Source organism: Bartonella sp. W8122, from assembly GCF_016102485.1.
Classification (GTDB): domain Bacteria; phylum Pseudomonadota; class Alphaproteobacteria; order Rhizobiales; family Rhizobiaceae; genus Bartonella; species Bartonella apihabitans.
This window is the reverse complement of sequence record NZ_JACFOO010000001.1, coordinates 1,960,830-2,076,172: the sequence shown is the minus strand read 5'-3', so window position 1 is coordinate 2,076,172 and position 115,343 is coordinate 1,960,830. Positions and strand designations below refer to the sequence as shown.

Here is a 115,343-nt window from a genome sequence, read left to right as displayed (position 1 = left end):
AAAACGGCGACGATCCATTTCGGCAAGAACAATAATGGTCGGGTTTGCTTTGACAATGGTTTCCCACCCGACAGTCGGCCATTCATAGTTTGATTTGATAACATTTTTAATGCCGAGAATTTTCATAATATAACCGGGTGCACCAAGGTCTCCGGCAACATAGGGGTCAATATCAAGATCAGCACTGGAATACCAGAAAACCGCGCTGATTTTGCCCTTGGGCAAGTTTTTGACCTTGTCGATTGCAGCCTGTTCGCGCTCCTTCAAGTCATGAACAAGTTTCTCTCCTTTATCCTGAACATTGAAAATCAATGCCAGTTCGGAAATTTCCTGATAGATCATGTCCATTGTGAAAGGGGCTGTGCGCAAACCGTCGCTACCGGCAAGATTGTCTTTTCCAACGCAATCGGCAGGTGCTGTATAAACCGGAATTTCAAAATCCTTGAACTGGTCATAGGTTGCAGCACTTCCCGCAGGCCCTATAACCCATTCCTGATGACTTGCCACAAGATCTGGCTTTTCGGCAATGATGCTCTCGAAACTTGGAACATCATGGGAAAGCATTTTAACGTTTTTGTTGACTTCGGTAAATTGCGGCAAAACAGGTGAATACCAGAGCGCTGTGCCTTTGACTTTGTCGGATAACCCCAAAGCATAAAGGATCTCTGTCGTATTTTGTCCGACCGAAACAACGCGTTCCGGTGCTTTGTTAAAAACCAGTGTGCGGCCGCAATTTTTAAGCGTTAACGGATAATGCGTTTTGTCGGCAAAAGCATTGCTATGAAAAGCAATGGAAAAACAGCTTATTGCCAGAGCCAGAATGATCGTCTTCAAATGGATGGTTTTCATGAGTATACTCTTCTCGTTTAAAGCCGGTGCAAAGCCGTTTTATGAGGGCTTTGCCGTGTCACGGAATTGAAGTGATTGACGGCGGGGTTTCGGAAAGTTTTCAAGCCTGAAAAGCCGCACTTGCAAAACGAAAAAAGCACTCTCGGACGAAAAAGACTTGAAGAAAAAGCCTTAAAGAAAGTCCGGTTAAAAACCACATTTGCAACCATTTTTTTAAAGTTACAAATGTTTTCGGTTCCGGTCTTTTCAGTTTTGGACTTGTTACTTCGGGTCTTTTCACAATCGGAATATTTTTGTTTCAATAGGCTATTTTTATCTTCTCTCCGCTTTGACAAATGAGAGCAAAACATTGTCAAACTTTTTTGTTTTGAAAAAAGCCGCAAGAGATAAAAGAAAAAACTCTGTCGGAACAAATGTTTTGCTCGCGCAATCAAACCGGAAAAGATTATCCGGATAAGCGTATGAGAGGCGACAAAAATGACGCCTGATTGGATTGCCATGATGACCTTTCCTTTGCACCCACCGTGCGTTAGGGCATTTTATAACGGGCTTATAAAAAGCCCATGATTGACGGCAGGTCTCCTGGCTCGCGGCATTTTTATGCACCTTTAGCCTTCCCGCTTTCGCAGTGGCCGGGTAAAACCCTTAAAAAAGGTGCTGCCGTTTACAGTTGCGGGGGCAGCCACGGCTGAAATCCCTTGAGTGAGGTCGATTTTTCCGTGTTCCCTATTATTCCCCTTTTGAAGACATCCTGAAGGGGAACCGTCAATAAAATTTATAACTTATCTAAATATAAGTGCAAGCATGTTATTGACGTTATTGTTGAAATAGAAAAACGATATTCTGTCAGTTTGCCTTCGAGGGCTAATGATTGTCACTCTACTCAAGGAAAGATCGGGAAAAGATTGCGGAAACAACGGGAAAATATGAAAACGAAGGAACGGGGCCTTGCAGACAAAATTGAAAAAATTATCGGATAAATAAAAAAGCCCCACTCGAAAAAAGGTGGAGCTTTTTAAAAATCTGTTTCTTTTATATCCGGTTTTGAAATGCTCATCAAACGTTTTGCCGTTTTAGTCGGGCATTTCACTTCCAGATATTAAAGAGCTGAAAGATTGCCTGCAGCAGATTTGCCGGAACGACGGTCCTGCACAACTTCATAAGACACTTTCTGGCCTTCATTAAGACCGCTCATGCCTGAGCGTTCAACAGCTGAAATGTGTACAAATACATCTGCACCACCATCATCAGGTTGAATGAAGCCGAAGCCTTTTGTTGTGTTGAACCACTTAACTGTTCCTGTAGCCATAGGAAACTCCTGTAATAAAAATGAGTGCACCAACACGTCATGCGTTGATGCTTCTGGTAGATCGAAATTTAGAAAGGGGAGTTTCGTTAAATAGTGCTTGCTGCACGGTTAAGAAAGTCGCACAACCGAAAAATCGATTGGCGTTTCATTAGACCCTCTCGAAAAAGAAAGCAAGTTGAATTAATATTAAATTTGAAAGCGTTGTCGCTTTTGCTATTTTGATTGCCTACACTATCTGGTGTATACAGGGGCAATCATTATTTTTAATTGTCGTCAGAATGTCGCGATTATATGAGGGGATTTGAGTGAATGGCCAGAAAAGGCAGCGATATAGACGACAATATGCCTGATAATCCGGTTGATGCAGCTCCTGGTTCATTGCGTGAAGGCATTGTCAAAAATACCCGTTTTTCGCATCAGGCAAAGATCCTTTATATTGCTTTCTGGCATTCGCATACGCGCAACACGCTGATTGCGACATTTCTTGGCATACTTGTGCTGATTATTCTGATTGGCCGCGGGCAATTGCAAATCAATGAGTGGACAAAGGATTTCTGGAACGCGATCAGCCGCAAAGATTTGCACGAATTTGTTTTCCAGCTCGGTGTGTTCTTTGTTATTGCCTCGGTTTTATTGATCTTCAACATTGTCCAGACTTTTTTGAACCAATATTTGAAGATGAAATTGCGCGAAGGCTTGACCGATGACCTTATCAGCCAATGGATGCAGCCAAAGCGTGCTTTCCGTCTGACAATGGCTGGCGAGGTGGGCGTCAACCCTGACCAGAAACTTCATGAAGATGCGCGACATCTCGCCGAATCAACGGCCGATCTCGGCATCAATCTGTTGCAGGCCAGTGTAACATTAATCATCTTCATTCCGACATTATGGGCAACAACGGCGGGCTTTGTTTTCAGCTTTTCCGGCTATAGTTTTCCGCTTCCCGGTTACATGATCTGGGCGGTGCTCCTTTATGTCGGGGCGGCATCCTTTCTCACATGGTTTGTTGCGCGTAATCTGGTGACTATCAACGCCAACCGTTATGCACGCGAAGCAGATTTGCGTGCTGCCTTGATGCACACCAACCGTTCGATTGATTCGATCACCTTGATGGGGGCGGAAAAGGACGAGAAGCGTTATCTTGACGGGCGTGTGCAAAACGTTTTGAATGCCATCTGGCATATTGTTGTCGCAACCACCAAATTGACAGGTATCACCGCCGGTTATGGCTGGGTTTCGAATGTTGCTCCCTATATTATTGCTTCGCCGATCTATTTTGGTGGCGGCATTGATCTTGGTGGTCTACAGGCGGCTGTTCAGGCCTTCAATCAGGCACACCAGTCATTGCGCTGGTTTGTCGACAATTATGGTGCTCTGGCCGATTGGCGCGCGACGATGCTGCGTGTTGCAACATTCAGACAAGCTGTTGTTCAAATGGACGGTGTCGATCGTCTGAAGGGCGAACATATCACGGTCAAAACCAATGATTCCGATATTATGACCTTCGACAATCTGTTGATCCGCACGGCCAATGGCAAATTGACTTTGACACCGCCGGATTTAGCTATCAAGCGCGGGCACAACACGCTGATCTATGCACCGCAAGATGTTGATAAAACCATTCTATACCATGCGCTTGCAGGGCTTTGGCCTTGGGGGCAGGGCACTGTAGGGCTTCCCAATTCAGGTCTGCCAAATTATATTCCCGATGCCCCTTATATTCCGCCGGGCACATTGCGCACGGTTCTTCTCTATCCGGCAACGGATAAAAACCCGACTGACGATGAAATCGAACGCGCTCTCGAAATCACCGGTTTGAGTGATTATTTTTCCGCGCTTGATGAAGAAAACGTCGATTGGGAAAGACGATTGAACGATGTTGAACGCCGGTCAATCGCTTTTGCCCGTGTGCTTCTTACAAATCCGGAATGGATTGTTGCCAATCAGGTGATGGACGGTATTGACGAAACAGTGCGCAAACGCATTGCCTCGGTTGTTTTCCAACATTTGAAAAATACGACTTTTGTCTATATCAGCCGTCGCAATGACGAAAGCTATCTGTACGACGTGATTGTAGAAGTAAAATTCGAGCCGTCCGAACAGGCTTTGTCAAAGGGAGAAAAAACGACACCAAAAAGCGAACCGTCTGATAGCATTCCGGAAGCCCAAACGGCAGACACCGAAACAGCGGCTAGTGAGACCACAAAGGCTTCAGAAACTTCGCCTGTAAAAGAGAAGAATAGAAAGCCAAAAAAATAAGCGCGAAGAATTGGCTGCTCCACTATCAAACAGCAAGTTGCAGTGATCAGCAAAACGCACAAATGACTTCTTTCTTTTCGGGCGTTGTTTTATGTGCGGTGGATTTTTGTGACCGACAAGCTTTTATGTTTAGTGATTTTGGACAGCGGTTTTAAGCAGAGCCAATTTCTTTCGTCGAAGATCAACCTCTCCAGTTCCAAGAAAAATGGCGTAGCGGCAAGATTGCAGCAATTCGCGTTCGAAAACGGCTTTTGAAAAAAGCTTTTAATGAAATTTCCTCCAAAAAAGATTCGCACTCCAAAGATATTTTTGAAAGAAAAATGCCTTTAGCGTTTCATAAATTCTCGAGGTTTTAAGGCCGCGCTGGTCGGTTTTCAGGAACCGCAAACAAACATGAAAAAGAGGAAGATGCAAAACTCCGCTCGGGCAAGATGCATTTTTAAAGTTCATAAAAATAGAATCAAAACCGGATGAACTTCAAATACGTGTTCTTAAAAATTGCCACAGGCTTTTAAAAATCGGTTTTATCAGAAACAGTTTTGTTTTTTTTAAAATTATAAATGAGCACCATCGCCTAAGTTTTTCCATGAGAGCTGTCGGAAAAGGAATAAAGGCCAAAGAGCACAAAACGGAACAGGTTTCAAAGTAAAGCAGCGAAAGGGAAATTTTTGGATAAGCAGGGTCTTCCTCTAATAGCAGCATTTTCCCGATGAGCAGCCATTTTCCTGAAATCTCTATAAATCTTGAAGTGCATTAAGAAAATTGAAGAGCCTGATGAATCCTGCGCAGCGTTACGGATGTCGGCTTTCGGGAAAAGAGGAAGGTGGTCGTGAGCAGAGTTTTTGAAGTGCCGGATAATATCCGGGATTTCCGGTTTTAAAACTCACCAGCCCCAGAACATCAGCCACCAGGCGTAGACAATTGGAACGCAACAAAGAGCAAAAAGAGCGAAGCTAACTAATTTGCAGATGAGGCTTGCAGGTGTTCTTTGCAAAATTCTTGCCGCAAGATAAAGGCTCCAGAGCGCGGTTAAAGCAAGAATAAAGGCACGGGCATATGGCAACCACCAGAAGGTCACACCGTCATACATCAAAAGTTTGATTGTCGTTGCAGTAAGCCCCAGAAACAGACCCGCTGCTGCCAATGGCAAAAACGCTTGTGCCAAATGATGATAGAGCGTTGACGAACGCATAAGCGAGGCAATAGCCCACAGCATGAGCGTTAAAAATGTGCCAAAAAGCACGCCGCTTCCCAGAATGTAACTTGCAACACAAAAACCGTCTACCCAGTTGAAACTGTCATTATTGGCAGGGTGGTTTGTCAAGATCCACCAAGGGGCGGTCGGGTCGAGCGGCCAGAAAATATTGTGATCGACAAGCCATTCGGCAATTCTCTGTTTAAAAGTCACAAACCACGGGCTTACCGTCCATGTAAAGGCACCGATGGCAACGCCGATCATGCCGAAAAGCAGTAGCCTTGTTTCCCATGGATTGGCGTTTTTGTCTTCTCCGTAAACGACAACTTCTTCCATAACCGAGCGTGGTTTGAGCGCCACTGCATCACGAAAACCGGCACAGCGCGCGCACATATGGCAGGCATTGACGCCATGAAGCTGATGAATATTGATCATTGGAGGGCAATTGGGGTTTTCCTGACGGGCTCCACAATAATGCGCCCATTTTTCCTGATCAGTCTTGAACGAAATAGGGGCAAGGCGGGAAAGCAGGTTGAAAACGCCATTAACGGGGCAAAGATAACGGCACCAGACACGCGTTCCTTTACCGAAAAAGAAGCCGATGACCATTGCTGCCAGTGTCGAGCCGCCCAAAATGAGAAGTGCTGCTTCCGCATAATCATAAACGCTGATCAACTGTCCATAAAGGGTTGTGAGAATAAAGGCGACCGTTGGCCAGCCCCGCCATTTGAGCCAGCGCGGGATATTCCTGTTACGCCCGACAGTGCGGCTGGTATATTCGGCCAAAGCACCTTCGGGGCAGAAAACGCCGCACCAGATGCGGCCTATAAACAGCATAGAAAGAATGACAAAGGGCCACCAGATTCCCCAGAAAACAAATTGGGCAAAAAGAACAAGATTGCCAAGAATATGTTCCTGCCGTGGCGGCAATGGCAAAAATGACGGCACGATAAGGAGAAACAGATAAATGGCGACAACACACCACTGTATCGTCTGGATCACTGTTCTATGACGTTGCATGACAGTGCCCAGATTAGAGACCGCAGTGGTGATGATATGTGACATGGTTTCTTTAAAAAACGGGTTTCAGGTAACTTTCAATGGCGGGCGAACCACCGTTTTGGCAGGCTTTCTATTACAAAGAACAATGGCTGTAATCCAGTAAACTGCCAACACAACAACTTGCATCAAAGACGGTTCCGCATGGTAACCTGTAAGGCCAGTCAATGTGCTGTTATCGGGAATAAGCCAGCTTGTACTCCATAGCGGATCATCCATAAAGCTATATAGCCATTCGGGTAAATCATAAGCCGAAATCTGGGCCGCCGCTTTGTCGAAGGCAGTAATCAGCAATCCCCCGCCAATGAGCAGAAGGACAAATTCGCTTCCCAGAAAGAACCATCTCCACGGGATGATTTTGGAAAATTTCTGTAACAACCAGAAAGTCAAAAGTGCCAGAATAAAGCCGAGCACACCACCCAGAATGAACATGCCGAGCGACGCACCATTTTGTTGCGCTCCGACACCGGCAAGAAACACCACTGTTTCGGAGCCTTCACGGGCAACCGCAATCATCGCAAGGAGCATAATGCCGAAACCGCCGGAAGATTGCAGGCTTTCGGCCGCTTCACGTTCCAAAGTATGTTTCATTGAAGCACCGTGATGGTGCATCCAGACGATCATCTGCATAATGAGAAGGGCGGCAACCGCCATCATAGCGGTGAAGAACCATTCCCCGCCGGGGCCTGCAAACCATGTGCCCGCGACATAAAACAGGATGGCGAGAATTCCGGCAAGAACAAGCCCTAATGCGGTTCCCGCCCATAAACGGTTTTTAAGCGTTAAAAGATTTTCTCGCCGCAGCCACGTATAGAGGATGCCGATAACGAGCAGCGCTTCAATACTTTCACGCCAAACGATGAAAAGAGGTGCACCCATTTGTCTGCTCTCCTATTTTACGTTAATGTCGAAACCGGCCATATCCATGTGAAATTCGTCAACAAAATGGTAGCTGCCGGGTTTGAGCGGGTGAATGACAACAAATGATTCAACGCCTGCGCCGAGAACTTTTTCAACCCGCATAGACAGGTTTTCAAATTCGGCTGGCCCCGAACCGATATTTTTAACCGAGATTTTGAAGCGTTGCCCCGCCGGAACTTCAATTGATTGCGGTTCAAATACACCATCCTTGATGGTTACATTATAAAGTGAAAGTTCGTCGGCTCCGGCAAAGAGGGGAAACAGACAAAACAGCAAAACCAATATTGCGCGCATAATAAAACCCTTTTTAACCAAAGAGAGCTTTCCGGAATGAATGGTTTACGTTCAAGAAAACCAATAATCCCCGCCAAAAAGCAAGACCGGCTGTGGAGGTCACAACGGCCGGTCTGCTCGGAGGGCTTACTTCTAATGGTGGATGATCGAAAGTAAACCCCGACTTTACAAACAGGTCTCGATCTTTGGGGATAAGATTGACTGGAAACTTATCCCTTAAATGTTTCTGGCAGAATTCGACTGCCGGTCACAACAATCAATAGCCACCTTTTTTGCCAGTGCCGGCATAGGTGAAATCATATTCGACAACGCATTTGTCAAACCATGGGCCAACGCCGGTTTCTTTATCGACATGGCGGCCGAACATGGATTCTTTTGAAGGCGGCAAAATGGTGTATTTCAGGTGATATTTGCCAGCACCATCAAGCTTGATGTTTTCGCCATAGTGCGGGCCATCATTGGCAACCATCGGGTGGAAATGACCGCTCAAAGGTTCTTTTGCACCTTCCTTGGTCAATTCGTAAGAAACTTGCAAATAAGGTGCCCATTCGCCTTCCGGAAGACCGTTTTTATTGTCTTCGGTCGCATGAATATCAGCTTCCAGATGGATATCCGATTTAGCAGCCGCAAGCATAATGCCTTCCGGTTCCATTTCAATCGGTTGCAGGTAGACAGCCGCAATTTCCAAACCGCCACAATGCTGTGGTTCGCCAATCGGGTATTCCACGGCCAGAGCCGGTGTTGCAAATAGTGTGCAGGAAGCAGCCAAAATTAGTTTGTTTAAACGCATGATATTTCCCTCAGAATAAAACATGACTATATATATCATCTTTTATCAAAAGCGCAAATTTAAAATTTACCAAAATTATCAAGTTCATTTATAAAAATTATAAAAGCGGCCGGATTATGATGTTGTTTATTGCAAAAAAACAGTTGAATTTATAATAAATAATTGAATATTAGCCGGATAAAAAATAGTAAAAATATAAAAATTATACTATTCATGATATGATAATAACGGGATTATTATTCAAAAAAATGTTGGCAAAAAATTAATTTCATTATAAAATAAAATTTTGTATTCAAACGGACTTGTTATTTTTTTATTTTATAAAATTTAACTTTAGTAAAAAATTTTAAAAAATATTGAATCAATGACACATAAAACGTGACAATATCGGTCATGAGACACGCTATTTTGAGCAAGGCGAGCCTGTTTAAGGCAAGATTATGAAGGCACGGGACAAGTCGGGTCAGATTCAGTCAAAACGGTTTTCAAAAGAAGCAGATTTTATCATCGCTTTAATCCGGAATGAAAATTATGACCACTCCGCAAGTGATCGACTTGTCGCAAGTGAACGACACCTTGCAACCGGTCGGCACATAGAAAAGTGATTGATATGCAAAAGTGATAAGTCGAGCAATGCGACAAGCAGCACTTTCCCTCATTTCCATTTTCCCGCATTTCATAGCGCATGAGATTTAGAGTGGATAATAAAAGGCCCGTTCACAAATGAGTCGGTTAAAAGGTTGAAAAGCCATTCGTTGCAAGAATCGGAATTTCGATAATGACTGGCGGGGAGGGATATTCTGTGTTTACGTGGCCCAGCCAGCCCTTGTCATTCCGTGGGAGTGAGGCAATCCGGCCAAATATTATAAAACTTCGCGAAATCGATTATATCGCAGAATAAGGTATTCTATCGGGCAGAATGAGTCGGAGGAAATGTCCGATCCGATAAAATTTGCAAAATGTTTCGGGCTTAACGGCATAAAACTAAGCGCTTGGAATTAGCGGATGGATAAATGAGTTCAAGCCAAAAGTTTTATCACTCTGTGGTAGTGAAACCGGTGAGGCTTTCGGACTTAATGGCTTGAGGGTAAGCGCCATGGAACAGGAGATTAAAATAAGCCCACGGCAAGTTATGCTTTAGCCGTGGGCGAGACAATTATTCGGTATATTCTTGTAAGGAACGCACTTGAATTGTGTCATTCTGCAAAGCTTCTATCGCATCAACAACCGATATAGCTCCCGACATTGTCGTGTAATAGGGAACCTTTTGCATCAAGGCAGCCCGACGCAGCGACTTTGAATCGGAAATTGCACTTGCCGTATCTGTTGTATTGAAAACAATCTGTACCTGACGGTTGCGAATAGCATCTTCGATATGCGGGCGGCCTTCGAGAACCTTGTTGATTTTCTTGGCCTTCACGCCGTGTTCTTCAAGAAATTTCTGTGTTCCTGTTGTTGCAAGGATTGAAAAACCGAGTTTTGCCATGCGCTTGACGGCGCCGAGCACGCGTTTTTTGTCATCATCCTTGACTGACACAAAAAGTGTTCCTTCGCGTGGCAGATCATTTCCCGCACCAAGCTGCGCTTTGGCGTAAGCAAGGGCAAAGCTGTAATCAAGCCCCATCACTTCGCCAGTCGAGCGCATTTCTGGTCCGAGCAAGGTGTCAACGCCCTGAAAGCGGGCAAACGGGAAAACAGCCTCTTTCACAGCAATATGCGGCTTTTTCTGTGGCTTGGGTCTTCCGCCATAGCAATTGATTGTTTTTTCAAGCTTTTCACCGGCCATGACACGGGCGGCAACCTTGGCAATCGGCCGTCCGATTGTTTTGGCAACAAACGGAACGGTACGGGAAGCGCGCGGGTTGACCTCGAGAATATAGATAACACCTTCTTTGACGGCATATTGAACATTCATCAAACCGCCAACATGAAGCGCTTTGGCAAGCTCGATCGTCTGGCGTTTCAACTCTTCAACGATTTCAGGTGACAATGTGTGAACGGGGAGCGAACAGGCCGAGTCGCCCGAGTGGATACCGGCTTCCTCGATATGTTCCATAATGCCGGCTACGAATGTGTCTTCGCCGTCGCACAGGCAGTCGACATCAACCTCGATTGCATTGGTGAGGTAGGTATCGAAAAGAAGAGGATTTTTGCCGAGCAGTGTATTGATCTGTCCGGTTTTGTCATTCGGGTAATGGGCCTTGATTTCTTCCGGCACCAGTTCGGGAACAGTGTCCAGAAGATAGGATTGCAAGTTGCGTTCGTCATGAATGATTTGCATGGCGCGGCCGCCAAGCACATAAGACGGGCGTACAACAAGCGGAAAGCCCAGATCATTGGCAACAAGGCGCGCCTGTTCAACCGAATAGGCAATGCCGTTTTTCGGCTGTGTCAGATCAAGCTTGATGAGCAATTTCTGGAAGCGGTCGCGGTCTTCTGCTAGATCGATTGCATCCGGCGAGGTTCCAAGTATCGGAATGCCGGATTTTTCAAGCGAGGCGGCAAGTTTCAGCGGCGTCTGGCCACCAAATTGGACGATAACGCCGACGAGTTCGCCTTTTTCCTTTTCCGCTTCGAGAATTGAAAGCACATCTTCGGCAGTCAAAGGCTCGAAATAAAGCCGGTCGGACGTGTCATAATCTGTCGAAACGGTTTCCGGATTGCAATTGACCATAATGGCTTCATAGCCTGCATCATGGAGTGCAAAAGCTGCGTGACAACAGCAATAATCGAACTCGATACCCTGTCCGATACGGTTTGGTCCGCCACCAAGGATAACCACTTTTTTCCTGTCGGAAACATTGGCTTCCGAACGCATTTTACCGGCAAAAGGCACTTCATAGGTTGAATACATATAAGCAGTCGGTGAAGCAAATTCGGCAGCACAGGTATCAACACGCTTGAATACCGGTTTTACATTAAGTTCATGACGCGCTTTTGTAACTTCTTCGGTTTCAAGACCGGTAAGGCTGCCAAGCCGCGCGTCGGAAAAGCCCATGGATTTGAGCATACGGAAATTCTCCGCATCTTTCGGTAGGCCTTGCTCGCGCACACGTTGTTCCATATCGACAATCGAGGCAATCTGCTCAAGAAACCAAGGGTCGATTTTGCTGATCTGGTGGATTTCGTTTAATGGCATCCCCATGCGCATGGCCTGCGCAACATAACGCAAACGATCAGGCGTTGGTGTGCCGATAGCGGCACGGATAGCATTTTTCTCGTCGCCTTCGGCGTGTTCGGGAATAGTAATGTCGTCAAGGCCGGTCAAGCCGGTTTCAAGCCCGCACAAGGCTTTTTGCAAAGATTCCTGAAAAGTGCGGCCGATTGCCATAACTTCGCCGACCGATTTCATTGCTGTGGTCAAAGTATGCGAGGCACCCGGAAATTTTTCAAAGGCAAAACGCGGTATTTTGGTAACGATATAGTCGATTGATGGTTCAAACGAAGCCGGTGTTGCTCCGCCGGTAATGTCGTTTTCCAATTCGTCCAATGTGTAGCCGACAGCAAGTTTTGCTGCAACTTTGGCAATCGGAAAACCCGTTGCTTTCGAGGCAAGGGCGGAAGAACGCGAAACACGCGGATTCATTTCGATGACAATCAAACGGCCATTTTCCGGATTGACGGCAAATTGCACGTTGGAACCGCCAGTTTCGACACCGATTTCACGCAAAACCGCAATCGAGGCATTGCGCATCATCTGGTATTCTTTGTCGGTCAAAGTCAAAGCCGGTGCGACTGTAATAGAGTCACCGGTGTGAACGCCCATAGGGTCAAGATTTTCAATCGAACAGACGATGATGCAGTTGTCCTTTTTGTCGCGGACAACTTCCATCTCGAATTCTTTCCAGCCCAGAACACTTTCTTCAATGAGAACTTCTGTGGTTGGTGAAGCTTCAAGCCCGCGTTCGATGATTTCGTAAAATTCCGAACGGTTATAGGCAATGCCGCCACCGGTTCCACCGAGCGTAAAAGACGGGCGGATAATTGCCGGAAGTCCGACAACATCAAGAGCTTGACCGGCTTTACCGGTTGCATGGGAAATATAACGCTGTTTTCTGTCGCCTTCGCCCAAATGCCAATCATGTTCGAGTTTTTCGAGTGCTTTATCAAGCTCGTCACCTTCAAGTTCGGCCTTGAGCTTGTCGCACATTGCGTCGTGGCGTTTGCGATCTTCTTCCTTGATTTCGGTGGCATTGGCAAGCATGGATTTGGGCGTTTCAAGTCCGATTTTTGCCATGGCTTCACGGAACAATGCACGGTCTTCGGCTTTGTCAATCGCCTTGGCATCGGCCCCGATCATCTCGACATGATAGCGTTCAAGAACGCCCATGCGTTTTAACGACAAAGCCGTATTCAGGGCAGTCTGCCCGCCCATGGTGGGAAGCAGCGCATCCGGCTTTTCGCGCGCTATAATTTTTGCAACAACTTCCGGCGTTATAGGCTCGATATAGGTTGCATCGGCAAGATCAGGGTCTGTCATGATTGTTGCCGGATTGGAATTGACCAGAATGATCCGGTAGCCTTCTTCCTTCAAGGCTTTACAAGCTTGCGTTCCGGAATAGTCGAATTCGCAGGCTTGACCGATGACAATAGGTCCCGCACCGATGATGAGAATGGATTTTATATCTGTGCGTTTTGGCATGGCAGCATCCTATCGCAAACACCCGCACAGGGAAAACTGGCAGGTTCAACATTTCTTTTTTTAAGGCTAAGCCTGCCTTATAGGTAAAGTCAGCGTGAAAGTAACCCCCTAAATTTTGCTTTTCCTAATTTTTTTTGCTTTACTATGGATGAGAGCCTTCTCTTCTTGGAGGAAGAAGCTATATGCTCTCGAATAAAATAAGCACTGGGAGTGAGGCTTATGCGGTGGGAAGGTGGCAGACAAAGCGACAATATTGAAGATCGTCGCGGTGAAGAAAATAACGGTGCAAGTCCGGTTTTTCGAACAGGTTTGAGTGGCGTCGGTTTTGCCTTGTTGTCGCGTGGCGGTTTCACGGGAATTCTCATTCTTGTTGTTATTTTTCTAGGGCTCAGCTTCTTCGGCTATAGTCCGACACGTTTTCTATTCGGCGATGGAGCGCTGGTGAATGAACATAGAGCGCCATTTGGCGCAGCAAAAGCGCCGCTTCAAACCAATGACCGGCGCAGCCTTTTTATTGCAACGGTTCTTGCCGAAACAGAAGATACGTGGGGCGAGATTTTCTTCCACCACAATGCCAAATATAAGCCACCGATCCTTGTGCGTTTTACCGGCGCTATCGATTCGCCATGCGGGCTTGCAACCGCGGCCGCCGGCCCTTTCTATTGTCCTGCCGATCAAAAGCTTTATCTTGATGACGAATTTTTCGACAAATTGGCAACCCATTTTAAAGCACCGGGAGAATTTGCCCAAGCCTATGTCATTGCCCATGAAGTCGGCCATCATGTGCAAAATTTGACCGGTGTTCTCGACCGGATGAATAAGAGAAGGGCAAGCGCCGATACGTCGACTGCCAATGCACTTTCGGTAAAAATCGAATTGCAGGCCGATTGTTATGCCGGCGTGTGGGCGCATTCAACCGAGGATGACGGACTGCTTGAAGAAGGTGATATCGGCTATGCATTGAATGCAGCAGCAAAAATCGGTGATGATACATTACAAAAACGGACGCACGGATATGTTGTGCCTGATAGTTTCACTCATGGAACGTCCGCACAACGCGTCAATGCTTTCAAAACCGGTTATCAACTGGGCAAAATGGAATCATGTGACGGATTTTAAAAAATCCACACCTGGAAGATTTCGTGACGTTGAAAGACTTTCTGTTCAACATTTTTACGCTGTCTTCTAGAGGTGGTTGTTATCATTCAAGTTTCGCATCTGTGGTTCATGAGTATCGGCTGTCTTTCATAAAGTGACCAGCATAAATCATAAGGATGACGAAAATTGCAGGCAACCATCTTCACCGGAAGGGAGGCTTTAAAATTTTGCCGTGTACGCCTATTTTGTCTCCCGCAAAATGGCTGTTTAACAAGACCAAAAATATTCAGGCAAATTTTGCCGGTTCAAGCATTTCAAAAGTCTTGATCGCTCCCAAAATAGTATAGAGAGTTCAGTAAGCCGCGTTTTTCCCCTTTTCTATTTTTCACAATAGTCCTATTAGCAATTTCTTGTATAAGCATGGAAATTCGTCATGTCGCAAAGTCTCGATGCAAAATTTGTTCACAAGGGACTTGTTCTGGTCTTCATCACGCTGTTACTGGATATTATCGGCATTGCGATCATCGTGCCGGTTATGCCGGAATATCTAAGCCAATTGACCGGCGACAGTATCAGCAGGGCTTCGGTTGATGGCGGCATTCTGCTCATGGTCTATTCAACCATGCAGTTTCTTTTTGCCCCCTTTATCGGCAATCTTTCCGACCGGTTCGGACGCCGGCCGATTTTATTGTTATCCATTATCACTTTTGCGATCGATAATTTTATCTGCGCCATTGCGTGGAGCTATTCCATGCTCTTTATAGGAAGAATTCTTGCCGGTGTCAGCGGCGCCAGTTTTTCTACCTGTTCGGCTTATCTTGCCGATATTTCCGACGATGACACCAGAACACGCAATTTCGGGCTCATCGGCATTGCCTTTGGTGTCGGTTTCTTTTTAGGGCCGCTGATTGGCGGCGTTTTAGGCGAAATCGGCCCGCGCATGCCGTTTTATTTTTCAGCCGGACTTTCGCTCGTCAATTTTGTTTTTGCCATGTATATGCTGCCGGAAACTCTACCAATGTCATTGCGCCGCCCCTTCGAGATCAGACGGGCAAATCCGGTTGGCGCTCTGCTGGAATTGCGCCATTATCCCACTGTGCTTTGGGTGGCACTCGCCTTCTTCCTCTATTGGCTTGCCGAGGCGGTTTGGCCTTCAACTTTGGCTTTTATGGCCAAAGAACGTTATGGCTGGAGTGAATTTTCCATCGGTTTTGCTTATGGCGTTTTTGGCATCGGCCAGTGCATCATAATGGGATTGCTCTTGCCTTATATGACAAGGCATTTAAGCAATTGGAAAATCTCGATGATCGGGCTTATTTTCGCGCTCGTTGGCATGGTCGGCTATACCTTCGCCTTTGAAGGTTATATGCTTTATGTCGTTTACCTTTTTACTATGCCGGAATATATCGCCCATGTGCCAATGCGCTCTATTGCTTCCTCCCAAGTTCCAGCCAACGCGCAAGGTGCTCTCCAAGGCGCTTTGACATCGATAACCTCCATCACGTCGATGATCGGGCCGGTATTCTATACGTCGATTTTCAGCTATTTCACGAGCGATAGTGCGCCGTTCAAATTTGCCGGTGCCCCTTGTGCAACCGCATTTTTCGTGTTGCTCGCAACAACACTGGTTTTCGGCTTTTTCGTTCGCGAAGACAAAAGCCCGCGTCTAACGACATATGAACTTGTGCGAGATCGCGGTAACGAGAAAGCGGAAGACAGCTAATCTGGTTAAAAACAGGCTTAGAAATTTTCCCTCCCGTTAGAAATGTTGAATTTCCGGAAGTTTCAAAAGCTTTTATCCACGATTAAAAAACAGGCAATAGTCTTAATCTCTGGAAAAGCTAGGAGCAGCTCTTGCCTGTTTTGTTAATGCGGGCAAGTTTGTTGACTACGGCGGGAGCGCCGGATTTAAAAAAACAAACACGGTGAAACGCCCGAAAACACGGCAAAATGCGGAACGGAAAGTGCACTGTGCTGCTCTGGAGTTCAATCGAAACGCTTTACGTTTCAGGAGAATTTCTGTCCGGAATTGAATTCGGTTCTAACAGAAAGTGTCTTGAACATGACTGACTTATTCTAAATTCAAGGGTAGCGCTATGTAAAACAACCGTTCATCGCATCGGAAAGCGGATTTAAATGGCTGCTAAAAATGAACGGAACCATTGGAATGGGAAGAACAGTCTGTGCATGCTCCTCTTCCCGACTTTTCCGATAAAATCGGCAAAACAACATTATTGAATACGAAAAAACCCGCTTTTTAGCGGGTTTTTAATCATTTTAAATCTGTTGAAAAGCCAAACGGCAAGCGGCCAATTATGCCGCTTTTTTATGTTCGCGGATCATCTTTGCAAATTGCTGGAAGAGATAATGGCTATCTTGTGGTCCCGGCGAAGCTTCGGGGTGCTGTTGCACCGAAAAGACCGGCTTGCCGACAAGCCTGATACCACAGTTTGAACCGTCAAACAGCGAGATTTGCGTTTCTTCTACCCCTTCAGGAAGGGTTTTTGCGTCAACTGCAAAACCATGGTTCATGGAGACAATTTCCACCTTGCCGGTTTCTTTATCCTGTACCGGATGGTTGGCACCGTGATGCCCCTGATGCATTTTGACAGTTTTTGCACCCATTGCCAAAGCAAGCAATTGGTGACCAAGGCAAATGCCGAACATCGGAATGCCTGTCTCGACGAGTTTTCTAATCATCGGAACAGCATATTCGGCTGTTGCAGCAGGGTCACCCGGGCCATTCGACAGGAAAATACCATCAGGATTCAAAGCCAAAATTTCTTCGGCTGTGGTTTTTGCAGGAACGACGGTGACGCGGGCTTCAAGTCCGGCAAGAAGCCGCAGAATATTGCGCTTTACGCCATAATCGACGGCAACAATATGAATGTCTTTCGTCTTTTCATGGCCATAGCCTTCATTCCATACCCATGGCGTTTCATCCCATTCGGATGACTGGCCTTCGGTTACATCTTTAGCAAGGTCAAGCCCGACCAAGCCGCTCCATTTGCGGGCGCGCTCTTTCAAAGCCTCGACATCAAAAACACCGTTCTTGTCATGGGCAATCACCGCATTGGAAAGGCCTTTTTCACGAATAAGCGAGGTCAAGGCACGTGTATCAATGCCGCAAAGGGCAATAATGCCGCGTTGAGACAGCCATTTGTCCAGACCTTCTGCGGCACGATAATTCGATGGGTGGGTAATATCTGCTTTGAAAATTGCCCCCACAGCACCATGGCGTTGAGCCGGTGTCAGATCTTCTATATCTTCGGCATTGGCGCCGACATTGCCAATATGCGGGAAAGTAAATGTTACAATCTGGCCGGTATAGGAAGGATCGGTGAGGATTTCCTCATATCCGGTCATAGCAGTATTGAAGCAGACTTCAGCTTCAATGGAACCTGTTCTACCCAAACCTTTACCTTCAATGACGGTTCCGTCTGCTAATACCAAAAGCGCAGTGGGTTTCGTGGTGCCCCAAGGTAAAGTCGTTTTTGTTGTATTAGTCATCGCTCACTCTCAATTAAACGTTGGTTTAAAACGGCGCGTTTATTGTTCGCACTAAAAAGCCGCAAGCAAATGGCATCTGCTGGGCGTTCGAGTTTTCCAATCTTCGGCTAAGGTTTGTGATATAGGAGCTTTGATCGGCAAGGTAAAGAGCAATGGAAGTCTTTTTCATGGCTTTTTCCATTATTTTTAATGCTTTCCATTGCATGAGGGGCGGCGATTTTGTAGACCAAGACAAATTTCCACAGGAGGGAACAGAACCATGTTGCGTGATGACATTAATAATGCGTTGAAAACTGCTATGAAGGAACATGATAAAGCCCGGCTTTCAACCCTTCGTCTTATCAATGCAGCCGTCAAAGACCGCGATATTGCCAATCGGGGAGAAGGCAAACCCGCCGTTGACGACACCGAATTACAATCCATTCTCGCGAAAATGATCAAACAGCGCGAGGAGTCGGTCAAGCTCTATAATGAGGGTGGACGGCCCGAACTTGCAAAAGCCGAAAGCGACGAAATTGCGGTTATCCGCGAGTTTTTGCCGCGTCAGCTTGATGAAAACGAGGTTCAAAAGGCAATTGCCGAGGGGCTTGAAGCAACCGGTGCAGAAAGCTTGCGTGATATGGGCAAGGTTATGGCATGGCTGAAAGAACGCTATAACGGCCAGATGGACTTTGCAAAAGTTGGCAGCACCATTCGCGAAAAACTGAAATAGTTCGAGCGCTTTCAAGCCGGTTATAAAATCAGCCGGAGTTTAGAACGCACTTTATAAAAGGCGCCTTTTTCAAGGTGCCTTTTTTCATGTTTCCCTAAAAATCCCGAATGATCGGAACGGAACAATCAGCCCATTCCAAATGGGGGTAAACAGAATAAAATTTTACGAGCGTATCAGCCGGCCAAGCCAGATAAGAATGCAGGCGCCGATAAAGCCGGAAATCAGATAGCCAAAACCGCCGGCGAAAGTAACGCCGAAAAGACTGAATATAAAACTGGCGAGCGATGCGCCGACAATACCAAGAATGATATTCACAATAAGGCCGGTGTTGCTTTTCATAAATGTTTTTGCTGCCCAGCCAGCCAATCCGCCAATAATGATAGCGGCAATCCAACCTACACTTGCGTCCTGCATAAATATCTCCTTTAATCGGAATGAAATTTAATGAAAAAGGGTAGGGCGGGGGTTTTCTTCTTCAAGTGTCTTGAATCTTTCTTCTTGCCGTCAAGCCCGTTTTGGCAAAAGTGCAGTGGCAAATGAAAAAATCAGAGAAGAGAATTAAAAAAAAACAGGTTGATGCAGTTTTGACTGGTCACGCTGATTTTATTTTTCTTCTGGAGCAGCAGGATAAAGCAAACATTTTTCTGAAAGCTGAAAGGCATAAAAGTTATAATGAAATGGGTATTTCCTAAAAGAGCGGGCGAATTTTCATTCTCTGCCTTTTGATTTCATTTTAAAACAAATGCTTAACCGTCTTTAAAGTCGGGGTGTTTAATTTAATTGCAACAATGTTTAAGTTAATAGGACTGGAACCGGAGACGACGAAAAGTAATGCGTTTTTCACCCGATTTTCTTGACGAAATTCGTGCACGCCTGCCAATTTCAACCGTGGTAGGCCAAAGGGTGAATTTTGATCCCAAAAAAAGCAATGTTTCGCGCGGTGATTTCTGGGGCTGTTGTCCTTTTCATGGCGAAAAAACGCCAAGCTTCCATTGCGAAGACCGGAAAGGCCGTTACCATTGCTTCGGTTGTGGGGCAAGCGGCGATATATTTACTTTTGTGACCGAGATTGACGGTATTCCTTTTCCTGAAGCTGTCGAGCGTTTGGCAAATCAGGCCGGTGTCAGGATGCCGGCACGTGACAAGGATGCCGAGAGACAGGAAAAGATCAAAAAAGACCTTTATGATGTCATGGCCCTTGCGGCGAGCTTTTTCCAAAGCAAGTTGAAATCACAGGAGGGAAACCTTGCCCGCAGCTATCTTGAAGGGCGGCAAATGCCCAAAGCAATGATGGACCGCTTTCAGATCGGTTTTGCGCCGGATGCGCGCAATGTTTTGAAGGATGCACTGATTGCTAAGGATATTTCATTAAAACAGATGGAAGATTGCGGGCTGGTTGTTGCTGCAGAAGATGGCTCGGCACCATATGACCGGTTCAGAAACCGCATCATGTTTCCGATTGCCGATTTGCGCGGGCGCATTGTTGCCTTTGGCGGGCGCGCCATGGACAAGAATGTGCGGGCAAAATATCTGAACAGTCCGGAAACAGTGCTCTTCCATAAAGGCAAAATGCTTTATAATGCCGCTACGGCCAGAAAAGCCGCACAGCCGAAAGCGCAAGAAGACGCCAAGCCGATCTATGTTGTTGAAGGTTATATGGATGTGATTGCTATGGCCAAAGCCGGTGTCGACACTGCTGTTGCACCCCTTGGCACAGCTTTGACCGAAGACCAGATTGGGCTTTTATGGCGCATGACACCTGATCCGGTTTTCTGTTTTGATGGTGACGAGGCGGGAGTTCATGCAGCATTTCGGGCAGCAGAGCGCATTTTGCCAATTTTGAAAGCTGGTGTTTCTGCCCGTTTTATTCTATTGCCCGATGGTAAAGACCCTGATGATATTGTGAAAACAGGGGGATCGGATAGTTTGAAAGTCGAACTATCAAAATCAATTCCCCTTGCCGAACTTTTGTGGCGCAAATACACATTCGGCCAGCAATTCGAAACGCCGGAAGCGCGTGCGGCTCTCGAGCGCGAGATTAAGTCGGTTATTTTCACAATCAAGGATGAAAGTTTACGGCATTATTATTTACAGGATTTGCGCGACCGGTTGCGCAATCTGTTTCGTCCGGCTTTTTTCAAGAATAACAGCAAGAATTATCGTGGTAACCGGAATGCGAACACTATTGGCGGCGGTCCCAGCCCAAGTTTGGCCAATTCCAATCTGGTCAAAAATTCGGCGAGTTTCATTCCCTTGCGTGAAGCGGCAATATTGATGACCTTGGCTTCCCATCCCGAGCTCTGGTACGAGGATTTTGAAACTTTGGCAAAGCTGGAATTGCAAAATCCGGCACTTATCGGCCTCCATCGTGCTATGCTTGAAATTATGGGTGAATGGCAACCGAATGATGCCGATGCCATGATGAAGCTGTTGAAACAAAAGGGGCAGGAGCAAATCCTCAACCGGATCCACAGCATGCTGAAAAATCTCGGCTTTCGCTGTGCTTTTGCGGAAGCGCCGATTGAAGACGCAAGAGAAGCTTTAAAACAGGCTGTCTACTTGCATCTGCGTGCACATAACCTACATAAGAGGTTGCGTGACATTGAAGCCGAGCTTTTGGAAAAATCGGATAGCGGGATGTTTACCCTTTTGGGCGATGTCAAGGCAGAACTTGAAAAAACTGAGGCTGTTGAGGCTTTGATCGATGGTTTTGGACGGTGGAAAGAAGACGAATCAGACCGGAATGAGTCGGAAAATCAATAAATGATTCGCTTTTTGTCTGCGAATCAGCCACGAAAGCCCAGTTGTGCTAGAATTGGCTTGGATAATCGGGTTAAAGAAACAATCAGGTTAAAGAAAGAGTGAGATTTAGCGGGCGGGGGTTTTCTTTTAGCGATGAAAAGGCGGCAGTGCAAGAGCTATGGCGCAATGGAACATTTTTGAAAGAGTGGTGTTGAAGAACAATCATATGGAGCAAGGACGTTATCTTGCAAAGAAAATAGCCAACATTAATCTTTTTTAAAAATTAACGGCTTTACAAGATTTGCAATCCAATAAGCCGTAAGTATTGGCGGAAATTCAAGCCAGATGGAATGGCTGTAAGTGCAGAATGAGTAGAAAGTTGCAAAACACAATGAATAAATGTGCGATGTGGCTGAGCGGAGTTAACACGGAATGGCAACAAAGGTAAAACAGACAGAAAATGCAGAGACCGAGCGCGAGGTTAGCGGCGATGGTCCTCTTTTGGATCTGTCCGATGATGTCGTAAAAAAACTGATCAAGACTGCGAAGAAGCGCGGTTTTGTTACGATGGACGAATTGAACGCTGTTCTTCCTTCAGAAGAGGTGACTTCCGAGCAGATCGAAGACACAATGGCCATGTTGTCGGACATGGGCATCAATGTTGTGGAAGATGACGAAGAGGCTGAAGCAGAAGCTGAAACCGAGGAAGAAGAAACTTCCGAAGGTGGCGAACTGGTAGAATCTGGCGGTCGTGCCCTTGCAACCACATCAAAGCGCGATCAGAACGACCGGACAGATGATCCGGTGCGTATGTATTTGCGTGAAATGGGTGCTGTCGAGCTGTTATCACGCGAAGGCGAAATAGCCATTGCCAAGCGTATTGAAGCCGGTCGCGAGACAATGATTGCAGGCTTGTGTGAAAGCCCGCTCACATTTCAGGCGCTCATTATCTGGCGTGAAGAACTCAATGAACAACGCATTTTGCTACGTGAAATTATCGATCTTGAAACCACTTATGCAGGACCTGAAGCCAAACAGGCTCCGGTCATCGAACATATCGAGGATTTGAAGCCCAAGGAGGAAGCTCCCAAACGTGTGGTTCACGATGATGATGACATAACCGATGTCGGCGGCGAAACCATTGAGCCGGATGAAGATGACGAAGATGACGATGAAAACAATCTGTCGCTTGCAGCGATGGAAAACGAGCTTCGTCCGCAAGTCATGGAAACTTTGGACTTCATCGCGGATACTTACGCAAAATTGCGTAAATTGCAGGATCAGCATGTAGAAAGCAGCCTCGCCGACCACGACGAAGGCGCGCTGTCTCCTGCGCAAAAGAAAAAATACAAACAGCTCAAGGATGATCTGGTCAAAGCTGTCAAATCATTGTCACTTAACCAGAACCGTATCGAAGCGCTGGTCGAACAACTCTATGACATTAATAAACGTCTGGTAAAAAGCGAAGGCAAGTTGAAACGTCTTGCCGATTCCTATGGTGTTGGACATGAGGAATTCCTGAAACAGTATCAGGGTCGCGAAATGGACTCCGATTGGGTCAATTACATTTCCACATTGCCCGGTCATGGCTGGAAGGAATTTGCCACCAGAGAAGCCAAAACCATTCAGGAATTGCGCAGTGAAATCCAGATGCTGGCGCAAGAAACGGCGATTTCGATCGGCGAATTCCGCCGTATCGTCAATCAGGTCCAGAAGGGCGAACGCGAAGCAGCCATTGCCAAAAAGGAAATGGTGGAAGCCAATCTGCGTCTCGTTATTTCGATTGCCAAGAAATATACCAATCGCGGTTTGCAATTTCTTGATCTTATTCAGGAAGGCAATATCGGCCTGATGAAGGCTGTCGATAAATTCGAATATCGTCGTGGTTACAAATTTTCCACTTATGCAACATGGTGGATACGTCAGGCCATTACCCGTTCGATTGCCGATCAGGCTCGTACAATCCGTATTCCGGTTCATATGATCGAGACCATCAACAAAATCGTGCGTACTTCACGCCAGATGTTGCATGAAATCGGGCGTGAGCCGACACCGGAAGAATTGTCGGAAAAACTTGCAATGCCGCTTGAAAAAGTGCGCAAGGTTCTGAAAATTGCCAAAGAGCCGATTTCTCTTGAAACACCTGTTGGTGATGAGGAAGATTCACATTTGGGCGATTTTATCGAAGACAAGAATGCGCTATTGCCAATCGATGCCGCTATTCAGGCGAATTTGCGCGATACGACCACACGTGTTCTTGCCTCTCTCACCCCACGTGAGGAACGCGTATTGCGTATGCGTTTCGGTATCGGCATGAATACAGATCATACTTTGGAAGAGGTCGGCCAACAGTTTTCGGTTACCCGTGAACGTATCCGCCAGATCGAGGCAAAAGCATTGCGCAAGCTCAAACATCCGAGCCGTTCACGCAAGTTGAGAAGTTTTCTCGATTCTTAAAATTTATGCAAAAGGCACGAAATCTTGCGGTTTCGTGCCTTTCCGTTTTTCAAGCAAGGACAAAGCATGTCATTTTTGCAGAGACTTTTTGGTAAATCTCCAAGCACTTCGAGTGAAAAATCAGAAATTGACGGCGGCCAAACAGAATATAAAGGCTTTATCATTTCTGCGACGCCTTACAAAAATGAAGGCCAGCTCCAGAGTTGCGGCGTTATTTCAAAAACCGTCAATGGCGAGACCAAGAGCTACCGGTTCATCCGTGCGGACCGTTTTACCAATCTCGATGATGCTGTTGCCATGATTCACATCAAAGGCCGCCAGATTATCGACGAGCAGGGCGAGCGGATTTTCGAATAATAGCCTGTTTTCGGGTGCCTGCTTCGACACGCATTTTTGTGAACCGAAAAGTCCCCACTGTTTCCGGCCTGTCAGGGCAACAAGCTTCAAATAAAAGCCGTATGAAAGAAATGAGCATGGACAAGCTTCCATTCTATAAAACAAAGCTGCTGGAGCAAATGACTCCCGAAGAATGGGAAAGTCTTTGCGATGGTTGCGGGCTGTGCTGTTTACAAAAGCTGGAAGATGAAGATAGCGGCGAAATTTTTGTCACGGCCGTTGGCTGCCGGTTGCTTGACGCGAAAAGCTGCCAATGTAGTGATTATCAGAATCGCAAGTCCATTGTTCCCGATTGCCTCTATCTTGATATCGAAATGGTGCGCGCGGTGCGCTGGTTACCGGAAACTTGTGCCTATAAGTTGGTTGATGAAGGAAAAAACCTGCCTTCTTGGCATCACCTTGTTTCGCATGACAAGGAAAGCGTGCACAAAGCCCATATTTCCGCTCGCGATAAAATTCTCGCCTATGAAGATGATCTTATTTCGGACGAAGATTATCTTGATTACATCATCGGCCCGATTAACGGCTGAGGTTTGGGAATTCGCAGGCGCTTATTTTTCCATTTGCTCGTCAGGACAGGCCTTTAAAGAAACGCCAGAGATACGACATAAAATCGTGATCGCGGATAATAACGGCAACAATTGGCCGTTAAAACGAGGATTTCTTGAAGCCGTAACATACCTGCCGAAATTTTCATGCGCGAACCGGAAGCGTTCCGAGGCCTACCCTTTCAAAACCTGTAAGAAGACGAACCCCTTTGTCTGCGAACGTTTGTGAAGTTCTCGGGCACGAAAAATTTTCGAAGACCAATCTCGTCTCGAATGCCACTCGTCTTTATGGTGCGCTTCACAAGTGACGCGTGTCCCTGTCCGGTAAGGTTGATGTCATAGTCTCACGCTTCATAGTCTCTCGCTTGCAAACGTTCTACCAAATTGACCGGTGAGACCTAGCCACAGATTGACCCTATGGCCGTTTTGGCTTCCCGATGAGATGCTATGTCGAGAAATAAACAGTAAAGAACAGCGTCAGAAGCGGTTCCAATTATTGTTCGATCGCAAATGTCATCGTCACATTGACCTTGTAATCAAGTTCGCCGGAAGAAAAATTGGTTTCGTTCCGATATGCTGTGGCACTTGCACTCATAAGACGGGGCATCATCATATTGCCTGAGTTATCTTCAGCAATGGTAATGACGTTTCCAAGTTTTACATTTGCGCTTTCAGCCAAAGTTTTGGCCTTGGCTATGGCCTCTGCGACGGCTTTTTTCCTTGCATTTATAAGGTAAGGCTTAGTATCGGCATTTGTAAACGTAATGCCGTTCACAGAATTGACGCCCAACTTCATCGCTTCATCAAAAATCTTGCCGGCTTTGTTTATATCGCGCACACGCACGCTCAAACTATTGGAAACACGATAAAGAGGCGTATTTGCCTTTTTGTTTTTTTCGTTTTCCTCGACACGGTAAATAGCAAGTCCCGAAGTCATCAGATCGGCATTTTCGATACCATCTTTCTTAAAGGCATCAAGAACCTTGTTCATTGTTGCATTATTGGTATTCAGTGCAGAATCGGCAGTTCCCCCTTCGGTCTCGACAGCAAGGTTGATAATGGCAATATCGGGTTTCGCCTGTTCGTCTCCTGTTGCCTGAACCACAATGACAGGTTCCGTTTTATTCACATTTTGCGCATGAAGAGCAAGCGGCGAAGTGACACACAAAAAGGCGGCACATGCAGAAATCATTTCGGCGTTGCGGGGGAAAATACGGGACACTGTCATTTACTCCTCATTTTTAATAAGTCTCTATCTTTTAGATAGAGTTTCGCGGGCGAGATAAAAGCTTCAAGCGCTAAAATTTTCAAAAAGGTGAATAAGTTGACACGGGGGCACTTGTGTTGACGAAATTTTTAGGTTATTGCGGGGCTTCCGTGGGGCCTGTAGCTCAATTGGTTAGAGCCGGCGGCTCATAACCGCTTGGTTGGGGGTTCGAGTCCCTCCGGGCCCACCACCACGGGCATCTCCATTTTTGTAATTATAGATAGAGTAATCCCGAGCTGGAATTCGCTTGCTCTTTGTTGAGATTGACTAAATTTCTTATTATGTGATTATGAGCATTTAATTTTGCTTGTTAAGTTACAAGGTTGTCAATCAGCTTAGATTTTGGCGGCACTGTTTCGTGGAAAATGTGAAAAATAATTTCAATTGAAACTGAAAAATATTCCGTTTCCTAGTTCCTATTTAAAACGGATAAGTTGAAATTAACAATTGACGACGCCACTACAGTGGCTAGAATTCTTTTTTTAGAAAAGAATTAGCATTGTTTATATTTTTCACTTTTTATTTGAGTTAGATTATGTCCCAGAAAATATTGCGCGATGTTCCTGTTTCAGAAGATTTGTTCTCTGGACATGGGCACAAGCGAACAGCTTCGGCTTTAGCTAAGACAATAAAGGAATTTGGCAACGACACCTGTGCAATCGGATTGGAGGGGAAATGGGGGGCAGGAAAATCAACGATTATTGAATTAGCTCGACAGGAACTCAATGGCGACAAAAATGAAAAAAAATACCGGGTTTTCACTTTCGACCTTTGGTCCAATCAAACATCCAATTTTAAGCGTTCTTTCTTGGAGGCATTGTTAAACTGGATTAAAGAACCATCGAATGGTCTCCCTAACAGTGAAGAAACCAAAATTAATAAAATTTATGATTCAATTCGCGGAAAAACCATCAATACCCGAACGACAAATCATAAAATTTTCAATCCATTTGGCATAGTTTTTATCATTTTTGCATTGTTTTTGCCGCTTATTTATCAGTGGCTCGGACCAACGGCTCTAAAGGATGAAGCTAATCACGTCATCCCAATATTATGTATGACTAGTATTGTGGCAATTGGGGTAATATTTGTTTGCCGAGTCCTCTACAAACGTTTTAATGAGAAAACTAAAAGCTGGATTACAACAATTTCTGAAGCAATAACAATCTTCTCACGAGATGCGGAAACGACTCATGAAGAAAAGACTATAAGAGAACAAGACCCTTCACAAGCCGAGTTTTATGAAACATTCCAAAACCTATTAGATATATATCAAAAAGAAAATAGAAGGATAGTTATTGTTTTTGATAACATAGATCGTTTAACAAAATCCCGTTTAATTGATGCATGGTCGGAAATACGGACTGTATTAAATGATAATTCCAAACAAGGGACACAAATACAGAACATAATGGTTGTAGTACCATATGATAAAGATCATGTCCTATCAGCATTTGCGAGCAATAATACATCTAAAGAAAAACAGAGTACATTACCCAACGACGATATTATAAGAAAATCTTTTGATTGTGTCTTTCACGTATCACCGCCGGTGTTATCTGATGAAGCAAAATTTTTCAAAGAAAAACTCCACGAAGCGGGTGATGCTCGGTATGACTATCTTGCAGATCATTTGCACGAAATATTTTCATTATCTATTGCTGAGCAAACTTTTGCACCAACACCACGACAAATTATTCATTTCATAAATGAAGTAATGATATTGACAGATCAGTGGGAGAAAATCCCAGTACTTGATGTGGCCGTATTCGTCGCAAATGCGGAGAAATTATATAAAAATCCGCTGCTTCTGCAAAATTTCGATAATATTAAACTTCAGTATAGAGTCTTAGCAGATTCAAATGATCTATTCAGAAATTTAGCAGCATTAGCTTATAATGTTGATCCCGAGTTAGCATTCCAAGTGTTGTTATACAAAGATCTTGAAAATCTATTTACAAAACCGAAATGTGATAAACTTGAAGAGCTTTTAAAATCACCTGGCATTCCTGAAATGTTACGGAAGTTCATTGAAGAAGAAGTAAATAACTGGATAGGATTCAACAAGTTCGAAGAATTTGGAAATGCTGTTGAAAACCTAATGCTAAAAGAAATTTCAGATGAAGTACGAAAAATTTGTAACCCGTATTTAATAAATAATCTTGGATTGCTGAGCAATTTTCATTTGGAGGACATAGAGCCTGTTAAGAAGATTCTATCGACGGTTTCCTTAGTTGAAAACAAAAAGGTTGAAGATGTAGTTCAGAAGATAAATATTTGGCTAAAAAATAGCATCGCTGGTTACATAAATTCAAATAGAGAAGGCCATGGGAATAAATCGTCACTTGAAGTAATGAAATCGGGAAAAGCATTTGGGGATCTTATTGGTGAATTGCATAATAAATTGCAAAATAAGTTTGAGACGCTGGAGAATAACGATAAAGCTGATGATCTCATCAAAAAATTTGAATGGTTAGGTGTGCTTCCTGAGCTTGATATTGGTGTGGCTGTTTCGTGTGAAGAGACTAATCTTAATTTAGCTGATTTAGGCTTTAAGCCGAATGAAGAGATATGTCGTAGATTTGTTGAAATGCTTGACGTCGCGAGTGAAGATATGTCGAAAGCTCTCCACCAATTGTTTCCTTATTTTAAGGATGACGAGCTAATTACAATCATACGTTCTGCAAGCAAGTTTATTACCGGAAAAAAGGCAGATGATGTTATAAATAATATAAATATCATTGCATTTATATTGGAAAACAGGTTTATAAAAAACGAAAGTTTACCTCAGGAATTTATTAGGATGGTAAACAGTGGTCTTCCTCTTTTAGTGGCATACACCAATTATCAAAAAGACAATGTTCATCCTGATTATGTTGCTGCTGCCTTAGATATATATATCAAAGTTCATCCTGATTTGTCGGTTAATCAAATCAGTACGGTTGGCACACAGTATGGCGGATTGATAAATGAAAAACAATGGATAAAAGAAGTTAAAAACGATAAAGAATTTTTGCCTGAAATTATCCAAAAATTGGGCAAATTTGTTAACAGCCAGTTGTTAAACACAACTTTATTGAAAGAGTTGATAGATGGCACCGATAAGGAGATCTTTAACGTTAAAGTACTAACTGCCGTTGCCTCAAGCGATGAAATTACCCCGCCAGACACTCGGATGTTTATATTAAATTATGCGAAACTCAAAGAAAAATTGCCTGAGAATGTTATAGAACGGTTTTTGGCAGTCGTTGGACAAAATTTAGATTCTTCAATATTTCAAAGTCTCGGTTTGCAAGACATTTCACCTGATCTTGTCAAAGATATTTTGGCGTCTAAAGAAAAAGGCTGGAAGGAATTTCTGGATTGGCTGGATATGCAGCTCAAAGATACTCAACAGGAGGAGTGGGCGAAATATCTCTCGAACCAACAAGATGTAATAGATATTTTTTCATGTACTTCTAAACGGCGTTCAAAGAATAAAATTGGCAATAGTTTTGCTCATTTAACAAATGCTGTCGTTTCTCATTGTGTTGATATTTGTGTAGTTGACAATCATTCGACCGTTAATTTCAATGATTTGTATGGTGAACTTACGAGTGGGGATAAGGCGACTGTAGGTATGAACTTTCTTGAAGGCCTGAAAGAAAAAACGACAACTGCAGGCGGGATTGTTAAACTTTGGGAGAATTGTCCGCAAATTCTCGAAAAACTAAACTGGGGTCATGATAAAAAAACTATTGTTCGTCGCTTAATAGGTACGATCATTACAAGTTCATTCATAGACAGAAAACAGCTCGTAGAAACTCTATGTGAACATTTGGACGAATTCGTTTCGAAATTAGATAAAGATACTTTCGACGAGTTTAAGCAGCGGATAGACAATGCTTACGTTGATTTGAAAGAAAAAAATGATGAAGCTGGTTTAGCAATCATCAAACAAATCGCCGAACAAGTTGGTATGCAGCTTGGCGAAAAATACCGGTTAAAAAAGCCTGACAATTCGGAGCCGGGTCTCAACTCTGAACTTGGAAGTTCACATGATGAAGAAAAATAGACTAGTTTTTCCTTTAAATTCTAAACAGTCATAAAAAATCGATTTGTTCGCCCATCTTTTGAAACGAAATTATGTGCGAAAAGCTGGTAAGCAAAGTTTGCTTAAAGTGATTTTTGGAATCGGCTGGATTCTAGCAGTTTCTCGTCGGGGATTGGGAATAGGCGTTAATCGGTATTGGAGCGCATTGGCAATAAAAACAAGAAGAAAATAAGCAGACAACAACAACGGATATAACTTGTTTTGATGGAAAAATCTCTAACTATAAGCATTCAAAAACCGGTCTTAAAAACTCCGATTTTAAAAGCCGGTGACTCTCTTCATATTTGATTATGAAATCCTTGACTCTCGTTCTTGATGGGAACATCACAAACGTGCAAAAGGAGTGAGAAGAAGTGAGTGAAGTTAGACAAAGAAACTATCAACAAGACGAAATCGACCATCTGATTGCTGATTATAATGGTGATGTAAAAACCTTGATTTCAAGGCTTCTGGACGAGCGTCAAATGCTCATCCGCCAAGTTGAAGTTGCTGCCTGTGCTATGTCATTCGGTTACGGGCGCGGTTGGAAACCGAAAATTCCTGTAAAATGAGTCTTTTGTATTTCCCCCTTTTTTGTTGCGTTGTGTTTTATTCAAAACCGCAAAATCCGGTTAAAATTTAGGGGTCAGTTTTTATAGAGCGCAGTGCCCGCCAATATCGGGCGCGCGCTCTTTTCTATTTTTCGTGATTGGCCATGTGGTCATTGCGACGTGATTTTGATTGGAAAAGCATATCACATCTACAAAATAATGACTGCGTAATCTCTGCCTGATGAAAGCGTTTTGGTCGTCGGTTTCGTAAGTTGGTTCTAACAATAAACAATCCCACTTGGCTGCTCATAGTTATGGATTATTTCCAGAATTTGCCTGAAATGGTTGCTCAAAAAACCGCCGGAGAAAATAGGCAGATACCAAATTCTGGTAAACACCATGAAAGAACATTCGAACAGGATGAAAAATGTCGGGAATTTGCTTCTTGCGCTATTATTTTCCGACAACTGCATCATAAAGATTGAGCTCATTGAGCATTTTATGAAGGCGTTTTCTGTTCTCTCTCCGGTTCAAAGAGCGGATATAGCTTCGCAAGTGTAAAATATTTCGTTCGCCTATACCGTCAATCATGACAAATTCATAATGGTCGTCACGCCAGGATAGAACCAGATTGTCGGTGTGAAAGCTCGTGAGAACAACAGGCGAAGTTTCTGCCCATTGGTTTAGATCTTTCAACTCGGCTATATAATTGTTGATCTTGTCACCAATTTCATGAATGGTTTTTGCCGGTGAACCATCTTTGTCTTTTTCGATTTCGCAAACCATTCCCCAACCAAGATCGGTTCGCACGATTCCCGATGTTGTCAAAATATGCGGAGTTCTGAGATTGGTATCGAAGTTCAGCCGCATAGTTTCGAGAAATTCGAAGATGTTATAGACGTTTTCGCGTAACGGTTTGAAACGTTTTTTAAATGCGTTGTATTTTTCGTATTTTTCGGCCCATCTGTGTCGAACAATTTTGATAATCAGATCGGGATTTTGCGGATGCTGAAAGATAACCCGGTGGCGACCATTGTCAAACAAGGGCGTGGTATTTCTCAGTTCGACAATGCCGGATATTTTCAATTATGTTCGCCTGTCTGCCAATTTGCCAATGGGGTTCAATGCTGATTAAGTTGGTCAAACTCGACGTTATAATATTTATCATTTTTAATAAATAGAAATACTTGTGCAGTTTCGTATTTATTTCGTTATTCGGCAAGTTTTATGAAAAACCGAAAACGGCGACGAACGACTGAAAAATCAAAGTAAATGCTGGAAAACCTGAAAAAGGGGTAGTTAGCCAAAAACCGGTCAAGGCAAGTTTTATGCTCTCAATAGAAGGTTATCTTTTAATTCGATATTCGTTCCGGTAGTAATGTTGAGGAAACTCTGTGTGGTGGAGTTTATTTCAGAAGTGGAGCCGTTGGGTGTCGTTTTCACAGGACATCCGGTAGCTCGAAAATACAAGGAAAAAATCTTTTTTAAGTATATCGGTTGTGCGGATAATTTGTTCTTCCGTTCCTCTTGAGGGGGCGGAAAAATCCGGTTGTTCCTTGATAGAAGGAGCGGTGACAAGACGAGTAATTTATTAATATGTAAACAATCTATTGAACGGTCCTGTCCTTGCTCTTTATAAAGAATACACCTACGTTAATTACGAAATAGCTTGTTTTCCCGTGGAAGCTTAAGGCCCGAGAAAACCGGAAGCGTGTTGGGTTCAGGAGGAATAGATAAATGAAACTTTCAGATAAAAAGCTGTTGAAAGACAAGTGCCTGATTGACGGCAAATGGCTTTCTGCAAAAAGCAATGAAACAATCGCCGTTACCAATCCGGCAGATGGCGCGGTGGTTGGTCATGTGCCTTCACTTTCTGCTGGCGAAGTTGAAAAAGTCATCGAGGCTTCAAATGCAGCACTCGAAAAATGGCGAATAAAAACAGCTTCCGAGCGGTCAAAAATCTTACGCAAGTGGTTTGACCTCATCATTGCTAACGCCGATGATCTGGCTATGATTATGACAAGCGAGCAAGGTAAACCTTTGAAAGAAGCACGCGGCGAAATTGTTTACGCTGCCTCCTTTGTCGAATGGTTTGCTGAAGAAGCCAAGAGGACTTATGGAGATACCATTCCTTCGCCTCAGCAAAAACAACGTATTACGGTTATCAAACAACCTGTCGGGGTGACGGCAGCGATTACACCGTGGAATTTTCCTGCTGCAATGATCACGCGCAAAGCCGCACCTGCACTTGCAGCAGGCTGTACGATGATTGTAAGGCCAGCCAGTCTAACACCGCTCACCGCTCTTGCCTTGGGCGAACTTGCTAACCGCGCAGGAATTCCGGCTGGTGTTTTACAGGTTATTACGGGTAAGTCGTCGATAATCGGTAAAGTGCTTACTGATAGCCATATTGTACGGAAACTGTCATTCACAGGTTCAACAGAAGTTGGTCGCACGCTTATGGCCGAATGTGCACCGACGATCAAACGTATTTCGCTCGAACTTGGCGGGAATGCACCTTTTATCGTGTTTGATGATGCAGATCTTGATGAAGCCGTTAAAGGTGCTATTGCATCGAAATATCGTAATGCCGGTCAAACCTGCGTTTGCGCCAACCGCCTTCTCGTTCAGGAAGGGGTTTATGACGCTTTTACCAAAAAACTGGAACAGGCAGTCAAAGCTTTGAAAATTGGCGATGGACGGAAACCCGAAACAGATATCGGGCCAATGATCGAAGAAAGTGCCTTGGACAAGGTTGAGGAACACATTGCCGACGCCGTGAAGAAAGGCGGAAAGCTTGTTTATGGCGGTAAAAGACTAGGTGGTCTTTTTATAGAACCGGCGATTGTAACGGGTGTCACACAGGATATGCGCTTTGCCCATGAAGAAACCTTCGGACCGGTTGCACCATTGTTTAAATTCAAAACAGAAGATGAAGCAATTCGCATGGCGAATGATACGATTTTCGGACTTGCAGCTTATTTCTATACGCGCGATTTCAGCCGTGCTGTCAGAGTGAGTGAAGCGCTCGAATATGGCATGGTCGGCCACAATACCGGTTTGATTTCAAATGAAGTTGCGCCGTTTGGTGGCGTTAAACAATCCGGCCTCGGGCGCGAAGGTTCCAAATATGGAATAGAAGAATATATGGAAATCAAATATATATGCAGTGCTCTGTAAAAGTTGTTCTGCCCGGCACATAATTCAAGCATATGAAACGGGCTGCATTTGTTCTTATGTGGCTCGTTTAAAAAATGGTTGAATTTGCATTCCGGAAATGGAGGAGGAAAATATGCAGGAATTTTGTTTCGAGGCTGTGCCGTCAATTACTGTGAAGTGGGGTGGTGCAAAGAAGCTCGGAGAATTTGTTGAACACTATTACGAAGAACGCAAAGTACTGATTGTTACTGATGGTAGTCTTCATAAGGCGGGTGTTCTTGAACAGCCAAAATTGTCATTGGAACAAGCCGGCTTCAAAGTTGCAGTTTTCGACAAAGTTGTTGCTGACCCGCCAGAAAATATTGTTCTTGAATGTGTGGAAAAAGCCAAAGCGGCCGGTATTAATATCGTCGTCGGCTTTGGCGGTGGCTCCTCTATGGATGTCGCCAAACTTTCAGCAGTGCTGATACGGTCGGAACAAAAATTGCAAGATCTTTATGGTATTGGAAAAGTAAAGGGCAAGCGTCTGCCTCTTATCCAGATACCGACGACAGCCGGCACCGGTTCCGAGTCTACCAACATCACCATTCTGACCACAGGTGAAACCACGAAGATGGGCGTTGTTGCCAATCAACTTTATGCGGATAAGGTTCTCCTTGATGGTGAATTAACTGTCGGTTTGCCGAAGTTGCAAACGGCTGCAACGGGTATCGACGCGATGGTCCATGCCATTGAAGCCTATACCGGAAAATTGAAAAAGAACCCGTTATCGGACGCCTTTGCTCGTGAAGCACTGAGGTTATTGTCGGCAAATATTGTGACTGCTTGCAATGACGGGCATAATAAAGAAGCTCGTGAGGCAATGCTATTGGGCGCAAATTTGGCGGGTCAAGCTTTTGCAAATTCGCCGGTTGGTGCGGTTCACGCTTTGGCTTATCCTTTGGGCGGTCATTATCATTTGCCACATGGTCTTACCAATGCGCTCATGCTCAGTCCGGTTTTAAGGTTCAATATGAAAGCAGCCGCTCACCTTTATGCCGAACTGGGTGATGTTGTTGGGACGCACACAAAAGGCAGCGAGATAGAGCGTTCAAAAGCCTTTGTCGAGTTTATGGAAAAATTGATGAGGGAAACCGGCGCACCACGCCATTTGAAGGAAGTCGGTGTTACAGATAACAGTTTGGCACTGCTTGCGAGCGATGCAATGAAGCAGACAAGATTGCTTGTCAACAATCCGGTTGAAGTAACAGAAGCGGATGCTCTTGAACTTTATCGACAGGCGTTCTGATGAACGCTTTTTCATGAATTACATTGAAATGATCTCGTAATCCGTCAAAGGCGGATTATGGGATTTTTTTACCCCTCGGATCGTCGTGGACGTTGAACCGGAAATGGACGTTTCGTTTTGATCTTTTTGAAGCGGGCATTCCAAATTAAACTCAAAATCATGAGAATTTAGCTTCACCAGCATTAAATATCTAAAACGCATTTCAAGTTTAACGATTGAAAAGACCTGTTTGAAACGCCGGTTTTACGTCTCGGCTCGCAGTTTCTCCTGAACATTCATTGCTTTCTTTGTTGTCCTTTATTGATTCAATTTTCTTGGGCGAAAAAGAAAATACAAGGTCTGAGGCAAAGGCAAATAAAACTTCTTTGGAAAAGCGAAATATCGTGCTTCGGATAAGGAAAATATGATGGGGAAGGGGAAATATGATGGGCCAGAGGAAATACGATGGGCGATTGGAAAATGGAACGAGAAAAATAAGCTTTCAAGGTGATGCGAACAGGAAAGCCCGCGCTTGGAGAGAGCCAATGGCGATAAAGAGAGGCCGGAATAAACGGATGAGGTGGGAATAAATAAATGAATGGGTGAAGCAAAAAAATTGGCAGCGAATGAAATGTAGGCCTGAAATAACTTCAAAGAAATAGATAAAAAGCTTGTAAATGATGAAGAGAATGGGAGGGGGAAACACACGTTGAGGCGAGAGGGCGATAGAGAAATTGAAACGACATTGATGTCTTCTACGGAAGAAACATAAATTTCCGGAAAATAGGCAGGCCAAAAAAACGAGCCAGAAAGAGCGGGCAAGCAAAAATTGGACAGAAAAACGACAAGAAAAAACAGGCAAAAAAGCGGAAGCTTGTTGTTCCGCTTATATGATTGCCTGTTTCCTGAACCGAATTACAAAATATCTTTATCAGCCGATAAAAGCCGGACAACCGGCTTAAGCATCAGCCGGATTACCGGCTGATGGATTCAAGTGTGCGGCCTCGCGTTTCTTCACCCAACACAATGATGACGATTGCAACCGCCAGAAGTACTCCGGTGAACATTATGAATACACTGGAAAACGCTTCTTTATCTACAGCCATCATATGGGTAACGACCATCGGGGCAACAATACCGCCGACCCGGCCGATAGCGGAAGCCCAACCGGAGCCGAAAGCGCGAATATTGGCCGGATATTGTTCGGGCGTATATGAATAAAGAACACCCCATGCGCCGAGATTGAAAAACGACAACAGGCAGCCCCATAAAATGATCATGCCATCCGATGACGCTTGTCCGAAGAAATAAGCGCATATTGCACAAGTAGCGATAAAGCCGGACAAAGTAGCCTTGCGACCGAGTATTTCAATCAACCAGGCTGCGGCCATATAGCCGGGAAGCTGTGCCAAAATAAGGATCAACGTGTATTTTGATGATTTGACAATGCTGAAGCCGTGTTGCTCCAATAGGCTCGGAAGCCAAGTGAAAATACCGTAATAGGAATAGACAATGCCGAACCATATGAGCCAAAGCATGATTGTGCGTCTAGCAAGACCGCTTGACCATAATTGTGTGAAAGAAACGTTGTGCTTTTCGGCAACAGGGGCAACTTCGATTTTTTCCACAACCGGAACACCAGCTTCTTTTTCAAGTTGGCAAACGATTTTATGAGCTTCTTCAATGCGTCCGCGATTAATCAGATAGGGAATAGATTCGGGAATTTTACGCCAGATATGGAATACATAGAGTGCCGGTATGCCGCAAATGATGAAGGCTATCTGCCAATTGTAAGCAGGAATGACAAAAAAGGCGATAAGCGCAGCAAGAAGCCAGCCCACTCCCCAGAAACTTTCTAACAAAACAATGAAACGACCGCGTACCCGAGCCGGTACATATTCGCTGACAAGACTGACAGCAACCGGTAATTGTCCGCCGAGACCGAAGCCGACAATGAAACGGAACGCCAATAACCATTTAAGATCGGGGGCAATACCGCATAAGGCGGTGGCAATACTATAAACGACAAGTGTTGCCGCAAAAACTGTCTTTCTGCCAATTCTGTCGGCAATGCCGCCGGCCAATACGGCTCCGATAGCCATTCCGACAAATCCGATACTGACAACCGAGGCCTTTTCCGCAGCCGCCAGATGCCAACTTTCTGACAAACGCGGCATGATAAAAGCGATAAGGCCGGTGTCCATAGCATCGAACATCCAGCCTAAACCGGTTACCAGCAATAAGCGATAGTGAAACTTTCCGAGCGGCAGTCGTTGAACGCGCGAAATCAGATCCATTATACCCTCTTCCCAAATTGAAAACTCATGGTGATTTTATGAATGGAGAAACATTTTAATATAATTATCAAATAATTTTCAAATATAAAAAATATTTAAACATATTAAATACTATATAATCTAAAATTATAATAATTATAAAATTAAAATATTTTTACTACATCTCAATTTTTTGATGACTATACACATTTCGTTACCTGAAAGACAAGCAAATGTAACGCCCCATCGCCAGTTGTTAAAACGGGAGACGCTAACCCGGCCCGCCCCGGAAAACGACGTTGTACTATAATTGAAAATAATTAGACCGAAAAGAAAATTCGATGAAAACTCCGGATTATTAAGTCAAAATCAGGTGAATAGTATCAAGACGATTGTTGAAGAAGAGAAGAAAAAGCAAAAAAGCGCGGGGAAAAATATCAGATTTGAAGCAACAGAAAAAATAAAATTAAAAACGTTGGGAAAAAACAAATAATCAAATCCGGAATTCGCCGTGAGCACGACTTAAGAAAAAGACAAAAGCTTGGTGGAAAGCTAGTTGAGTCTTTTAAGCCAATCGAAAAATATATGAAATGACCATTGTTGCCGGATATTGATCGGCATCAGAAGCATGTTTGTCTTCGAATTGATATGATCAAGCGACAATTTTTGTGGTGAGGCGCAGTGGCAGCAGGGATATATTGAAACTGATAAAAACGGCACTCTTCCGTTTTATGTGCGAAGAGTTGGAAGGGGCCTATAGTGGAGGGGAAGCAACAAGAATGTCCATAGGGGCATTAGCCTCGTTACCGAAAATTAGTCAGCCCTGAAAAACAGGCACTGAAAAATTGTGACGGGGGAAAAGGTACCCGTTATAGAGAAACAAATTTTGATAGTGAAAAATGACAGAGCGGCTTTGGAAACGTTCCGTTTTCAATGTGACACTTCCAAAAACATATCAAAAGGCAAGGCGAGAAAGATCAAGGAAAGATTAAATGCTAACGCACCTCGACCGGTACAGTGAGCGCGCTATTCCAGCCTTCCGGAGGGGTAGGAATAGGGCTTGATTTTTTGACGATTTGCAAGGCCAGATTATCAATTGCAGCGTCGCCTGATGATCGTGAGGTTCGCGCGCTGGTTATGTTGCCTTTCTGGTCAAAATTGAAAGTGACATAGGTTGTCGAACGGCTTGATGTTCTTGGCTTTGTAGTACGTGAAGCAATGAGCGCGATGCGACGCTGAACTTTATTCTGCCACGATGAAACAAGTCGCCCGTCACCACCAAACACACGATTGGTCGTGGGAGCCGCATAGGTTGGCCCTTTCTTTGCAACAATTTCGGGACCGGATGCTTTTTGCGTTACATCGGCTTTTTTAACGTCTTTTTTCGGTTCGGCTTTACGCGTTTCTGGCTTCGGTTTTTTTACTTCCTTTTTCGGCTCGGGCTTTTTGACTTCTTCCACCATTTCGGATTTTTGTGGTTCAGGTTCAGGCTTTTCCGCTTCTTCCTTAGGTTCTTCTTTTTCCTCTTCCTTTTCCTGCACCGTTTCTTCTTTGATAACCTCGGAAATGTTTTCCACATCGGGAGCCATAGGTTCCTCGGCAAAGTCGAGCATAATCGCTTCCTGTCCGCCTCTTACAACATTGGGGTCTCCGCGCATGGCCATGGCCCAAGAGATCAACCCCGCATAGATAGCGAGAACGATAATAGTAACTCCTGTCCAAAGCAGAAAGTTATTCGATTCATGTGTATCATAATTCATCATTTAAATGCTGTGCCTGAAACTATACGCTTTACCCGAAAGCTTGAAGTCAAACCGCTTCCAGCCCAAATCTTATGTAACCCGAACAACAAAATCGTTATTCGACAATTTGAATATTGTCATTCTCGAATTGCCAAGTTGCCCGATTTTTCATCATTTTTATAACCTCGCCACAGTTCAACAACCTGTTTTCGACATGACCCGCAGTCCGGCTTGATCCACACACTCATGCTCGCCTCTTACTCTTTTGAAACGAACTCAAAAAACGGCTCCGGATGGTTCCAGACATTGATCTTGCTTTGCTTCAAGCAGTTTCATTTTCCGAGTTTGCTTCAGACAGTTGAAGAGAAGTCATGCTCATTCCTGATTTTTCCATTTTCCCATCTGCCGATAGTTCAAAAAACCGGACATTTGGAAAAAATGCAAAAATACATGATATTTTTTATCAACTTAAATATTTTGTAACCCTTGTCAAGAGACTTTGTCTTCGATGCTTTGTGTGTTCATAGGAAAAAGCACGGGGAAAAAAATACGGGGAAAAAGCACGGGGGAGAAAGCGGGGAGGGGGGAAAAAGCGCGACCAGTTTGATTTTTCCTGCATTGATATGAAAAATCGGCAATTTTTCCCAGTAAATTGTGGCGTGGTGGTGCGAGCCTCCCGCTTACACCTTGAAAACCGCTCCGGTAATGCCGGCAAGTGTCAAACATATCGCATGCAGATTTGAGCAAGCACAACCGGTGACCGGAGAACCGGATTTGAAAAAAAGCGATATTCATCCGAGCTTGTTTAAAAGTGATAAAAAATTCGGTATTGAAAACAAATCATCGTACGGAACGGATTTTTATTGATAAAGCAAGGCGTTCCGAACGCGATATGTGTTTGACGAGCTTGAGAAGTTATTATTTTTCAGTAAATTCAATGATTGCCCCCGAAGCAAATCGGGGAGGAATGACAATCGTTTTTTCGTTTCGATCTGCAAATGTAACGCCATTTTTCTTGAGAACAGTCTTTGTCTCATCCAGATTTTTCACAAAAATGCCAAGACCTGCATAAGCATGGTTTGCTATTTTTCCAATTTCGAAACCGGAAGAGAGGCGGCTGTTGGCCTCTTTCGGCACGATACGGATGATTGCCGAATTCTGTCCTGTCGATACAACGATCTCTCCGTCATTTTCAGCTATTTTCCCGTCTTTGAAAAGACGTGCATAGCGTTTTGCAGTTTTTTCCGGCTCGGATGATAGAAGAATAACAGATTGAAGCGCAATGGCACCATTTTCGTGGGTCATCAATTCAGAGCGCCAAACCATATCGCGGGTTTTCTGTTCACACATAAAAACCTGTCCGTTCGGAACTTCATTTTTCTTGAATGCGACAGTTGAAAATGCTGCTACGCCCTGTTTTCCGCCCACAAGATTAACCGGTCTTGAAAAATTCTGGACCTCTGTGACACCAAACCCCAATTCGGTGAGGTTTTGAGCAGCCTGTAGTGCATTGTCGATGCGTCCGGCAATGGCATAAAGGCCTTCGCCATAATTTTCGAGGTCCTGTTTTTTCCGCCGATTGGCCGCAGTTTCTTCAACAATTCCCAAAAGTTCGAAATAATCATTTTGGAACATAACTGTATAATTTGCTGTTCCTTGTGCTTTACTGTGCAGACCACGTGGCGACAACGTAAAGCCCAATTGGCGAAAACTATCCGCGCTTTTTCCAAGATTATTTACCAGAATAAAAACATGGTCGATCCCTTTTACGGGGTGAACAACCTTACCCCGCGATGCTCTTTCGCCAGCTAATGGCGCTTCGGCCTGTTTCCCGTTTTTTTCAAACTTGGTCTTTTTTTCAGCGATGCCGGTTTTTTGAGCTTTGGCGGAATGAGACATAAATTTACCCTGTGTTGTTTTTTTGAAAAACTAGCATATTGCCGCCTGCGACGCCGAGCCAAGTTTACACTGAATTCTGTTATTTTTGGATAAAATTTCCTCACTCTTAAAGGGTTTTTAAAAAAATATTGGCTGATCTTTCGGCGTTATCGGATTGAAACTTCGAAAACAACGTAAGGCTCCGGAGCTTCAAAAAAACGGCAAAGCACATGAACTTAAAAAACAATGCGAGATTATGAGGGGCGACAAATCAAGCGATCAATTTTTTAAAACTTGGATTGCCGGTAATAAAGACCTATCCGTCCGATAAACGTCAAAAAAATATAGAGAAAAATCGGCTTGCCACCGTTAACGGCTTTTAATTTGCAAGTACTGACTGATTTTTAAAAAAGGCAGGAAAATTATTCAGACAGAACAATTGGAAATGGAATTTTTAAATTTTCATAAGCGTGAATTTTTACGAGTATTAATTTCCAATCAGTTACTGAAAATAAGAATTATTTTTTAAGTTTTTGAAAAGTTCAAAAGTCGCATCCGTTCAAAAAATCAATTGAAGCTTTATTCTTGCGGGAAGTGAATTTTCGCTATCTGGCTGCGTGAACAAGCGCCTGAAAAGGACAAATTCGGTTTATGTGAAACCGATTTTTCAGGTGAAAGGGTAAGCTGACCGGCTAGAAGAAAACAAACGACAAGAAAACCAGCAATGAGTGATGACGAGCAAAGTCGAAAATTACTGATTGCGGAAGTCGGGAATATAAAAGGCGCAACAAACCGAAGGACTGCACCGAAATGAAAAATTTGATAAAAAAATTGCTTATTGCTTCATCTGTTGTTTCTGTCCTTTCTGTCTGCATGTCGGCGCTTAAAGCAGAAGAACCGGTAAAAGGCGGAACACTGATTTATCTCGACAAGCAGGTCCATACCAATCTTTATTCACCTCTTGCCGGTACCTACACAAATGGCGGAATTTTAAACCAGATCACCGATCGGTTGACCTATCAGAACCCGCAAACGCTTGAAATCGAACCATGGCTTGCCAAATCATGGTCGTTCAATGACGACAAAACGGTTTATGAATTCAAGTTGCGCGAAGGTGTCACTTTTTCTGACGGTACTCCGCTTGATGCTGCAATTGTTGCCAAAAACTTCGATACCTATGGCCTAGGCAATAAAGATTTGCATCAACCGGTTTCGGAAGTGGTCAACAATTACGATCATAGTGAAGTTGTTGATCCTTTGACTGTGCGGTTTTATTTCAAGCGTCCTTCACCGGGATTTCTACAGGCAACTTCAACAATCAATTCCGGAATTGTCTCACCGAAAACATTGGCTCTTTCCTTTGATGCTATGGGAAATGCAACCAAAATTATCGGCACGGGTCCATACTATGTTGAAAGTGAAACACTCGGCAAAGAAATCATTCTGAAAGTTCGCAAGGATTATAACTGGGCACCGGAAAAATCGGCGCATCAGGGGCGCGCTTATCTTGACGAATTGAAATATCTCACTGTTCCGGAAGACAGTGTGCGTATCGGTGCTTTGATTGCCGGACAAGCCAATTTTATCCGGCAGTTGCAGGCCTATGACGAAGAGCGTGTGAAAAAGTCGGGAAACATCGTCTATTCAGTGGGCACGCGCGGCATCAACAATTCTATTATGTTCCGCCCCGATAACGAGCTTGTCAGCGATTTGAAGGTAAGACAGGCACTCCGTTATGCCACCAACAGGCCGGAAATTCTCAAAACGCTTTATTCTTCGAATTATCCTTTAGCAACGTCGATTATGGCGCATAACGCTTTTGGTTACTCGGACCAAAGCGCAAAACTTCAATTCGATCAGTCAAAAGCCGAGGCGCTTCTTGACGAAGCCGGTTTCAAAAAGGGGCCGGACGGCATTCGTGAAAAAGACGGCAAGAAGCTTGTTCTTGGAGCTTATGAAGCCGTCCAGCAGCCACAAAGTAAAGCTATGCTGCAATTGATTGCCCAGCAATGGAAGCGCGTCGGCGTTATTTTGAATGTCAAAGCCTATGACGGAACCAATGCTGTGATTGACAATCTCGACCCGCAAAAAACACCGGTTATACCGCATATGGTCGGACGCGCCGATCCGGACGTGTTGAAAAGCCTGTTTTACCCTAAAAATCGTGATGCACTCTTACAAAAAGGTGGCTTGAGCGACAAAGTGGTTAGCTTCGTTGATGATAAGCTGAACAAGCAACTGGAAGATATTTCGGCAGAGACCGATCCGGTCAAACGCAATGCGGAACTCATTGCAGCAACCGATTATATTCTTGATCAGGCTTATGCCATTCCGATTTTTGAAGAACCGCAAGTTTATGGTGGCTCGTCGAAAGTCAAGGGTGTCGGTTTTGAATCTGTTGGTCGTCCGAGCTTCTATAACACCTGGATAGAAAAATAGCGGAATAATGAACAATAGGGCATTTCCGGATAGTTTTTCTAATGGAAACGCAACGCGCTCGTTGATCATTTTGCCGAAGGCGCAGTTTCAAACAAAACTTTCGGTAAAATGGCAATGTCGGCATCTTTGGTCGGAAATCTATTGTTCATTCTGTTCTTTTTAAAAGTCGGGTGTGTTTTTTCAAAAGACTTTCGCTGAGAATAAAAAGGCGAAAGCACGGGATCAGAAAAACCTGAAGGGTTTGATAATGCTCAAAATCGGTTTTTATCGTCTGTTACAAGCCTTTGTCGTGCTCTGGGCGGCATTTACTGCGACTTTTATTTTGTTGCAAATTCTTCCCGGTGACGCAATTCTAATCAAGTTTCTCAATCCGGAATATGGGTTGAATGCCAGCGAAATCGCCAATCTGCGCACGAATTACGGTATTGATGAACCAAAAATTATTCAATATTTCAAAACGATAGGCAACTTTCTAACCGGTGATCTGGGCTTTTCGGTACAAGCGGGTGTTCCGGTTTCCGATCTCATTAAAACAAATCTTCCTGCCACGCTGAAACTAGCCGGCTTGGGATTTTTGGTGGCACTTATTCTGGCTTTTTTGATTGCTTTATTGTTCAGTTTCTCACCGTTCCAAGGCTTAAGAAATTTGTTTTTCGCGCTTCCTGGTCTTTTCCTTGCTATTCCATTGTTCTGGCTTGGCATTGTATTTGTGCAAATATTTTCTTTTTATCTGGGGTGGATCTCTGTCATTGTTCCTGGTCCCATTGAAGCGATGATATTGCCGGTTGTGGCTTTAGCCATTCCGATTTCAGCGCCACTTGCACAAATTCTGATGCGCTCGCTTGATGAAATCGAGTTGAGCCCGTTTATTATGGTATTGAAATCCAAAGGTGCTTCGCATTTCCGTATTCTGGTTTGTCATTGCCTGCGCAATAGTGCACTTCCGGTTTTGACAATAGCGGGATTGCTGTTCGGAGAATTGATAAGCGGAGCGGTGGTGACTGAAACAGTCTTCGGTTTGAATGGCATCGGCAAAATAACCGAACAGGCTGTCCGTTCGCAGGATGTCAGCGTTCTTCAGGCCATTGTTGTGGTCTCGTCGGCCGCTTTCGTATTTATAAATCTTGTCATTGATCTGTTTTTTCCGCTGATCGACCCGCGACTGAGACAAAGAACCGGAGGCGATAGATGAGCAATAACACATTGACCGGCGTGTCGCATTTTCCGGAAAAGTCGGGGAGGCTTAAAATGGCATCGATAAAGCCCGGACTTGTTATCGCTTTCGCTATACTTATTATCGCGTTTCTGTTTGTCATCATGCCTTCGGTCTTTACCTCCTATAGTCCGATCGAAGAGGTGGGTGACCATCTGAGCGCCCCGAGTTTTGCTCATATTTTCGGGACGGATGAACTGGGACGCGATCTTTATGCACGCGTTGTTTATGGTGCCGTCCATTCATTAAGCGGGGCTCTGGCTGCGGTGCTTTTCGGTTTTGTTATCGGTGGTTTTCTTGGGCTTGTTTCGGGAAGTATCGGTGGCCTTGTTGACACGATTATCATGCGTGTTGTCGACGTGCTCTTATCCATACCATCTCTCCTTTTATCGTTGAGCGTCATTACCCTTACAGGTTTCGGGAGTTTACAAGTTGCTGTGGCTGTCGGGGTCACATCGGTGGCTGGATTTGCAAGGCTTATGCGAGCCGAGGTGTCGCGCATCAAGAGCCTTGATTATATTGAGGCGGCTTATGGTTCAGGGGCTACATTTTCTGCCGTTATCCGCCGGCATATTCTGCCCAATGCTTTTTATACTGTTGTCAGTTACGCTGCATTACAGTTTGGTCATGCCATATTACAAATTGCTACATTGGGATTTCTCGGCTACGGGGTCGAGCCGCCCACTCCCGAATGGGGACTTATTATCGCCGAAGGGCGCAATTATATTGCAACCGGTTGGTGGTTGACGACAATTCCCGGGCTTGTCACCATTGCTCTGGTTTTGAGTTTCAACCGCATCAGCCGCTTGTTCAGTGCGAAGGGCAGGTGGTAAAAATGTCACTTCTTGATGTTCAAAATCTGTCTGTTTCCTATTTTGATAATGGACGCTGGAACGAAGTCACGCATAATGTCTCTTTCAAGCTCGAAAGTGGCGAGGCGTTGGCTCTTGTTGGCGAGTCCGGTTCCGGAAAAACGACAACCGCGCAAGCAATACTCGGACTTCTGCAACAAAATGCACGTATCGAGAATGGAAAAATTTTCCTGAATGGAGAAGATCTCGGGCGTTTTTCAAAATCGCGCCTTGAGGCTTTGCGCGGTAAAGTCATGAGTCTTATTCCGCAAGACCCGTCTTCTTCTCTTGATCCGCTTATGAAAATCGGTAACCAGATCGGCGAAATTTTTCGGATTCATAAAGCTTGTCCGCCGCGTCAAATCAAATCGCGAGTGGTCGAACTTTTACGCGAAGTAGGGCTTGATGAACCGGAATTGCGAGCCGAACAATATCCGCATGAATTGTCGGGCGGAATGCGCCAACGTGTTCTGATTGCCATAGCAATTGCACTAAAACCCCAACTCATTATTGCTGATGAGCCTACTTCCGCACTTGATGTAACAGTGCAGAAGCGCATTCTCGATCTTATTGACGATATCCGATTGAATTCCGGAGCGTCGCTCCTCATGGTCACGCATGATCTTGGAGTCGCATCCGACAGGGCTGACAAGATTATTGTCATGAATGAGGGGCGTGTTGAAGAGGCGGGAGAAAGCCAGATTGTTCTCTCATCTCCGAGGCAGGATTATACCAAAAAACTGGTCGCCAATGATCCGTCTTTGACACTTGTTTCGCCACGCCCCAAGAGATCGGGTGACGGAAAAACAATTGTCGAGGTGAAAAACCTTGTCATTGATTATGCGGGGAAACAATCATTCCGTGCCGTTGAGAACCTTTCCTTCAAGGTCAATCGTGGAACAACCCATGCAATTGTGGGAGAATCCGGCTCCGGAAAAACAAGCACTATCCGCGCACTTTGCGGTTTTATCAGACCTGGTGGTGGAACAATTACGATAGACGGTAGCGATATGATGCATCTCAAGGGCGAGGAATTGCGCAATTTCCGCCGCCGTATCCAGCTTGTCTCGCAAAACCCGTTCGGCTCGCTTGACCCCCATTATACGATTGGTAAAATTATTGAAGAACCTTTGCTGAACTATCCCCATGAGGATAAGTCGAAGAGGCGCGCCCGCGTTATGGAGCTTCTCGATCAGGTGGAATTGCCAAAAAGCGTATTTGACCGGCTGCCGCGAGGGCTTTCAGGTGGTCAACGCCAACGTGTGGCTATTGCCCGTGCTTTGGTTCTCAATCCCGATATTGTTGTTCTGGACGAAGCAGTCTCGGCACTCGATGTCACTGTCCAGGCACAAATATTGGCGCTGCTCGAACGTTTACAAAACGACTATAATCTTACCTATATTTTTGTCAGCCACGATTTGTCTGTCGTTCGCCAGATATCCGATAGTGTAACAGTGCTCAAACATGGTCACGAGGTGGAAAGCGGAGAGGTTGAAGAAATATTCACTCATCCGCGCGAAACTTATACAAGAGAACTGATTGCAGCTATTCCGGGTAAGAAAAATGCACTTCACCAATCGCTTTTGGGAGCACAATTATAATTTGGTCCAACGAATAGATGTTTTCCGTTTTGGTAAAAGATTAAACTCGAAATTGATTAAACTTGCGATTGATTAAACCGGCAATTGATTAAAAATGTGATCGGGAAATAGAAAACGGACTTTCAAAAAAACGTCCTTATCAAATCTTGTCAGGTTGCAATGTGTTTTTTTGAGGGGCTTTTGAAACAGGAAATTTCGCTGCCCGAAAAAAGCATTTTCCATCGATGAAACTTTAAGAAATTAAATCACCGCATAAGAATTTAGCCGTTAGCCTGTAACGCGAAAGGTAACAAAGCATATTTCTATTGAAAGTTGCTGAAAATAACGAATTGTCGGAGTTATTATAGAGTCGCCAAAGCTGAACCTGATGTCCTCATGATCATTTTTGCTTCAACGCTTTTTACAAAAACAAGATAAATATTTCATATTTTTGTATGAAATTTTCGCCATTCTAACGTTTTTGTGAAAGCCTGTCGCCCGAATGGGCCGGAAGAAAAATCGAAAAAACAAATAAGACAATTACCTAAAATACTGATTTTTATGTAATTTTCTGTAAAAATGGAGAACAGGAAAAGGTTCGTTTTGCCAGGATTTTTACCGAAATATTAAGATTTTTATTTCAAGAAATCCCGTAAAATGCGTGCTTGAGATAATTATTTTTCTCCTTTTTAGAATAAAAATTTAAAATTTTTGTTAAAAATTCGCAGATGTGAACGATCCCCTATTTGAAACATGAAAGGTAAGGCGCTATAACAAATCGTCTGCAAACGGCATGGGCATAATGCGTTATCCGTTATGCGGATAGAAAGTAATATAGCTAAAACGCTGTGTAAAATTGCTGCGCCGGGGGTGGTTTGGTCGCGCACCCTTTGCCGCGTTGAAGGTATTTTGCAAAATTTTCATTACCTTCGGGTATCTAGTTGTCTAAGGAAGTTTTTCAATGAAAAGATGTATGTCTGTCTTGGCTCTTTCTCTGCCACTGACGGCCTTCGCGCTATCACCTGCTGCGTTTGCTGCAAGTGGTGAAAAGACCTCTTCGCAATCTCCTCAATCTTTGTCGGTCGAGATATATCGGGCAACAGAGAATGGGCTGGGACATCAAATGGGGAATGTTACTATTACCGAAAGTCCGTACGGTCTCGTCTTTACGCCGGATTTAAAAGAATTGAAGCCGGGTCTTTACGGATTTCATATCCACACAAATCCTGACTGTGGCTTGATCAGTAGAAATGGCAAATTCGAGATTGCCGGTCGTGCCGGTGGACATCTTGACCCCAAGGAGACAAACCAACATTCCACACCATGGGATGACAAAGGGCATCTCGGTGACTTGCCGCCTCTTTATGTAGACGAAAATGGCAATGCCACACTTCCGGTTCTGGCACCGAAATTGAAAAAGCTTTCCGACGTGCGTGGGCATTCGATTATGGTTCATGCCGGACATGACAATTACTCCGATCATCCGGAACCGTTTGGCGGCGGTGGAGCACGCTTCGGTTGTGGCGTTATCCGTTAAATTAGCTCTTTAAAAGAAAGGCTCCGAAATGAGGGAGCCTTTTTTATTGGTCGTTTAACGGAACAACTGAATAATGAATTCGGCTCTATCGGATATTGCCTGAGCGAACCGGCTTAACATGACCGATCCGGCTCTATTAATAATGAGTTTTTTCAATCAGTGGTTTTTTGCGCTCTTACTCTTTTCACTTTTACTCTTTGCATCGGCAGGATGAGCTCTTTTAGCCGGTTGTTTCTATCTATGTGAAAGAAATTATGTAGTGGTAATCCTGAAAACAGGCATAGACATTAAAAATACGTGTTTTTTACATTTCTTCCGCAAATCCATGCGGGTTTTCTTCAAAAGGCTTTTATGCCCATTCGGTAAATGACTGTTGACGAACCGGTGTCTCCTATTCTCATAGGGCATGAACGCACCAGCCTATCGTACAAATTGTATCGGCTTTCTAGCTCAATTTCCGTGAAGCTTTCAAATGATTTGCTTTCGAATAAGGCTTAGAGAGAGGAGCTTTATAATAAACTCTTTTGGAACATAGTTGCGCTCATCCCGTTTAATACAGCAATCGAAAAGAAAACCGGAAGGGCTCGAATAATGCGGGACTGGGCACTTAAAGCTTTGGCAGACAACAAAGCCTCAACGAGAACAGTTATTTTCGAAAAAAGAAAGGAAAACGATGGGCGTTTACATGGGACGTGACTTATTTTCTGCGTCCACGCAAATGCGTGAATTGCGTGAACGTGCCGGCTTGTCCATGGAAGAAATGGCAAAAAGTCTGGGCGTTGATGGCAAAGCTACGATTGAACTTTATGAAGATGAAGAAAAATTTTCACGAGATTATTTCCCGATCGCCCTCACAGAAAAATTGGCCCGTATATTGATCGGTTTGGGCAAGCCGTCAATTCGCTCGGACGAGGTTTGGGCATTGGCATTGCCTGATGCGCGTACAAGACTTCTTGTAAATCGCAGGGAAGCCCATAATGAAAGCGTCACGGTACGGATACCGCCGGAAATGGTCACAGGCCAATTGGCGGCCAATATCATGCAGATGGCGGAACACGGAAAAACAGAAAAGAGCAAAGCCGAGCCAGTGAAACAATCGCCAGAGCAGGCTGCAAAAAAAGCTGATAACAGGGTCCGTTGCGAAAAAGTTGAAGCGATAGATAAAAATGAGGAACACTCTATAAAACATTCAAGAGAAAATGCCATGAAAACACAATATCAACCGGTTCTTATAGATGAACCATTTGAAGCATATGAGGAAAATCGTTTCGCCAGTGTGGAAGATAGTCTCGTAGATTTCGAACAAAATCGGCTGCTACCGGTTTATGGGCAAGAGGTTGCCGGTGAGCATGGTGAATTCGACCTTGATGGAAACATATTGTTTGAAGTCGGTTGTCCGCCACAACTCAATCAATCGATCAATGCTTATGCGCTGGAAGTATCAGGCGAAACCATGTGGCCACGTTATCAAGATGGAGAAATTGTCTTTTGTGATCCGTTGCGGCGTGTCAAAAAGGGTGACTTTGTTGTTGCACAAGTGCTTGAAGACGACAATTCAAAGGCGCCGAAAGCATTTGTCAAAATGTTTTCCCATCACAACGATAAAGAGTTGGTTCTCGAACAGTTCAATCCGCCACAAAAACTGGTTTTCCCTCATGATAAGGTGCTGTCGGTTCACAAAATTACTTTTTCCGGATCATCTTCCGGAGAAGCACTTTAACAACTTGATATTTCCGGTTCGAAATACGGTCGGAAAACAAGGCTGAAGGTCAGTCGAGACCTTCAGCCTTTCTATCATCCACAATCTTTCAAAGAGCCATTGCTCAATGTTTTTATTCCTTTTTCCCCGTAAGATATCAAGGCACTAACAAGCGATAGCTAAAGTGAAAGGTTTTTCATTACTCTACACATGATATGGTATTGAAACAAAAATCATTTTTAACTAATTGAAATTAAAAGGTATTTTAAAGTTAATATAAAATAAACAATGAGTTGACAAAATGATTCAACAATAAAGCGCTTCTCTTTGTTTAAACACGTAAATTTATGCTCAAGCGTTGATTGCCGGAATTTCGGAAAAGAACGCTGATCTATTGAAAATATTCCCCGTAAAAGCTGACCACATTTGGTAGTGAAAAACAGCCGGATCTTGTCTTTCCGATATGGGCGGGATTTTGTATCTGCTCTGATTGAAGGGGGTTTATATCCGAACACTTTTCGTAAAGGACGTGGATTTTGCCGGTTATCGTTCCGGTGAATTCGATCAATCGGCCGGTAAATATTTTTACGTATTAGTCTTCACCATACATAATCAAGTTTTGGAATTTTTGTGCAGTGAGCCGAACTCCGGTTTGAAACAGGGTAATGCATGAAAAATCTGACAAATTTAGAGACAGTAGATTTAAAGACAACAGAACCATCACAACCATGTTCGAAATTTATGGCAGCCAATGTTGAAAACGATGGCATCATATCGGCAGATTCTCATCTAAATATTCTGTCGACAAATGTTATTTTGAAATGCCAATTGCAATGATTGGTCATGTTTTTATCGGAAAAGTCGGCAAAGTCTTTCAAGGCTCAAGGGATTTATTACGGCAAAGCTGCAACAGACAAGTGTGTGATGCGCCGAATAGACCGACGGGAGATGCCGTGTGACAATGGGCAAAGGTCTTTGACTGCCATGAAAATAGTTCATTCATTTTCTGATTGGTAGTCTTTTACGTTTTGGCCGAAAGCTGCTAATTCCGGTCATTATTATTGTTTTTATCAAGAAAAATCTGTTCGTCAGGGCTGGTCTTGCGGCCAACAATTTTGTTGCGTTGAGGAAAGCGACCGAATTGCCTGATGATGTCGCAATGAATTTCGGCACTCTGCAACAAGGTTTCATTTTTTAGTGCGGTAAACAGTTCTATACTTTTTTCCTGATCGGCAATTTTTTCCGAATGTTCAAAAGGCATGTAAAGAAAGCCGCGTAATTCGGGAGCAATTCTTTGATCGGTCTGTTTTTCAAGAGCAAGCTGTGCGATTTTACGGGCATCATTATCGCTGCAATATGCTCTGGGGTCATCACGGAACATGTAGCGGGGAAATTGATCCAATATGATCGTTAGAGCCAGAAGACCTTCATCGCTTTCCAGCCAATGTTTCAGGCGTCCCGAAAGAGCAGCACGCCAAAGTGTCAGAAAATTCTCGCGTATGAGCGCGTCAAATTGTTCGTCCTGACCAAACCATTTATCTTTTCCGGCATCAAGCCAAAAGGAAATAATCTCACCCGGTGTAATTTGTAGTTTACCCATTGACGCGCCCCCCGAACGTTGGGTCTTCTGAAATACTACATTGCCAATCTCTGTATTATGCATCCAATTTTCTTAAATTAAAAGACGATAAAACAGGTTTTATTATGGTATTTGTTGTTTATGGCTCGTAATTAACAATTTATAATAATTATAGACGGATTCATACAGCTTATCGTTTGCTTGTAGACTTATGAAAACAACAATTTGAGGCTATGACTCCAAATCAGATTCCTTTTTTCATGAATGGGTTGAATATCGATAAAGAGGTGTTGAATTATTGATTTCAGCTTTTGCTATTAAATCCTGCCAGAGCACATGAGTTTCATAAGCCTTTTGCTTTCCGATTATAATAAATGCGACCAAATCGATATTTTTCTTAATTTCGTTCTTTTATTTTTCCATGTGTTTACAATGAAATGCTATGATCATTCACGCCTTCACATGAGAGATCTTGATACAATCCTTGTCGAACGAGTTTCACCAAATTGACAGACGTTGCTTGCGTGAGAAAAAGAATTTTTCAAGCGAAAACTGCGCTTAAAACTTGAAGGTGACGAAGCGCCTATGGGTTATCCGGCTTGAGATTAAAAAACCGAAAGATTGGAAAATGTTTTGAAATGAGTCCCGATTTTTTTTAACAGGGGAAAAAACCTGAAAGGGAAAAAGCGTGAGAGAAAAAACATAAGCGAAAGAAATGTCGGACGATTATTATAATGCTATGTTTTTATATTTAACAGTTTGAAAAATAAGGGTTTTTAATTCTCTATCACGGTTTCGTGAGCACCCCACAGAGATGTGACTGGCATCATTGTCCAAGCGTTCTTAACTCCATTTCATAAAAGGGATTTCGAAAAGATGGTCGAAACAATCCCGAAATCGGAAAACCTGTTTTCAGATGGCAGTTTTCCGAAAAAAAGAAGAAGGAGAGTTTATTATGAAAAGATTAATGCTTGTTGCTGCTGCTTTGTTATTGGGTGCTAGCAGTGCTTTCGCTGGTAACGGTTTTGGCGATGGTAGCCGGGTTAACCACTATGTCATCGGTCAGTCTGGCAATGTTCCGAGTGATCAATTCAAAGGTAATAGTAAAGAAAAAGCCTACTTCTATCGTGGCGATGGTTCGGTTGAGGACTCCTACTATCCGGGGCGTCATCTGAACTCTCCTGTTTCCCGGCATGGTGTGAGTGATCAGGAAATGCATAACTTTGGTGATGGTTCGCCAGTAAATCATAATATGTAATTTCATCATCGTTACGATTTTTGAAAACCCGGAGGGAACCCCTCCGGGTTTTTGTTTGCGATTTTGTCATTTGGCCGTTACAACATACCAAATTATTGAAAAACGAACGGGAGATCTACAAAATGCCGAAAGTTCTGATATTGGGTGCAGGTGGTATCGGCGGCTATTTTGGTGGTCGTCTGGTAGAGGCGGGAAAAGACGTTACTTTTCTGGTTCGCCCGAAAAGGCAACATATACTTGCCGAGCATGGCTTGCGTATTGAAAGTCCAGCCGGTAACGTAACCGAGCAAGTCAATACTGTTACGGATGGAGAACTTTCCGTTCAAATTGCACAAGGCAAAGTTTATGACTATGTCTTTCTCACGGCAAAAGCCTATGATCTTGAGAGTGCAATCAACTCGATACGCCCTGCAATGGGCAAAAACACCGTTCTTATACCAGCCTTGAATGGCATGGCCCATATTGATCGTCTGAATAATGAATTCGATCATAATAATGTCATGGCGGGTTCGGTTATCATTCAATCAACACTCACAGCAGATGGAGTTGTGTTGCACTTGAATGAGGATGCATTTGGTGTTTTCGGTCCTCAACAAGGTGGAGAAGACCAGCGTGCGGCGCTTTTTGCAAGCCTGTTCGACAAAGCCAAAGGGGTGGACGTGCGCGCGGTACCGAACGCCATGCAGCGCATGTGGGACAAGTGGGTCCGTCTTGCTACGCTTGCCGGAATGACGTGTTTGATGCGAGCCAATGTCGGTGAAATCAATCGTGCTCCGGGCGGACAAGAAGCTATGATGGATTTTCTGAACAAAAATAGCCAGATAGCAAAGGCTGCCGGCTTTCCTCTTCACGAGGGGGCAAGCAACAATATTGGTATTTTTTTCAAAGATACCCATTCTTTGGCAACCGCATCCATGTTGCGCGATATTGAAGGAGGCCACCCGACAGAAGGTGATCACATTTTGGGCGATTTGTTAAATCGCGCAAAACGTTTCGGTATTCCACATCCTCTTCTTTCTCTGGCTTATACCAATGTCAAAGCCTATGAAGAGCGGCGTTTATCGGGGCGTGACCAAAAAAAATAGCAAATATGAAAGTCACCTAAAATACAAGCTGAAGATTGGTGGCGTTTCTATTCAGGACAAAAAGTCCGAAAATTGTTGTCGACTTTTGCAATGCCAAAGGCGATTGCTTTTTGCCGACCACCCAAATCTCTATTCCGGTTCACGAAGACTGCTTCAATTCGAAATTGCTTGAATTCGAAAATATCGGATAGGGTAGGTTTTTAACCGGTGGCAAGATTATCGACCGGAAGGATGCTCTTTCAAAGTGCAAAAACGCCGCTATGCGAAACTCAAAAATGACGTCGGAAAAAACGTGAAAGTCACTATGTCGGCGAAAGAAAAGTGGAAATCCGGACACAGAAACCCGTGCAGGGCAGCAAAAAAGGAGCGGCTAAGAAATCGCTACCCCTTTTAAATTCAATCTGTCTATCAAATATCAGGGCAAGGTTTCACGATGCCAATCGATTGATAGTTGCTCTTTGAATGCAAAACGTAAAATATGTTGGTCAAAAATCCCCTCGATCTTGATTGCTTCAAATTCGTTAGGAGTCGTAATCTGCACGACCAGCGATGCTTTTTCAGCAAACATATCAACACTCACATCATCCGAAAAAGGAATATGGGCTTCCTTTTCCGAAAATGTCGTATCGGGAAATTTATGACTCCAATGTTTTGCAAGTTGTTGGAGATATTTGCTGGCATTCTCGGTTTCGATAATAGCGCGGGAGCGGATTGTCATTGTGTGGTCCTTCAATTTCGCTTGTCGGTAATGATGCATAGATAGGAATTCCAACCGGATTGAGCTATAGGCTTTCTCAAAAAAACAACCGTATCACTATCAATCCTCTTGGCTGCTGTCCGGCCTGACTTGCCTGATGTTGATGGGAAAGAAATAGACAAAGGCATTTGTTCTTATCTTAATAACACAAAGAAAAGTCGAAAAACAAAACCGGCTTCAAGGCATAGCACCTCTTGCCGGTTTTGAATGACGAATATTATCTATTCGGTCTTTCGTTATTCGTTAACAGATAAACAGTTTATTCGGCAGGCTTGAATTCTGCTTCAATAATCAGATTGACGTCGTCGCTCAACGGTCCTTCAAGCTCGCTTACGCCGAATTCGCTACGCTTGATGACTGTTTTTGCCGAAAAGCCGAGGGCCGGTTTTTTTGTTATCGGATGGGAAGCGATGGTACCGTTTAACGTGACATCAAGTACAACGGGCTTGGTCACACCGTGAAACGTCAGATTGCCGGTAACCTGACCGGTTTTTTCGCCTGTCAATTTGATTGCTGTAGATTGGAAAGTAATAGTGGAGAATTTTTCTGCATCAAAAAACATCTCGCCAGCAATCTCTTCGTTAAATTCGTTAGGCGTTTTGGGATAATTTGTATCAACCGATTTCGGATCGATCGTAACATGCAAAACCGATTTTTCGACATCGTTGGCATCAAGATCGAGTTTTGCTTCGATTTTGTCAAAACGACCATAATAATTGGAAAGGCCGAAATGTTTGATGCTCCACAACAGATTTGTGTGGGCATCATCCGATACATAAGCACCCGTCGGAATATCGAGCTTTGCTGCCTCGGCTGCAAAAGTTCCGAAAAAAACACTTGGAACTGTCATCATAACAGCAATGATTGTTTTCTTGATAAACATAGTCTCGTCTCCGTAAATGTGAAATGTCTTATTCCAGATATTCAAATATTCAGATATTCTAGCGTTTTTGAAATAAGTGGGAAGTGCCGACAACAAAGACAGAATGTTAACAGATCATTGACAACATGAATACCATATCAGCATATTTATTTTAGCTTAGGATTATATTCACACATCTGAAAAATAACGTAGTAATCCAAGAAAAAATAACGTAGCAATTTATATTTCTGTTAAATTATATTTTTAAGAATAATATAATCATGTAAATAAATTTATGTTTTGAATGTTGAAAATAATTTTTAAAAATAAATTACAGTAATAAATTTATTTAAAAATTAAAATGAAATTTTTTTATTTTAAACATTATTATAACGTGAAATATGGAACACTATTTTTTGAAATTCGGTTTCATTTAACAGAAAAATTCAATTTCAATCTATATTTTAGTTTGAATCCGCTTCCGGATATCATTTGTAACAGTGATCTTGTGTTCAAGAAAATACCGCGCTTGACGGGGTCTATAAGCATGAGAAGGTCATACCATTCGAGGAAGCGATTTTTTAGAAAACTATTTGCTCCGCATCAGAGATGAAGCAAATTATGCTAGCGTCATTGAGGCTATCGTTTTATTCTTCAGGGAATTTAACAGATAAAGGAAATTATCTTTTCAAGAGAAGCTGTTAACCTTTTTCCGATTGTCGGTAAAAGCCCCTTGCGTTTTCACTCTTATGTTTCCATATAGGATTTGTTTGAGGACTATTAGTCCTGAACCGGTAAACGCCAAGAGCCTTTCAAGGCTGCTTAAAAGAGGAAATAGGATGAGCGTTTTACGCTATTTTACCGGCGCTTTTATTTTTACAGTTGTCGGTCTGAGCCTCGGCATGTGGCTCGGCTATGTCGAAACAGGTTCGACAAGTGGCATATTCGAATATCTGTTTATTTGTTGTGTGCTTGGCGTTTTGGAAATTTCGCTTTCATTCGACAATTCCATTATCAATGCGCGTATCTTGCGTGATATGAGCCCGGTTTGGGAACATCGCTTTCTTACCTGGGGCATTGTTATTGCGGTTTTCGGAATGCGGGTGATCTTTCCATTGACTGTGGTGGCTTTTGCCGCGTGGATCAGCCCCTTGCAGGCACTGAAACTCGCCATATGGGAGCCGCAACATTACGCTGAAATCATGACAGACGCGCATGTCGGTATAGCCGCATTTGGTGGTACTTTTCTTTTTATGGTGGGGCTTAAATATTTTTTTGATCCGGAAAAGGATACGCACTGGATTTTATTTCTTGAAGGGCGCGCCAAAAAATATGCGTCAATCCACGGTATCCAGATTGCTATTACACTTGTTCTTGTGCTCATTTTTTCCAGCCTCGTAAAACCGGAAGATGACCATACATTTCTGGTTTCGGCAATTTATGGCTTGCTTGCATTCATCGCAGTTGAAGGCTTGGGCGTTTTGATGGATGCACGAAAACACACGATGGAAAATGTGTACAAGGGAGGTGTCGGTGCCTTTGTCTATCTTGAAGTGTTGGATGCGAGCTTTTCGTTTGATGGTGTAATCGGCGCTTTTGCGCTTTCCACCAATCTTTTTGTTATTGCAATCGGTCTCGGGATTGGTGCCTTCTATGTTCGTTCAATGACAATTCTTCTTGTCGATAAAGGGACACTTGCACAATATCGCTATCTGGAACACGGCGCTTTTTATGCCATTCTGGTACTGGCTTTTATCATGTATTTGCAGACGATTATTCACATACCGGAAGTCGTTACGGGCGTTATCGGAATGGTGTTCATTCTGACCGCTCTTTATTCTTCTATCCGGTTCAATCGTAATCATCCCGATTGGCATCTGAATATTCCGAAAGATTAGACGCGCCGGAAAGTTTGTGCGCATTTGTACCACTGCCAAACTGCTTTTGACAATCAAAGAGAGGTCATTTGGCTTTCGTTTGGGGCAAGCGCTTCATATAAATCTGTTGCGTTTCGTTCAAGACATCGTCCAGTCTTTTTCCACTCATCCAGACATTTAATGATTCCGGCGGAGTTAACCCGTCTTCAAGGCGGTCGTCAGGTCGAAAGCTGCCGACAATTGTCGTGACCGGAATAACACCGGCCCAAATCCGGGTGGCATAATCTTCCTCGTTATCGTGAGGTTCCAACGGGCAGCATTTCCGCCATTCAAACAAGATCGTCAAAAAGAACAGGAATGCTCAGAAAAAAAGGGTGGAAAGCGGAGAAGCGGCAAATCTCATGCATCTCAACCCGCCACGACAAGGACTTCATTTAGCTCTCATACTTGATAAAAATATCAACGATGTAGCATTGGAGCCCAAATTGCATAAAGCCGGTTTTGCCGTTCGCGCAATCTCGCACTATTGCCGGAATAGTCGCGAGAACGGCCTGATTATGGGATATTGCGGCTTTTCGCCCGAACTTTATGAACAAGCAGGCGGGACCATTTCTCATATAGTTGCCAATGAAGTAAAATATAATATTTATAATTAATAACAAAATTGTTTCTATATTTGATTATTATTTAAAAAAATAATAATAGTTATATTCAATATTAAAATAATATTTATATTTATAGAAATGAAGGAAATAATGACAATTTTTAAATTTCCTTAAAAATGATATTTCGAAAAGTTTAAAGAGAAAGATCAATTGAACATTTAAAAAATAAAATAAATTCAATGAGAGAGTATTCTAACCTCGACATTAGGGTGTTCGTTTTAGATCGGTTTTTGCCCAAAAGCGGATAATTTATTTTTTGCTTGTCCTATAACTACATGAAATGAATTTTCGCCTTAAAGAACAATATTGTTTATGAGCAGTTTCCTACGCTCAAATAACAAAACGGAAGAGTGGGAGAATAAAAATTCGAAAAAAGAAAATTCAGTATCATTCAAAGAATAAAGCCAATCGAATAAATTGAAGGTTATTTCATTCGATTACTCAAAAAATAGAAAGAATATGCTTATTCAAACGACGTTTGATAAATCGGCAAAATTATCATTTTTCCCGTTTTATATTTAAAAGTAGAGAAAACGTCTTGTCATAACTATAAAAATTAATTTCAAAATTATTGCACTTTCATAGCTTGTTTGTCGGCGGCATATCATCCTTCATTTTTGTAACAAACTCTCTTTGTGGAACGGGCTCGGCTTCAGGTGCCGGAGAGGGATTTTCCGGTATGAAAGAAGGGGGAACCTCTGGTAGCGGCGCGGGATGTTGAGCGGGAGCGGGATTACGAGGGGCAGTGGGCAAAGGCTTATTATCGGGTAAATGCGTATCCCGAGATGATGGTGTGATGGTGTCTGCCGACGCAAAACAATAAAATTCACGACCAATAATGATGAATATCAGGCCGGTAAATAGCAGAAATCCTAAAATCATATAAATCCACGTGAAATCGGGGGATGTGCCTATCAAAAAACAGCGCCTCTGCAAGGGCCTCTGAACTGCCAGTAATAACGAATGAACCTGCAACAGGCGCTAAAAGCACCATAATAACGCCGATTCCTCCTAAAACAGTAAATTTTTGCCGTATCAATGTTCCAGTCAGCTTGTACATTTCAACTTTATACCGATTATGTTTTTTCGAAGGTGAACGGGTTAAAAATATATAAATTAAATAAACAAGATAACCGATGAATACTAACAGGAAGAAAAAAACCAGAAAATGTATTGGAAACACTTCGAATTTTCCCTAAAAAGCTTTATAGAACAAGATATATTATACTTTTTGATTATGTCCAGATAACCGTAGAATATCGATAAATAAAATTGGTAAACATGCAAATTGGCGATAAGGGGGGGCACAGGTTTTTGTATTCTATCACATAGCCAAAACCGGAGTTAGGTTTCAACAAGCGAAAACTCTGTTGGCAAGCAGGCTTTAGCAAATTTGAAAACCGCCAATCAAGAGCTCTAAAATGACAGTTATAAGAACAATGTTGCGTTGTTAAAATCATGCATCGGGAAATCCAATATTATCGCGGGTGAGACTATAATGGCTTTAGAAGAATTTGTTTTCTCAAGATTTCCATACAAAACCGGGATCACGGAAAAGCAGAAAAATAACCTGATAGATTACTCCCAACATGCGACGTTAGCAAAAATTCATGGCGAATTGAACAAGAGCTAAGAGAGCCGAAAGAAAGGCAATGAGCCTCTTTGTTTTTCAAGCTTTTAACTTCTCCGAATTCAAATTTCTCTATTCGAATTTTTCTCCGAATTATGCGAATTTAGCTTTTGTACGGCGTTCCAAATGAAACTTTTTGATTGATAGGATTGATCAAGTGGCTTTCAGAACTTCACCATGAAAGAAAATCAAAAAAACAAAAAAGCAGGTTGTTTCAATTCCAAAATGGTAAAAAGATGTTTGGCTCCGGAAAAACTCGAAAACAGTGATTGCTATGGAAATGCGAAAGGTAAGCTCGATAAGGTTTTTAACAGTTTCAGCCACATGTAACCATGCGCTTCATGGACACTTGCGGTTTTCAATGCTATTCAGTTGCGCGTAGTATCGGAACAAAGTTATATAAATGAAACTATCTGTCGTTATTCCCTGTCGTAATGAAGCTGAAAATCTGGCCTTTTTGCTTGATGAAGTCGATAATGCCATGCAAGGCCGCGATTACGAGATTCTGGTTGTGGACGATGGTTCGAGTGATGATACACCTCAGGTTTTATATAAGCGCATGAGTGAAGGTAAGCCCTTGCGCCATATCCGGCATGACCGTTCTGCCGGACAAAGTGCGGCGGTGCGTTCGGGTGTTTTTGCCGCCACCGGCGATATTGTTCTGACGATTGATGGAGATGGACAGAACAATCCGGTCTATTTACCGAAGCTTGCCGACGCGCTTATTGCAGCAGGGCCGGAATATGGTCTTGCAGCGGGGCAACGTTTGAAACGTACCGATACAAAATTGAAACAGCTTTCCTCGAAACTTGCCAATAAATTGCGGCAGGCAATTTTGAAAGACAATACGCGTGATTCAGGATGCGGGTTGAAAGCAATTCGCACCGATCTATTTCGACAATTGCCATTCTTTGATGGTTGGCATCGTTATCTTCCGGCGCTGGTTCTGCGGGAAGGTTACAAAACCGCGCATATTGATGTGATTGATCGCCAGCGTGCCCATGGGCATTCCAATTACGGCATTCTTGATCGCGGGCTTCGGGGAATATTGGATCTTTATGGTGTCTGGTGGCTGCGCCGTAGACGCAAAGTTGTTCCCAAGGTAACAGAAATTAGTGCTCGGAGCGAAAAATGAGCGATTTATTCTCACAATTTGCCCAATGGCTCCATGATGTCTTTGTTGCCCAGTGGGATGGCTGGATTGTGCTGGGTTTTGTCGCGCAGGCGCTTTTTATGATGCGTTTCGTTGTGCAGTGGCTTGCCTCGGAAAAAGCAAAGAAAAGCGTTATGCCGGTTGCTTTCTGGTTTTTCTCGCTCGGTGGGGGAGTTCTTTTATTCATCTATGCAATTCGGCAGAAGGATCCGGTATTTATTGCCGGTCAGGGGTTGGGCCTGATTGTTTATATCCGCAATCTTTCCTTGATCTATCGGGAAAAGAAACACAAACATATGACGGAATGATTTGAACTTCAGTACCAAAAGCTGAAAGTTTTTAATGCGCCTTTTCCGTGAAACGTAAAAAAACTTCTTATGATAAGCGGGCAAGCGGCCTTTATTCTTTTTGCCCTTTATTCTTTTTACAAAGAGCGGACAGCAGCCCCTTCTAGAGTGGACAACACTGTTTGTGGTGTCGGGCGCAAGTCAAGTAAGACAAGACAAGCGAAATATAAGTCAGGGGAGATAGAGGTAGGAAACGATACGTTTGACGTCGCTTCCGCCAATAAAACCAACTTTCACTTCGCCGGTTTTGCCGACGACAGGTAAACCGGCTTCAATGAGAGCATCGCGCAAATCTTCAGGCAATTTTCCATTGCCGGGCCACAAAACCATAAGTGGCGTTACGAGTTTTTCGCTAATAAATGGAGAACCGACGTGAAGAGTTTTGAGCGTCGGGTCAATCAAACGTAGGTTTCCCGGTAATTGGGGATGGCGCGCGAAGACCATTTTGAACGGGCCTTCCGTGCGAAGTGCCCGATCAAGTTTTTTATAATCAAAGAGCTGTTCGGGCGGGTCAAAACGATTATAGGCAGTCGCTATGTTGATATAGAGAATAAAAGGTACAACCAATGCTGCGATCGCTCCTATCAGACCGAAAGCGCGCACATATTTTAAAGAATAACACAGTCGCGAGAGGACGAGTGTGAAATAGGCAGGCGCGAGGAAAAGCAGAGGTTGCAGCCAACGATCTTTAACATTGGTAATACCGAGCACGAGAACAAGTGCAAGAACGAGCAAAATTCCGAAAAGCAGGATATGATAAACAAGATGCTCGGCCCTGTTTTCTTCTCTGGTTGTCAATTGTGATACTTTTGAATTGGAGAAGCTGTGTAAGCCGGCAAGGATGAGGGCAAGAATAAGGGCAACGGACACAAATCCCAATGAGGCAACAAAGAAGTCGGCCAATCCGCTCAGACGATCGGAAAAAAAGTTTCCTGTTTTTCCCATAGCAAGCTTATTGGCGCGTGCAACCACACTGGCGGGATGAGCAAACATATAGATGAAGGCAGGCGCGATTGCCACACAAGTCGTCAGAATAGCTAAAGGAAAATAGCGATTTTTCAAAGCGTAACGAAATTCGCGCGTTAGAACCGTGCCGCAGAAAAGTGCTACGAGAAAAAGTGTGCCATTGTATTTCCCTAAAATTGCAGTAGCAGAGGCAAGTCCAAGAATGATCGCGCGGGAAAAAGACGGTTTACGTATGAAAAAACAAAATGCGGCAAATGAATAGGCAGATCCTGCCGTGCCCATGATGGAGTGGGTGAGAGCGCGTTGTGATTCCCATCCAATCTGCGGAAGCAGAAACATTGCAAGCATGGATGCTCCGGCAACAACTGGGCGGACATCAAGGAGTCTGAGGCCAAGATAAACACCAAGAAAAGTTGTGGCAAGCAGACCGAATTTGATCACTTGTAACAAGTAGAAATGAAGTCCGAAGACTTGCTCCACCCCATAAGCAATCCATGTATAGAGTGGTGGTTGGGAGCCGCCATAGCCCCAATTCCAGTAACTGATATTGGAGGCAAGCTCGGCATCATCAAGGCCGGCGCCTTGTGAAAAAACAGTTACAAAGAAAGTTTCGAACGCAAAATAGAGTATGATGAAGCAAACGGCCGCACTGCCGTAATCCGGTTTATATTTTGCCATTAGCCCCATCCTTACATTTCACAATTCAACAGTGAGTTTTGTTATAAAACTTCAAATATAATTGCCTAACCGAACGCGCAATAGGGCCGGTTATGGATAACAACAGAAACCTGATCAACGGCCAATGGATATATAGTCCAGATCTATATCTTGAAATTCTTCCTTTTTATAGATATTGCGCAAATCTATAATTTTCCCCTGAGGCATAAGTTCGGCGAGTTTTTTCAGGTTAAGTGCGCGATAGGCATTCCATTCTGTAATAATTGTGAGTACGCCGGCGCCTTTTGCAGCTTCATAGGGAGAGGAACACCAGACAATATTATCCAGAACTTTTTTGGCCTGTTCTTCACCTTCCGGATCATGGGCACGTATCGTCAAGCCGGCCTCCTGCAAAACTTTGATAATGCTCAAAGCAGGGGATTCCCGTATGTCATCGGTATTGGGTTTGAATGTTACACCAAGGACGGCGACTGTATCGGTGTTTTTTTCTTTAGCGGCTTTGATAATGCGTTCACCCATTTTTATCTTACGTTCTTCGTTGATTGAAATAACTGTTTCAATCAATTGTTGGGGGGCATTGTAATGAAGGCCGGTTGCTGCAAAGGCGCGCGTATCTTTTGGAAAACACGAGCCACCAAAACCGGGACCAGCATGTAAAAATTTGGAACCGATACGTTTATCCATGCCGATTGCCTGAGCGACTTCCTGAATATTGCCGCCGGTTTTTTCGCATAAATCGGCAACCTGATTGATAAAAGTGACCTTCATTGCAAGGAAGGCATTGGCCGCATATTTTATCAGTTCGGCATTTTCGAGCGAGGTAATGACCAGTGGCGTTTCCCTTAAGTAAAGCGGCCGATAAAGCCTGCGCATTGTTTCGCGTCCGCGTTCATCTTCGACGCCCACAACAACCCGGTCAGGGCGCATAAAGTCTTCAATAGCCGAACCTTCACGTAAAAACTCGGGGTTGGAGACCATTGAAAAATGGATATCCGGACGCAATTTTTCTATACGTTTACGAATGCGCGAATTGGTGCCGACAACAACAGTCGATTTAATGACAATAACTGCACCATCCTTCATAGCATGAGCTACCTGATCGGCAGCCTGTTCTATAAAGTGTAAATCTGCTTCACCATCGCCGCGACGCGATGGCGTGCCAACGGCCAGAAAAATGACATCAGCTTCTTTGACGCTATTTTCAAGATCGATTGAAAAAGACAGACGTTGTTCTTTGATGTTTCTGACCATCATCTCGTCCAGTCCGGGTTCAAAAATAGTCGCTTCCCCTTTGTTCAATCGGGCAATAATATCAGGATTGGCGTCAACACAGGTCACATCAAATCCGAATTCGGCGAAACAAACACCTGAAACCAGCCCGACATAACCGCTACCGATCATGGTAATTTTCATCAAAGTCTTCCTTGCAAAATATTGTTCTTGTTTGATATGACTGTTTTCCTGTGACTGCAACTGTCACTTGGGGAATTAAGGGGAGAAAAAATGGCTACAGAGGCACTTATTGTTGTTGATGTACAGAATGATTTTTTACCCGGTGGTGCACTCGCTGTTCCCGAAGGTGATCTTATTCTTCCAACTGTTCAAGCGCTGATGGTGCGCTTCGACCATGTTATCCTTACTCAGGATTGGCATCCGCAAAACCATCAAAGTTTTGCGTCGAACCATTCGGGTTTTTCTGCCTATGACACAATAACAGTCGATTATGGCCCGCAAACACTTTGGCCGGATCATTGCGTCCAAGGGTCGGATGGTGCAGCGCTTCACGGGTCTTTGCCTGTGGATAAGGCAGAAATGATTATTCGCAAGGGGATGAATCCGGAAATTGACAGTTATTCGGCTTTTTTTGAAAATGATCGTAAAACCCCGACAGGGTTGCGCGGCTATCTGAAGGAACGTGGCATTAACAAACTTACATTCTGCGGCCTTGCAACCGATTTTTGTGTGGCTTATTCAGCGCTGGACGCCAAAAATTGTGGCTTTGAAGTGTCAGTAGCGCTTGCTGCCTGTGCCGGTATTGATCTCAACGGCTCGCTTGATCTTATGCTGAAAACCATGAATGATTCCGGTGTCAAACTGTTAATGGGCGCTCTTTAAGAAAAAATTCCGGATAAATTCTTCCGGCCTTTATTCCATTTTAGGGTTCGTTTCGGTCAGGGTAAAATAGAAATGTTTTTGCTCTGAAACAAGTTATCGTTTAGGCGCAATTTTACTGGTGAGCTACACAATGTGGCTTCACATATGATTTTCAAATCATCTATAAGGTTTAAAAAATTCACCTCGTTGCAATAAGGTACTTGATGCATGTGGTCTAGTTCTTTGGCAATATTCGGGTCTAAAGGTCTTAAAAAACAAAGAAAATTTATGATAAATGTATGTATTTCTTACATTTATTGAAATTATAAAAAGACGAATGCCATAAAATTGCTAATAATCATAATTTATAATATAATAATAAATGCATTTATGAAAAATGCTATCGGGTAGTCGGCTGACATGATGACAGTACATGCCATTTCAAGGTTTGTAACATGATAAATACTTCATATACAAAATATACAAATATTTCACCCCGACAGATGACCGAGGCAAATTCTCGAACGTCAACTTTTACGAAAGCTGATGCGTCCGGGCAAAAAGAAGAAGCTAAACCCGTAAAATTTAATTTGACCTCTGATCCGAAGTCGTTTGAAGGTCTTTCACGAGAGGATTTAGCCTCTATTCTTCTCAATGAAGATGGATTGTATAATGAGGAAGATAAAGCCAATGCTACCTTCTTTCTTGAGAAGCAAACGCTTGATGCTTTTTGGGCTGAATACAATAAATCAGGTGATTATGCTGCTGCACAAGAAGCCAGTATAAAGTCATTGGATAAGGCAGGGGTGAAGGAAAAGCAGACATTTCTTTGGAATGATAAACGAGCGCATATCGTGTCTGATTATGAAGCTTCAGCCAGACGCAACGGAGTTGCGGCAAAGAATTTCGATATTGATAGTGAACTCTATAATTTGCTTAAAAATGTCCATGACCGGATCAACGAGGAATCACGACTGGCATACACGAATGGCAAAGACTTCCCGAACTATCTTGAAGATCATGACTATCTATCAATTAGAAAACAGTATGAGTCAGAAATGAAAACGGGGTTTTCCTTTAAAGTCTAACCCCGTTTCCGGTTATCAATTCAAACTGTAGGTCATATCTGCGCTGAAATTGTCCGTTCAATCAGAATCGGCGGAAGAAATGCGGCCTGAACACTGACTGGAACGACCGTTCATGAAAACAACGGTTGGTACGTTTTATCGCTTGCCTTGTCCTGTGAAATGTCCTTGGCTTCAAGTATGTTTGTTTTCATCTCAGGAAAAGAGCGAAATGAAGATAACGGTGACGAGCTTAGATATTTCCGTTCATTCAGACAATGATCTTGCAGTTTTCTTAACTTCTCGGAAGTCTCCTTTCACAACGCTTCAAGATCGTTTGCTCGAAATTTCCGGCGGCATCAATCCGTTCACGATTGGTCGAAAACTGCTTTTCCTCATAGGCAAGTTCGACGATCTTTCTGAAAACCGGATCAAGAATCTTCTGATCTTCGGCCGATCTTTCCTTTAATCCGTTAAGAACAAGAGTTGTTGCTTTATCAATAGGAACACCGCTTTGGCGAACCATCATGACCGTACGACCTAATCCCGCCAAATCGCTACATTTTACGTTCGTTTCCTGAGCGAACAGATTTGTTTGAAAAAAAACAATTATGATGAGTGCAGCAATAAAGCGCATCAAATTCTCCTCATTTATATCTAGCGAGCTTAACATTTGCGATACCGCAATAAAGCCCGCTCGTCCAACACAAAGTTGACAATTAAAAGCTGCCCGATTTTAAAACTTGTCCGAGTTTAAAAGGGAGGGCGAGTTGACAAAATCACTAATTTCGCGAGGGGACGTTTTGTCGGTGAGCCAAAAAATATTCTTCGACAATCCGAAAAGTTGCGGCGGTAACTTATCCGGAAAAGACAGCCAATCACCGATTGTGAGAGCGTAGTAATCGGCAACCGATAAAATGTCACGTAAGCGTCGCATCATAAGCGGGCTGAAAACATCTGACCCCATGCGTCGCTTTTCATTCTTTAACATTAGTCGCAATAGCAACAAACGCCAGTAACTATAACTCTTCTGTTTATCAAGAACGAGTCTTATCGAATGTCCGCGAGTGAATGTGTGAATTGCCCATAAGCCCAATGGGAAGGGGGCGTATATAACTATGTTTCTGTCATCCGGAGCATTTTGCAGCTTCAATTTACGGTTAATCCGATAAACTGTTTTATCTACTGTGGCGAGTGAAGCGGACATTTCAAACAAACAATCGGGTACAAGCAAGGTGTTTTTTGCTTCGAAAAAAACGTCTGCGTTACCGTTCCGGTCAAAAATGACCGGTTTTTTTCGGGGCTGTGACTGGCTTTTCTGTAAGGATTTTTCAGTCATTGGTTTAAAACTGGAAGGGTCTCCCGTTGCTTGGTATTTTTACTTGCGTCAGTGAGTGAAATAAAGCAGTATTGTTTCATGTTAATATCAAAAATATGAAAAGTTGGTAGAATTTTTCAACTTTTAAATCAATACGGGGAGCAAACACTTGAAAAGTGTTTTGCTTATTGCCAGAGGGGAAGCCGAGTGACGAAAAAATTCGCACTCGGCTTTAATCATTCCGGAATGCGAGATCATCGCCACCCCAGTTCAAAAGCTCTGTTTGCCAATTTGAAGCCGTGCATCATGGGCTTATCAAGTAAACAGATTGCACATAATTTGATGACCTTAGTTATTAAACAGAACTTGGAAACAAGTTTTGGCTTTTAAAATTGTTTGCTTCTTTAATTTTGTTTTGCTTTTTTAATTTCGTTCTGCCGGGGCTAAAGATTGCTGCTGCTAAACATTGCAGCGGCTAAAGATTGCCGAGACCAACTCTTTCGGTTAAAAGATCAGAAAAGAATTTGTTTTGAACGCATTTCCGCAGGAAATGTCGATGAAGGCGTTTCATGAAGCGCAGTAATCAAGGAATGGAAAATATATGGCGCGGCAATTTATCTATCACATGGCTGGTCTGAGCAAATCCTACGGCAATAAAAAGATTTTGGACAATATCAATCTGTCTTTTTATCCGGATGCAAAAATAGGTATTCTGGGGCCGAATGGTGCCGGTAAGTCGACAATTTTGCGGATTATGGCAGGCATTGACAAGGAATTCACCGGTGAAGCCTGGCTTGCAGAGGGAGCAACCTGCGGATATTTGCCGCAAGAGCCGGCGCTTGATCTGTCAAAAGATGTGCGCGGCAATGTGATGGAAGGTGTTGCCGATAAAAAGGCAATTCTTGACCGCTATAATGAATTGATGATGAATTATTCTGATGAAACCGCTGATGAAGGTGCAAAACTTCAGGACATCATCGATAGTCAAAACCTTTGGGATCTCGATTCGCAGGTAGAAATGGCAATGGATGCATTGCGCTGCCCGCCTGCAGATGCCGATGTTTCAAAATTGTCGGGTGGTGAAAAACGCCGTGTCGCTTTATGTAAATTGCTGCTGCAACAGCCTGATCTACTTTTGCTTGACGAGCCGACCAACCATCTTGATGCCGAAACGACAGCATGGCTTGAAAAGCATTTGCGCGAATATCCGGGGGCTGTTCTCATCATCACCCACGACCGTTATTTCCTAGATCACGTCACCGGCTGGATTCTGGAGCTTGATCGTGGACATGGCATACCTTACGAGGGCAACTATTCGGCTTATCTGGAAGCCAAAGCCAAGCGCCTTGCACAGGAAGGCCGTGAAGAAGCTGCCCGCCAGAAAGCTTTGACGCGTGAACAGGAATGGATTGCATCAAGCCCGAAGGCCCGTCAGGCAAAGTCGAAAGCGCGTATCAAGGCTTATGATGAATTGGTCAAGGCGGCCAATGATCGTCGCCCCGGTGAAGCGCAAATTATTATTCCGGTTGGCGAGAGACTGGGGCAGGTTGTTATTGAAGTAGAACATTTGACCAAAGGGTTCGGCGAACATGTCTTGATTGACGATCTTTCTTTCAAATTGCCGGCTGGTGGTATTGTCGGGGTGATCGGCCCCAACGGTGCCGGTAAAACAACTTTGTTCAAAATGCTGACCGGTCAGGAAAAACCGGATTCGGGAACAATTCGTATCGGTGACACAGTGAAAATGAGCTATGTTGACCAAAGCCGTGACGCACTTGATCCGGATAAAACAGTCTGGGAAGAAATTTCCGGCGGTAACGACATCATCAAACTCGGCAAATACGAGATGAACAGCCGTGCCTATTGCGGTGCGTTCAACTTCAAGGGAAGCGACCAGCAACAAAAGGTTGGCAATCTTTCGGGCGGTCAGAGAAATCGCGTGCATCTTGCAAAACTTCTGAAAGAAGGCGGCAATGTGCTATTGCTTGACGAGCCAACCAATGATCTGGACACCGAAACGTTGGCAGCACTTGAAGAGGCACTCGAAAATTTTGCCGGTTGCGCAGTTGTTATCAGTCACGATCGTATGTTTCTTGACCGTCTGGCAACGCATATGCTGGCTTTCGAGGGAGATAGCCATGTTGAATGGTTTGAAGGCAATTTTGAAGATTACGAGGCCGATAAGATACGCCGTCTTGGACCTGAATCGGTCAATCCGAAACGGGTTACCTATAAACGTTTAACGCGTTAACTTGATCGTTCCGGTCAATACCGTGGCGAGAAACCTGTTTTCCAATTTGAAATTACTAAAAAGCGGAGCTGACCTCCGCTTTTTTATGAAGTTAAAATTTTTTATAAAATATCATCTGATGATTGCTTAAGAGGGCGCATTGCTTCAGGCCGTATTCACGACAATGGTCATGGGAAGGGGAAATAACCGTCAGATATGACAGAGAAAAGCCACTGGTAATGAGCACCGCACTTAACCAGCGAGCTTGTCTGATTGTAATATCCTTGCTTTGTCAGATGGATGAGAAGGCGCAAAAATCTTCAAAGAACAGACGGAGCACATCGTTCGAGCGGCAAGTCTATTAGGCAATTGGTCAAATAACGTCCATGGCAATGACCGGAAAGCGGTATTTTTTAAGCAGGGTAGCATATTCAGCCGCGATGGCATAGCGCTCAAACCGGATAGGCCTTATAGCCTTACAAAGATTGACGACATGAGAAGACTATGTGAAAAATCATATAAGCGGGATGGCAGGATAGAAAGAATTTTTGACTTTATGGGTGTCTTGAACCCGAAAAGTGATAAACTTATCTCACTGCACAGATGAGACAATGGAGAATACCGATGCAAGATTGGTCAGCAAAACAATATTTGAAATTCGAGGATGAACGTTTGAGGCCGGTACATGACCTCGCTAATGCTGTCCCTCTGAAAGAGGTTAAAAACATTGTCGATCTCGGTTGTGGTCCTGGTACCTCTACCGAAGTTTTGTGTGAACACTGGCCAAAGGCAAAAATAACCGGTTTTGACTCTTCTCCAGATATGATTGCCAATGCCAAGAAACGTTTGCCAAAGATTGAATTTACAGTTCAAGATATCGAAAAATGGTCGCCGGATGCAGATGTTGACCTGTTGTTTTCGAATGCAGTCTTCCAATGGTTGCCTGATCATATCGAACAGATGAAGCGCCTCGTATCATCTATGAAAAACGGTGCGGCGCTTGCCGTACAAATGCCGGACAATTTGTTCGAGCCGCTTCACCGTGCAATGATTCACGTGGCGGAAGACAAAAGGTGGAATGATCGCATCGGTTCGGTGGCACGCGAAAAATTGCCGAATGTCTCGGTCTATTATGACGCATTAAAACCGCTTGTCCATTATATCGATCTCTGGCAGACAATCTATAACCCGATTATGGAAAATCACGAAGCAATTGTTGACTGGGTTAAAGGTGCAGCTTTACGGCCATTTTTGGCACCACTTAACGAGCAAGAAAAACAGGATTATCTGGCACTTTATCTGGAACGCATCAAAAAACTCTATCCGACGCAATATGACGGCAAAGTGCTGTTACGCTTTCCCCGCCTGTTTTTGGTTTTGGTGAAATAAAGGTCAAGATCAAAATCTGCGTGTTGCTATCATGAAGCGAATTGAAAGAGCCATATATGTTATGGCTCTTTTTATTTTCCAGTTTTCCGGACAAGCTCACATCGGGATGGGATTAAATAATTTTTCGGATTAAAACCGTTTCACGAGATTTGTCGCGAAGATTTCCCAATGGCGTCTGCCACATCTGTTCAAATCAATATAGATGATAGTGAAGAGGCTCGCTATTCATCGGCGAAAACCAGTTAAAAACAACTATGCTCAATTATATTCCAATTGTGTCACCTTAATCTAATAGGAGAACACAATGCCCGATTAAAGATGCAATCAATGGAAAATTTCTTTTAATCTCGACCGTTAACACGCTTTATCAACAAAGAGCGCTTATCTTTTATAGCTTAATAGTTTTTTATATTCTAAAAAATATTTTATTTTTAAATATATATCAATTAAATAATATTTTATGTTATTAATATTATAATATAATAATTAATAGTTTTATATAAACGTAATTTACCTATTAATATAATATAATTTTTTATACATTTTAATGGAATTAATTTGATAAATCGAACTATGAAATAATGAAATAGCAAATCAAAAATCGGATTTGGGGCGGACGTGGAAGCAATTGCCATAATAAACGGGAAGACGATTTTTAACGGTGTTTTTAACCACCAATTGATTCGTCTTGACCGCGTTAGTGTTTTTGAAGTTTTCGGGGTTGAAATTTGCTCACTAAAAGCGGCGCACCACTTCATTTACTGTTGCATAATTGTCTTTCTACGCGGAAAAGTTGTCTTTAAAGAGCTTAAATAGCTTTAAAAATGGTGGTTATAATCTGAAAATACTTTTTATTATGTTAACTATCTATTAACCACGTTGTACGAAAAAATACGCACATTATGGCGTTTCGCAATCACGAGGTTTCTAGACTGAAAATGAAATATTTCTGGCAGCAAAAATTAGGGCTTGCAGCAATTCTGGGTGTTTTGGGAGTAGGTCTTGTCGGATGTGCGACAACGCCACCACCGACGGTTTCGTCAGATAACAGTGTCAAAGCCGCGCCTTCAAAACCGGTCGTGACATCAACTTTGCTTGGTACACAATCGGTTTATGACCGGTATGAGCAAACTCCTGACGAACCATTCAAGATTCCGCCGGTCACAGTCAAGATACCGGAACAGTTCGAACGCACAGTTGTGTCTTATCCGAGTGACGAGATACCGGGTACGATTATCGTAGAACCGGAAAACCATTATCTCTATCTTATTACCGGTAACGGACAGGCGATCCGTTATGGCGTTGGTGTCGGTGCTGCCGGTCTCGGTTTTCAAGGTGAAGCTAAAATACGTTTCAAGCGTAAATGGCCGCGCTGGATTCCTACAGCCGATATGGTGCAGCGTAAACCGCAGCAATATAAACGCTTCGCTGACGGGGTACCAGGAGGATTACACAGCCCGTTGGGTGCCCGCGCGCTCTATCTTTTCCAAGGAAACAACGACACCTATTTCCGTATACATGGGACGACGCAACCATCAAGCATTGGCAAAAATGTTTCGGCAGGATGTATCCGCATGCTGAATAAAGATGTTGTCGATCTTTTTGAGCGCGTCGATGTTGGTTCGAAAGTGATTGTCCGTTAATTTTTAACGACAAATGTTTCATTCGAAAGGGCGGCTTTACCGCCCTTTTCTTTACCGGCCTCAGTTGTTTTTTGAAACGCGCGCAATCGGTCGGAAAGCTGATATTTTTGACCGGTGAAACCATGAGGGCGGATTCTCAAGCTTTAATAGCCTCGCTTATTATCTTTGACAGGGGAATTGAAAAATCACGATGCGATCAGGAAAGGAGCGATGAACCCGCATTATCGTGTGATACACGTATCCCCAATGAAAGTTGCTCATATCGCTTAAATCGTTTAGGCGGTTCTTATGATTTGTCATCCACGTCGACAAAACGCGTTGCCCGCCACTCGGTCAGTTTTTCGTTAATATCGTCAATGACAAAAAAACGCGCCGAATCCTTGTCATAACCTTCATCACGCAATTTATCATAATCGGTATAGGTATGGCGGATATAGGCAACGATCGAGAGCCACACAGCAATGGAGGGAGGAAGATGTCTCAAATGTGCGCTTAAAGCGGCAGACCGGATAGGTTCGCTATCAGCATAGGGAGCTTGCGGTATCAGCAGGGTCAATTCCTTTAAAACAGCGCGTTGTCTCTTTGTTGTCATAGACAAATAAAAAATTGAACTCGTTTTTTTGTCAAACAGATTTTTATTGTTCTCAAGTTTATGAGCTTGGATGTAAAAACAGCGGAAAAATCAAAGACAATTGCGGTTTTTCATCAATGGAATGGAGAGATTTGCGCTTCTGCATATTGGTTCAACAGCAAATTCTTTTCCTTGAAATAATAGTCCGCTCATTTAAAAATCTATGATGAAACGGCAACCGCCCTTACGGCTGTCAAACGGAATTTGCCACATTAAAGTCTCCGGTTAGATCGGCGGGCGGTTCTTGAAATCAGACAAGAAAATTTATTATCGCAAACACTCGAGAACTTCATTTTTCGTCGGGTACAGTTTTTCCTGCCCATCCGGCTCCGTTCACGTCACAGAGAGATATTCCGGTTATAGGCCAAGGTCCGGTTCGACATCAGACATGTCCAAACGCTTGAATATATGCGTGAAGGGGGAAATTTTTGGTGTTTGTGGGCATAAGTCATCTCTCTGCTTGACATTTGCAAAATATATAAAGATATCTTTATATCTATAGGAGTGGAGACACAGTTATGGTGCGCCAATTGGCATTGAACGAAATGGTAGACGTATTGAAGGCGGTTGCTGAAACAACGCGTTTGCGCATTTTGTTTTTATTGGACAAGGGCGATTTGACAGTTTCCGATCTTACCAAAATTCTCGGGCAATCCCAGCCACGCGTTTCCCGAAATTTGCGTCTGTTAACGGAGGCTCGCCTGATCGAGCGTTATCAGGAAGGCGCATGGGCCTATTTTTCGTTGTCTTCATGTTCGTTACGGCGGGAAATGTTAAACACGGTGCTTGAGCATATTGATCGTCGGGACAATTTTATCGAAGGCGATATGGCAAGACTTGATGAAGTCAAAAAAGAAAGAAGCCGCGCTGCGGCTGCCTATTTTTCCAAAAATGCGCATGACTGGGATAAACTCAGATTGCTTCATGTACCCGACAACACTGTCGAACAAACCATGGTTGAACTGGTGGGAACAACGCCATTCCAATCCATGCTTGATATCGGCACCGGTACGGGTTCGTTATTGAAATTATTTTCTCCCCTTTATACGCGCGCCATCGGAATTGATAACAATCGTGATATGTTGGCTGTGGCACGCGTAAATCTGGATAAAGCCGGTATCTCGAATGCGCAGGTTAGACTAGGTGATGTGGCTAACTTGCCGGTCGAGAACGAAACGTTCAATCTCGTCACGATTTATCAGGTACTTCATTTCCTGTCGGATCCTGAAAGTGCAATTTTTGAAGCCGCGCGTGTCATGCGCCCCGGTGCGCGGCTCATTATTGTCGACTATGCTCCGCATGAACTTGAATATTTACGTGAAAAATATGCCCATATACGTATGGGATTTTCTGATTCCCAAATGGCAGACTGGCTTGATAAAGCCGGTTTGACATTCGAAAAAACTTTGAGTTTTCAACCCCGACAAAATGGCAATACAAAAGGCCTCACGATCAAGCTTTGGCTGGCCCGTGACCCGCGTTTGTTGATTGCCTGAAAAACAATAGCTTAACGGAGACCGCTTAATGTCTGCCCCATCACTGTCCCGCCGCCCCGATCTGGGCGACAACCTGAAGGTTTCATTCGAATTTTTCCCGCCAAAAACGGAGAAAATGGAAGAAATGCTTTGGCAAACGGTCAAGCGTCTTGCACCGTTAAAGCCTGAATTTGTTTCAGTAACTTACGGGGCAGGCGGCTCGACGCGCGAGAGAACCGGACGGACGGTTGAACGTATCATCAAGGAAACGCACCTTAATGCGGCCGCCCATTTGACATGTGTTGATGCAACACGTGAAGAAGTCGACGGTGTGGCACGTCAATTCGCCTCTATGGGCATTCATCATTTTGTTGCGTTGCGCGGTGATCCAAGCAACGGAGCAGGCGGGCGTTATCATCCCACTCCGGGAGGTTATGCCAATGCGGTTGAGCTCGTTGCCGGCTTGAAAGCAATTAATCCGGATTTTGAAATCACTGTTTCGGCTTATCCGGAAAAACATCCCGAAAGTCCCGATTTTGCAACCGATATTGATCTTTTGAAACGCAAAATAGACAATGGTGCAACAAAAGCCATTACCCAATGTTTTTTCGATAACCATTTTTATGAAGATTATATAGAAAGGGTGCGCAAAGCCGGCATTTATATTCCGATTTTGCCTGGCATTTTGCCAATTCATAATTTTTGGCAGGTTAAAAACTTCTGTGCACGCAACGGCACCCATATTCCCGATTGGCTGGCACAACGTTTTGAAGGATTGGAAGAAGACCAGAAAACGCATGATCTTGTAGCGGCCGCAGTTGCTGCCGAACAGGTGCTTGATCTTGTCGAACATGGTGTTGAAGATTTTCACTTCTATACACTTAATCGGGCCGATCTCGTCTATGCCATATGTTACCTTATTGGTATCAGACCTAAAAAAGAAACGGCAGAATTGTCGACTGGTGACTAGACATAGAGTGACAGGGGTCAAAGGCTTGCTCGTTGAGAAATAGTCACAATGGGCGAAAGACCGATTGTGCCCGTTTTCCTTAGCCCACTTCTTTTTTGATGAAGATGTTCACAATATTTCCGTGAGCGGCAAGCATGATCTTGTCCGGTAAGGCTTGTAGGGCGGAAAACATCAGGTTCTTCGGGCGCCGATTCTTCGCATTTTGTGTTTTTCTGTCATTGTAAAGACAAAAGAGGGCAATGGCGAAGGAAGGGCAAAGACCAAGAAGAACAAAGGTGGAGGTGGGGTCACCCACGAGCGAAACTCCATCTCCCTCCGGTAACCAAGCAAGTTTTGCGGCAGCGATTCGAATTGCCCGAAATGCAGGGTTAATTTTCCATGCAATATCTATTTTTCGTTATTATATGCTCCAATATAAGACAAAACTGACACGTTTTTATCATATTGAGTAAAATTATAGCAAAAATTTCCAGATTTTAAGCCGGTTTTCCAACCCTTGTATTGAGATCATCGCGAAGATCGTTCATATCAGAGAGGCATCGTTATCGAGGTGCAACAAATTGGTTAACAACCAGGGAGACCGAGACCCCCCGCAACGGATTTCCCTTGGTTGAGGCCCGACTGGAGCTTGCTCCAGTCGGGTTTTATTTTTTGAACTCCGCTTGGATAAATTTATCCTTTTGGCTTTTTGGATTATCCTTTGACGCTTTGAAAACTTCTCCCGCTTCTTGGAATTTGCTTTTGCAATATTTTGTTGCGTTCCATTATTGTCGCCAAGGTTCTTGAGATAGAACGACGTTTTTTCTTTTCTTGTGCTTTTTTAAGCATGGCATTTGATGTTTTATGGGCTTCAATCACGTCTATTTCAAAAATTGATTTTAAAAGGTTTTTTTGAAGTGCCGGAATCATGACCCGTTGTAAATGCGACTTTGTTAAAGTCTTTATGCTAGGACAATGGATAAATGCTTTTGTCAAAGCGGACAAATGACGTTTAAAAAAATAAAAGGTCATAAGTAAATTTCGTGTAAATTGTCGTGCAACCGGCCAACCGCTTAATGTATCTCTTCAAGAATGATAGAAATGATGTGTCTGGGCGAAAATGTTTGCATGATGAAGCGAAAAGGGGGCACATAATTCCGGAAATGAAGAGATGAAACCTTCAACTGGTGATCGAACAAATCCGGTCTCATCTGGAAAATGTTATTCCTTAAAAAGCGAACGACATAACAAAAACGGGCAGAAATGCCCGTTTTGCTATGGGGTGAATGCGCTATTTGTTTGGCCATGTGGAATATGGCTTCAAAGCCGGTCAAGCAATTCTTTTGTCGGCCATGAATCGGCAGGAAGTCCCAAACGGAGTTGTTCGGTTCGCACGGCGTCGCGTGTCAATATACCGTAAACGCCATCCACTTTGCCCATATCATAACCACGGGTTGTGAGCTTTTGTTGCAATTGCTTCATCTCTTCGGTGTTCAATCCCGGTTCGGGATGACCTAAATCAAAAGCCGGAGCACCGGCAAGACGTGAAGCGAAATAGGCAACGGTTGTTGCATAGACAATCGATTTATTCCATTCGACAAAAATATCGAAATTGTCATAGGCTAAAAATGCCGGTCCCTTTCGGCCCATTGGCAACATAAGCGAAGCATCCCCGTTATCGGGTCCTAACGGGCCATTGAGGCCGGTAACACCCCAACTGGTCCATTGTGAATGGGGTTTGCGATTTTGCCTGATGGCTTCTTGCCACGGCAGATCATCGCGCGTTAGGCGCACCTCTTCAAGCCACGGTTCACCGCGCCGCCATCCGAGATCGCTTAACATATGGGCAGCTGTCATGACAGCATCGGCAACAGACCCCTTAAGGTCGATTTTACCATCGCCATCGCCATCAACACCGCGTTCGAGATAATCCTTCGGCAAAAGTTGCATTTGACCGATTTCGCCAGCCCATGCGCCGGTCGTTTCGGCATTGACGACGCCCTGATCGAACAGTTTCAAAAGCGCAATCAATTGCGGGCGGAACAATTCCGGCCGTCTGCAATCATGGGAGAGGGTGAAAAGGGCATTCAACGTATCGAAATTGCCTTGCACTGCACCATAATCGGTTTCAAGCCCCCAAAAGGCTGCGATAACCGGTCCCGGAACCCCGTATTTTTCTTCCGCTTTTGCAAAAACATCGGAATATTTCTGCAAGTTTTCCTTACCCTTTTTCAAACGCGCTTCAGGGATGACGCGTTTTGAAAATTCCGCAAATGTGAGATTGAAAATGGCCTGCTTGTTATCACGCTCAATAACCTTTTGGTCTATCGTTGCTTTTTTGAGTTCGTCGATAGCGTGTTCGCTCACACCCGCTTTGCGGGCTTCATCGGCCACATTCTCTCTGAATGTTTCGATTGGCGTGCTGCAGGCCTCGCGTGCTACTTTGGTTGCGACATCATCTGTTTGTGGTGCCGTATCGGGTTCTTCTGCTTGTGAAAGCGGGCAGAAAACTGTCGCAAACAAGAATGTCGAAGCTGCCAGAATTGCCTGTCTTGTCTTGAACATTTATTCTCATTCCTGCACTTTATGATGTTTAAAATGTCTTGTACCATTTTTTAACAGAAATAAAGAGGCATGCGCATCTCATTTGTAAGTCAAAACAATAATTGCCTATTGTCTGACTGTTTTTTTATTTTCCGGAAACATATTTTTGCCATTCGTCGCGGCTGCCGTAAAAGACGTTGATGTCGGCATCACCCTTAATACCGGGAACACGCCCCGTTCCGGTATATTGCCAGAATGTCCACGGATGGGTGCCATATTTTTCTTGCGGATGACCGGCGACTGACCTCAGCCAGAATGAATAACCTTTGATTTGCGACAGGCCGTTCCGATCGAAGAAATCAACTGTCGTATAAATAATGGGTTTCTTGCCATAATATTTTTCAACAATGGAAAGGAAGACCTTCATTTCACTACGAACAGTCTCTGCCGGCGGCCGGATTTTGCATGTCGGAGAAGAATCATTCCACTCCATATCAAGAACCGGCGGCAGGGCTGTCGGGTCCTTCGGTACATTTCTGATATACCATTTGGCTTGTTCGGAAGCCGGACGACAATAATAGAAGAAGTGATAGGCGCCGCGTGGCATGCCGATTTCTTTTGTCCCATCCCAGTTGTGGAGAAAATTGTCGTCTACACGGTCGCCACCCTCTGTTGCTTTGATAAATGCAAAAGAAATGCCGCTATGTTTGACCGCTGCCCAGTCAACAGCCTGTTGATATTTCGAAACATCGGTTCCGTGAATCGGATAATGCCACGGGGTAAGCTCGGTCCAGTCATGAGGCTTGCGATCATCAAAGCGGGGGGCATTGATTGGTCCCTTGGGCGCTGTGCCGGATGGTGGCACAATATCACCAAGGTCATAGGACAAGGTGGTGCAGCTTGTAAGCAACAGAGCCGAAGCAATTGACGTGAATAAAGTGCGCGCCATTTTTTTAAAATTATCTTTGAACAACAATTCAACACCTATCGGGCTCTAAAATCACTGTTCACCATTGCTAAAAATAGTAAAAGAATGGCATATAAATAAAAACTTTTGGAAAAAATATGAAAAAACTTCGTTGGCGTCGCATCATTGGTCTTTTTATTCTCCTCATTCTCGTCATTGCCGGTTTGTGGTGGGGATATTCATATTTTTTCAGGGATTCCGGTGAAATAAACGGGGAAAAGAGCCTTCCTGAAGGTTCAGCCATAAGTTTGCCAAAAGTGCCGCTTACACCATCGGATATGACGGAGGCACAAAAACAGGATGTCATCAATAAATTGATGGAAGACGCAAAAGCATCTGCATTGCAAAGTGGCCAGAGTGAAGAACAGGCAGAAAATTTTGCGCGTGAAGCGGGGGAGGTTGCGCGTCAGGCGATGAATCGTCCTTCCACAGTTGACGGGGATAAAGCACAGTAACGATCAATTTCATTCTTATCGTTTTGCGATAACAGTAATCGACCTTGGCAAATTATCTGTTAATGTGACCGATCAAATAGAACAGGCTTATTAAATTCAAATTCAGGAAAACCGGATGCCTTCATTATGGACACGCATTGGCGAGCTTATTAACAACGTTGCTGGCGACGTGTTGAATGCTATTGTCGAACGTGTGCGTAGCTTCTTTGAAGGTGATCCTGAAACACGCAGACAAGTGGCCTTTTCTGTTGCCATGATTGCCTTATCGGCAAAAATGGCAAAAGCCGATGGCGTTGTAAGCGATGCTGAAGTCAAAGCATTTTATGAAATTTTTTCGGTTCCAGACCACGAGTTTCATAATGTCGAACGCCTGTATAATCTCGCCAAACAGGACATTGCCGGCTTTGATGTTTATGCGCGGCGGCTGTTCCGGCTTTGTCAGGAATCCGATTGTCAGGGACAATTATTGGAAGATGTTCTGGAAGGGCTTTTTTATATTGCAAAATCGGATGGCGTAATCCATCAGGACGAACTCGTTTTTTTGCGTGAAGTCTCCGATATTTTCGGTTTTTCTCAAGAGCAGTTCAGAGTAATCAGCGCACGCCACGCTGTTATCGGTGATAGTGATCCGTGGCTGGTTTTGGGCCTCAAAAAAGGTATAAGCTTCGAGGAAGCACGTAAACGCTACCATGATCTTGTGCGCGAACACCACCCCGATAGGGTTATGGCACGAGGATTACCGAAGGAATTTCTGGCTATTGCCAATGAGCGTCTGGCGGCTATTAATAACGCATGGGCTATCGTGCGTGAGGAGTTTGTTACGGCATGACAATGCAACAGTTCAAAGCTGATTATCAGGGAGCAATTGTGCGCCCTTCACCCAACTTTGAGGAGCGTAAAGACGGCGCCAAACCGCAATTTCTTATTCTCCATTACACAGGCATGGAAAACGCAGAAAGTGCCGAACAACTTTTATGTTCGCCGGAAGCAAAAGTTTCAGCCCATTATGTTGTGGAAGAAGACGGGAAAGTTGTTCAACTGGTTCAAGAGGCTTATCGCGCGTGGCACGCCGGTGAGAGTTTCTGGCGCGGTATTACGGATGTTAATTCCCATTCGATCGGCATTGAAATTGTCAATGGCGGACCTTTATTGAACTTTCCCGATTATCCGGAAAAGCAGATTGAGTCGGTCATCAAACTTTGCAAGTCGATCATTGAAAAATATTCGATTGAGCAGAGGAATGTGCTTGCCCATTCCGATATTGCTCCCCATCGCAAAACCGACCCGGGTGAAAAATTTCCTTGGGAGACACTTTTTAAGGCCGGTATTGGCCATTTCGTGCGTCCGGCCGCAATTTCCGGTGGGCGATTCATGACCAATGGCGAAAGCGGCAGACCGGTTGAAGCCTATCAGTCAATGCTGGCTCTTTATGGCTATGGCATTGATATTACAGGCTCTTTTGACGAACGCACGCAACTGGTGACCAAAGCCTTTCAACGCCATTTCAGACCGCAAAAGGTTGATGGTGTTGCGGATGTCTCAACCATCGACACACTTCATCGCCTGCTTGGCACGTTGAAAAGCCTCACCTGAAACGTAAAGTTTTTAAAAATATAATCGAAACAATTGAATGGCTATGCTTCAAGGGAGGTAGCCTGACTATATTTTTTAAAAATGGAGCGCTTTTTGCTCGTGTGTTTTTTAATTTGTTTATGATCTTGGCTGTTCAAATTGCAGGTCTTTTTTCTGATAGAAAATAAATTTGTCCTGATTATTCCGGAAAGGCGCCATTTACGGAAAATTTTTAAAGTTTTGTACTTCCAAGATTTTTATATGGGCAAGAATCGTCGGGCAACGGCTTTTCGGAACTTTATCTTGGTTGCGCAATTGCCCGATAAACGATCAATGGTTTGTTTGCTTTCAGCCAATCTTTCTTGGTGGATTTAAAAAACAGCTTAACCGATATTCAGGCCTAATTTTAAAATATGTAATGGACATTCAAGGGGCGGCACGGTTGGATTTTGTAATGTCATAAATTATGATTTTGCGTTGGAATCCTGTGTTATGGCATTTGCCCGTTATGCAATCGAGTGACCGGAACGACTTTTATTGCTTTCGGTTTTTCGGATTTTGTTTTTTCAGGCTTTCTTCAAAATAGAGCGTTGTTCCTTTCCGGAGCGGCTCGGGGAAGGGGGCGTCAATGAAGCAATTTTTAATGGTTTGCAGGCGTTTGTTTTTGTTTTATAAGCAGCCCGTCAGTTGGTCGGGCAGCCGCGCCTTCTCAATACCGAAAGGTGAAAGGTGAGGAAAGTCCGGGCTCCATGGAATAACGGTGCCGGATAACGTCCGGCGAGGGTAACCTCAGGGAAAGTGCCACAGAAATATACCGCCTGTTCATGCAGGTAAGGGTGAAAAGGCGGGGTAAGAGCCCACCGCGCATCCAGTAATGGATGTGGCAAGGTAAACCCCACCGGGAGCAAGACCGAATAGGAATGACACGCAAGCTTTGCTTGCAGCCGATTTCCGGGCCTGTCATTCGGGTAGGTTGCACGAGACGGGTGGTAACATCCGTACCAGATGAATGGCTGTCACGCGGAATTTTTAATCAAATTTCGTCATACAGAACCCGGCTTATAGACCAACTGACATTTTCCTTTGCATTTTTTACCTTTATAGAATTCACAAATATAAAATTCACAAATATTTTTATATGACCCCGATTGACGGGATAGATCGTTAGAGCTAATGCAAAGCATTCGCAATTAGAAAGTTTTGTTGCATGTCTCTTCAAGATGATAAATTCTCCCGTAAGTCCTCGCTCACCGAACGGACGTCGGAAGGCATTTCTGCAATGCTTGCCGGCAAGCGAAAGGGCGGACGTACATTTCTTCTCATGGTTGGGCCTGCCGTTATCGCCTCAATCGCCTATATGGATCCCGGTAATTTTGCGACCAATATTCAGGCCGGATCGGGCTATGGCTATACGTTGTTGTGGGTTGTGTTGCTCGCCAATCTTATTGCCATGCTGTTTCAGGCACTGTCGGCTAAAGTCGGCATTGTAACCGGCCGCAACCTTGCTGAACTCTGCCGCGACAATCTGTCAAAACCTGTTGTTGTGGCAATGTGGATTATCAGCGAAATCGCTGCAATGGCAACCGACCTTGCCGAATTCCTCGGTGGTGCTATCGGTCTTGCCTTGCTGTTCAATTTGCCGCTTATCGTCGGTATGATTATTACCGCGATTGTTACTTATGCGCTTCTGATGATTGATAGCCGCGGTTTCCGCCCGACAGAAATTCTGATCGGTATTCTGGTTTCGATTATCGGCCTTTGTTATCTGATTGAAATGGTGATCGCGCCGGTTGATTGGGAAGCTGCAGGTTTGCATCTTTTTACACCGGAAATGCCTGATGCCAACGCCTTGCTTATTTCCGTCGGTATTATCGGTGCTACCGTTATGCCGCATGCGCTTTACCTCCACTCCGGCCTGACACAGGCACGTGCCAAGGTCCAGAGTGACAAGGATCGCCGCCAGCTTGTTCGTTACTCAAACCGCGAAGTTATAGTTGCTCTTGCTATAGCCGGCATGGTCAATATGGCCATGGTTATTATGGCGGCAAGTACGTTTCATGGTGCGCATAACGACATTGCCGAAATCGATCAGGCCTATTACACATTGACACCGCTTCTCGGTATCGGTGCGGCAGGCGTTTTCCTTGTTTCGTTGATTGTTTCGGGTATTTCAAGTTCGGTTGTCGGCACTATGGCCGGACAAATGGTTATGCAAGGATTTGTCGGCTTCTACATACCGATATGGGTTCGCCGTTTGGTTACGATGATACCTGCCTTTATCGTTGTGGCACTCGGTGTCAACTCGACAGAAGCACTGGTTGTCAGTCAGGTTATTCTTTCAATATCACTACCTGTCCCTATGATTGCGCTTCTCTATTTTAGTGGTCGCAAATCCATTATGGGGCAATTTTCCAACGGAATTGTTACCCAGATTGTTGCCATTCTTTCGGCAATTGTTGTTTTGATACTGAATTTTGTCCTGCTCTTCATGACATTCGGTTTAATACCGGAAATTTCGTGAATGAGGGGTTCAATCCTAACACTTCGTTAAGCATAACTGTGCGATAAAGAAGATTGACGCATTTTGACCGATTGAAAGGTCAGGATGCGCCAATCAATTTTTAAACGTGCTGTTAAAAGATAACGATGCCAACTGTTAAGGATACCGGTTTTAAACGTCATATCCCTGTTTTACTTGAACCTGTTCTTGCGGGAATGGATGCTTGCGCCGGTAAAACAATTATCGACGGTACTTTTGGCGCAGGTGGCTATTCGCGCGCGCTCCTTGATAAAGGTGCCAATGTCATTGCACTTGATCGCGATCCGGAAGCGATCCGTGACGGCGAAGCTTTGGTTGAAGAATATCGCCCACGATTGAAGCTCGTTCATACAGAATTTTCCAATCTCGGCCACGTGACGGAAGATAAAGTTGACGGTGTTATTCTTGATATCGGCGTTTCGTCCATGCAGATTGACGAGGCAGAGCGCGGTTTCTCGTTCCAGAAAGACGGGCCGCTTGACATGCGTATGTCGGAAAAAGGTTTCAGCGCAGCCGATGTTGTGAACACCATGAAGGTGAATGACCTTACGCGTATTTTCGGTCTTCTCGGGGAAGAGCGCCATGCAGCAAGCATTGCCCGAATGATTGTCGAACGGCGCGAGAAAAAACCGTTTTTGCGTACCTCCGACCTTGCAGATGCTGTTGAAACATTGGTTGGGCGCAAACCCGGCGATCATATCCATCCGGCAACAAGAATTTTTCAGGCCTTGCGCATTTACGTTAATGACGAGCTTCAGGAATTGGCCAAAGCGCTTGAAGCTGGCGAAGCGGTTTTGAAACCCGGCGGGCGGCTTGGTGTTGTAACCTTCCATTCACTTGAAGATCGCATGGTCAAAAAGTTTTTCGCTCTCCGGTCAAAAGCGCGCGCGCAATCGCGCTATCTGCCGGTTCAAGAAACAGAAAAGCCAACATTCACTCTTAAAGTCAAAAGTGGAATTACCGCAGATAAAGCGGAGCTTGAAACCAATCCCCGTTCACGCTCTGCGCGTTTCCGTTTTGGCATCCGCACGGATGCCGACATAGCACCTCTTGATAAATCAATATTCGGTCTTCCTGAACTAGCCCGATTTGATGCCCGAAATGATGGTAATAGAAAATGACAGTTTTTCGTACATTTGATATGATTTTGGTGGCCATTATGATTTGTGCAGCCGGTATCACATACAAAGTGAAATACGACGCACTGAAACGCATTGGCGAAGTCCAGCGTATCGAACGACAAATTGTTGCCGAAAAAAACACCATCAACCTGCTGCATGCCGAATGGGCAATGATGATCGAGCCGGAACGTATGCAGGTTTTGGTCACCCGTTATCAGGATCAACTCGGATTGCAGGTAACCGACGCCCGCCAGATTATCAAATTGCAGGATATACCGGAACGTCTGCCAGACCAGATCGAAAATCTCATCAAGGATGACGAGCTTGAAGAAAAGAATTCGCTGCTTGCCCGCAACGGCAACGCGAATATCGACAATATCGCAACAGGAAGCGTTCGGCCATGAAGTTTATTCCGTTTTTGAAGCGTAAACCAAAGGCACCTCTCAATCGTTATGAAGAGTTGCAAAAGGCCGAATATCGTTCGCGCAGAACCCGCCGCCGCCTCATGGTGGTGGTGAGCTGTTTCCTGTGCGTTTATGCGGTGATTTTTGCCCGGCTTATCTATTTTGGTATCAAAGGCGGCGAGATTGAAGAAGCCTCCGGCCCTGCAGTCGAGCAATCTGCAGCCCGTCCCGATATTCTTGACCGTAACGGGCGGCTTCTTGCAACCGATTTGAAAACTTATTCGCTTTTTGCCGAACCGCGCCGCATCATTGATGTGGATGAAACAATCGAATTGATTTCAACGGTTCTCCCCAATCTTGATTGGCAGGAAACCTATAAAAAACTTAAAAAGAAAACCGGTTTTGCCTGGATTCAACGCGGGCTCACGCCAAGCCAGAAAGAGCAGATTATGGCACTTGGTATTCCCGGTGTCGGGTTTCGCACAGAAGTGCGCCGCTTCTATCCCGGCGGGCCAACAGCTTCCCATATTCTCGGCATGGTCAATGTCGACAATCAGGGTACGGCGGGAATGGAAAAATATATCGACAATGCCGGTTTAAGCGATTTGCGTGCAGCCGGACTTGCCGACGAAACGTCACTTGAACCGGTAAAACTTTCAATTGATATCCGTGTTCAGGCCATTATGCGTGATGTATTGGCGGACGCCATGCAAAGATATCAGGCAATTGCCGCCGGTGCGGTGGTTATCAATATCCACACCGGTGAAGTGCTTGCTATGGCTTCCATGCCCGATTTCGACCCCAACAATCCGGTCGATGCACTTAAGAAAGACCGCCTTAACCGGATGACAGCCGGTACATTTGAAATGGGGTCGACGATTAAAAGTTTTACCACCGCAATGGCGCTTGATTCGGGAAAATTCCAGTTGAATAGCGTTGTTGACGCGTCAAAGCCGCTCGCCGCAGGACGCGGACATTTCATCCGTGACTTCCACGGTAAATATCGCCCGTTAACAGCTTGGGAAATTTTCATCTTTTCTTCCAATATCGGTTCGGCAAAAGAAGCGCTGACAATCGGCATTGACGGGCACCGCGAATTTTTAAAAAGAATGGGACTTCTTGACCGTATGACGACAGAACTTCCGGAAGTTGCCCGCCCGGTCGAGCCGAGACGCTGGAAGACCGTCAATTCCATGACCATTGCCTTCGGCCATGGTATGATGACAACGCCATTGCAAACAGCGGTCGGTGCCAGTGCCTTGATGAATGGCGGCAGGCTTATCGAACCGACATTTTTGAAACGCACGGCCGAAGAGGCAGAAGAACATTCCAAACAGGTTGTTGCACCGGAAACGAGCCGCGATATGCGTTATCTTTATAAATTGAATGGCGATATAGGTTCGGGGCGCAGAGCCAAGGTTGAAGGTTATCGCGTTGGCGGAAAAACCGGTACTGCCGAAAAAGTCGAAAACGGCAAATATTCGAAAAACAAAAGGTTCAACGCCTTCCTTGCGTCATTCCCGATTGATGACCCGCAATATGTTGTTTTGACAATTATTGACGAACCTAAGGCAGAAGAAGGAAAATTCGGGGCAACAGCCGGTTTCAACGCTGCTCCGATGGTCGCAGAAATTATTCGCAGGTCTGCAACGTTTTTGGGTGTAAGACCGGACTTTAAAGAAGAATATGCTCCTGTACTTGCGTCTTCCGGCAATCAGAAATTGCCTGAAACGTCGTTTAATGACTAGTGGAAAAGGGGATAGCGCATGAAACTTGATCAACTGATAAGCGGTGTTCACCAGAAAACGATCGTGCCCTCTGTTGAAATTAAGGGCGTGACCGCCGATTCCAGAAAAGTTATGCCCGGTTTCCTTTTTGTCGCTCTCAAAGGGAATAAAGGCGATGGCGGCGTTTATGCCGAAGACGCAGCAAAACGGGGCGCCGTTGCTATTCTCACCGACCATGATTTTAAATTGACGAACAGCAATGTTCCAATTTTACGTGTAGCGGATGCACGTCATCAATTGGCACTCATTGCAGCACGTTTCTTCGGAAAACAACCCGAGACTGTTGTGGCTGTTACCGGCACAAGCGGTAAAACATCTGTCGCTTCATTTACGCGTCAGATATGGAAAGATGCCGGTTTTGCTGCCGCGACAATTGGAACAATCGGCGTAATTACGCCAGTGAAAAATGAATATGGTTCTTTGACCACGCCTGATCCGGTGAGGTTACAACAGATAATGGCCGAACTTGTTGATGAAGGTGTGACCCATGTTGCCATGGAAGCTTCCTCTCACGGTATAGATCAGCGCCGCCTCGATGGTGTCCATCTTGCTGCCGCCGCTTTTACCAATCTCGGGCGCGACCATATGGATTATCATCCCACTGTTGAGGATTATTTCAGAGCCAAAATGCGTCTCTTCGACACACTTTTGCCGAAAGATGCTCCTGCCGTCATTTTTGCCGATGACAAGTTTTCGGAAGCGGCAATCGAACATGTCAAACGTTCAAAACGGCAGGTTTTAACGGTCGGGCGTAAGGGTGATTTTATCAAATTGCGCCATATCGAGCACCAACGCTCGCGCCAATTTGTTGATTGCATTGTCGATAACGAGGTTTTCGAGTTCACGCTACCGCTGGCAGGAGACTTTCAGGTTTCCAATGCGCTTGTTGCAGCAGGTCTCACACTTGCAACAGGTGTGTCGGCTGCTGCTGTTTTTCGTGCACTTGAACGTTTGCAAGGAGCACCGGGGCGTCTTGAACTTGTGGGGACAACAAAAGACAAAGCGGCAATCTATGTTGATTATGCCCATAAACCGGAAGCGCTGGAACAGGTTTTGCTTGCTGTCAAAGCTTTTACCACCGGAAGAGTGGTTGTGGTGTTCGGCTGTGGTGGTGACCGTGACAAGGGTAAACGCCCGATTATGGGGAAAATCGCTACCAAATATGCCGATATTGTTATTGTGACCGATGATAATCCGCGCACCGAAAATGCCGCCGAAATCCGCAAAGAAATTATGGCAGCGGCAAGCGGCGCCAAAGAAATCGGGGATAGAAGAGAAGCCATCCGTTATGCCATTTCCCTGCTTCAAAGCGGCGATACATTGGTTGTTGCCGGAAAAGGGCATGAAAAAGGGCAGATTATCGGAACCGAAGTTCATCCTTTTTCTGACCATCAGGAAATAACGGAGGCCTTGGAAGGACAGCATAAATGAAGCCATTATGGACGAAAGCCGAGCTTGAAAAAGCAATTGATGGCGAGATCATCGGCAATTTGCCGGATGAATTATCAGGCGTTTCGATAGACAGCCGCACCGTAAAGCGGGGCGAAATCTTTTTCTGTATCAAGGGCGAAAAACTCGACGGCCATGATTTTGCGGCGAAAGCTGCCGAGGCTGGTGCAGGCTTGTTGATTATCGAAAAAGCCCACAAAGCGGATCTCCAAAAGCTTGGCGTAGCGATGATAGCGGTTAATGATGCGCTGAAGGCATTGGATGAGCTTGCAGTGGCAGCGCGGGCAAGATCAAGCGCAAAAATTATTGCTGTGACCGGATCTGTCGGCAAAACGACGACGAAAGAAGCACTGCGCCACTGTCTTGGAGCTGTCGGAAAAGTTCACGCCAATCCGGCCTCCTTCAATAATCTATGGGGAGTGCCGCTAACCCTTGCCCGTATGCCAGCCGATACAGATTACGGAGTGTTTGAAATCGGCATGAACCATTCTGGTGAAATCCGTCCATTGGTAAAAATGGTGCGGCCTCACTTAGCCATTATTACCAAGGTTGCGGCGGTGCATCTGGGGTTCTTCTCGAGTGTCGAGGAAATTGCCACAGCGAAAGCTGAAATTTTCGAAGGTGTCGTAAAAGGCGGGACAGCTCTTCTTAATGCCGATGATGATTTTTTCCACTTTCTTTCCGATAAGGCCAAAGCGTGCGGGATTGAAAATATATTGAGTTTCGGCGAAGCCGATTCTGCTGATTACCGATTGGAAAAACTCCATATGTTGGCCGACTGTTCAAGTATGAGTGTGAAGATCGGCGACACTGAAGCCATGGTGAAAGTAGCCGCTCCCGGGCGCCATATCGTGCAGGACTGTCTGGCAGTGCTCGGCGCGTGTGATTGTGTTGGTGCCGATATGGCACATATTGTTATGGCAATGGCAACATTTAGCGCCGAAAACGGGCGCGGCGCACGTTATCATCTGGAATTGCCATCGGGCGGGACATTCACGCTGATTGACGAAAGTTATAATGCCAATCCAGCTTCCATGCGGGCAAGTCTTGAACTTTTGAAACAAGCCAAAACCGGCGCACGCGGGCGGCGCATTGCGGTGCTTGGCGATATGCTCGAACTTGGCAAATATAGCGAAAAACTTCACCGCGAACTTGCCGAACCGGTTTTTACCTCGGGTGCCAATCCGGTTTATCTCATTGGACGCGAAATCAGACCTTTGGAACAGGAGCTTGCAAAAAAGCTCAAAGTTTATTTGAAAGAAAATGTGGAAGAGATTATCCCTCTCGTTCTCAAAGACATTCATGATGGTGATGTCATCATGGTCAAATCATCGAATTCTATTCGCTCTTCGCGTGTTGTGTCGGCTTTGCTTGAACGTTATAAGAAAGCCGATTGAAAGTTAAAAAGGCCAAGCTTCCATGTTGATGTATTTTTCATCGCTGACCGATATTCTGCCCGGTGTCGGTGTGTTCCGCTATATCACATTCCGCACCGGTGCGGCTTTGCTAACGTCGGGACTTATTGTCTTTCTGTTCGGACCAAGCATTATCGCTTCGTTGAAAGTGCGTCAGGGCAAAGGCCAGCCAATCCGTGCCGACGGCCCGCAAACCCACTTCAAAAAAGCCGGTACGCCGACAATGGGCGGTTTGATGATTTTAAGCGGTACGGTGGTTTCTGCACTTCTATGGTGTAATCTTTCCAATATCTATTTTTGGGTTGTGCTTCTCGTTATGTTGGCCTTCGGCGCAATCGGCTTTTATGATGATTATCTCAAAGTCACCAAACAAAGCGAAAAAGGCTTTTCCGGAAAGGCTCGTCTGACATTGGAATTTATCATTGCCATTGTCGCATCCGGCGTCATTATGCATAGCGAATCAACGGGCCTCGCACTTCCTTTTGTAAAAGATTATTTGCTCAATCTCGGCTGGTTTTTTATTCCCTTTGCTGCTTTTGTCATGGTGGGAGCGGGTAACGCGGTCAATTTTACTGATGGTCTTGACGGCCTTGCCATTGTTCCGGTCATGGTGGCCGCTTCGTCATTCGCGCTCATTGCCTATTTGTCCGGCAATATCAATTTTGCCGATTATCTTCAGATCCACTATGTCGCGGGTTCAGGCGAACTGACAGTGCTTCTCGGCGCTGTTGTCGGAGCGGGACTTGGCTTTTTGTGGTTTAATGCGCCGCCTGCCGCAATTTTTATGGGCGACACCGGCTCGCTTGCACTTGGCGGTATGTTGGGTGCTGTTGCGGTTGCAACAAAACATGAAATCGTTCTTGCTGTCATTGGTGGGCTGTTCGTTATGGAAGCACTCTCCGTTATTATTCAGGTTTTCTGGTTCAAATTGACAGGAAAACGCGTTTTCCTCATGGCGCCGATCCACCACCATTTCGAGAAAAAAGGCTGGACAGAAAGTCAGGTCGTTATACGTTTCTGGATTATCTCGATTGTGCTTGCCCTGATCGGTCTTTCAACTCTTAAATTAAGATAAGCAAAATGATTATAGTCAATTCTTTCAAGAATAAAAAAGTTGCACTCTTTGGCCTTGGTGGTTCGGGTGTTGCCACAGCAAAATCACTTCTCGCCGGTGGCGCGGAAGTTGTCGCATGGGACGACAAGATGGAGACCGTCGAAAAAACGCGTGCTGAGAATATTCCGGTGAGCGATCTTCATAATGTCGATTGGTCAACAATCTCGGCTCTCGTTCTAGCTCCCGGTGTGCCGCTCACCAATCCCGAACCCCACTGGACAGTCAAACTTGCAAAAGCTGCCGGTGTTGAAATTATCGGCGACATTGAATTGTTCATTCGCGAGCGCAATGCTTATCTCAAACACAATAAACTTGCCGACGCGGATATGCCCTTCATTGCAATTACCGGCACCAATGGCAAATCCACCACAACAGCGCTCATCAATCATCTTCTGAACGAGAGCGGAAAATTGTCGGAAATGGGGGGCAATATCGGTACCGCTATTTTGTCGCTCGAGCCGTTTGAAAAAAATCGTTTTTATGTGATCGAATGCTCGTCTTTCCAGATTGATCTGACGCCGTCCATCAATCCGACGGTTGGCATTCTTCTTAATATTTCGCCCGATCATATCGACCGGCACGGGACATTTGCCCATTATTGCGAAATCAAAAAGCGGCTGGTAAATGGCGCAAAAACGGCACTCGTTGCGGTTGATGATGAAAACTCGACAAAAATCTATGAAGAGCTTTTACATGACCATCATAAAGTTTATCCCGTTTCAAAAGACAAGGTTTTGAAGAGCGGATATTATGCTGTCAAAGACGAGCTTTTCAGTGTGGAAAATGGCAAAGCGGAAGCACGTTTGTCACTTTCCGGAATTTCCTCGCTTCGTGGCAGCCACAATGCCCAGAATGCTTTAATGGCACTCGGCACCCTTGATATTTTAAAAATAAAACCTGTTGAATTGCAGCGGATTTTTGCCTCCTATGTCGGGCTGCCGCACCGTATGCAGCAGGTCAGAAAAATCGGCAATGCTCTTTATGTCGATGATAGCAAGGCAACCAATGCCGAGGCAAGCGCACCGGCACTTGCCACCTTTGATCATATTTACTGGATTATCGGCGGTCTTGCAAAAGAAGGCGGCATTACCGCTTTGAAAGATTATTTCCCGAAAATCCGCAAAGCCTATCTCATTGGTGATGCTGCGGAAGATTTTGCCCGCACCATCAATGGCGCATTTCCGATTTCAATGTCGGGAACGCTGGAAAAAGCTGTTCAGGAAGCCCATCAGGATGCTGGGGCAGACAAAGCCGAAGAAGTGGCCGTTCTGCTTTCGCCTGCTTGTGCAAGCTATGACCAGTTTAAAAATTACGGCGCTCGTGGTGATGCCTTCAAAGCTTTTGTAAAAGCGTTGTAATCTCCATTTTTGTTTCTCCTATATTTCATGGCTTCGGCTTGAGACGGTCGAAGCCATTTTTTCGTCCATTATTAAAAAGTTGGGTGCGCGTTAACCAACCGGAATCCTTTTCGGCGTAATTTCTACTGATAAATGAGCAAAAATTGTTCTTGACTGTATGATAGTGACAAAGGGGTTGAAATGGTTTCTCGTGCAGACCGTGGACCGATAGCCAATTGGTGGTGGACAATAGACCGGCCAATTCTGGCAGCCTGTCTCATGTTAATGGGGCTTGGTATTATGCTTTCCTTTGCTGCAAGTCCTACCGTTGCAAGCAAAATCGGTATTGCCGACAGTTTCTATTTTGTGCGTTGGCACATTATTTTCAGCTTCCCCGCGCTTTTTACGATGATTTTCGTTTCCTTCTTTACCCCGCGCAATATTCGCCGGTTTTGCGCACTGCTACTGCTTGTAACGCTTGTTCTATTGGTCGCAACCTTGTTGTTTGGCGCTGAAGTCAAGGGGTCGAGACGGTGGATTTCTGTGCTCGGCGTATCCGTTCAGGCATCCGAATTCATGAAACCGGCTTTCGTCGTTATGTCGGCATGGCTTTTTTCCGATCAGACCAGAAAAAACGGCATTCCGGGCTTTTTGCTTGCCATTATTCTTTATGGAACATGTGCGTGCCTTCTGGTGCTTGAGCCCGATATCGGGCAGACAATGCTTATCAGCGCCACTTGGGGCGGCCTGTTCTTCCTTGCCGGTGTGCCGATTTTCATCATCATTCTGTTCATCGGGCTTGCGATTGTTGGCGGTTTTGGCGCCTATCTTTTCGTTCACCACGTTCAGGAACGCGTCAACGGGTTTTTGACCGGCGAAGGCGATACATTTCAGGTGGATGTCGGGCGTGAGGCTATTTTGCATGGCGGCTGGTTCGGGCAGGGGCCGGGCGAGGGCACAGTCAAACGGATTGTTCCAGACAGTCACACAGACTTTGTATTTTCGGTTGCGGCGGAAGAATATGGCATTGTTCTTTGCTTGCTGATTGTTGCACTTTTCGCCTTCATCGTTATCAGATCCATGAAAATTGCCATGAACGAACGGGATTCTTTTACCCGCTTTGCTATTGCAGGCATGGCTATTCTGTTCGGTTGCCAATCCATGATCAATATGGCAGTTAACCTGCATTTAATGCCGCCAAAAGGCATGACTTTGCCATTTATCTCTTATGGTGGTTCGTCTATGGTGGCAATTGCAATTTCCATGGGAATCTTGTTGAGCTTGACGCGCAGACGCCCCGAAGCAAGGCTTTCAGCGTCGTTACCGACTATTCTGCCAGCGGTGTGAGATGACTGATAAAAAAATAATTGTTCTGGTTGCGGGTGGCACCGGTGGCCATCTTTTTCCTGCCGAAGCTTTAAGAGGCGAACTTGTCCGGCGAGGCTATGATGTCCATTTGATTACCGATGATAGGGCAAGACGCTTTGTGCGCACATTTGACGATGATCATGTGCATGTTATTCCCTCGGCAACCATAACGAGCAAAAATCCTTTTGCGGTGGCGAAAACTCTCTGGCAGCTTTTGAAAGGTGTTCGGGCATCACGACGGTTATTTAAAAAATTGCGACCCGTACTTGTTGCAGGATTTGGCGGCTATCCCACATTGCCGCCGCTTTATGCGGCAAAGTCGATTGGTTTGCGCGCCTTTATTCACGAGCAGAATGCGGTGATGGGGCGTGCCAATAAGGCTTTGGCTGAACGGGTTGATGCCATTGCCGGCGGCTTTCTTGAGGATGAAGGTCCATATAAAGACAAAATTGTTGTAACCGGCAATCCGGTTCGTGATGCGGTGATCGAAGCCTCGGAACAACCCTATCGCCCGTCTGATGGAACTGATGCTTTCAATCTTTTGATTTTCGGAGGCAGTCAGGGAGCTTCATTTTTCAATGAAATTGTACCGGCAGCGGTAAAGCTGCTTGGCGATGATGTAAAAAAACGGTTGCATATTGTCCAGCAGGTCAGGGGTGACCAAAACGAACTCGTCGAAACCTATCGGAATCTTCAAGTCGAAGCCGACGTTAAAGAATTTTTCGAGGATATGCCGAAGCGTATTGCCGATGCCCAATTCATTATTGCACGATCGGGCGCTTCTACAGTGTCTGAAATTGCAGCAATCGGCAGACCCGCTTTGCTCGTTCCATACCCTTATGCACTCGATCACGATCAGGCAGCCAATGCAGCAAGGCTCGCTGCGACCGGTGCCGTTAAAGTGATGCAGCAGAAAGAACTTGATAGTCACGAGCTTGCAAAAATGATTGATGCGGTTGCCAAAAACAGCGCTCTTCTTATTACACAGGCAAAAGTTGCCAAAACTGCAGGTCATAGAGATGCCACAAAAAAATTGGCAGATCTTGCAGAAGCATTGGTTGCGGGCAAAACAGTAAAAGAATTTAAAGAAGGAGAAACTTCATGAAAATGCCCTTGAGTATTGGCCTAATCCACTTTGTGGGAATTGGGGGTATAGGCATGAGCGGTATTGCCGAAGTGCTCCATAATCTGGGCTATAAAGTTCAAGGTTCCGATCAGGCGGACAATGCCAATGTCGAGCGTTTGCGCTCCCACGGAATAAAAATTCATGTCGGTCACAGTGCCGATAATCTGGGGCAGGCCGAAGTTGTCGTTGTTTCAACGGCTATTCATAAAAATAATCCGGAATATATTGCAGCCAAAGAACGTCATCTACCGATTGTGAGACGGGCTGAAATGCTTGCCGAATTGATGCGTTTCAAACAGGCTGTCGCTATTGGCGGTACGCACGGAAAAACCACAACCACTTCATTGATCGGCACGCTTCTTGAAGCCGGTAATCTGGACCCGACTGTGATCAATGGCGGTATTGTCAACGCTTATGGTACCAATGCACGTATGGGTGAAGGCGATTGGATGGTGGTCGAAGCCGACGAAAGCGATGGTACATTTTTAAAACTTCCCGCCGATGTCGCAGTTGTTACCAATATTGATCCTGAACATCTTGATCATTACGGGACTTTCGAAGCAGAACGCGAAGCTTACTTGCAATTTGTCGAGAATGTTCCTTTCTACGGCTTTGGCGTCATGTGTCTTGATCATCCGGAAGTGCAAGCATTGGTGAGCCGCATTGATGACCGTCGCGTCATCACTTACGGCTCCAACCCGCAGGCAGATGTGCGCTTTCTGAACCACCATATGGAAGGGCCGAAATCGCATTTTGATGTTGTTATCCGCTCGCGTAAAACCGGAGCAGTTATCGAGATGAAAAATCTGGTTTTGCCAATGCCTGGTCGTCATAATGTGCTGAATGCCACGGCAGCCATTGCAGTTGCTCACGAACTTGGCGTTCCCGATGATGCCATTATCAAAGGATTGGCAGGCTTTGGCGGTGTCAAACGCCGCTTTACCCATACCGGTAGCTGGAACGGTGTCGAAATTTTTGATGACTATGGACACCATCCGGTTGAAATCAAAGCTGTGCTGAAAGCTGCTCGTGAGAGTGTAAAAGGTCGTGTCATTGCTATTGCCCAGCCGCACCGTTATACGCGCCTTCATAACCTTTTTGATGAATTTGCAACCTGTTTCAATGATGCCGACACAATTCTTGTCGCTCCGGTTTATCCGGCCGGAGAAGACCCGATTGAAGGTGTCAACTCGAAAGCTCTGGTTGACCGGATTAAAACTGCCGGCCATCGTGATGCGCGATATATTGCCGACCCGAAGGAAATCGCCCCGATTGTGAGAAAAATTGCCAAGCCCGGTGATTATGTTGTCTTCCTCGGGGCTGGCAATATTACCCAATGGGCTTATGCTCTACCCAATGAATTGGCAGATCTCGATAAAAAATAAGTTTTGGTCAGATGATAGATGGCGAAGCACTTTTAAAGCGGTTGCAACCTTCTCTTGAAGGCATAAGAGGACGAATTCACCCTAATGTGGATATGAGCAAAGTCACCTGGTTTCGCTCCGGTGGCCTTGCCGAAGTCTTCTATCAACCGGCAGATGAAGCCGATCTTGCAGCTTTTTTACAAAAATTGCCGCGTGATATACCGATAACAATTGTCGGTATCGGTTCCAATTTGCTGATACGTGATGGCGGCATTGCCGGTGTAACAATCCGCCTTTCGGCCAAAGGTTTTGGTGAAACCCAGCAAGTTTCGCAGACGCGCATTTTTGCGGGTGCCGCAACTACCGATAAAAGGCTTGCTTCTGTCGCACTGGAAGCCGGAATTTCAGGTTTTCATTTTTATTGCGGAATACCGGGAGGTCTCGGCGGCGCATTGAAGATGAATGGCGGAGCCAATGGCGGCGAGACAGCACAACATGTTGTTGAAGTCTATGCATTCGACCGTGAGGGAAAACGCCATATTCTCAATCTTTCGGATATGCACTATTCCTATCGCCAATCAAAAGTCGATGATGGTTTGATCTTTGTCGGTGCTTTGCTTGAAGGGCCAAAAGGCAACAAGGAAGACATTAAAAAAGCCATGGACGAGGCCATTCGCCACCGCGAAGAAGTTCAGCCCATTCGCGAAAAAACCGGCGGTTCAACCTTCCGTAATCCCGAGGGTACATCGGCATGGAAAGTTATTGATGAAGCAGGCTGTCGCGGCTTGACAATTGGTGGAGCCGAGATGAGCACCATGCATTGTAATTTCATGATCAATAAAGGTAATGCAACCGCCTATGATCTCGAGCTTTTAGGCGAAACAGTAAGGAAGCGGGTGTTTGAAAAAACCGGAATTGTGCTTCATTGGGAAATTAAACGTATAGGCCAATTTTTGCCCGATAGAATTGTAGAACCTTTTATAGCTCCCCATTGAAACGGGTAAAAAATAAAGAGGCGCAAGCAAATCTTTGCGCCTTTTCAATTCAGGCCCATTTCAAAGACTTGTAATTTTATAATTTTAATACCCTGAAAGATAAAAACATTTATAAAAATGAATTTGATTATTTATAATCTTGTGTATAATTACACTGTAATAAATATAAAATAAAATTTAGCTGGTTTATGATCTAATAAATTTTATGCATTGTCCGATTTTTTGAACAATGGAAAAACTTACGGATGATTTCCGGAAAATACTTATATTTCCGGAACGGGAATCTGTCAGGTTATAAAGCCGGTTATCTTTTTTAGTGATTACGTTGTTTTGCGTAAAACTCGGGCTTCTGACCGGAGCTTTCATCAAAGCCGTTAAAAGTCAGTCTGTGTATCGCGTATTTTTGTTCGTTTTTCAAAATTGTAAGACAGGAATTAGCAAAACCACTCGGATGCGAGGGGGGGCCTGCAATTGCCGTTTTTCGAAAGAACGGATTATGCCGACGGATAAAATGACAGATAATGAAAAAAAACTGAAAAAAATCTATGAGTCATTTCAAAGGGATGAAAGGAATTTCGCCTTTCGAATCAGCATCTTGCATGATGCGGGGGTTGTCAGAATGGGACGATTCTGATTCATTATGGTTAATGCTAGTCCATTGATTCGCAAGGATGATTTGGATTTTCAGACGACCGATAGTATCGGTTGTTTAGATGGGGTCTATATTTAGTGGTTTCTGAGGGAGTTTTTTCGTAATGGCGAAAAAGCATGTTGCCGTATTGATGGGTGGTTTTTCTTCCGAGCGCCCGATAAGTCTGTCTTCGGGAACGGCATGTGCAGAGGCCATTGAAAATCTCGGTTATAAAGTCACAAAAGTTGATGTCGGGCGCGATGTTGCGTCCAGACTGTCGGAATTAAAGCCTGATATTGCGTTCAATGCTTTACACGGTATTTTTGGTGAAGATGGCCGTATTCAGGGCATATTGGAATTTTTGCAAATTCCTTACACCCATTCGGGTGTTTTGGCGTCCGCTCTTGCTATGGATAAGGGGCGGGCAAAAATCGTTGCGGCAGCAAATGGTGTAAAGGTTGCGCCTTCGCGCGTGATGAACCGTTTCGAGATTGGAAAAATCCATCCGATCGAGCCTCCTTATGTCATCAAGCCGGTTTATGAGGGGTCGAGCTTTGGCGTGGTTATCGTCAAGGCCGGTCAAAATACACCGCCATCCGAAATTACCGGATCATCCTGGCACTATGGCGATGATGTCATCGTAGAAAAATATGTTGCGGGAAGGGAGCTGACCTGCGCTGTTCTGGGTGGAGAAGCGTTGGAAGTTTGCGAGATTGTGCCGGATAAAGAGTTTCAATTTTACGATTTTCAATCAAAATATAAGCCAGGCGGATCAAAACACGTTTGTCCTGCGCCACTTTCACCAAATATTTACCAAAATGTGCAAAGGATGTCTGTGGCAGCACATCAGGCACTCGGGTGCAGAGGTGTTAGCCGCTCGGATTTTCGTTTTGACGAGGAGAAAGGTGAGTTGGTCTGGTTGGAAATCAATACACAACCGGGTATGACACCCACCTCTCTTGTACCGGACATGGCGAAAGTGGCGGGTCGCTCGTTTGGCGATCTTGTAAAATGGATGTTGGAGGACGCGTCGTGTATGCGTTGAACGGTCAACAAGAGGACGGTTTTTCGACACTTGCGATGTCGATATTGCCCCGCCTTTACCGGCGGTTGCGGCGTACTGTCTCTCAAATTGTTCAGGCTGACATCGAGCTGCCACGCCATTTTGGTGCGTTTGCAGTCGTCCTCTTTTTTGGTGCAACAGCTTGCTATGGTATTTCGGCAGGTGGCCACACCGATGATGTTGTAAAAGCCACAACATCGACATTCGGTTTTGCAGTCGAAGATGTAGAAATTGCCGGTAATAACCGCATGTCGGAACTTGATGTTCTTTCGGCTCTCGGTCTTGATGGCGAAACCTCGATGATCGGTTTTGATGCAGTCAAAGCGCGTGAGGCGCTTGCACAACTTCCATGGATACAATCGGTCGACGTTCAAAAGATCTATCCGGATCGTGTTCGTGTTTCGCTTGTCGAGCGGCAGCCTTATGCAGTTTGGCAGCATGGCGATAATCTTGATATTATTGATGACGCAGGGCGGGTGATCGTGCCGTTCAAACCGGGCCTTGCGGGTGATTTGCCGCTTGTTGTCGGTATTGGTGCCGATAAAAAGGCATCCGATTTTGTGCATGAAGTAGCCGCTTTTCCGGAAATTAAAGAACATGTACGGGCTTATGTACGTGTGGGTGACCGGCGTTGGGATGTTCTGCTTGATAATGGCGTTCGTATCAAATTGCCGGAAACGGATGCTATTGCGAGACTTGCGGATGCAGTCAAGGCCGATAAAGAACAAGGGCTTTTTAGTCGCGACGTTTTGAGTGTTGATTTACGGCTTCCTGATCGTATTACTGTTGCATTGTCGGATGAGGCATTGGAGCGGCGTAATAACGTTGTTAAAGAAGAAGAGCGTCATTTGAAGGCTCGGAAGGCAGGTCACGCATGAATCTGCTCGGCTCAGGACATAACGGATTGCGTAAGACCCGTCTGTTGACAGTGCTTGATATGGGCTCAAGCAAAGTTGTTTGCGTCATTGCGCGTTTGCGTCCTTTTGATCATATGCAATATTTGCCCGGCCGTACGCACCATATTGAAATTTTGGGCTTTGGCGTGCAACGTTCCCGCGGGATCAAATCCGGCGTTGTTATGGATATGGCGGCGGCAGAACAATCTGTTCGCCTCGCAGTTGATGCCGCGGAAAAAATGGCAGGTTTGATTGTCGATTCATTAATCGTCAATTTTTCATCTGCCCGCTTGAGAAGTGTTGTTGTTCATGGCGAATATGATGTGAGCGGACGTGAAGTCTCTTCACGTGATGTTCGCTCGGTTCTTGCCAGTGCATCAAGAAAAGCATTTGCACTTGATCGTCACATTGTCCATTCGGTTCCGCTCAGCTATTCGCTTGATAGTGAAAAGGGGATTTCGGATCCAATAGGAATGACAGGTAATCTCCTTGGTGTGGATGTTCATGTTTTAACGGCAGAAACTGTACCATTGCGCAATCTTGAAGCCTGTATCAATCGCGCCCACATCAGTGTGGAAGCTATGGTTGCAACACCATTTGCAAGCGGTCTTGCAGTGCTCGTTGATGATGAGGCCCGTTTGGGGGCTGCATGTATCGACATAGGTGGCGGCACAACTACATTTTCGGTTTTTTCCGATAATCATTTTGTTCATGCCGATGCTATTCCTGTTGGTGGCAACCATGTCACGCTTGATATAGCACGTGGTTTTTCGATGCCTCTGGAAGATGCCGAAAGACTGAAAGTTATGCATGGGTCAACACTCCCCGGTGGCGTCGATGATAGACATATGATCAGCATTTCGCCGATCGCGGACGAACGAAGCGAAATGCAATATCCACGTGCTGTTTTGACACGCATTATTCAGGCACGTGTGGAAGAAATTCTTGAAATGGTACGTGACAGGCTCAATCGTTCCGGATTTGGCCATGTTATCGGAAAACGTATTGTGCTGACGGGTGGAGGGAGCCAGCTTACCGGCTTGCCCGAGACAGCACGCAAGATATTGGGACGTAATGTAAGGGTCGGTCGCCCGCTTGGAGTTTCGGGGTTGCCAACTCTGGCTAAGGGAGCGGCGTTTTCTGCGGTTGTCGGTTTGATGATCTATCCGCAGACGGCGAGTTTCGAAGAGAAAATCGTTCATACGATCGGTCAACTCAAGACTGGTACGGGGGGACGTTTTCAACGCGTAGGCCAATGGCTGCGCGAGAGTTTTTGAGTTGTTGAGTGATATTTCTAATTCTACCGCTAAGGGCTTTGCGGTGTACTTATTGAGAAGGAAAAGACAATGACAATCAATCTGCACGGGCCAGATATTACAGAATTGAAGCCACGCATCACTGTTTTCGGTGTGGGCGGTGGCGGCGGTAACGCTGTCAATAATATGATCAATGCCGGCTTACAGGGCGTTGATTTTGTTGTCGCGAATACGGACGCCCAGGCATTGACTATGTCGAAGGCAGATCGTGTTATCCAGCTTGGTGCGGCCGTGACCGAAGGTCTTGGTGCCGGCGCACTTCCCGAAGTCGGGCAGGCTGCAGCAGAAGAATGCCTTGATGAAATTGTGGATCATCTCGGTAACTCCCACATGGTTTTCATTACCTGTGGTATGGGGGGCGGTACTGGTACCGGTGCTGCACCAGTGGTTGCCCGTGCAGCCAGAGAAAAAGGTATTTTGACTGTCGGTGTTGTTACCAAGCCCTTCCATTTCGAGGGTGCACGCCGCATGAAAACAGCCGAAGCCGGTATTGAAGAATTGCAAAAATGCGTTGATACGCTGATTGTTATTCCAAACCAGAACCTGTTCCGCATTGCCAATGAACAAACCACTTTTGCCGATGCGTTCATGATGGCCGATCAGGTGCTTTATTCCGGCGTTGCCTCGATTACCGATCTGATGATCAAAGAAGGCCTTATCAATCTTGATTTTGCCGATGTGCGTTCGGTTATGCATGAAATGGGCCGCGCCATGATGGGAACCGGCGAAGCTTCCGGTGAAAACCGTGCTCTTGCAGCCGCAGAAGCAGCGATTGCCAATCCGCTACTTGACGAAACGTCAATGCGCGGTGCTCGCGGCTTGTTGATTTCGATCACCGGTGGACGTGACCTTACTTTGTTCGAGGTTGATGAAGCAGCCAATCGTATTCGTGAAGAAGTCGATGCCGATGCAAATGTGATCTTCGGTGCGATTGATGACGAATCGCTTGAAGGTGTCATCCGTGTTTCGGTTGTTGCAACCGGTATCGACCGTGCAAGCGTCGAAGGCGCTGATACAGACGGGCAGGGAAATCAGGTGTCAGGCCCTGCACGCAAGCTCGAGAATAATGCAATTCCACAGGCTGGCCCGAAAGCTCAACTTTCGGAAGCAAAACCGCAGCCGATGGTCGAGGTCATGGAAGCTTTGGAACTGGAAATGAACAGGCCTGTCGAGGAACCTTTCCGGCCTCAGAGCGAAATTTTTAAAGTTCCTTCCTCAAGCGCAGGTGTTATTCCGCAACGCGCCAATCCGCAAATTCAAGCTTCGCCAACGGTTCATGCACAGGCACAGCAAATGCCGCAGACACCGCGTATGCAGGCTCCTCGTATGTCTCAACCGCGTGAGCAAGCTCCGGTAAATATGGAAGCAACAGCCCGCGTACTTGATGAGATGACCGAAGTACCGGCAATGCGCGAAAAACAGGCAGCACCCCAACAGCGTCCGGCACCGGTCAGAATGCCTGAACTGCGTGATTTTCCGTCTGTCGCCCGCGAAAAGGCCAATGCAGCCGCTCATCATCAACAAGCTCAGCAGGGACCACGCAGTCTTTGGCAAAAATTGACGCAGAGTTTGATTCACCGCGATGAGGAGCCGACAGCCCGTTTGGAACCTGCCCATAAACAAAATCGCGAGCCGGTTCTGCCAAATCAGGAACCACGCCGTCAATTGTCATCCGATGCTGCAGTTTACGCACCTCGGCGGCAACCGTCTGCTGAACCTCAACCGCGTCAGCAACCACAACAACGCCAGCCGGTCAGCGAAGAAGACCAGTTGGAGATTCCGGCTTTCCTTCGCCGTCAGGCAAACTGAATACGAAGGTAACAATAAGTCGGCTCCTGTTCGAGAGGTCGACACTATAAAAGCCCCAAAAACCTTCTCAAAACTGCCGCTGTTTTTTAAAACAGCGGCTTTTTTGTATATGCGGTTTGCAAATTTTTTTCGTGCACCACAATCCGGCTTTGCGGAAATGAAAACGGCGAAAGTGGCGTAACCAGCCTGTTATTTGATTCGACGAACGTCAAAAGCCTATGAACGAGCTGTGGGCAATTTGCGCTCAAGGAGAGTGAGTGATCGGCGTTGAAGAAGTTTGTGCAATCGGCTTTTAAAGAAGAGTGGGCAATTGGCGTTGCAGAAATCTGGGTAATTGGCGCTGCATATGGCTAAAACAATTGCTATTCCCGTTATGGTCCGCGGTAAAAACTTAAAACCAAGACTGAATTTTTCTGATCTGTTATATAAATCTGAGCACGTTTGAAAAAGCGGCTTGTGTTTTTAGTGAAAAACAATGTTCAAGGCGCCCTTTGATAAAAATATTGAAAAGAAAAAGAGGTTCTTCAACTTGCAGCCACTTCCGCATGTCGGTTTCAAAAACGCGAACACCAAAATCACGGCATGACACGAAATTGAGGAACAGCGAAATAGAGGCCCCGCAAAACCATCTTTGTGAAAATGTAGGGAATGAACAATATTGAACGGGAAATAAATTCCGGAGGCTTCTTCGGGCAGGAGTGAGTGACAAGCAAAATTTGATCGAAGACGAGACGTGAAGACGGTTATGATGTTAAAGAAAATCGTGTATGACATTTGGGAAATTAGCCGTCAAAGTTCGAATTGGTGAGCAATGGTGGTTTGCTTCAACGGAATTGATAAAATTCCTTGTCGAAGATTATCGTTATTAGTGCTATGTGAAGAAAAGTTTTTTAAAAATCGAGGAAGGGAAATTCTTTCAACTATGGTTGGTAAACATTCAAAGTCCGGTCCTGACCATCATTTCCAATCAACATTGGCAAAAGCGGTCACATTAAGCGGGTATGGTGTTCACAGTGGTCTCCCTTCAACCCTCACGATCAACCCTGCCGAAGCAGGAACGGGGATCGTATTTGTAAGAGTTTTACCCTCGGGCGAAAAAAAGCGCTTCCGTGCTGTTTCTGAAGAAACCGGTAAAACCGACCTTTCGACAACTTTGGGTACGGGGGCAGTCCGTGTCGAGACTATCGAACATTTGATGGCTGCAATCAATGCTTATAATCTTGATAACCTTGTCATTGAAGTTTCAAATAACGAGTTACCCATACTTGATGGCGGTTCATGGACATATTGCGAGGCGTTCGATAAAGCGGGAATTGTTAATCAAAACGTTAAACGCAAATTTATCCTCATCAAGAAAAAGGTCAGGGTCGAATCGAAAAACGGTTTTGCCGAGTTCGAGCCGTTTGATGGCAGACGATTTGACGTTTCGATAGAATTTTCAAGCCCGATTATCGGCAAAAGCTCCATTGTTTTTGATTGCAAACCGGAAGAATTCAAAAAAGAAATTTCCAGAGCGCGCACCTTTGGCTTCCTGAAGGATGTTGAAACACTTTGGGCTGCAGGTATGGCTCTCGGCTCGTCTTTGGAAAATTCGATTGTGATCGGTTTTGATGACAATGTCGTTAATCCGGACGGTCTTCATTATGAAAATGAATTTGTCCGCCATAAATTATTGGATGCGATTGGTGATACAGCAATGACCGGTTCGCCCGTTATCGGCCTTTTCAGGTCATTTCGTGGTGGACATGCCTTGAATGCAAGGCTTGTAAAAGCACTTCTTGAAGACAAAACTGCATTCGATACAAAAGAATTTTAATAAATTCGATTGTAATAACTGTTCTTTTCAGGGATTTGTCATAATTCAGTCTATAAGGAATGATTGACCGATTGAGTAAAAATCGGCTAATTCAATATTAATGTTATAGGTTGATAATGCCGATAATAACCTCCCATGACTTCTATTCGGTCTTGATCAAGCGCTGGGTGATGTCTTTAGGGTTTCGATAAACAAGGGTATGCCGGAAGGCCGGAGAGAGCATGACGAAGTTGAATTCGTGTTTTATGGATGCTGGAGCAAACAAATCCACTATCTTGCGTAAAGTCATTATCGGGCTGATGCTTGGCAGCGTATGCCTGACAGCCGGTTGTTCGAAAAAAGACAAGGATATCGATCTGACATCCTATGTCGATAAAATCGACCCGCCGGATGTTCTTTATAATCAGGCTCTGGCTAATCTGGATGCCGGCCGTTTAAGCGAAGCTGCAAAAAAATTCGAGGCGGTTGATCGTCAGCATCCTTACACCGAATGGGCACGCAAGTCTCTTGTTATGGGGGCTTTTACCAATTACCGCAAGGGCAATTACGACGAAGCGGTCAATATGGCCAAGCGCTATATTGCTCTTTATCCGACATCCGAGGAAGCCGCTTACGCTTATTATATTATCGGTCTGTCATATTTCCGGCAGATTCCCGATATTACGCGCGACCAGAAAGATACCAAACGCGCAATTGCTGCCATGCAGGAAGTTGTCGACCGCTATCCTAATTCGGAATATGTCGATGATGCCAAAACCAAGATACGTTTCGGGCGTGAGCAACTTGCCGGTAAAGAAATGCAGATCGGCCGTTATTATCAGGAACGCAAACAATATCTTTCGGCTATCAAGCGTTATCGCACCGTTGTTGAAGAATATTCCAATACGAACCAGATCGAGGAAGCACTCTATCGTTTGACAGAAGCAAACTATGCTTTGGGTCTAACCTCGGAAGCGCAAACGGCTGCTGCTGTTCTTGGACAGAACTATCCGGAAAGCAAATGGTATAAGGACGCTTTCAACCTGCTGCAAAAGGGTGGGGTAGCTCCACAGGAAAACAAAGCCTCGTGGATATCCCGTGCGTTGAACAAAACCGGGCTGAAAAAAGGTTCCTGATCATAGATGCTTGTACAGCTTTCGATCCGCGACATAGTTCTGATCGAAAGGCTCGATATCAACTTTGACGCGGGCCTGTCGGTACTTACCGGTGAAACCGGTGCTGGCAAGTCTATTCTGCTTGACTCTTTGTCTTTGGCACTTGGGGGGCGTGGAGACGCTTCCCTCGTGCGTCATGGGGCCGAAAGCGGGCAGGTGACGGCCGTTTTTGATGTGCCGATCGACCATCCGGCCAGAAAACTTATCAAAGAAAATGGCCTTGATGACGAAGGCGATATCATCCTTCGTCGCATCCAGTCCTCCGATGGTCGTTCGCGAGTCTTCATTAATGATCAGGCGGCAAGCGTTGCTTTGATGCGTGACGTCGGTCACGAGCTTGTAGAAATTCATGGACAACATGCTGATCGGGCGCTTGTCGATATTGCCTCCCATCGCGATCTTCTTGATGCTTATGGGCGTGTGGATGAAGATATCAAGGCGGTGAGCGAGCGTTATCGCCACTGGCATAACCTCCAAACGACTTTGAAGAAACATCGCGAAAAAGTTGCAGAAGCTTTGCGTGAGGCGGACTATTTGCGTTCCTCTGTTGAAGAATTGGATAAGCTTGGCCCCGAGGCTGGGGAAGAAGAGAGCCTCGCAATCCGGCGTACCGATATGATGAAAGCCGAAAAAATTGCAGGCGACATCAATGAGGCCGGTGACATGTTGAACGGGGCGCAATCACCGGTTCCGGTTTTGGCAAATCTCGTCCGGCGGCTCGAACGAAAAATTCCTGAAGCGGAAGAGCTTGTCAAACCGATCGTCGATTCAATTGATAATGCGCTTGAAGCTTTGGAACTTGCACAGGATAGCGTTGATGCGGCCATGCGTGCTCTCGATTTTGACCCGCAAGAATTAAGCAATGTGGAAGAACGCCTGTTTGCTTTGCGTGCCGCCGCGCGGAAATATAATGTTCCTGCTGACAACCTGTCGGAGTTGCGCGACAAGATGGATCAGGATTTGAAAGATCTTGATGAGAGCGAGGAAACCGTCGGAAAACTTGAAAAAGAAGTTGCTGCAGCCCTTGAAGATTATGATAAGGCGGCCGAACAACTTTCGCAAAAACGGCATGAACGGGCGAAAGAATTGACGAAAGCGGTCATGGCCGAATTACCAGCCCTGAAGCTTGAACGAGCGGAATTTATCGTCAATATCGAAAGCAACAAAGAAGAACGTACGCCGGAAGGAATAGACAGGGTTGAATATTGGGTGCGCACAAATCCCGGAACACGTGCGGGTCCGATGATGAAAGTGGCCTCTGGCGGTGAATTGTCGCGTTTTCTTCTGGCTTTGAAAGTGGCTCTTGCCGATCGCGGTTCTGCTCCGACACTGGTTTTTGATGAAATCGATACAGGTGTTGGCGGTGCAGTTGCCGACGCTATCGGGCAGAGGCTATCCAGACTTGCCAAAGGTGTACAAGTGCTTTCTGTAACGCACGCACCACAAGTGGCTGCCCGTGCCGACAGCCACTTCCTGATTTCCAAATCTGAACACGGGGATGGTGACCGCCTGATTACCCGTGTCCATAAACTCGACATCAATGAACGCGCGGAAGAAATTGCACGTATGCTTGCAGGCGAACATATTACTGACGAGGCTCGTGCTGCGGCATTAAAACTGCTTAACGCAAAATAGTGAAATGGGATCTAAAAGCAACGGCGTAACAAGCCTGAAAAATCTCGAAAACTATTTTTCGAAAAACCGTTCAATCAGTCGCAATCAAGCGGCTATATCCTCTTGAAAAATAAAGTTGCAGCATCGGTTCGGAAAAGCCGGAATATCGATTGGCAAGATCGTGTGTGCTGATGAAAACCGGGAAAACCGCAATGCCATTCAAGAGATGGGATCTCCGTTGATTATTCGACAATATTCGCCCTTGTTAAGAATAATCGCTTTTGTGGGACGTGTGATTTTATGAAACACTTCAATTCAGGATATGAATAAAAAGGAATTGTTTCCGGAGACAATTTTATGTCCTGAAGTTGTTTTATTTTAAACAGCAAAGCGGGATATTCACCCAGCCGGATTGAAGTGAAATAAATCGGAAAAAATAGCTATTGTGTAGAAAACGTGAAGCAGAGTTGTGAATTATAAAATAAAAGTGTCTGACCGGCGCTTGGTTGTGGTTCTTTCGTGTTTTATCAGCTAAACATATGGTCACTTGTTAAAAATGAGCCATATTCAATGTTTGTTTTCACGGAATAGAAAACAGATAGCGATTATATTGTCAGGCTCACTTTTAAGAATTCTGGAAACCGATGATGCAAGATATTTCAGTTGATGATCTCACGGCCGAACAGGCAAAACAGGAATTGGAACGGCTGGCAAAAGAAATTGCCCACCATGACTATCTCTATAATACCAAAGATCAGCCGGAAATACCGGATGGCGAATATGATGCGCTCCGCCGGCGCAACAATGCCATTGAACAGCGTTTTCCGGAATTGATCAGGCCGGATTCGCCTTCCCGCAAAGTTGGCGCCACAGTTTCCGAAAAATTTGAAAAAGTGCGTCATCGCATCCCGATGCTTTCTCTTGATAATGCTTTTTCCGATCAGGATGTCTATGATTTTGTTGACCGCATCCGGCGTTTTTTGCGCCTCAAAGATAATGACGAGCTTGATATCAGCGCCGAACCGAAGATTGACGGCTTGTCACTGTCTTTACGATATGAAAACGGGAAACTCGTAACAGCAGCAACCCGCGGGGATGGAACAGTGGGTGAAAATGTTACCGCCAATGCGTTGACAATTTCCGATATTCCACATGTTTTGAAAGGCAATTATCCTGATCTTATCGAGATTAGGGGCGAGTGTTATATGGCGCATGCGGATTTTCAGGCGCTGAACGAGCGCCATGAAGCTGAACACAAGCAGGTTTTTGCCAATCCCAGAAATGCTGCTGCGGGGTCGCTCCGCCAACTTGATGCCAGCATTACCGCACGGCGCAAGCTCAAATATTTTGCCTATGCCTGGGGCGAAGTCAGCCGCATGCCAGCCGATACGCAATTGGGTATGATGGATGTTTTCCGCTCTTATGGCTTTACGGTCAATCCGCTGACAAAGCTCTTTCATTCGGCCGACGGCCTGCTTAAACATTTTCATGCAATTGAAGAACAACGCGCCGATCTTGATTATGATATTGATGGCGTTGTCTATAAGGTTAACGATCTTGCGCTCCAGCAACGGCTCGGCTTTATCTCGCGTTCGCCAAGATGGGCAATTGCCCATAAATTTCCGGCCGAGCGCGCTATGACCATTCTTAGAGCAATCGATATTCAGGTGGGGCGCACAGGTGCCTTGACACCGGTTGCCCGTCTTGAACCGATTACCGTCGGCGGTGTGGTCATTACCAATGCTACACTCCATAATGAGGACTATATCAAAGGCATTGGCAATAAAGGGGAAACCATTCGTGACGGCAAGGATATTCGTGTTGGTGACACGGTTGTCATCCAGCGCGCCGGTGACGTTATTCCGCAAATTGTCGACATTGTCGAGGAACGCCGTCCGAAGACGGCCGAGCCTTTTATTTTTCCCCATATTTGTCCGGCTTGCGGAAGCCATGCAGTGCGGGAAGAGGGGGAAGCGGTTCGTCGCTGCACGGGTGGTCTCATCTGTCCGGCGCAAGCAATGGAACGTATCCGCCATTTTGTTTCCCGCAATGCCTTTGACATAGAGGGACTTGGTGAAAAACAGGTGGAATTTTTCTTCAATGCCAAAGACGAAAATTTGGCAATCCGCAGCCCCGTTGACATATTTACTCTTGAAGCACGCCAGAAGGGAGCTTTAAGCAAGCTCGAAAATATTGAAGGTTTCGGGCGTACGTCGGTTCATAAACTTTATGATGCAATCAATGCCCGCAGGCAAATACCGCTAAGCCGGTTTTTATTTGCGCTCGGTATTCGCCATGTTGGCGAAGTCAATGCAAGAAGACTTGCGCGCGCTTACAAAAACTATAAAGCTTTCGAAGAGGTAGCTTTGGCGGCACGTTATCCGGAAGAAAATAGCGGTGAAAGCGGAAATGATGCATGGAATGAGCTCACCAATATTGAAGGCATAGGTTTTATTGTTGCCGAAGCTGTTGTCGATTTTTATGGTGAGGAGCATAATCGCAATATTTTGCGAGCCTTACTTGCCGAGGTAACACCTTTGGATGAAGTCTTGCCAGTTACAGACGGGTCGCCGGTACAGGGCAAAACAATTGTGTTTACCGGTTCGCTGGAGCGCATGTCCCGTGACGAAGCAAAGGCAATGGCAGAAAGATTGGGGGCAAAAACTGCGGCATCTGTCTCGAAAAAGACAGATCTTGTTGTGGCTGGCCCCGGAGCAGGATCAAAATTGACGAAAGCACAGGAGTTGGGAGTGCAAATTATTGACGAAGATCAGTGGTTCAAACTGATTGGTGAGGAAAATGCGTAAAGCGGCGCCACCGGAATTTCATGCAAAAATGCCGCCATCGGCAGAGCCACGTTACTTTTTGGGTATTGGCCTTGCACTTGCTGCCACGGTTATTTTTGCCTGTCAGGATGCGATGACCAAAACGCTGGTTCATAACTATCCGGCTACTTTCATTGTTATGGTGCGCTATTGGGTGTTTTTCCTTGCCGGTGTCTATATGGCAAAAACGGCAAGTGGCGGTCTTGTTGCCAATATCAAAAGTAAACGCCCGATTGTCCAGTGTTTGCGCGGTCTGTTGCTTCTTCTGGAACTCATTGCCATTGCTTTGGCTTTTCGTGTCATGGGACTTGCCGAAGCGACATCCATTTTCCAGTCCTATCCGCTTTTCGGTACGATCATAGCGGTATTTCTATTGAAGGAAAAAGTTGGCTGGAGAAGAGTGAGTGCGCTAGTTATCGGCTTTATCGGTATTCTGATTATGCTGCGACCGGGAAGTGGTGTATTATCGGTGGGAGCAATCTGGGCACTCGTTGCGGCGTTGTTTTTCGCCCTTTACATGGCTTTGACCCGCCTTGTTGGCGGCATTGACAAGCCACAAACCTCGTTTTTCTATGTCGGGCTTGTCGGCCTTGTGGTTATGAATCTTGGACTTCCGTTTTTCTGGGTTCATATGGATAGCCACTATGTATGGATACTCGTGGCTTTGTGCTTTACCTCGGTTATCGGCCATTTTTTAATGATCAAAGCGTTAAGCCTTGCACCTCTTACAGTGGTTCAGCCGTTCAACTATTTGCAGCTCGTATGGTCGGTGATCATCGGCTATATTGTCTTCGGTGATATGCCGGATATATTGACGCTGGTTGGAGCTGCTCTGGTGGTGGGAAGCGGTTTGTTTGTGTTCTTCCGCGAACAGGTAAAGGCTGCAAAAATCGTTGTGAAGTAGCGCTAACGAAGCTTTGTACACACGAAAGTTTGTCTCCCCGCGTCGAATTATGAACCGGACTGGCGGTTATAAGGCAAAAACGAGCCGCAATTTCGGGATATTCATCGCTCTATATTCCACCTTTATCGTCTGCGCCCTGCTGAGTGCCGCATTGGAGCCTTTGCCACGTCGGATTGGTGAAAGCGTTCAATTCTCTTGCAAGGATATAGCGATTTATACCCGTACTCAAAATCATTTATGATATGTGGTTTAGATTTACGTTCGTTGGCGCCGCTTTTGCGAGGAGGCCAAGCGTTTTGCCTCACTCGTTCTTGCGTTTTGGTCTTGTAAGCATAGCCCGTCTCTGAAGACGACCTTTAGTCTTCAAAGGCTGCGTTAGTTGCTGAAAGGTTATCGTGCAGTGACAAGTGACCAAACTTGCGGAATGAAAAACGCGAAAGATTTTTCTTTCGCGTTTTTCTTTTTCTTTTTGTTTAAAGCGGTTGCGTTACTGCCTCAAGCCATTTGCGATCAACCTCATCAAGGTGCGGTGCATTTTCTTTCATGACGCGGGCATGATAGGTGTTTAGCCATTCGCGTTCCTCATTTGTCAGCATATCAACTGCAATAAGGTTGCGGTCGATCGGGCAGAGAGTGAGAGTCTCGAAACCGAGCATATCACTATCGCCACCTTTGACCGGTTCGGCCGCTTTGACAACCAGCAGGTTTTCAATGCGGATGCCGAATGCGCCTTCGCGATAATAGCCCGGTTCGTTGGAAACAATCATTCCGGATAAAAGTTCTTGTCCACCACGTTTCGAAATAGTTTGCGGCCCTTCATGAACAGCAAGATAGGAACCGACGCCGTGGCCCGTGCCATGGGCAAAATCCAACCCTGCCTTCCATAAAGCGATGCGCGCCAGAACATCAAGGTCCTGCCCGCGTGTACCTTTCGGAAAACGCGCCGAGGCAAGATCGATCATTCCTTTAAGAACGAGTGTGAAACACCGTTTTTCTTGCCCACCTGCGTGGCCGATTGCAACAGTACGGGTGACATCGGTTGTGCCATCACGATATTGCGCACCGGAATCGACGAGATAAAGCTCGCCTTCGTTAAGAGGCCGATTGGTTGCTGTATTGACGCGATAATGGATAATGGCTCCATCGCTGCCACTTCCCGAAATCGTATCAAATGACAAATCTTCGAGTTTTGAACCCATCTTCAAGGCAGTGTCGGCACGGAAGCTTTCAAGTTTCGTGGCTGCCGAGATTTCATCCACAGTGCCGGGTTTTTGCCGTGAAAGCCAAGAGAAAAAGCGGCAGAGAGCCACGCCGTCACGCGCATGGGCCTGACGGCTTCCTTTAAGTTCCGCCTCGTTCTTGATTGCACGCGGCAAACGTGCCGGATCGCGCAAATCTTTAATTGTACCGCCATGATCGACAATCACCTGACGCAATTTCTCGGCCGAAAGTTGCCCATCAAGTGAAAAACAGCATTTTTCCCCCGCTTCTTTGATAACTTCCGGTATCAATGCGGAAGGTTCGAAAATGTCGACATAACGGGCAAGATATTTCTTTTCGTTTTCTCCAAGTTTGCGCTGGTCGATAAATAAAGATGGCCGGCTTTCAGCCCGAAGAATAGCAAAAGACAAGGAAAAAGGTGTATTGGAAACGTCATTGCCGCGAATATTGAAAACCCATGCGATCGACGAGGGGTCTGTCAATAGAACGAGATCGCACCCGTCTTTTTTCAAGCTCTCTGCCATCAATTCAAGCTTTTTATCGGCAGGAACACCGGCATAGTCGAGAGGCTGGATTGTAACCGGCGTCAGCGGCGGTTCCGGTTGGTCATGCCAGATGAGATCGACGAGATTTTTTTCCGTACCTACAAGTTTGCCATGTGCCTTTTCCTCAACGGCTTTTTTCAGTGCTTTGACGCCATTAACGGTATGAAGCCATGGATCAAAACCGATATTCAAACCTTTGGTGTATTGTTCAAGCCAAAGCGAAGGCGGGCAGGAAATGAGATCGGCATAAGTGAATATTTTTCCGTCTGTCTGGTTGCGCACCTGCAAAGTGTAGCGCCCGTCAACGAAAATAACCGCTTTATCTTTCAAAATCAGTGCAACGCCGGCCGAGCCGGTAAAACCTGTGAGCCATTGCAGCCGCTGGGCGTGGGGAGGTACATATTCCCCCTGATGTTCGTCCGCTCTTGGCACCAGATAGCCATCAAGCCCGAGTTTTTCCATTTCCTTGCGTAACGCCGCAACACGAGCCTTTGCGTTATCGGGATTTGTTGCAATTTCAAATGATTGAAACATAAAATCGCCTCTGATTGTCTAATCGGTGAAAGAATTATGATCGCTATGATCGGGCAATTCGATCACCTGTTATTTTTGTGAAATGGCCAAATGTCCGATCCTTTATTGGCCACCTATTTTATTTGATCGTCACCCTATTTCAAATGAATGGCAACCCAGCCTTCATGATGCAAGGTTTTGATGTATTTTGCGCCTGCCGCCTCGAAGGCCTTGACCAAGCGGTCGTGCTGTTCTTCCAGAATGCCGGAAAGCACGATGGAACCGCCTTTTTTAAGTGCAGGAACCATTTGTGGTGCAAGTTCTATCAGGGGATTGGCCAGAATATTTGCCACGATCAGATCAAAGGGGGTGCGCTTTTTAATTTCTTCATCGTCAAGGCCGGTAGCCGTAATGGCAGTAATCGTTTTGGCCACACCGTTCAGAGCAAAATTTTCCTTCGCAACTTTGATCGCAATCGGGTCAATATCTGTTGCCAGAATTCTAATCGGCTTGATCAAAGCGATGCCGATTGCCAGAATTCCGCTCCCTGTTCCAAGATCAAGTGCATTTTGTGGTTTTTCATGTTCCATAACGTCGGCGATAAGTTCAAGGCAGCCGACTGTCGTTCCATGATGGCCGGTACCGAAAGCCTGACCGGCATCGATTTCGATTGCAAGATCACCCGGTTTAACCTTGTCGCGGTCATGACTGCCGTGAACAAAGAAGCGTCCTGCGCGGACAGGATTAAGTCCTTCAAGACTATGGCTTACCCAGTCAATATCCGGAAGTATTTCTATTTCTATCTTGTTTTCATTGACGCCCAGAACTTGCGCAAAGCGGGGAAGTACCGAATTCTTTTCAGTTTCATCCAGATAGAGGGAAACTTCATAGATTCCATTGGCTTCGTCTATTTCGGTTATCGCAAGGGGGAAAGCATCATCCTCGAAGGCGTGATCGAGAAGTTCATATTGTTTTTCGGCTTCGCGTTTCGGCGATTTATAATGTAGGCGGATCTGTCCCAAAATTTTTGTCCTTATGTCTTTTATTGTTTTGCCAGACTCTTGAGACGCTCTATAGCAATCTGGTCTTTCAATTCATTTCTGTTTTCTTCCACGCTATAAGGGATGACGCCGGCAAATTGGCCGCCTTTTTTGGTAAGAAGAATTGCCGCTGTGTGGTCGTAAGTATAATCGCCATTCTCACCCGGAACCTTTTCGGCTGCAATGTTGAAAGATGATACCAGTTTGTGAACTTTTGCAGGATCACCACTTATGCCGATAACCTTATCGGTAAAATTCGATAAATAATCATGGAGAACTTCCGGAGTATCCCGTTCGGGATCCACCGTGATGAACCAGATATTGATTTTATCCGCATCCGGTCCGAGTTCCTTGATCCAATTTGTCATACTCATCAATGTTGTCGGGCAAATATCCGGACACATTGTATAACCGAAAAATATCGCAGACGGCTTTTCGCGAAGTTCAACCTGCGTAACGGTTTTTCCATTGGAATCG

At 45.0% G+C, this 115,343-nt stretch carries 87 protein-coding genes, 1 tRNA gene, 1 other RNA gene and 1 riboswitch (2 of these 90 cut by a window edge); of the genes, 58 read left to right on the top strand and 31 right to left on the bottom strand.

Annotation, left to right across the window (positions count from 1 at the left end):
* Both H3S83_RS09055 and H3S83_RS09045 read right to left on the bottom strand, forming a co-directional pair.
* Window positions 1-849, bottom strand: partial view of an ABC transporter substrate-binding protein gene (locus tag H3S83_RS09055; RefSeq protein WP_198239475.1) — the 5' portion only. 189 nt of this gene lie to the left of the window's left edge; only the first 849 of its 1,038 coding nucleotides appear in the window; it begins with the start codon at window positions 847-849; the stop codon falls past the left edge of the window.
* A gap of 554 nt (window positions 850-1,403) precedes the next feature.
* A riboswitch (cobalamin riboswitch) is annotated at window positions 1,404-1,631 on the bottom strand.
* 317 nt (window positions 1,632-1,948) lie between these two features.
* Window positions 1,949-2,158: a cold-shock protein gene (locus tag H3S83_RS09045; RefSeq protein ID WP_075868855.1), complete on the bottom strand. Its 210-nt coding sequence runs from the start codon at window positions 2,156-2,158 to the stop codon at window positions 1,949-1,951.
* Window positions 2,159-2,467: 309 nt separating this feature from the next.
* On the opposite strand from H3S83_RS09045, the gene H3S83_RS09040 reads away from it, so the two are divergent.
* Window positions 2,468-4,417: an ABC transporter ATP-binding protein/permease gene (locus tag H3S83_RS09040; protein ID WP_198239474.1), complete on the top strand. Its 1,950-nt coding sequence runs from the start codon at window positions 2,468-2,470 to the stop codon at window positions 4,415-4,417.
* A gap of 883 nt (window positions 4,418-5,300) precedes the next feature.
* Here H3S83_RS09040 and H3S83_RS09035 read toward each other — a convergent pair.
* From H3S83_RS09035 to carB, 5 genes are all read right to left on the bottom strand, one after another.
* Window positions 5,301-6,677 (bottom strand): 4Fe-4S binding protein, encoded by a 1,377-nt coding sequence (locus H3S83_RS09035; RefSeq protein ID WP_198239473.1) that lies wholly within the window; start codon window positions 6,675-6,677, stop codon window positions 5,301-5,303.
* A 21-nt stretch (window positions 6,678-6,698) separates the two neighbouring features.
* Window positions 6,699-7,550: an FTR1 family protein gene (locus H3S83_RS09030; RefSeq protein WP_198237549.1), complete on the bottom strand. Its 852-nt coding sequence runs from the start codon at window positions 7,548-7,550 to the stop codon at window positions 6,699-6,701.
* A 12-nt stretch (window positions 7,551-7,562) separates the two neighbouring features.
* Window positions 7,563-7,886: a cupredoxin domain-containing protein gene (locus H3S83_RS09025; RefSeq protein ID WP_198232772.1), complete on the bottom strand. Its 324-nt coding sequence runs from the start codon at window positions 7,884-7,886 to the stop codon at window positions 7,563-7,565.
* A 256-nt stretch (window positions 7,887-8,142) separates the two neighbouring features.
* Window positions 8,143-8,676 carry an iron transporter gene (locus H3S83_RS09020; RefSeq protein ID WP_198232771.1) on the bottom strand — a complete coding sequence of 178 codons (534 nt, stop codon included), beginning with the start codon at window positions 8,674-8,676 and terminating at the stop codon, window positions 8,143-8,145.
* 1,156 nt (window positions 8,677-9,832) lie between these two features.
* Window positions 9,833-13,318 carry a carbamoyl-phosphate synthase large subunit gene (gene carB / locus H3S83_RS09015; RefSeq protein WP_198239472.1) on the bottom strand — a complete coding sequence of 1,162 codons (3,486 nt, stop codon included), beginning with the start codon at window positions 13,316-13,318 and terminating at the stop codon, window positions 9,833-9,835.
* Between the two features lie 219 nt (window positions 13,319-13,537).
* Here carB and H3S83_RS09010 point away from each other — a divergent pair, with 219 nt between their 5' ends.
* Together H3S83_RS09010 and H3S83_RS09005 are read left to right on the top strand one after the other, a co-directional pair.
* Entirely contained in the window at window positions 13,538-14,437 is a 900-nt protein-coding gene (locus tag H3S83_RS09010) for a neutral zinc metallopeptidase (protein WP_078039751.1), read from the top strand.
* A gap of 412 nt (window positions 14,438-14,849) precedes the next feature.
* The gene (locus H3S83_RS09005; RefSeq protein ID WP_198239471.1) at window positions 14,850-16,139 is read left to right on the top strand and encodes a TCR/Tet family MFS transporter; all 1,290 of its coding nucleotides are present in this window, start codon (window positions 14,850-14,852) and stop codon (window positions 16,137-16,139) included.
* A gap of 590 nt (window positions 16,140-16,729) precedes the next feature.
* On the opposite strand, the gene carA is transcribed toward H3S83_RS09005, so the two are convergent.
* Window positions 16,730-17,926 carry a glutamine-hydrolyzing carbamoyl-phosphate synthase small subunit gene (gene carA, locus H3S83_RS09000; RefSeq protein WP_078039749.1) on the bottom strand — a complete coding sequence of 399 codons (1,197 nt, stop codon included), beginning with the start codon at window positions 17,924-17,926 and terminating at the stop codon, window positions 16,730-16,732.
* Window positions 17,927-18,185: 259 nt separating this feature from the next.
* Between carA and H3S83_RS08995 the strand changes: the two genes are divergently transcribed.
* Entirely contained in the window at window positions 18,186-18,638 is a 453-nt protein-coding gene (locus H3S83_RS08995; RefSeq protein WP_077972079.1) for a GatB/YqeY domain-containing protein, read from the top strand.
* A gap of 162 nt (window positions 18,639-18,800) precedes the next feature.
* Here H3S83_RS08995 and H3S83_RS08990 read toward each other — a convergent pair whose 3' ends face one another.
* Window positions 18,801-19,052 (bottom strand): GlsB/YeaQ/YmgE family stress response membrane protein, encoded by a 252-nt coding sequence (locus tag H3S83_RS08990; RefSeq protein ID WP_077972078.1) that lies wholly within the window; start codon window positions 19,050-19,052, stop codon window positions 18,801-18,803.
* Between the two features lie 122 nt (window positions 19,053-19,174).
* Here H3S83_RS08990 and H3S83_RS08985 point away from each other — a divergent pair, with 122 nt between their 5' ends.
* The 5 genes from H3S83_RS08985 to H3S83_RS08965 all read left to right on the top strand — a co-directional run bounded on the left by H3S83_RS08985 (window position 19,175) and on the right by H3S83_RS08965 (window position 24,763).
* Window positions 19,175-19,330 (top strand): hypothetical protein, encoded by a 156-nt coding sequence (locus tag H3S83_RS08985; protein ID WP_198239470.1) that lies wholly within the window; start codon window positions 19,175-19,177, stop codon window positions 19,328-19,330.
* 139 nt (window positions 19,331-19,469) lie between these two features.
* Entirely contained in the window at window positions 19,470-21,401 is a 1,932-nt protein-coding gene (dnaG, locus tag H3S83_RS08980; protein ID WP_198239469.1) for a DNA primase, read from the top strand.
* Window positions 21,402-21,812: 411 nt separating this feature from the next.
* On the top strand, window positions 21,813-23,837 hold the full coding sequence (rpoD, locus tag H3S83_RS08975) for an RNA polymerase sigma factor RpoD (protein ID WP_077972073.1): 2,025 nt from the start codon (window positions 21,813-21,815) through the stop codon (window positions 23,835-23,837).
* Window positions 23,838-23,903: 66 nt separating this feature from the next.
* Window positions 23,904-24,194, top strand: coding sequence for an HlyU family transcriptional regulator (locus H3S83_RS08970; RefSeq protein ID WP_077972072.1), 291 nt, complete (start codon window positions 23,904-23,906; stop codon window positions 24,192-24,194).
* Window positions 24,195-24,310: 116 nt separating this feature from the next.
* Window positions 24,311-24,763, top strand: a complete 453-nt coding sequence (locus tag H3S83_RS08965) for a YcgN family cysteine cluster protein (RefSeq protein WP_370541344.1) — start codon at window positions 24,311-24,313, stop codon at window positions 24,761-24,763.
* 511 nt (window positions 24,764-25,274) lie between these two features.
* Here H3S83_RS08965 and H3S83_RS08960 read toward each other — a convergent pair.
* On the bottom strand, window positions 25,275-26,009 hold the full coding sequence (locus tag H3S83_RS08960; RefSeq protein ID WP_198239468.1) for an SIMPL domain-containing protein: 735 nt from the start codon (window positions 26,007-26,009) through the stop codon (window positions 25,275-25,277).
* Between the two features lie 152 nt (window positions 26,010-26,161).
* On the opposite strand from H3S83_RS08960, the gene H3S83_RS08955 reads away from it, so the two are divergent.
* The 3 genes from H3S83_RS08955 (at window position 26,162) to H3S83_RS08945 (ending at window position 30,692) form a co-directional block, all read left to right on the top strand.
* Window positions 26,162-26,238: transfer RNA gene (locus H3S83_RS08955), tRNA-Ile, on the top strand.
* 345 nt (window positions 26,239-26,583) lie between these two features.
* Window positions 26,584-30,102, top strand: coding sequence for a P-loop NTPase fold protein (locus H3S83_RS08950; RefSeq protein WP_198239467.1), 3,519 nt, complete (start codon window positions 26,584-26,586; stop codon window positions 30,100-30,102).
* 392 nt (window positions 30,103-30,494) lie between these two features.
* Window positions 30,495-30,692, top strand: a complete 198-nt coding sequence (locus H3S83_RS08945) for a hypothetical protein (RefSeq protein WP_077972067.1) — start codon at window positions 30,495-30,497, stop codon at window positions 30,690-30,692.
* 432 nt (window positions 30,693-31,124) lie between these two features.
* Here the strand turns inward: H3S83_RS08945 and H3S83_RS08940 are convergent, their stop codons facing one another.
* Entirely contained in the window at window positions 31,125-31,757 is a 633-nt protein-coding gene (locus tag H3S83_RS08940; RefSeq protein WP_198224225.1) for a YrbL family protein, read from the bottom strand.
* 651 nt (window positions 31,758-32,408) lie between these two features.
* On the opposite strand from H3S83_RS08940, the gene H3S83_RS08935 reads away from it, so the two are divergent.
* A complete protein-coding gene (locus tag H3S83_RS08935) occupies window positions 32,409-33,851 on the top strand; it encodes an NAD-dependent succinate-semialdehyde dehydrogenase (RefSeq protein ID WP_198239466.1) in 1,443 nt (480 codons plus the stop codon).
* Window positions 33,852-33,963: 112 nt separating this feature from the next.
* On the top strand, window positions 33,964-35,118 hold the full coding sequence (locus H3S83_RS08930; RefSeq protein ID WP_198239465.1) for an iron-containing alcohol dehydrogenase: 1,155 nt from the start codon (window positions 33,964-33,966) through the stop codon (window positions 35,116-35,118).
* A 953-nt stretch (window positions 35,119-36,071) separates the two neighbouring features.
* Here H3S83_RS08930 and H3S83_RS08925 read toward each other — a convergent pair.
* The 3 genes from H3S83_RS08925 to H3S83_RS08915 all read right to left on the bottom strand — a co-directional run bounded on the left by H3S83_RS08925 (window position 36,072) and on the right by H3S83_RS08915 (window position 41,014).
* Entirely contained in the window at window positions 36,072-37,394 is a 1,323-nt protein-coding gene (locus tag H3S83_RS08925; protein WP_198239464.1) for an MFS transporter, read from the bottom strand.
* A gap of 974 nt (window positions 37,395-38,368) precedes the next feature.
* A complete protein-coding gene (locus H3S83_RS08920) occupies window positions 38,369-39,136 on the bottom strand; it encodes a TonB family protein (protein ID WP_246741738.1) in 768 nt (255 codons plus the stop codon).
* Window positions 39,137-40,033: 897 nt separating this feature from the next.
* Window positions 40,034-41,014, bottom strand: a complete 981-nt coding sequence (locus tag H3S83_RS08915) for a VOC family protein (RefSeq protein WP_198239463.1) — start codon at window positions 41,012-41,014, stop codon at window positions 40,034-40,036.
* Window positions 41,015-41,803: 789 nt separating this feature from the next.
* Between H3S83_RS08915 and H3S83_RS08910 the strand changes: the two genes are divergently transcribed.
* The 6 genes from H3S83_RS08910 to H3S83_RS08885 all read left to right on the top strand — a co-directional run bounded on the left by H3S83_RS08910 (window position 41,804) and on the right by H3S83_RS08885 (window position 50,333).
* The gene (locus tag H3S83_RS08910; protein WP_198239462.1) at window positions 41,804-43,432 is read left to right on the top strand and encodes a TIGR04028 family ABC transporter substrate-binding protein; all 1,629 of its coding nucleotides are present in this window, start codon (window positions 41,804-41,806) and stop codon (window positions 43,430-43,432) included.
* A gap of 247 nt (window positions 43,433-43,679) precedes the next feature.
* Window positions 43,680-44,624 carry an ABC transporter permease gene (locus H3S83_RS08905; protein WP_198239461.1) on the top strand — a complete coding sequence of 315 codons (945 nt, stop codon included), beginning with the start codon at window positions 43,680-43,682 and terminating at the stop codon, window positions 44,622-44,624.
* On the top strand, window positions 44,621-45,478 hold the full coding sequence (locus H3S83_RS08900; protein WP_198239460.1) for an ABC transporter permease: 858 nt from the start codon (window positions 44,621-44,623) through the stop codon (window positions 45,476-45,478). The genes H3S83_RS08905 and H3S83_RS08900 overlap by 4 nt, the downstream gene beginning before the upstream one ends.
* Before the next feature lie 2 nt (window positions 45,479-45,480).
* On the top strand, window positions 45,481-47,097 hold the full coding sequence (locus tag H3S83_RS08895; protein WP_198239459.1) for an ABC transporter ATP-binding protein: 1,617 nt from the start codon (window positions 45,481-45,483) through the stop codon (window positions 47,095-47,097).
* A 940-nt stretch (window positions 47,098-48,037) separates the two neighbouring features.
* Window positions 48,038-48,613: a superoxide dismutase [Cu-Zn] SodC gene (gene sodC / locus H3S83_RS08890; protein WP_246741737.1), complete on the top strand. Its 576-nt coding sequence runs from the start codon at window positions 48,038-48,040 to the stop codon at window positions 48,611-48,613.
* A gap of 673 nt (window positions 48,614-49,286) precedes the next feature.
* A complete protein-coding gene (locus H3S83_RS08885; protein ID WP_246741736.1) occupies window positions 49,287-50,333 on the top strand; it encodes a S24 family peptidase in 1,047 nt (348 codons plus the stop codon).
* Window positions 50,334-51,354: 1,021 nt separating this feature from the next.
* Here H3S83_RS08885 and H3S83_RS08880 read toward each other — a convergent pair.
* Entirely contained in the window at window positions 51,355-51,975 is a 621-nt protein-coding gene (locus H3S83_RS08880; RefSeq protein WP_369459403.1) for a DUF924 family protein, read from the bottom strand.
* Window positions 51,976-52,846: 871 nt separating this feature from the next.
* Here H3S83_RS08880 and H3S83_RS08875 point away from each other — a divergent pair.
* Together H3S83_RS08875 and H3S83_RS08870 are read left to right on the top strand one after the other, a co-directional pair.
* Window positions 52,847-53,149, top strand: a complete 303-nt coding sequence (locus H3S83_RS08875; RefSeq protein ID WP_198239458.1) for a hypothetical protein — start codon at window positions 52,847-52,849, stop codon at window positions 53,147-53,149.
* Between the two features lie 122 nt (window positions 53,150-53,271).
* On the top strand, window positions 53,272-54,234 hold the full coding sequence (locus H3S83_RS08870) for a ketopantoate reductase family protein (protein WP_198239457.1): 963 nt from the start codon (window positions 53,272-53,274) through the stop codon (window positions 54,232-54,234).
* A 415-nt stretch (window positions 54,235-54,649) separates the two neighbouring features.
* Here H3S83_RS08870 and H3S83_RS08865 read toward each other — a convergent pair whose 3' ends face one another.
* A complete protein-coding gene (locus tag H3S83_RS08865; RefSeq protein ID WP_198239456.1) occupies window positions 54,650-54,952 on the bottom strand; it encodes a DUF2218 domain-containing protein in 303 nt (100 codons plus the stop codon).
* Window positions 54,953-55,250: 298 nt separating this feature from the next.
* Window positions 55,251-55,874, bottom strand: coding sequence for a YceI family protein (locus H3S83_RS08860; RefSeq protein ID WP_198237533.1), 624 nt, complete (start codon window positions 55,872-55,874; stop codon window positions 55,251-55,253).
* A gap of 818 nt (window positions 55,875-56,692) precedes the next feature.
* Here H3S83_RS08860 and H3S83_RS08855 point away from each other — a divergent pair.
* Window positions 56,693-57,751 carry a DUF475 domain-containing protein gene (locus tag H3S83_RS08855; RefSeq protein WP_198224244.1) on the top strand — a complete coding sequence of 353 codons (1,059 nt, stop codon included), beginning with the start codon at window positions 56,693-56,695 and terminating at the stop codon, window positions 57,749-57,751.
* A gap of 64 nt (window positions 57,752-57,815) precedes the next feature.
* On the opposite strand, the gene H3S83_RS08850 is transcribed toward H3S83_RS08855, so the two are convergent.
* Window positions 57,816-58,040, bottom strand: coding sequence for a hypothetical protein (locus tag H3S83_RS08850; RefSeq protein WP_198239455.1), 225 nt, complete (start codon window positions 58,038-58,040; stop codon window positions 57,816-57,818).
* Between the two features lie 64 nt (window positions 58,041-58,104).
* Here H3S83_RS08850 and H3S83_RS08845 point away from each other — a divergent pair, with 64 nt between their 5' ends.
* Window positions 58,105-58,386 (top strand): hypothetical protein, encoded by a 282-nt coding sequence (locus H3S83_RS08845; RefSeq protein WP_198232896.1) that lies wholly within the window; start codon window positions 58,105-58,107, stop codon window positions 58,384-58,386.
* Between the two features lie 588 nt (window positions 58,387-58,974).
* On the opposite strand, the gene H3S83_RS08840 is transcribed toward H3S83_RS08845, so the two are convergent.
* Entirely contained in the window at window positions 58,975-59,313 is a 339-nt protein-coding gene (locus H3S83_RS08840; RefSeq protein ID WP_198239454.1) for a hypothetical protein, read from the bottom strand.
* Window positions 59,314-60,428: 1,115 nt separating this feature from the next.
* Here H3S83_RS08840 and H3S83_RS08835 point away from each other — a divergent pair.
* Both H3S83_RS08835 and H3S83_RS08830 read left to right on the top strand, forming a co-directional pair.
* Complete coding sequence (locus tag H3S83_RS08835) at window positions 60,429-61,160, top strand: glycosyltransferase family 2 protein (RefSeq protein WP_077972032.1); 732 nt, start codon at window positions 60,429-60,431, stop codon at window positions 61,158-61,160.
* Window positions 61,157-61,486, top strand: a complete 330-nt coding sequence (locus H3S83_RS08830) for a lipid-A-disaccharide synthase N-terminal domain-containing protein (RefSeq protein ID WP_077972031.1) — start codon at window positions 61,157-61,159, stop codon at window positions 61,484-61,486. Before H3S83_RS08835 ends, H3S83_RS08830 begins: the two co-directional genes overlap by 4 nt.
* A 210-nt stretch (window positions 61,487-61,696) precedes the next feature.
* Here the strand turns inward: H3S83_RS08830 and H3S83_RS08825 are convergent, their stop codons facing one another.
* Window positions 61,697-63,169 carry a glycosyltransferase family 39 protein gene (locus H3S83_RS08825; protein WP_198239453.1) on the bottom strand — a complete coding sequence of 491 codons (1,473 nt, stop codon included), beginning with the start codon at window positions 63,167-63,169 and terminating at the stop codon, window positions 61,697-61,699.
* Window positions 63,170-63,283: 114 nt separating this feature from the next.
* Window positions 63,284-64,582, bottom strand: coding sequence for a UDP-glucose/GDP-mannose dehydrogenase family protein (locus H3S83_RS08820; protein WP_198239452.1), 1,299 nt, complete (start codon window positions 64,580-64,582; stop codon window positions 63,284-63,286).
* A gap of 90 nt (window positions 64,583-64,672) precedes the next feature.
* Between H3S83_RS08820 and pncA the strand changes: the two genes are divergently transcribed.
* Together pncA and H3S83_RS08810 are read left to right on the top strand one after the other, a co-directional pair.
* Window positions 64,673-65,284 carry a bifunctional nicotinamidase/pyrazinamidase gene (pncA, locus tag H3S83_RS08815; protein WP_198239451.1) on the top strand — a complete coding sequence of 204 codons (612 nt, stop codon included), beginning with the start codon at window positions 64,673-64,675 and terminating at the stop codon, window positions 65,282-65,284.
* A gap of 434 nt (window positions 65,285-65,718) precedes the next feature.
* Complete coding sequence (locus H3S83_RS08810; RefSeq protein ID WP_198239450.1) at window positions 65,719-66,351, top strand: hypothetical protein; 633 nt, start codon at window positions 65,719-65,721, stop codon at window positions 66,349-66,351.
* Window positions 66,352-66,622: 271 nt separating this feature from the next.
* On the opposite strand, the gene H3S83_RS08805 is transcribed toward H3S83_RS08810, so the two are convergent.
* Window positions 66,623-66,964 (bottom strand): hypothetical protein, encoded by a 342-nt coding sequence (locus H3S83_RS08805; protein ID WP_077972021.1) that lies wholly within the window; start codon window positions 66,962-66,964, stop codon window positions 66,623-66,625.
* Window positions 66,965-67,063: 99 nt separating this feature from the next.
* Window positions 67,064-67,666 carry a hypothetical protein gene (locus H3S83_RS08800; protein ID WP_198239449.1) on the bottom strand — a complete coding sequence of 201 codons (603 nt, stop codon included), beginning with the start codon at window positions 67,664-67,666 and terminating at the stop codon, window positions 67,064-67,066.
* 580 nt (window positions 67,667-68,246) lie between these two features.
* Here H3S83_RS08800 and ettA point away from each other — a divergent pair.
* The 3 genes from ettA to H3S83_RS08785 all read left to right on the top strand — a co-directional run bounded on the left by ettA (window position 68,247) and on the right by H3S83_RS08785 (window position 72,907).
* Window positions 68,247-69,896 carry an energy-dependent translational throttle protein EttA gene (gene ettA / locus H3S83_RS08795; protein ID WP_077972017.1) on the top strand — a complete coding sequence of 550 codons (1,650 nt, stop codon included), beginning with the start codon at window positions 68,247-68,249 and terminating at the stop codon, window positions 69,894-69,896.
* 603 nt (window positions 69,897-70,499) lie between these two features.
* Entirely contained in the window at window positions 70,500-71,264 is a 765-nt protein-coding gene (gene tam, locus H3S83_RS08790) for a trans-aconitate 2-methyltransferase (protein WP_198233921.1), read from the top strand.
* Between the two features lie 938 nt (window positions 71,265-72,202).
* Entirely contained in the window at window positions 72,203-72,907 is a 705-nt protein-coding gene (locus H3S83_RS08785) for a L,D-transpeptidase (RefSeq protein WP_198239448.1), read from the top strand.
* A 286-nt stretch (window positions 72,908-73,193) separates the two neighbouring features.
* On the opposite strand, the gene H3S83_RS08780 is transcribed toward H3S83_RS08785, so the two are convergent.
* On the bottom strand, window positions 73,194-73,505 hold the full coding sequence (locus tag H3S83_RS08780; RefSeq protein ID WP_198239447.1) for a DUF2293 domain-containing protein: 312 nt from the start codon (window positions 73,503-73,505) through the stop codon (window positions 73,194-73,196).
* A gap of 551 nt (window positions 73,506-74,056) precedes the next feature.
* Here H3S83_RS08780 and H3S83_RS08775 point away from each other — a divergent pair.
* Both H3S83_RS08775 and metF read left to right on the top strand, forming a co-directional pair.
* Entirely contained in the window at window positions 74,057-75,034 is a 978-nt protein-coding gene (locus tag H3S83_RS08775; RefSeq protein ID WP_246741735.1) for a metalloregulator ArsR/SmtB family transcription factor, read from the top strand.
* Between the two features lie 28 nt (window positions 75,035-75,062).
* Window positions 75,063-75,983 carry a methylenetetrahydrofolate reductase [NAD(P)H] gene (gene metF / locus H3S83_RS08770; RefSeq protein WP_198239446.1) on the top strand — a complete coding sequence of 307 codons (921 nt, stop codon included), beginning with the start codon at window positions 75,063-75,065 and terminating at the stop codon, window positions 75,981-75,983.
* A gap of 79 nt (window positions 75,984-76,062) precedes the next feature.
* Here metF and H3S83_RS08765 read toward each other — a convergent pair whose 3' ends face one another.
* The 4 genes from H3S83_RS08765 to H3S83_RS08750 all read right to left on the bottom strand — a co-directional run bounded on the left by H3S83_RS08765 (window position 76,063) and on the right by H3S83_RS08750 (window position 79,455).
* Window positions 76,063-76,278 (bottom strand): hypothetical protein, encoded by a 216-nt coding sequence (locus H3S83_RS08765; RefSeq protein ID WP_198224274.1) that lies wholly within the window; start codon window positions 76,276-76,278, stop codon window positions 76,063-76,065.
* A 398-nt stretch (window positions 76,279-76,676) separates the two neighbouring features.
* Window positions 76,677-76,994, bottom strand: coding sequence for a hypothetical protein (locus H3S83_RS08760; protein ID WP_198239445.1), 318 nt, complete (start codon window positions 76,992-76,994; stop codon window positions 76,677-76,679).
* 288 nt (window positions 76,995-77,282) lie between these two features.
* A complete protein-coding gene (locus H3S83_RS08755) occupies window positions 77,283-78,527 on the bottom strand; it encodes a lytic murein transglycosylase (protein WP_198239444.1) in 1,245 nt (414 codons plus the stop codon).
* Between the two features lie 124 nt (window positions 78,528-78,651).
* Window positions 78,652-79,455, bottom strand: coding sequence for a GH25 family lysozyme (locus H3S83_RS08750; RefSeq protein WP_077973578.1), 804 nt, complete (start codon window positions 79,453-79,455; stop codon window positions 78,652-78,654).
* 116 nt (window positions 79,456-79,571) lie between these two features.
* Here H3S83_RS08750 and H3S83_RS08745 point away from each other — a divergent pair, with 116 nt between their 5' ends.
* The 25 genes from H3S83_RS08745 (at window position 79,572) to H3S83_RS08625 (ending at window position 111,547) form a co-directional block, all read left to right on the top strand.
* The gene (locus H3S83_RS08745; protein WP_198237523.1) at window positions 79,572-79,928 is read left to right on the top strand and encodes a hypothetical protein; all 357 of its coding nucleotides are present in this window, start codon (window positions 79,572-79,574) and stop codon (window positions 79,926-79,928) included.
* A gap of 115 nt (window positions 79,929-80,043) precedes the next feature.
* Entirely contained in the window at window positions 80,044-80,757 is a 714-nt protein-coding gene (locus H3S83_RS08740) for a DnaJ family molecular chaperone (protein ID WP_198239443.1), read from the top strand.
* Window positions 80,758-80,759: 2 nt separating this feature from the next.
* A complete protein-coding gene (locus H3S83_RS08735; protein ID WP_198239697.1) occupies window positions 80,760-81,521 on the top strand; it encodes an N-acetylmuramoyl-L-alanine amidase in 762 nt (253 codons plus the stop codon).
* A 662-nt stretch (window positions 81,522-82,183) separates the two neighbouring features.
* Window positions 82,184-82,578: RNase P RNA component class A (rnpB, locus tag H3S83_RS08730), an RNA gene on the top strand.
* Window positions 82,579-82,707: 129 nt separating this feature from the next.
* The gene (locus H3S83_RS08725) at window positions 82,708-84,021 is read left to right on the top strand and encodes an Nramp family divalent metal transporter (protein WP_075914211.1); all 1,314 of its coding nucleotides are present in this window, start codon (window positions 82,708-82,710) and stop codon (window positions 84,019-84,021) included.
* A gap of 125 nt (window positions 84,022-84,146) precedes the next feature.
* Window positions 84,147-85,160: a 16S rRNA (cytosine(1402)-N(4))-methyltransferase RsmH gene (gene rsmH, locus H3S83_RS08720; protein ID WP_198239442.1), complete on the top strand. Its 1,014-nt coding sequence runs from the start codon at window positions 84,147-84,149 to the stop codon at window positions 85,158-85,160.
* Window positions 85,157-85,564, top strand: coding sequence for a hypothetical protein (locus tag H3S83_RS08715; RefSeq protein WP_198239441.1), 408 nt, complete (start codon window positions 85,157-85,159; stop codon window positions 85,562-85,564). Before rsmH ends, H3S83_RS08715 begins: the two co-directional genes overlap by 4 nt.
* On the top strand, window positions 85,561-87,312 hold the full coding sequence (locus H3S83_RS08710; RefSeq protein ID WP_198232918.1) for a penicillin-binding protein 2: 1,752 nt from the start codon (window positions 85,561-85,563) through the stop codon (window positions 87,310-87,312). The genes H3S83_RS08715 and H3S83_RS08710 overlap by 4 nt, the downstream gene beginning before the upstream one ends.
* A gap of 18 nt (window positions 87,313-87,330) precedes the next feature.
* Complete coding sequence (locus tag H3S83_RS08705; RefSeq protein ID WP_198239440.1) at window positions 87,331-88,782, top strand: UDP-N-acetylmuramoyl-L-alanyl-D-glutamate--2,6-diaminopimelate ligase; 1,452 nt, start codon at window positions 87,331-87,333, stop codon at window positions 88,780-88,782.
* A complete protein-coding gene (locus H3S83_RS08700; protein WP_198239439.1) occupies window positions 88,779-90,197 on the top strand; it encodes a UDP-N-acetylmuramoylalanyl-D-glutamyl-2,6-diaminopimelate--D-alanyl-D-alanine ligase in 1,419 nt (472 codons plus the stop codon). The genes H3S83_RS08705 and H3S83_RS08700 overlap by 4 nt, the downstream gene beginning before the upstream one ends.
* A 22-nt stretch (window positions 90,198-90,219) precedes the next feature.
* Entirely contained in the window at window positions 90,220-91,290 is a 1,071-nt protein-coding gene (gene mraY, locus H3S83_RS08695; protein WP_198224289.1) for a phospho-N-acetylmuramoyl-pentapeptide-transferase, read from the top strand.
* Window positions 91,291-91,295: 5 nt separating this feature from the next.
* A complete protein-coding gene (gene murD, locus H3S83_RS08690; RefSeq protein ID WP_198239438.1) occupies window positions 91,296-92,687 on the top strand; it encodes a UDP-N-acetylmuramoyl-L-alanine--D-glutamate ligase in 1,392 nt (463 codons plus the stop codon).
* Window positions 92,688-92,867: 180 nt separating this feature from the next.
* On the top strand, window positions 92,868-94,013 hold the full coding sequence (locus H3S83_RS08685; protein ID WP_078039702.1) for an FtsW/RodA/SpoVE family cell cycle protein: 1,146 nt from the start codon (window positions 92,868-92,870) through the stop codon (window positions 94,011-94,013).
* Between the two features lies 1 nt (window position 94,014).
* Window positions 94,015-95,139, top strand: a complete 1,125-nt coding sequence (gene murG, locus H3S83_RS08680) for an undecaprenyldiphospho-muramoylpentapeptide beta-N-acetylglucosaminyltransferase (protein ID WP_198239437.1) — start codon at window positions 94,015-94,017, stop codon at window positions 95,137-95,139.
* Window positions 95,136-96,545 (top strand): UDP-N-acetylmuramate--L-alanine ligase, encoded by a 1,410-nt coding sequence (gene murC / locus H3S83_RS08675; protein WP_198239436.1) that lies wholly within the window; start codon window positions 95,136-95,138, stop codon window positions 96,543-96,545. Before murG ends, murC begins: the two co-directional genes overlap by 4 nt.
* A gap of 11 nt (window positions 96,546-96,556) precedes the next feature.
* Window positions 96,557-97,519: a UDP-N-acetylmuramate dehydrogenase gene (gene murB, locus H3S83_RS08670; RefSeq protein WP_198239435.1), complete on the top strand. Its 963-nt coding sequence runs from the start codon at window positions 96,557-96,559 to the stop codon at window positions 97,517-97,519.
* Between the two features lie 755 nt (window positions 97,520-98,274).
* On the top strand, window positions 98,275-99,195 hold the full coding sequence (locus tag H3S83_RS08665) for a D-alanine--D-alanine ligase (RefSeq protein WP_077971963.1): 921 nt from the start codon (window positions 98,275-98,277) through the stop codon (window positions 99,193-99,195).
* Window positions 99,183-100,091: a cell division protein FtsQ/DivIB gene (locus tag H3S83_RS08660; RefSeq protein ID WP_369458754.1), complete on the top strand. Its 909-nt coding sequence runs from the start codon at window positions 99,183-99,185 to the stop codon at window positions 100,089-100,091. The genes H3S83_RS08665 and H3S83_RS08660 overlap by 13 nt, the downstream gene beginning before the upstream one ends.
* The gene (gene ftsA, locus H3S83_RS08655; RefSeq protein ID WP_077971960.1) at window positions 100,088-101,386 is read left to right on the top strand and encodes a cell division protein FtsA; all 1,299 of its coding nucleotides are present in this window, start codon (window positions 100,088-100,090) and stop codon (window positions 101,384-101,386) included. The genes H3S83_RS08660 and ftsA overlap by 4 nt, the downstream gene beginning before the upstream one ends.
* Before the next feature lie 69 nt (window positions 101,387-101,455).
* Window positions 101,456-103,234, top strand: coding sequence for a cell division protein FtsZ (ftsZ, locus tag H3S83_RS08650; protein WP_198237513.1), 1,779 nt, complete (start codon window positions 101,456-101,458; stop codon window positions 103,232-103,234).
* Between the two features lie 922 nt (window positions 103,235-104,156).
* Window positions 104,157-105,050 carry a UDP-3-O-acyl-N-acetylglucosamine deacetylase gene (lpxC, locus tag H3S83_RS08645; RefSeq protein WP_077971958.1) on the top strand — a complete coding sequence of 298 codons (894 nt, stop codon included), beginning with the start codon at window positions 104,157-104,159 and terminating at the stop codon, window positions 105,048-105,050.
* 221 nt (window positions 105,051-105,271) lie between these two features.
* Window positions 105,272-106,165: an outer membrane protein assembly factor BamD gene (locus tag H3S83_RS08640; protein WP_198224301.1), complete on the top strand. Its 894-nt coding sequence runs from the start codon at window positions 105,272-105,274 to the stop codon at window positions 106,163-106,165.
* 6 nt (window positions 106,166-106,171) lie between these two features.
* Window positions 106,172-107,839, top strand: coding sequence for a DNA repair protein RecN (gene recN, locus H3S83_RS08635; protein ID WP_198239433.1), 1,668 nt, complete (start codon window positions 106,172-106,174; stop codon window positions 107,837-107,839).
* Window positions 107,840-108,465: 626 nt separating this feature from the next.
* Window positions 108,466-110,625 (top strand): NAD-dependent DNA ligase LigA, encoded by a 2,160-nt coding sequence (ligA, locus tag H3S83_RS08630; protein WP_198239696.1) that lies wholly within the window; start codon window positions 108,466-108,468, stop codon window positions 110,623-110,625.
* Window positions 110,618-111,547 carry a DMT family transporter gene (locus H3S83_RS08625; protein ID WP_198239432.1) on the top strand — a complete coding sequence of 310 codons (930 nt, stop codon included), beginning with the start codon at window positions 110,618-110,620 and terminating at the stop codon, window positions 111,545-111,547. Before ligA ends, H3S83_RS08625 begins: the two co-directional genes overlap by 8 nt.
* A gap of 473 nt (window positions 111,548-112,020) precedes the next feature.
* Here H3S83_RS08625 and H3S83_RS08620 read toward each other — a convergent pair whose 3' ends face one another.
* The 3 genes from H3S83_RS08620 to H3S83_RS08610 all read right to left on the bottom strand — a co-directional run.
* Complete coding sequence (locus H3S83_RS08620; protein WP_198239431.1) at window positions 112,021-113,847, bottom strand: aminopeptidase P family protein; 1,827 nt, start codon at window positions 113,845-113,847, stop codon at window positions 112,021-112,023.
* A gap of 134 nt (window positions 113,848-113,981) precedes the next feature.
* A complete protein-coding gene (locus H3S83_RS08615; protein ID WP_198239695.1) occupies window positions 113,982-114,851 on the bottom strand; it encodes a 50S ribosomal protein L11 methyltransferase in 870 nt (289 codons plus the stop codon).
* A 17-nt stretch (window positions 114,852-114,868) separates the two neighbouring features.
* On the bottom strand, window positions 114,869-115,343 hold the 3' portion of the coding sequence (locus H3S83_RS08610) for an SCO family protein (RefSeq protein WP_198233147.1). Its footprint extends 131 nt past the window's final position; 475 of the gene's 606 nt are visible here — the last part of the coding sequence; its start codon lies beyond the right edge, outside the window; the stop codon is at window positions 114,869-114,871.

Excerpts from the sequence above, each read along its gene's own strand:
- H3S83_RS09045 (WP_075868855.1), bottom strand. The coding sequence starts at position 2,158 with ATGGCTACAGGAACAGTTAAGTGGTTCAACACAACAAAAGGCTTCGGC.
- H3S83_RS09040 (WP_198239474.1), top strand. The coding sequence starts at position 2,468 with ATGGCCAGAAAAGGCAGCGATATAGACGACAATATGCCTGATAATCCG.
- H3S83_RS09035 (WP_198239473.1), bottom strand. The coding sequence starts at position 6,677 with ATGTCACATATCATCACCACTGCGGTCTCTAATCTGGGCACTGTCATG.
- H3S83_RS09030 (WP_198237549.1), bottom strand. The coding sequence starts at position 7,550 with ATGGGTGCACCTCTTTTCATCGTTTGGCGTGAAAGTATTGAAGCGCTG.
- H3S83_RS09025 (WP_198232772.1), bottom strand. The coding sequence starts at position 7,886 with ATGCGCGCAATATTGGTTTTGCTGTTTTGTCTGTTTCCCCTCTTTGCC.
- H3S83_RS09020 (WP_198232771.1), bottom strand. The coding sequence starts at position 8,676 with ATGCGTTTAAACAAACTAATTTTGGCTGCTTCCTGCACACTATTTGCA.
- carB (WP_198239472.1), bottom strand. The coding sequence starts at position 13,318 with ATGCCAAAACGCACAGATATAAAATCCATTCTCATCATCGGTGCGGGA.
- H3S83_RS09010 (WP_078039751.1), top strand. The coding sequence starts at position 13,538 with ATGCGGTGGGAAGGTGGCAGACAAAGCGACAATATTGAAGATCGTCGC.
- H3S83_RS09005 (WP_198239471.1), top strand. The coding sequence starts at position 14,850 with ATGTCGCAAAGTCTCGATGCAAAATTTGTTCACAAGGGACTTGTTCTG.
- carA (WP_078039749.1), bottom strand. The coding sequence starts at position 17,926 with ATGACTAATACAACAAAAACGACTTTACCTTGGGGCACCACGAAACCC.
- H3S83_RS08995 (WP_077972079.1), top strand. The coding sequence starts at position 18,186 with ATGTTGCGTGATGACATTAATAATGCGTTGAAAACTGCTATGAAGGAA.
- H3S83_RS08990 (WP_077972078.1), bottom strand. The coding sequence starts at position 19,052 with ATGCAGGACGCAAGTGTAGGTTGGATTGCCGCTATCATTATTGGCGGA.
- H3S83_RS08985 (WP_198239470.1), top strand. The coding sequence starts at position 19,175 with ATGAAAAAATCAGAGAAGAGAATTAAAAAAAAACAGGTTGATGCAGTT.
- dnaG (WP_198239469.1), top strand. The coding sequence starts at position 19,470 with ATGCGTTTTTCACCCGATTTTCTTGACGAAATTCGTGCACGCCTGCCA.
- rpoD (WP_077972073.1), top strand. The coding sequence starts at position 21,813 with ATGGCAACAAAGGTAAAACAGACAGAAAATGCAGAGACCGAGCGCGAG.
- H3S83_RS08970 (WP_077972072.1), top strand. The coding sequence starts at position 23,904 with ATGTCATTTTTGCAGAGACTTTTTGGTAAATCTCCAAGCACTTCGAGT.
- H3S83_RS08965 (WP_370541344.1), top strand. The coding sequence starts at position 24,311 with ATGGACAAGCTTCCATTCTATAAAACAAAGCTGCTGGAGCAAATGACT.
- H3S83_RS08960 (WP_198239468.1), bottom strand. The coding sequence starts at position 26,009 with ATGACAGTGTCCCGTATTTTCCCCCGCAACGCCGAAATGATTTCTGCA.
- H3S83_RS08950 (WP_198239467.1), top strand. The coding sequence starts at position 26,584 with ATGTCCCAGAAAATATTGCGCGATGTTCCTGTTTCAGAAGATTTGTTC.
- H3S83_RS08935 (WP_198239466.1), top strand. The coding sequence starts at position 32,409 with ATGAAACTTTCAGATAAAAAGCTGTTGAAAGACAAGTGCCTGATTGAC.
- H3S83_RS08930 (WP_198239465.1), top strand. The coding sequence starts at position 33,964 with ATGCAGGAATTTTGTTTCGAGGCTGTGCCGTCAATTACTGTGAAGTGG.
- H3S83_RS08925 (WP_198239464.1), bottom strand. The coding sequence starts at position 37,394 with ATGGATCTGATTTCGCGCGTTCAACGACTGCCGCTCGGAAAGTTTCAC.
- H3S83_RS08920 (WP_246741738.1), bottom strand. The coding sequence starts at position 39,136 with ATGATGAATTATGATACACATGAATCGAATAACTTTCTGCTTTGGACA.
- H3S83_RS08915 (WP_198239463.1), bottom strand. The coding sequence starts at position 41,014 with ATGTCTCATTCCGCCAAAGCTCAAAAAACCGGCATCGCTGAAAAAAAG.
- H3S83_RS08910 (WP_198239462.1), top strand. The coding sequence starts at position 41,804 with ATGAAAAATTTGATAAAAAAATTGCTTATTGCTTCATCTGTTGTTTCT.
- H3S83_RS08905 (WP_198239461.1), top strand. The coding sequence starts at position 43,680 with ATGCTCAAAATCGGTTTTTATCGTCTGTTACAAGCCTTTGTCGTGCTC.
- H3S83_RS08900 (WP_198239460.1), top strand. The coding sequence starts at position 44,621 with ATGAGCAATAACACATTGACCGGCGTGTCGCATTTTCCGGAAAAGTCG.
- H3S83_RS08895 (WP_198239459.1), top strand. The coding sequence starts at position 45,481 with ATGTCACTTCTTGATGTTCAAAATCTGTCTGTTTCCTATTTTGATAAT.
- sodC (WP_246741737.1), top strand. The coding sequence starts at position 48,038 with ATGAAAAGATGTATGTCTGTCTTGGCTCTTTCTCTGCCACTGACGGCC.
- H3S83_RS08885 (WP_246741736.1), top strand. The coding sequence starts at position 49,287 with ATGGGCGTTTACATGGGACGTGACTTATTTTCTGCGTCCACGCAAATG.
- H3S83_RS08880 (WP_369459403.1), bottom strand. The coding sequence starts at position 51,975 with ATGCATAATACAGAGATTGGCAATGTAGTATTTCAGAAGACCCAACGT.
- H3S83_RS08875 (WP_198239458.1), top strand. The coding sequence starts at position 52,847 with ATGAAAAGATTAATGCTTGTTGCTGCTGCTTTGTTATTGGGTGCTAGC.
- H3S83_RS08870 (WP_198239457.1), top strand. The coding sequence starts at position 53,272 with ATGCCGAAAGTTCTGATATTGGGTGCAGGTGGTATCGGCGGCTATTTT.
- H3S83_RS08865 (WP_198239456.1), bottom strand. The coding sequence starts at position 54,952 with ATGACAATCCGCTCCCGCGCTATTATCGAAACCGAGAATGCCAGCAAA.
- H3S83_RS08860 (WP_198237533.1), bottom strand. The coding sequence starts at position 55,874 with ATGTTTATCAAGAAAACAATCATTGCTGTTATGATGACAGTTCCAAGT.
- H3S83_RS08855 (WP_198224244.1), top strand. The coding sequence starts at position 56,693 with ATGAGCGTTTTACGCTATTTTACCGGCGCTTTTATTTTTACAGTTGTC.
- H3S83_RS08835 (WP_077972032.1), top strand. The coding sequence starts at position 60,429 with ATGAAACTATCTGTCGTTATTCCCTGTCGTAATGAAGCTGAAAATCTG.
- H3S83_RS08830 (WP_077972031.1), top strand. The coding sequence starts at position 61,157 with ATGAGCGATTTATTCTCACAATTTGCCCAATGGCTCCATGATGTCTTT.
- H3S83_RS08825 (WP_198239453.1), bottom strand. The coding sequence starts at position 63,169 with ATGGCAAAATATAAACCGGATTACGGCAGTGCGGCCGTTTGCTTCATC.
- H3S83_RS08820 (WP_198239452.1), bottom strand. The coding sequence starts at position 64,582 with ATGAAAATTACCATGATCGGTAGCGGTTATGTCGGGCTGGTTTCAGGT.
- pncA (WP_198239451.1), top strand. The coding sequence starts at position 64,673 with ATGGCTACAGAGGCACTTATTGTTGTTGATGTACAGAATGATTTTTTA.
- H3S83_RS08810 (WP_198239450.1), top strand. The coding sequence starts at position 65,719 with ATGATAAATACTTCATATACAAAATATACAAATATTTCACCCCGACAG.
- H3S83_RS08805 (WP_077972021.1), bottom strand. The coding sequence starts at position 66,964 with ATGCGCTTTATTGCTGCACTCATCATAATTGTTTTTTTTCAAACAAAT.
- H3S83_RS08800 (WP_198239449.1), bottom strand. The coding sequence starts at position 67,666 with ATGACTGAAAAATCCTTACAGAAAAGCCAGTCACAGCCCCGAAAAAAA.
- ettA (WP_077972017.1), top strand. The coding sequence starts at position 68,247 with ATGGCGCGGCAATTTATCTATCACATGGCTGGTCTGAGCAAATCCTAC.
- tam (WP_198233921.1), top strand. The coding sequence starts at position 70,500 with ATGCAAGATTGGTCAGCAAAACAATATTTGAAATTCGAGGATGAACGT.
- H3S83_RS08785 (WP_198239448.1), top strand. The coding sequence starts at position 72,203 with ATGAAATATTTCTGGCAGCAAAAATTAGGGCTTGCAGCAATTCTGGGT.
- H3S83_RS08775 (WP_246741735.1), top strand. The coding sequence starts at position 74,057 with ATGGTGCGCCAATTGGCATTGAACGAAATGGTAGACGTATTGAAGGCG.
- metF (WP_198239446.1), top strand. The coding sequence starts at position 75,063 with ATGTCTGCCCCATCACTGTCCCGCCGCCCCGATCTGGGCGACAACCTG.
- H3S83_RS08760 (WP_198239445.1), bottom strand. The coding sequence starts at position 76,994 with ATGACCTTTTATTTTTTTAAACGTCATTTGTCCGCTTTGACAAAAGCA.
- H3S83_RS08755 (WP_198239444.1), bottom strand. The coding sequence starts at position 78,527 with ATGTTCAAGACAAGACAGGCAATTCTGGCAGCTTCGACATTCTTGTTT.
- H3S83_RS08750 (WP_077973578.1), bottom strand. The coding sequence starts at position 79,455 with ATGGCGCGCACTTTATTCACGTCAATTGCTTCGGCTCTGTTGCTTACA.
- H3S83_RS08745 (WP_198237523.1), top strand. The coding sequence starts at position 79,572 with ATGAAAAAACTTCGTTGGCGTCGCATCATTGGTCTTTTTATTCTCCTC.
- H3S83_RS08740 (WP_198239443.1), top strand. The coding sequence starts at position 80,044 with ATGCCTTCATTATGGACACGCATTGGCGAGCTTATTAACAACGTTGCT.
- H3S83_RS08735 (WP_198239697.1), top strand. The coding sequence starts at position 80,760 with ATGCAACAGTTCAAAGCTGATTATCAGGGAGCAATTGTGCGCCCTTCA.
- H3S83_RS08725 (WP_075914211.1), top strand. The coding sequence starts at position 82,708 with ATGTCTCTTCAAGATGATAAATTCTCCCGTAAGTCCTCGCTCACCGAA.
- rsmH (WP_198239442.1), top strand. The coding sequence starts at position 84,147 with ATGCCAACTGTTAAGGATACCGGTTTTAAACGTCATATCCCTGTTTTA.
- H3S83_RS08715 (WP_198239441.1), top strand. The coding sequence starts at position 85,157 with ATGACAGTTTTTCGTACATTTGATATGATTTTGGTGGCCATTATGATT.
- H3S83_RS08710 (WP_198232918.1), top strand. The coding sequence starts at position 85,561 with ATGAAGTTTATTCCGTTTTTGAAGCGTAAACCAAAGGCACCTCTCAAT.
- H3S83_RS08705 (WP_198239440.1), top strand. The coding sequence starts at position 87,331 with ATGAAACTTGATCAACTGATAAGCGGTGTTCACCAGAAAACGATCGTG.
- H3S83_RS08700 (WP_198239439.1), top strand. The coding sequence starts at position 88,779 with ATGAAGCCATTATGGACGAAAGCCGAGCTTGAAAAAGCAATTGATGGC.
- mraY (WP_198224289.1), top strand. The coding sequence starts at position 90,220 with ATGTTGATGTATTTTTCATCGCTGACCGATATTCTGCCCGGTGTCGGT.
- murD (WP_198239438.1), top strand. The coding sequence starts at position 91,296 with ATGATTATAGTCAATTCTTTCAAGAATAAAAAAGTTGCACTCTTTGGC.
- H3S83_RS08685 (WP_078039702.1), top strand. The coding sequence starts at position 92,868 with ATGGTTTCTCGTGCAGACCGTGGACCGATAGCCAATTGGTGGTGGACA.
- murG (WP_198239437.1), top strand. The coding sequence starts at position 94,015 with ATGACTGATAAAAAAATAATTGTTCTGGTTGCGGGTGGCACCGGTGGC.
- murC (WP_198239436.1), top strand. The coding sequence starts at position 95,136 with ATGAAAATGCCCTTGAGTATTGGCCTAATCCACTTTGTGGGAATTGGG.
- murB (WP_198239435.1), top strand. The coding sequence starts at position 96,557 with ATGATAGATGGCGAAGCACTTTTAAAGCGGTTGCAACCTTCTCTTGAA.
- H3S83_RS08665 (WP_077971963.1), top strand. The coding sequence starts at position 98,275 with ATGGCGAAAAAGCATGTTGCCGTATTGATGGGTGGTTTTTCTTCCGAG.
- ftsA (WP_077971960.1), top strand. The coding sequence starts at position 100,088 with ATGAATCTGCTCGGCTCAGGACATAACGGATTGCGTAAGACCCGTCTG.
- ftsZ (WP_198237513.1), top strand. The coding sequence starts at position 101,456 with ATGACAATCAATCTGCACGGGCCAGATATTACAGAATTGAAGCCACGC.
- lpxC (WP_077971958.1), top strand. The coding sequence starts at position 104,157 with ATGGTTGGTAAACATTCAAAGTCCGGTCCTGACCATCATTTCCAATCA.
- H3S83_RS08640 (WP_198224301.1), top strand. The coding sequence starts at position 105,272 with ATGACGAAGTTGAATTCGTGTTTTATGGATGCTGGAGCAAACAAATCC.
- recN (WP_198239433.1), top strand. The coding sequence starts at position 106,172 with ATGCTTGTACAGCTTTCGATCCGCGACATAGTTCTGATCGAAAGGCTC.
- ligA (WP_198239696.1), top strand. The coding sequence starts at position 108,466 with ATGCAAGATATTTCAGTTGATGATCTCACGGCCGAACAGGCAAAACAG.
- H3S83_RS08625 (WP_198239432.1), top strand. The coding sequence starts at position 110,618 with ATGCGTAAAGCGGCGCCACCGGAATTTCATGCAAAAATGCCGCCATCG.
- H3S83_RS08620 (WP_198239431.1), bottom strand. The coding sequence starts at position 113,847 with ATGTTTCAATCATTTGAAATTGCAACAAATCCCGATAACGCAAAGGCT.